The organism is Streptococcus caprae, assembly GCF_042649745.1.
GTDB lineage: Bacteria > Bacillota > Bacilli > Lactobacillales > Streptococcaceae > Streptococcus > Streptococcus caprae.
Map to the genome: position 1 here is coordinate 1 of NZ_JBHRZV010000002.1, position 110,740 is coordinate 110,740.

Sequence of the window (110,740 nt, forward strand, 5' to 3'; positions counted from 1 at the left end):
CATCGAAAATTGGATTAACAACTATCCAAAGAAATGTTTGAACTATTTATCTCCTAGACAATTTTTACTAAATGCCTAACTTAGACTTGAAATTTAGCGTAAAATAAAAAATACTTCTGGTTCTAGTATGCTAGATTTCAACAGAAGTATGTTTCATGTGATTGATTTTCGAGAGCTATTGTCGAAAGGGCATGTTATTGATTAACCGTAACTTGACCACTACTATAATCAAAGGTCAGACCGGATTGAACATTGGGAATGAAGACATTGAATTCAAGGCTTCCATCTGATGATTTAGCCTCTAAGTGGCTGCCGCTTGCCATGATATTATTTCCATCATAAATCAAGGTTACACGATAACGAATCTTCTTGTTATTATCCAAGGCTTTACGAATCAAAGTTTCATAGTAATTTTGACCCGTCGAGAAAGATTCATCAGCCTGATTGGACCAGGCTGTTTGTGTCGCAATATTATTAGGATTACTCGTTGATGCATCAAAGCCATCTAAACCACCAGCCAAAGCATAACCAATCAAATGGCCACGATCTACAGCATGATCATACTCTCCAGCAAGATCGTGAATTTGATGCCAACCGGCTGGAGTAAAGGCATTCTTATTTTGTTCACGCTTTTGATACTGTCGAGTCGCCTTTGTTAAAAGCGCATTCGCTACTGTCGGCACCTTTTTACCTTGAACAGACTTCGTTTTGTTATCGACATACGGCAAACTAGCGACATCAACATTAAGATCTGTTTTATTATCGTTAATGACATAAGCACCCGCTCCATTCCATTGGATATTGGAACCTAATTGCTTTTTAACAGCACCGGACATTACCGTTTCTGCCAACTCTTGAGTCGGCGTTGATTCACTACTACTGGAACCGTTTGAAGTAATAGCAGAGCTGGAAGAACCAGATAGCATATTAGTGACCTGATTCAGTAAACCGTCTGAGGAAGAGGTGTTGCTAGTCAGAAGTCCAGCAAGAGCTAACAGCACGACGACAAGCGTTGAAATGAGTGATTTTTGATTCTTTTTCATATATCTTTCACATTTCTAAAAATCACCGAGAAAGTGCCTCCTCAGTGATTGAATTTTTATTTCCCAGTAAATTGAGCAAGAATACTGGACCATTTGTTCGGTGAGAGAATCGCCCAAACATTTTCACCATCTCCAATAATTCCATAGCCCACGACCAAGCCTATACCTAGAAAGATAAGACAAAGCAGGGCAATCAAGATTATAAATCCCAACTGTTTAACAACATATTTCCATCCTGAAAATGCATCCATTAGGCATCACCTTTTACACGTTTAATCGTAGCACCAAGTCCAACCAACTTCTCATTAAATTGGTAATAACCTCGGTCCAAGTGTGTTAATTTACCAACCTTAGTCTGCCCCTTGGCCACTAGACCCGAGAGGATCAATGCTGCAGACGCACGAAGGTCGGTTGACATGACCGTCGCACCCTGTAAACCCTGACCGCCATGAATCATAGCCGTCTCTCGTAGAATTTCAGAGTGAAGTCCCATCCGCCGCATCTCTTCCAAATGTTGGAATCGGTTCTCAAATACAGTTTCAATCATTGTTGACTCCCCGTCAACAACTGCCATCAAAGCTGTAAATTGAGCCTGCATATCAGTTGGAAAACCAGGATGCGGTAAGGTTTTGACAGTAACTGGTTTGAGACTCGCAGTATCAGCCTTAACTCGGATACCTCTGGCTTCATCTGTCACCTCTACTCCCATTTCACGTAGCTTAGAAATCAAGGGACGATTATGTTCCCAAATCGCATCTTTAATTAAGACATCGCCATTGGTCATTGCAGCCGCCACCATAAAAGTACCTGCTTCAATTCTATCCTGAACCACATCATGATCTGCACCGTGAAGGCGATTAACACCCTGAATGGTTAAGGTTTCAGTACCAGCTCCTTTGACGATAGCGCCCATCTTGTTAAGCAAGAGCGCCAAGTCTACAATTTCTGGTTCACGCGCAGCATTTTCAATAACTGTCTTACCCTCTGCTAGGGTTGCAGCCATCATTAAGTTTTGAGTCGCTCCAACACTTGGGAAATCTAAATAGATATTGGCCCCTTGTAATTTTGATGCCTTAGCGATAATATCTCCACCACTCTGTGTGATTTTGGCGCCCATAGCTTCAAGGCCTTTTAGGTGTAGGTCAATAGGACGACTACCGATACTGCAACCTCCTGGCATCGATACAGTTGCATGTCCACAGCGTGCCAAGATGGGTCCCAAAACCACGATTGATGCTCGCATTTGACTTACGTATTCATACGGAGCCTTGTCTAAAATATAATTGCTCGCATCAACTGTAATTTCTTTATTGTTTTCATCAAAAACAACATCAATGTCCAAGCCACGAATCACATTGTTCATCGTGAAGACGTCGGATAAAATAGGAACATTTCGCAGAATAGTCTGGCCATCTTTGGCTAAAATTGTAGCTGCCAACAAAGGTAAAACTGCATTCTTAGCTCCTTCAATAACAACCTCTCCCTGCAATCTGGTGTTACCACCCTCAATAATAATATGCTCCACAGCAAACTCCATTCTTACGTAATTGTAGACCCATTATACCACACTTGAGGGAAAATAGGCAGAGCAGACTTTCTACTTAGGAAAAGCTCACAAAAAGGCGAAGACTTAAGTCTAAAATAGTCAATACAAAGCTTGCAACTAGGCTTCCTAGTCCAACACTAAGAAAGAGTATAAACAAGCGTAATCTCCCAGCATCCTCAGATGGATATTTAATCAGTTTTGACCAATCAAACAAGCTGATTAGCAACTGAAACGAAAGACCAATGAAAAGAAAATAGCAGAGCAAACGAATGATAATTTGTAAAATTTCCATAATCTTATTCTATCATTTTTATCATGAATGGAAAAGAAGAGGCCACCTACCTTAACCGATCTGGTTAAGGAGGTGAAGATTTTGACTGACCAGATAAAATCCCAAGCCTACAATTACACAGAAGAGAATGAGTTTTAGCACTCCTTTTAGGAAATTAAATATAAGCAAAGCTACCATAGATAGAATAAACCAGGTCCAACCTGACTGACCAATAATACCTTGGACGGTGGTCAAGCTGTTTCCAGCCAAGATACGAATAGATTCTAGAATCAGATCCATCCAATCTGACCGTAACCCTAACCGCTCTGCTATGTTTCCACCATTGGTCTGCAGCCAGGCAAAGACACCCGTATTATAAAGCAGCAAGAATGACTGCATGGGGTAGGCTAAAATGAGGCGTCGTAAAGTTTTCATCTTAACTCCTTAATTTTGATAGAGGTTTTGGACTGCAGCAATATCAGTCGCTTGAATCCCATAATAGGAACCAGCGGACTGCATAAGGGATTCCTCACTGTCATTATGCTCAAGGCCGATTGCATGTCCCAATTCATGGGCTGCCGTGTTCGTAATGCGATCAGCACTGTAGCCGTAGTCAGCATTCAAGAGGTAGTAACTGTTAAGATAGACTGTCGCGTGATAGATACGATTTGTGACTAAGTTTAAGTCAGTTTGGCAAAGTCCTGCCGCTTCTGTACTGGCATCTGATTGGTCTGTCGCGACAATATCTGCACTCGCTTCGTCTGATACTATGACAAAGGTAAAGGCTCCCGTCGCATTCCAAACTGCAATCGCTTCTTGATAGGCAGTCACAAACTGCTCGTCAGTACTAGCAATGTAGATTGTCGCTTGATTGGTTTCCCAGCGAGCACCAGTCGTAGTTTCGTGACTATCTGTCTGAAGACTCTGCTCACTACTTAGGGAAGTCAAGGTTCCACTATCATACAACTGTTCTAGCTGACTTAGTCCTGTTCGAATAATCTGAGCAAACTCAGACTGACTATGGTAAGCATAATATAGGAAACAAAAAGCTATAACAATCAGAAGTAACACTAATTTTACCACAGACCAGACGATTCGCAAAATCAATCTAGGCAGCCACAAGATAAAAGTCCAAATATGTTTGATTAACTCCACCCCCTTCTCCTCTTATCGTCTCACTATTGTACCAGATATGACTTAAAACTGTCCTAAATCAAAAAGCCAGTGTTTCCACTAGCTCCTAATTTATACTCACTCAAAATCTCAATAGACAAGGCAGGTTGACACAGACATAAGAGACTTAGGCAAGAAAACCTAACGACGTATAGTTTTGATTTTGGAAGAGTATTAATAACTGGCCAATCGCTTTTCAAGATAGGTTTGGGCAAGGGCATAGCAGGTACAAATAACCCAGTAGATCAGCGCAACTTCAATGTAAACCGTCATATAGTCTGACTTGGCTCCTCCGACTTGCTTGGCCATGTTAAACATTTCAGGGACAGTTATCATGGCGGTCAGAGAGGTTGATTTTACCATGTCTAAGAGGACATTGCTGAGCGGTGGCACTGCTATTCTCACAGCTTGAGGAATAATAATTTTCAGGTAGATGGTTGGTGTCCGCAGGCCCAGAGCACGCGCCGCCTCCCATTGCCCCTTGTCAATAGCCTGAAGCGAGGACCGAATGACCTCTGAGATATAGGCTGAAGACATAAAGGTAAAGGCAATAATTGAGGCAGAGATGGCATCCAGCTGGATTCCCATAAACGGAAGACCGAAATAAATAAAGAACAGCAGAACCATCAAGGGAATCCCCCGCATCAAAGAGATATGAAACATAGCCAGTCCCTTTAGTGCCCGAACATGCGACATCCGCATCAGGGCAACAAAGAATCCAAAAAAGGTCCCAAGACCAAATCCAATCAAGGATAGGGACAGCGTAAAGGGTAATCCCTGCAAAATTCGAGGAAAGGCATAAACTGCTAAATCTGGATTAAAAATGGCATCCCAATTGATCGACATAAGTGCTCCTTCTAACAAGAAAGAGAGGAGAGCATCTCACTCTGCCTCTCTTCAATCATGGCATAATTTATTCGACATCTGAAGTATCGATGACTGGTAATTCATCAACATTTTCAGCTTGTTTGGTCAAATCTTGGCCTGCATAATATTTCTCAGAAATTTCTTTCATCGTGCCGTCTTCCATCATTTCAGTGATGACTTGGTCAAGTTTTTCTTTTACAGATGTATCCTTTTTGTTAGTTACGATAACTTGCTTGGTTGGGTTGTATTGAACATCCCCCATCTTAACCTTGATGTCTGGAAATTCAGCTGTAATATATTTAACAGCGATAACTTGGGTATAGTAATCATTTGGGATGAAATCTGTACGTCCTGTTGAGACGTCACGGAGATAGACGTCATTAGTAACGTTATCATAGATCACTGGCTCTGCCCCTTGTTTTTTCGCAATTTTCATGTACTGGGTTCCAGCACCCCCACCAGCTTTTTTGCCTGTCCAGTCAGATAAGTCCTTGGCAGTGATATTTGATGAGCCATCCTCACGGACGATCATTCCTCCGACTGAATATTTGTAAGGAACAGTCAGGTTATATTTTTCATCACGTTCCTCTGTCCAGTCAAAACTGTTGACAGCGATATCCACTTTTCCAGAATCAACAGATGTAAAGGCTTCAGCCACTCCAATTTCTTGGAATTCTACCTTGACACCCAGACGTTCACCGATTTCGTTGAGCATGTCGATTTCATAGCCGACCAATTCATCATCGTCATTACGATAAGAAGTTGGATAAAGAGTCGCTGGAGTCGCCACTTGAAGCACACCAGCTTCTTGGATAGTTTCCCATTGGGTTTTCTCAGCCTTGGCTGAATCAGATGTATTGGACGAGCAAGCTGCTAGGGTCATGGCCGATAGCAGGGCTACGGATGCTAAAACTTTTTTAAACATAATCCTTCTATGTTCCTTTTCATTTTCTTTGTAGCTTATACTCTTCCAAAATCAAAACTTTACATCGTTAGGTTTCCTTGCCTAACTCCAGTTATGCCTACATCAACCTCCCTTGTCTCTTTTGATTTTGAGTGAGTATTAAAAAGCTTACTCCATAAAAATACCGTTTTCATACCTGTTTTTCAAGTCAGGCGACTCGATTTTCTCTTAAAAATTTCACAAACTTTTATAGTACACTAAAGCTTGTGAATTTGACACTGAAACTGCTATAGTACAGTCATTTCCAAGATATAAAAAAGACTTGAAAATTCAAGTCTTTGGATTATCTTGTGAATTTTTTAGCGAAATTGATTTGCAGATTCAAACTCTTCCGCCAAGTGAAGCAAGAGGTCCTCTCGTCCCTTAGCTGCGGTCAATTGGACACCTATAGCTAGACCATCTCCCCTACGATAAATTGGCAAGGAAATGGCAGGCTGTCCCGTCAGATTGGCTTGTTGTGTAAAAGGAGTCAGGGCTAGCGAATCCGCGAACATCTCCCAAATCAAGTCTTGCTGCTCTGCCATTGCCAAACTATCCATGGCTAAGAGACGCTCCACTCGTTCAGCAGGCTGGTCGAACTGACCGTGCTTGGGAGCAACATCGGCAGTCGTCGGCGTCAGCAAGACATCATAGGTCTCATGAAATTGGGCCATCTGGTGGCTAAATTGATCCCACAGGGCCAGGGTTTGCGAATAGAGATGGGCTGGGATGCTCAGGCCGGACCGATAAATGGCCCAAGTCATAGGCTCCATATCTTCATGGGTCATGGCCCTCCCAAAACTTTGCTCAATTCCCGCAAACATAGCAGCCGTCTCGACTGAATTCATGAGGTAGTAGGCCTGCATGGCTGCTACACCATCGAGAGGTTGCTCAGACAAATGCACAATCTCATGCCCCAGATCGGACAAAAACTGCTCTGCCTTTTCGACAGCTGCTCTGGCATCTTCAGACACCTCAGACCCAATCGGCGAGTCCTTCAAAACAGCAATTCGCAATGGTTTAAATTCTCTATCTTTAACGTGGTAAAGACTACCGTAAGACAATTCAGGTAGGACAAAAGGGGACTCTATCTGACAGGTCTGAAGGTGGTAAAGAAGATTGCGACAGTCTCTTACCGACTGGGAGAGGGCAAAAGATACCGAAGCCCCCTGCCAACCACGGAAAGAATCTGGGCCTACTGGAATCCGACCACGACTAGGCTTTAGCCCAACCAAACCGTTAAAGGAGGCAGGGATCCGAATGGAACCACCACCGTCAGAGGCAGCAGCCAAGGGCAGAATACCAGACGCTACCGTTGCTGCAGCGCCACCAGAAGAACCTCCAGCATTGCGGGTCTGATTATCTGGCAGATTAACCACTCCATGCAAACTAGAATCGGAGATATTCTTAAAGCCAAATTCAGGTGTATTGGTTCGACCAAGAATAATAAAACCTAGATTTTCCAGGGCTTTGACGTAATTATCTGAAGATTTAGCCCGATAAGTTTGAAAGAGACGTGAACCTGAAGTCGATAGTTGACCTGCCTGTTCCTGTCCCAAATCCTTGAGCAAGAAGGGGACTCCAGCAAAAGGTTTTTCAGAGAAATCACGCCTGTCTGCTTCACACAGAGCTTCCTCATAGCGTGTCGAAGTCACAGCATTTAGTTCTGGATTGAGCCTTTCGATTTTCTCAATCGTCTCCTCAACTAATTCTTTTGCGGAAATCTGTCTTGTCCGCACCAACTCCGCCATACCAGTTGCATCACGCATTTTTCTTACCTCACAAGATTCAAATTTTTCCAAAATCAAAAGTATACGTCCGTAGGTTTCCTTACCCAACTCTCTTATGCTTGGGACAACCCGCCTTATCTCTTTTGATGTTGAGTGAATATAAAATAAGGCCAGCGAAAATAGGCTGACCTATTCTCACTAGCCCTCTCCTTGCCTTATTATAGCATAAGATTTTAGAACCCTATGCTTAATCTTGCCAGGTTTCTTGATTTTCCTTGAATTTTTTCAAGAGTGTCAAGCCGTCTGCATTGATGTAGCCTTGGACCTTGGCTACCTTGATAAGCTCTGTGTAATTGGACAGGGTTACCAGTTTCACATCAGCTGCTTCAAAGTTGGCGTCCGCTTTTGGCAATTCATAGGTGAAAATCGCCACCACACCAAGCACTTCTGCCCCTTCACGCTCTGCTGCTGCAACAGCACCAAGAACTGAGCCACCTGTTGAAATCAAGTCTTCAATGACAACCATTTTTTGGCCCTTTACAATACGGCCTTCAACCTGGTTACCAGCACCGTGCTCTTTTGGTTTGCTACGGATGTAGGCAAATGGCAGATTCATGCGGTCTGCAATGATGGCACCGTGAGGAATTCCTGCGGTTGCTGTTCCTGCAATCACTTCTACTTCTGGGAAGTTTTCCTTGATCTTCTCTACAAAACCGTCTTCGATAATCGTCCGTGTATCTGGATAAGACAGAGTAATACGGTTGTCTGTATAAATAGGGGACTTGATTCCAGAAGCCCATGTAAAGGGATTTTCTGGTTGCAGGTAAACTGCCTTGATATCCAAAAGATGAGATGCAATTTCATTTGCAAGTTTCATAAGATTTCCTCCTCTAGTATTTCAATGCTTGATATAAAGTATTGTTCGATAAAATTAGTCTGTAACTGAATATCTTCACGCCTGAGTTTTTCTCCTGGCGAGGTTAGGACCCATTTGTCTTCCATATCATCTTTGCGATGAATGATAGCCACTAATTCTCCTGAAAAGGTCTGCAAAGGTTGTGAAACCTGCTGAGAGTGATGTAAACGTCTTGTTCCTCACCGTCTCCGGCTAACAATTCAGGGATGTAACCATAGTTAATAGGGTAGATATTCCCAAAATCATCTCGAAACCCGATGGGTCTATCAATGATGACTTGGTAGCTCTTCCTGACCATTCCACTCTCCTTTGATGGCTTGGTATGCTGCAACAGGATTTGCTGCTTGGGTGATGGGGCGGCCCACCACGATGTAGTTGGATCCGATTTCCCGCGCTTGTCTCGGCATCATGACCCGTTTTTGGTCACCAACATCTGCACCCGCAGGGCGAATACCCGGTGTCAGACAGACAAAGTCTTGGCTGGTTACTTCATGGATAGCTGCTGCCTCATGAGCCGAACAAACCACCCCATCTAGTCCAGCTTCTGCCGTCTTTTTAGCGTAGTGAAGAACAGAGTCTGTTAGACTCGTTTGGATATTTTGGTAGTCCTGCATCTGCTCTTCAGAGGTGGACGTCAACTGAGTCACCGCAATCAGGATCCCATCCGGACCAAAGCCTTCACGCGCCGCCTTCATCATCTCAACCCCACCAGCCGCATGGACATTGGACATGTCTACGCCTAGTTTAGCTAGAACTGTCATGGCAGATTTGACCGTGTTGGGAATATCATGTAGTTTTAAGTCTAGAAAGACACTGTGTCCTAAATTTTTAACATAGCGTACAATTTCCGCTCCACAGGCATAGTAAAGTTCCATGCCAATCTTGACATAGAGTTTTTCCTCCTCTGGAAATTTTTCCAAAAACACTTTGACTTCCTCAAAGGTCGGAAAATCCAGGGCAATAATCGGACGTTCTTCTCTCATCTTGTCTCCTTTTCTGTTGGGCGTAGCTCCTGCTTGACTTGTTGGCGTAAGTTTGCAAGTGTATCAATGCCGTACTTGTCCATGACCTGAGGCAAGTCCTCAATAATTTTAGGGCAGGCATATGGGGCGGTAAAGTTAGCTGTTCCCACCCCGATGGCCGATGCCCCAGCAATCATCATCTCCAACGCCTTTTCCGCTGAATCAATTCCTCCCATTCCAATGATCGGCAGGTCCGAAGCCAGAGCTACCTGACGAATGAGCTTGAGGGCAACTGGAAAGACAGCAGGACCAGACATGCCACCTTGACCGTTGGCGATGATGGGTTTTCTAGTTTTCAAATCATAGCGGGTCCCCACCAGGGTATTAATCATGGTGAAGCCTGACGCACCCGCCTCTTCGATTGCTTTTGCGACCGTCGTGATGTCCGACACGCTTGGTGTCAGCTTGACATAGACCGGAACGCTGGAGGTATCGACCGCTGCCTTGACCGCTGCGTAGGCCAATTCAGGCACCTGTCCAATCAAAAGGCCTGCGTTACCGTGGTCCACGTTTGGACAGGAAATATTGAGCTCGATGGCCGTCACGTTTGGTGCCTTGGAAATCTTCTCTGACACGACGGCATACTCGTCATTAGAAAAGCCTGCAACATTAGCAATGATAGGTAGGTCTGGATAGTGCTCTGCCAGCCAAGGCAGTTTTTCTGCCAGAACCGCATCAACACCAGGATTTTGCAAGCCAATGGCATTGAGCATGCCCGCTGGTGTCTCGGCCACACGAGGCGTCGGATTGCCGAAGCGGGGGTTCTGGGTCGTCGCCTTAATCATGATAGACCCTAGCTTGTCCAGCTCGTAGTACTTGGCGTATTCCTTACCAAAGCCAAAGCAGCCAGAGGCAGGAATAATGGGATTTTTCAGATCCAAGCCTGGCAGGCTGACTGCTAACCGATTGTCTATCATCCTCTTCCCTCCTAGTCCAATACCAGTTGGCCTGTCGCAAAGACAGGACCTTCTTCACAGACCCGGACATACTCATCCGCTCTGCCATTTTTCACAGGAACCACACAGGCGTAACAAGCCCCCATGCCACAAGCCATCCTTGCTTCTATGGAGATGTAGGCTTGCGGGTGATCCTCAAAGATCTTATCCACATAGCGGAGCATACCTGGAGCCCCACAAGCGTAGACCGCATCCGGCCATTCTAGACCTTCGACAATGGTCGACACATAGCCCTTGATCCCGTAAGAACCATCATCCGTCGTCACCGTCACAGAACCGTACTGAGCCAACTCGTCTTCCAGAATTACAGCAGACTTAGTCGCAAAACCGATGACCGACTGGACTTGCACACCCTTGGCTGCCAGCTGCTTGGCCAACTCAACCAATGGTGGAACACCAATACCCCCACCGATGAGCAGGGCTGTCTGCCCAGCTTTTAAACCATCAATCTCAAAGCCATGTCCCTGAGGCCCCATACAGTCGATGGTCTGACCCGGCTGCATCTGGGCAAAGACCGCAGTCCCCTGACCCTCTACTCGGTAAATCAAGGTCGCTACATTGGCCTCCTTATCCACCTGGGAGATAGAAATCGGCCGCCGTAATAGCATGGAGGCATCCGGCACCTTCATGTGCAGAAACTGCCCAATCCCCATCAGTCCCACCATGAGCCCTGATAATTTTAGTTCGTATATGTCCGGTGCAATTTCCCGTTGGGAGACAATGGTCAAATCATCTCGTAGCATGGCATTCCTTTCCCTACAAAAAAGCCCTGCCAGAAGGCAGGGCTCATGAAAGACGGTAGCCAAAAAGACTCCCTAATTAGCTGGTTATACAGCTAGTTCACGACGAATCCGCAGATTCGATCCCTTTGCAGCCTCTCTGGACTAAATTAAAGGTTTACAAGTAATTTTCTTTATTATATAGACAAGCCCAGTATTTGTCAACTGAAAACCAGTACTATACTTTAAGTGACCTATTTTTCTTCTAGTTCATTACTAAGTTCGATGATATAACGTTTCATATCCTCTTTAACCTGTGGATGTTGTAAAGCATACTCGATAGAGGTCTTCATGAAACCGAATTTATCCCCAACATCGTAACGATTTCCTGTGAACTCACGCGCAAATACACGCTGGGTCTTATTAAGCGTATCAATCGCATCAGTCAACTGAATTTCACCCCCAGCACCTGGAGCTTGAGTTTCCAAGATTCCGAAGATTTCTGGCGTCAATAAGTAACGTCCAATAATCGCTAAATCACTAGGCGCATCCTCTGGAGCTGGTTTTTCGACAAAAGTATCCACACTATAAAGACCATTGACACCCTCACCTTGAGGTGCAATTACTCCGTATGCCGACACTTCTTCATGCGGAACTGGCATAACCGCAATCGTTGAGGCATGAGTCTCTTCATAGTCATTCATCAATTGGCGGGTCAATGGCAAAGCTGATTCATCGGTAATATCCATGAGGTCATCACCGAGCATGACAACAAACGGTTCATTTCCAACAAAAGCCTTTGCTTGCAATACGGCATCTCCAAGTCCACGCGGATGCGATTGACGGATAAAATGCAAGCGAATCCCTGTAGTTTCATCAACCAACTTCAGTAATTCATTTTTATTTTTCTCTTTAAGGTTATACTCCAGCTCGAAATTTGAATCGAAGTGATCTTCAATCGAACGTTTGGATTTTCCCGTAACAACCAAGATATCTTTGATACCCGACTTCAGGGCTTCTTCAACAATAAATTGAATTGTTGGTTTATCAACAATCGGTAACATTTCCTTAGCCAAAGCCTTCGTTGCTGGTAAAAAACGAGTTCCCAAACCTGCAGCAGGAATAACTGCTTTTCTCACTTTTTGCATAACTATTCTCCATTTTCTTATCTGGGTATATACTAAATTCGTACATACAAAAGTCACTAGTACTATTCTATCAAAAATTTGGTCTAAGTAAAGGATTATTTGGTTATGATTTCAGACAACTGTTAGGGTCGTTAATTCTTGACATTTTTTTAAAAAGAATGTATTATGAAAATAGTACAAATGAGACTAAATGTTTAGTCAGGAAAGGAGCTTACATGGCTTGGAAATTTAACGAGAAATCTCCTATTTATGCTCAGATAGCTCAACAAATCAAAATGCAGATTATCAGTCATGAGATAAAAAGTGGTGATCAACTCCCTACTGTTCGTGACTTAGCTGAGATTGCAGGAGTTAATCCAAATACGATGCAACGAGCCTTTACCGAACTAGAGCGGGAGGGGATGGTCTATTCACAACGGACGGCTGGCCGTTATGTAACTCAAGATGAAGAGTTGATCGCACAGATAAGACACCAGATAGCAGAAAATGAAATCCAATCCTTCATCTTGAATATGCGTAAGATTGGATTCGCAGATGTCGATATCATTTCGGAATTAAACAATTATATTAAGGAGAGTTAGATGACCCAGTTACTGCAACTTCATCATGTTACAAAGAGCTACGGTTCCCACCTAGCAGTAAATGATATGAGTCTATCCATTAAACCAGGTAAAATTGTTGGGCTTCTCGGTCCAAACGGTAGTGGAAAAACTACCCTAATCAAACTTATTAATGGCTTACTACAACCAGATAGAGGAGACATTGTCATTGATGGCTTCAGACCTTCAATTGATACAAAAAAGATTATTTCCTATTTACCTGATACCACCTATCTTCGTGATAATATGCGAGTTGAAGAAGTTCTGTCCTTTTTCCAAGATTTTTATGAGGATTTTGATCGTCAAAAAGCTGAGCAACTTCTCCAAGACTTATCTATCCGATTAGAAGAAAAACTTAAAAATCTTTCAAAAGGAAATAAAGAAAAGGTTCAGCTCGTTCTTGTAATGAGTCGAAAGGCTAAACTTTATCTCCTAGATGAGCCTATTGGTGGAGTAGATCCTGCAGCCCGTGATTATATCCTGAAAACAATCATTAACAATTATTCTAAAGATGCCTCTGTCATTATTTCAACACACTTAATCTCAGATATTGAGCCTATCCTTGATGAAGTAGTGTTTATTAAAGATGGCCAACTCATTCTTACTGGAAGTGTTGATGACCTTCGTGAGGAGCACGGCCTTTCCATTGACTCACTTTTTCGGGAAACTTTTAAAAATTATTAGGAGGCTCTTATGTTTAAAAAACTAGTTAAATACGATTTTAAGTCGGTTGGAAAATGGTACCTCCTACTCAATGCAATCACTTTGGCTATTGCACTACTACTTGGTTTTGCGATTTCAAATTTCTCAAACTATGAAGAAACACAATATTCTTTTGGTGTCTCTCAAGCCTCTAGTGTTCTCAATTCGGTTTTGATACTGTCGTTTGGAATCCTTATCAGCGCTGTTATTATCAGTACTCTTGTCATTGTTGTCAATCGATTTCGCACAAATGTTCTTGGCCGTGAGGGCTATCTCACATTAACGTTACCAGCCTCCATACATGAAATTATTCTTTCGAAATTATGTGTGGCAACCCTCTTAACATTTTTCAATATTTTTGTTATAATAGTCTCAATCGTCCTTTTGATACTTCCTTCATCTGGAATTAGTGAGTTTATAGAGGCATTCAAGGAGCTTACTAGACTCTTTACTTATGGAAATACCTACTTGGGCTTACTTTTCTTTATCATATCTTCCATTTCTGGAACGCTTATGATTTATTTCTCAATTGCGATTGGACAACTTTTCAATGAACGAAGATTGTTAATGGCATTTGTAGCTTATTTTGGATTGTTCATTCTTTCATCAATTGTTGGACAATATTTCTTTGGAGGTTATGTCTTTACACAGCTTATATATGTCGCCAGTCAAGATTACAACCTTATTGTAAGAAATTATATGTTGATTGCAATTTTCTATAGTATAATGACATCACTCCTATTCTACTTTGGAACTCACTATATCATGAAAAATAAGTTGAACTTAGAGTAGGATGATTTATAATTTAAATTCCGGTTGAGGGATTCATTCCCTCTCCAACTAACCAACCTTAGTGTAATGGATATCACGCAAGATTCCGGTTCTTGAGATAGGGGTTCGATTCCCTTAGGTTGGATTATCTTTATCTTCGAAAAGCCTTATTTGATAAAGTTTTTTTTATTTCCCACAACTCCAGAGCTCGCTATCATCTTACTAAAAAAGAACCGCAAACTTCAAATGAGTTAAGCGATTCTTTTTTAGTAGTTAAATTTTTCAATATTATTTTGTTGTCGTGACAGCTTCATTAGAAATCAATCCAACCTGAGTCATCGTAGTCAATCCATTTTGCTCGAAAGTCAGTTCAATTTTTCCTCCTGAATTGGTATATAAACCCGATACCCAGATTGCTTGGATATCCTGACGTCCTGTTGAGACTGACTTAGATACAACATCCGGTTCACCTAATTTATCAGTTACCTGCGTATAGGTCATACCTTGACTCAGCCCTTGATACTTCTCTAAGCTAATGCTTGGTTGGCGATTAAAGGCAAAATTCGAAATGGAGGCCGCTACTGCACTATCTTTATACAATTGAGCTGAAATGGTTACCGAATCTGCCGTCCAAGTATAGGCATCTAAATCAACATCACCAGCCTTAAGTGTCTCATGTTTATTAGGAGTTCCGAAGAGACCCTCTAATTGACTCAAACTACTTCCACCAGCAAATTCATTTGCCTCCTGACCAAGCTGAACTTGATTAAAAGCTAGACGCAATTCCTCATGGGCCGCCTTAAAATCGTTAGCTGTTTCTTTAACCGAAGCCTCTGTAGTTGTAACTTCTTCCTTCGTTGACGAACAACCAACAAGGCTCAAACTAAACAGTAATAATAATGTAGTTGTAAACTTCTTCATTCTAATTTTGCAATCCATTCCGTATCATAGAGAAGTCAATTTTTCTTCAAAAAAAGAGCATTATGCTCATTGATGGAACCTAGGGGGATCGAACCCCTGACCTTTTGGCTGCCAGCCAAACGCTCTCCCAGCTGAGCTAAGGCCCCGTAAAGGAACGACAAGTGTATTTTACAGTACAGCTCATCGCTCAAAAATTGTTTGTAGTGTCGCTGGTCCCTGTCGTGCACTAGCTGCGCTAGTTTCGACAAAGCTCACACAAGGTTTAAGACCCTCAGCTACTCTATTTTATCTAAAAATTGTAGCGCTGTCAAGATAAGAACAGCCTTAGCCCACGCCAAACTCATGAAACAGCTATTTCCGAACTATGGTACAGTTTGAAGTAGGCAATTACAACGGTTTTCCTATAGAGAAATTAGAAAATATAAAAGTATTATTGTGAAATTCCTGAACGTTGAAATACAGAAAGCTTTATTTTCTTGCTAAAATTCTTTCATGCGCTTGTCGTGAGCCTTAGCCGTTTCGCTAAGGAACTGTTCAAAGTGATTATTTGAGAGAATGTCGTGCATACACCAAACTCCCCAGAGCAAAAATCGCCATACCAACGCCAATCACGATAAAGCTCTGCCATGTAACCGAATGAGGCAAAACCGTCATGATAATGGTCCCTAAAGGCATCAAGAGAATGGCGAGGGTAAAGATGCTGCTGAACACCCGCCCGAGGTAGGCATTAGGCACTCGCGACTGCACTTGACTAAAGAAATGAATATTAAAAATGGTCAAGAAAAACTCAAAGAGAAAATTTCCCGCCTGGCAAACCAGTAGTGGCAGGGGCAAGCCCAAGACAACAATCCCTAAACCACTAAGGGCAAGACTGATGAGAAGGCTCATCACCGTGGAAGGGACCTTACGAGAGACGAGGGCACCACAAATCGCTCCTCCTGCACCCATGCTCAAAATGGTCGCGTAGCTACCAGGCTGCTGATAAAGGCTATCCGTAAACGGTAACAGGTAATTAAGCCCTGCAATGAAGATATTGACACCAGATGCCACCATCAGCAAAAAGAAAATATCCTTCTCTCGCCCGATAAAAACTGCTCCTTCCCAAATATCAGCTAGGATTTTGCGCCATTGAAAGGTCCTTACTGCTGGTAATTGCTCCTCAACTCGAATCAACCAGACCAGCAGAAATGACAAAGCAAAGCTAATGCCATCAAAGAATAAGGTAAGTTGCAGACTGGCTGTTTTAACCAATAGGAAGGATAATAGCGGAGCTGATACGCTGATGATTTTCAAAACCACCTCCAGCGTCGCATTGTAATCAACCAACTCCTCCTTAGGCACAACCGCGGTGATAAAGGATTTGTTGGCTGGGCTGGAAAATGAGGACGACAAAGCCAAGACCCCATTGACCATCAAGAGGGCATATAGCATGAGTTTGTCATTAGAAATCAGGGCCACTAAAAAACAGACAAGCGCACAAACCGCATCCGTCACCAGCAAAATCTGACGCCGTCTAAAGCGGTCAGCAATAGCCCCACCAAAAGGATTGAGGATAATGGAAACCAGTTGCTCGACCAGCTGATAGGCCCCCAAGAACTGCTGACCAACGGCTCCCATCGAAGCAATCCAAACACTGTTACCGTAGTCATAAAGAACATTACCCACCTTGTTGATGGCACGGCTACAGATGAGTTTTCGACTATTCTGATTCATAAAAAGACCTCCTTTGTGATAGAGACTATTCTAGCCTAAATCCAAAGGAGGTCTATATTTTTTGCATATCTGTAAATCAAAAATTGTTCACAAAGCGGTCATAGTGGTCACGATAGGTCTGAACATGGTGCCTTGCCCCAATCCATTCGAAGGCCTGAATGGCATGTGCCATGTCAGAAATCCCTGTCTCATCCCCTTGAGCTTGCTTGAGAAAGCCCTTGACATAGAGGTAAATTAGACGGTGATAGGCCTTGCGTTCATTGGTAATGAGGGGCTGAACAAGCTTGTCATAGTGACTAGCCCTCTCCAGCTCGCCTCTCTCTACTAGGGTTTCCATGACATTTAGCAAAGTGACTTCTACCAGATTTTTATGCGTCGCGATGTCTTTGTAAAAATGCTGACGCTCAACAACAGCATCAATCATCCGACACATGAGGTCGGTCTCATAAAAACGATAGAGGTTCCCCACCAAAATCAACTCATCAATATCCCAACGTTCGGTACAGAACAGATGGTCCGAAATCACTGCCAAATCCTCAGACGTCAACGGTTTGTTCTCATCCAGCTCTGCTATCATCCCACGAAATAAAATGTCATTGAGTAGGGCCCTGCGATTATCTGGATGTTCAGCGAGTTTTGCCTGTTCTGTCTCTGCCATATGGCTCAACCCTGTGATGTCCTTTTGGTAATGGTACTTAGCCATCTGCGACATGAGGGCAATCTGCTCAACTCGTTGGTAATGGTTGACCCTGTCCATAAATTGGTCTGTGGTGATATTGAGCCGCTCAAGAGCCTGTAAAAACTTGGTAAGGGATAAGTCGGACTTGCCACATTCAAATCGTGACAGCTATGCGACAGACAACTCCCCACCGGCAACTTCCTGCAAACTGAGCTGGCGATTTTGCCTGAACTCTCGAAAAATCGCACCATAATCAGTCATCTTATCCCTCCAACTCACTACTCAACCTTTCCCACTCTTCCATGAGTGTCATCTTTTATTCTTTCTTTTTTCTAGATTTCAAAATAGGATTTGGTAGCAAATCGCTTTTGTTAGCATCTTAAATCCAAGCTGAGATACAATCGCATGCTCTTTATCATCTGTAAAAAAGTATAGAAAACGTGCTTCATTTGACCGACTATGGGAGAGACTCGCTCTCACCAAGTCAGCAATAACTCCCTCTGTCACTTTTTTTATCGTTACAATCCCAAATATTTCATGTATAATTGGATTTTTATGACTAGCATAGAGAATCGCTATTGGTTGATGATTGCTTAAATAAATAAAGACATCCCAAATATGAGGCTCAGTGAGCAATCGTTCTGCAATATGATTTCCATACTCTATCTTCGCTAAAAGATCGTTCAATTGCGTTCTATTTTCAGAGGTTACTAATTGAACCGTCTCAATAGAATCCTGTGCAGTCAAGTTATCTAGGTGCGCAATATCCACATATTGCTTATCTATCTTTTGCCCAATCTGGTCAAGTACAGTACATAGATGATAATTTTGGTGAGGAACATAGAAGATTAGTTTGTATTGACAATAAAATTGTTGAAACAGTTGCATTAAATCACTCATAACAGTTGCAACGGATTTAATGATGAAAAACGTACACAATCCCAACTGTTTTTCATCTTGTAAAACAAAGTAATGAATCCACGCGATGGGCTGATTGCCTATTTTGTAAATCAATAGATGCTCATTTTCTCTCTCTATGCCTTCTTGAGCCCAGCGATAAAAATCATCCCTCGTTTTTACGCCATCGCAAAAAAGTGGAAATGCGGTTTGTTCTATCTTTTGAGACCACTCATAGGCGAGCGGGAGATAATATTGGTAGTTTTGTCTTGTCAGTTCTTCCCACATATCTCTCTCCTTAAGCATTCATTGCAGTTCTACCTGCTCACTCAACATTTCCCATTCTTCCATGAGCGTCATCTGCTGCTCGTCCAGTTGGTCTAGCTCGGTTTGGAGGTCTGTGAGCTGGCCGATGTCATTGGTGATGGTCATGGCTTGGTGGATGTCGGCTTGGCGGGCTTCCAAAGTTTCCAGCTCTGCTTCAATCTGCTCGATGCGCCGGGTGAGTTTGCGGAGTTCTTTTTGGTTGGCCTTCTGGGACTGGTAATCGCTTGCACCAGCTGATGGTGCTTCTAGCTGGTCAGGCTGTGTGCCTGCTTCAGCCGCCTTCAAGGCTTCCTGCTCTGCCTTTTTCTCCACGTAATAATCGTAGTCGCCCAAGTAGAGCGTGCTTCCCTCTGGGGAAATCTCCAAGACCTTGGTCGCGACGCGGTTGATGAAATACCGGTCGTGGCTGACAAAGAGCAGGGTCCCATCAAAGTCAATCAGGGCGTTCTCCAGGACTTCCTTGCTGTCGATATCCAGGTGGTTGGTCGGCTCATCCAGAATGAGGAAGTTGTTGTTTTCCATGGAGAGCTTGGCCAGGAGCAGGCGGGCTTTTTCCCCACCTGACAGCATGGCTACGGATTTTTTGACGTCATCTCCTGAAAAGAGAAAGGCTCCTAGGCGGTTGCGAATCTCCACTTCAGGAGTGGTCGGAAAGGCATTCCAAAGCTCGTCAAGAACGGTATTGGTACGAGTCAAGGCTGACTGGGTCTGGTCATAGTAACCGACCTCTACATTGGCACCGTAGGTCGGTGTCCCTGCAATAAAGGGAATCTTGCCCACCACCGACTTGATAAAGGTGGTCTTACCGATCCCGTTTGGCCCCACAATGGCAATGGCATCCAGCTTTTTGACATCAAGGTCAATAGGCTGGGCCAAAACTTCATTGTCATAGCCGATGGCTGCGTCCGTCACAGTCAAGACGACATTGCCTGAAACCTTGTTGGCCTGAAAGGTCATGTTGGCAGATTTTTGCCCAGCAGTCGGCTTGTCCAGGCGCTCCATCTTCTCCAGTTGCTTGCGTCTGGCCTGGGCCCGCTTGGTCGTTGAGGCACGGACGATGTTGCGTTGGACAAAGTCTTCTAGCTTAGCAATTTCCTTGGCCTGCTTTTCATAATTTTTGGCTTCAGTCTCCAACTTTTGAGCCTTCTGGTCCATAAAGCTAGAGTAATTGCCCACGTAACGGTCCAGGCTGTGGGGATTGAGGTCCAATGTAATCGTGGCTACCTTGTCTAGGAAATAGCGGTCGTGGCTGACGATGATGAGGGCCCCCTGGTAATTGACTAGGTAGTTTTCCAGCCAAGCAATCGTCTCAATGTCCAAGTGGTTGGTCGGCTCGTCCAGAACCAGGAGCTCTGGTTTTTCAAGCAGCATTTTGGCCAGGGCCAGGCGGGTATTTTGCCCACCAGACAATTCAGCAATGGGAGTCTCCCACATGGTCTGGTCAAACTGAAAACCGTTCAAAATAGCTCGAATATCACTCTCGTAGGTGAAACCTCCCCGCTGACGAAAATCCTCAGATAGACGATCATAGTCCGTCATGAGACGGTCCAGATCCTCTCCTGTCAGCTCTGCCATTTGCCCCTCCATAGACCGCAAACGGGACTCATCCTTGCGCAGGTCGTCAAAGACATGGAGCATCTCAGCGTAGATGGTATTGGTCGAGGTAAAGCGGCTGTCCTGAGCCAGATAGGACAGGCTGAGGTCCCGCTTAGTATTGATAGTCCCTGAAGTCGACGCTTCTTCTCCCACCAAAATTTTGAGCAAAGTGGACTTTCCGGCACCATTGCGCCCAACTAGGGCAATTCGGTCTCGCTCATCGACCTGAATGTCAATATTGTCAAATAATACATCGCCCGCAAAGGAGCGCTCAATCTTGTTAGCACTTAGAATAATCATAGGTTTATTATAGCAAAAAAATCAGGGAAAACCCTGATTCTGCCGTAATCTCACTTAAGATAAACGCTCTTCTTTCTTGTATTCAATCGGCAGCATTTCTAAAAAGACTTCGATTTGCTTTTCCCAGTAGTACCACTCGTGGGTTCCTGGACTGGAGGTGAACGTCAAGTCCAATTCTGCTGCTCTCAATTTTTCAACGGCGTGGAGACTGGCATTATAGAGAAAATCCCCCTCACCACACCAGGCATAGAATTGGGTCTGACCATCAAATTTTTGAGCACTTGTGGTAAGATAATGCTGTTTAAGGTTACCAGGGTCCAATTCCCCAAAAATACCTTTCCAATAGGTCTGGTCATCTAAAATCAAGTCCATGAACTCCTCTTCTTCAACCAGAGCCCCAGAAAAGGACCCTGCCCAGGAAAACTGATTGGTTTCCAAAGCAATTTTAAAGGCCCCATAACCACCCATGGACAAACCAGCAATAAAGGTCTTCTCCCGCTTGGTCGTCATGTTTGGGAAAAAGCGACGGATAACCTGTGGTAACTCAATCGCAATCGCATCAAAATAGTTTAGGCCAGATGCGGTATTGGTATACCAGCCATTGTCACAATTTGGCATGACAACAATGAGGTTGGTATAGCGGACCAAGCGTTCCAAGTTAGTTCTTCCTGTCCAAGAGTTTTCATTTCCATTCATCCCATGTAAGAGATACAGAACGGGAATATCGGTATCAACGGCTTCCTGCTCTGTCACGTGGCTGGCATCAGGATAGAGAACTGTAACCTGACGGTACTGATTGAGGGCTTCTGAATTGTATTCAATATGCATGATAGCCATAAATTTCTCCTTTATTGCAAAAAATAACCGCGAAGGTTGCTTTTTATAGATTGTGTATCAGTGTTGCGACACATTGATTCGATTAAGAGCACGTTGTAAGGCAACTTTAGCTCGTCTCACTTCATCAATATCATAGACCTTCTCTGCTTCTTCAAGCGCCCGTTCTGCCCGTATACGAGCCCGTTCTGCCCGTGAAACATCGATGTCCCGTTCCCGTTCTGCTGAGTCCGCAACGATTATGAGAACATCATTTTTCAACTCTAGAATGCCACCGTTCACGGCCACCCAATCCACGTGGTTTTCATCATCTACACGACGAATCTTCAACTCGTCTACTTCAAGGGGGACAATAACATTGACGTGCCCTGGCAGGATTCCCATTTCACCTGCCTTGGTGCGAGCTGCTACAAAGGCGGCATGGTGGTCATACTTAATGCCATTAGGTGTGACGACTTGAACTGTTAACGCATCAGTCATAATGACCTCCTTAAGCGTAGCCCATTGCTTTTGCTTTAGCTACCACATCCTCAATACCACCGACGTTACGGAAGGCATCTTCTGGCAATTTATCATGTTTACCATCGAGAATTTCCTTGAAGCCTTTAACCGTTTCATTGACAGGAACGTATGAACCTGGTTGTCCGGTAAATTGCTCAGCAACGTTGAAGTTTTGAGATAGGAAGAATTGGATTCGACGAGCGCGCCCAACCAGGACCTTCTCATCTTCAGACAATTCATCCATACCAAGAATCGCAATAATATCTTGCAATTCGCGGTAACGTTGTAAAATGTGTTGCACTGCTGTTGCCACTTCATAATGCTCTTGACCAACAATCTCTGGAGACAAGGCACGTGAAGAAGAAGCCAATGGATCAACCGCTGGGTAAATCCCCATCTGGGTCAAACGACGTTCCAGATTGGTTGTAGAATCCAAGTGGGCAAAGGCTGTCGCTGGAGCTGGATCCGTATAGTCATCTGCAGGCACATAGATAGCCTGAATAGAGGTAACCGAACCTTTCTTGGTAGACGTAATCCGTTCTTGAAGTTGACCCATTTCCGTTGCCAATGTAGGTTGGTAACCAACCGCAGATGGCATCCGACCAAGAAGGGCAGACACTTCTGAACCCGCCTGAGTGAAACGGAAAATATTGTCAATAAAGAGAAGCACGTCTTGACCTTCCACATCACGGAAGTATTCCGCAATAGTCAAACCAGTCAGGGCAACCCGCATCCGGGCTCCTGGTGGCTCATTCATCTGACCAAAGACCATAGCGGTCTTTTCGATAACGCCAGACTCTTTCATTTCCCAGTAGAGGTCATTCCCTTCACGAGTCCTCTCCCCAACACCGGTAAATACAGAAATTCCACCGTGTTCTTGGGCGATGTTGTGAATGAGTTCTTGGATAAGAACGGTTTTCCCAACCCCGGCACCTCCAAAGAGTCCAACTTTACCACCCTTGAGATAGGGAGCTAAAAGGTCGATAACCTTAATCCCTGTTTCAAGGATTTCTGATGACGTTGATAATTCATCAAAAGACGGAGCTTTTTTATGAATCGGATGGCGTTCAACATTTTCTGGGAATGGTGCTTCAAGGTCAATCGTATCTCCCAATACGTTGAAGACACGCCCCAAGGTTTCCTTACCAACTGGTACAGAGATTGGACGACCAGTGTCCAAAACTTCCATGCCACGAGTTAATCCGTCTGTGGATTCCATAGCGATAGTCCGGACAACATCGTTCCCCAGTTCAAGTGCTACTTCCAAGACGATTTTTTGGTTTTTGTCGCCATTTTTATAGACGACCAATGCATTATTGATCTCTGGAAGTTGGGCCCCGTCGGTGAACATGACGTCCACGACTGGTCCAACAACCTGAGTAATTTTGCCTGAGCTCATGTAACTCTCCTCTATAAGATAGAATGAGCCTTGTTGACTGGCTTCTCACCAGATTATTAAGGCTAATGTCCCCTCCTCATGCTCTTTGAGGGGGGATTTGTCAGAGACTAAGCCTAATCTAGGGCGTTAGCACCACCGACAATTTCAGTAATTTCTTGCGTAATCGCGGCTTGACGCGCGCGGTTGTACTGGATAGTCAAATCCGAAATGATTTTCTTAGCATTGTCTGTCGCAGTCTGCATAGCCGTCATCCCTGCTGCATGCTCTGCTGTTTTAGCATCGACCAAGGCACCAAAAATCATACTTTCCGCAAATTGGGGCAAGAGCTGATCCAAAATTGCTTTCCGATTTGGCTCCAACTCAAAGGTTAAGCCAACCTCACGGTCTGTTACTTCTTCAGCATCCAAGTCCGTAATCGGAAGCATTTGCTGCACACGAACCTGGCTGGTAATGGAATTGACATGGTGGTTGTAACAGACGTAAAGTTCATCATAAATTTCAGTCTTATACATTTCAACAGATTGAGAAATAATCCGACCAACCTGTTCAAAGGTTGGATGGTCTGCAAGACCACGTAATTCAAACATAACCGGCATCTTACGGGCCTTGAAAAAATCAGCCCCTGTCGATCCAATAGCAATGATTCCATACTCTTCAGGACTGTCATGGTATTCAGCAATCAAATCCATCATAGCTTTAAGAATCTTAGCATTGTAACCGCCGACCAATCCCTTATCAGAAGTGATGACGATGTAGCCTGTTTTTTTGACAGGACGAGAGGCCAGCATAGGGTTATCAGACCCATTAACCAACTCTGAATGCAACAAATCGGTCGTAATCTGACGAATCTTTGCTGCATAGGTCTGAAATTCCTTTGAGCCCTGTTCTGACTTAATCAGCTTACTGGATGATACCATATACATGGCACTGGTAATTTTACTGGTCTTCTCTGTAGAAGTAATCCGAGATTTAATTTCACTTAGTGATCCTGCCATACCAGCCTCCTATTGGAATGATGTTTGGACTTTAAAGGCAGTAATGGCCTCATCAAGAACTGCTTCTTCAGGCAGATCCTTGGTCGTCCGAATCGTTTCAAAAATGTGGGCGTGATGGAGATCGATATAAGCATAGAGAGACTCCTCAAACTGGAGCACATCTTCCACAGGTACACTATCCAAGAAACCATGGGTTAGGGCATAGAGAATCACAACTTGCTTCTCAACCGGCAATGGTTTGTGAAGAGGTTGCTTAAGCACCTCAATAGTCCGACGACCACGGTTAAGTTTAGCTTGTGTAGCCGCATCCAAATCACTACCGAACTGAGTAAAGGCCTCCAACTCACGATAAGAAGCTAGATCCAAACGTAAGGTTCCTGCTACCTTCTTCATGGCCTTAATCTGAGCAGAACCACCGACCCGTGATACGGAAGAACCCGCATCAATGGCTGGACGAATCCCTGAGTTAAAGAGACTTTCTTGCAAGAAAATCTGACCATCGGTAATGGAAATAACGTTGGTTGCAATGTAGGCTGAGATATCCCCTGCTTGTGTTTCGATAAATGGCAGAGCAGTGATTGAACCACCACCCAAATCATCAGAAACCTTAGCTGAACGTTCCAAAAGACGGCTATGCAGATAGAAAACATCTCCTGGATAGGCCTCACGTCCTGGAGGACGACGAAGCAAGAGGGACAATTCACGATAGGCTACCGCTTGTTTAGACAAATCATCGTAAACAATCAGAACGTGTTTACCTTGATACATGAACTCCTCAGCCATAGCAACACCTGCATATGGTGCAATAAAGAGCAATGGTGATGGTTGTGAGGCCGAAGCCGTTACAACGATGGTATACTCCATAGCTCCGTATTTTTTCAGAGTTTCAACCTGAGTACGAACTGTCGATTCCTTTTGACCAATGGCTACATAGATACAGATCATATCCTGACCTTTTTGGTTAAGGATGGCATCGATGGCGACAGACGTTTTCCCTGTCTGACGGTCACCGATAATCAACTCCCGTTGACCACGCCCAATTGGTACCAAGGCGTCGATCGCCTTGAGACCTGTCTGCATAGGTTCAGAAACTGATTTCCGTTGCATGACACCAGGTGCTGGTGTTTCGATAGGACGCGTACGGGCAGTTTTGATTTCTCCCAAACCATCCACTGGTTGACCAAGTGGGTTCACGACACGACCAATCAAGGCGTCCCCGACAGGAACTTCCATGATTTTACCAGTACGTTTAACAACGGAACCCTCCCGAATAGATTGAAAATCTCCGAGGATGATAATCCCGATATCATTGGTTTCCAAGTTTTGGGCCATCCCAAATGACCCATTTTCAAAGACCAACAATTCCCCACTCATTGCATGGCCGAGGCCTTTAGCACGGGCGATCCCGTCCCCAACGTAGGTTACAATCCCTGTCTCCACAAAATCAAAGTCAGGTTGAAAATTGTCTATTTGCTGTCTTAATAAGGCGCTAATTTCTTGTGCATTAATAGCCAAAAGAACACCACTTTCTATTATTTCTTAGAGTTTGTTTTTCAATTCCTGTAACTGATGACGGATACTGGTGTCGATGATCTGGTTATTCACCGATACGACAAAACCAGCAATAAGTGTCTCATCAATCGTCTCAATAATTTCACGGGTTTGAATGGCAAAGCGGCCCTCAACAAACTCACGCAACCGCTCCTTCTGCTCAAGGCTAAAGGGAACGGCTGTCGTCAATTCAATATTAAAAACATGCGTTGTCTGACTGATTTCAAGCAACACTTCTTCAAAAACAGGCAACAACAGGGGCAACTTGTCTTCGGAAATAAATACTTCCATCAGCTGATTCAAATCGTGAAATTCAGATTGTCTGAGCTTACGCACATAGGCTATCTTCTCAGACTTTGGAATTAAATCTGAGGTCAACACATCTTGGAGATTGGTCTCTTTAAAAATTTTCACAAGAGCATCCACTTCTTCATAAACAGGCCAAGTCTGTTCCTTCTCCAAGGCAGATGTTACCAAAGCATGGGCTTGTTTTTTGACCAAGGTCACATCTTTTGCATTCATCTACTTGTCTCCCAAACGATCCAGATACTGGTCAATCAAGGCTACCTTACGTTCTGGTGTCAATTCCTCTTTGAGGATTTTTTCCGCCAAATCAACAGCCATTTGAGCCACATCTTTTTGAACACTTTCAATCGCGTCTTCACGCGCCTTGTCAGCATCGAGACGAGCCCGTTCTTTAATTTCAGCAGCTTCTTGATGAGCGGCCTTAATGATTGCCTTCTTGTTATCCGCACCGACTAGGGTTGCCCCCTCGATAATCTTGTCAGCCTCTGCCTTGACACCCTTCAACTCAGTTTCTCGTTGATTGGCAAATATCTCAGCACTCTGCAAGGCTTTCTCAGTTTGATCTAACTCGTGAGCAATTTTTTGAGCCCGTTGGTCAAAGATTCCTGTGATATTTTTCCAAGCAAAGAGACGAATAAGAAGAAACAGGACCAGAAAAGCAGCGGTTGCAATAATAAAATTGCCCAAATGTGTACTTGCTAATACTGTTGTAAACATAGTTTTTTTCCTCTTCTAATCTTAGTGTCCATTAACCTTTTTGCCAATATACATGGCTGATAAAAGGGTGAAGACGTAGGCTTGTAGGCTGGAAATAAAGACTGAAAAAGCAAGCCAAACAAGCAACAATACAAATGAAATTGGTGTCCAGAACCAATCAACAAAAGCTAGCTTGAGCAAGAGTCCAATCACGATTTCACCTGCATAGATATTACCGTACAAACGCAAGGCCAAGGAAACCACATTGGTCACCTCTTCCAAGAGGTTCATCGGAAGCATCAACTTCATCGGTTGCAGGAAGTTATGCAAGTAACCTTTAAGGCCTTTTTCCTTCAACCCTTCGAAATGACAGAACACCGCAACAATCAAAGATAGGGCAAAACAATAAGCCATGTTAGCTGTAGGCGATGTCCATAAGAGGCCACCCTCGTGATTCTGCAGATGGGTAATCAACCCAAGGTTATTCGCCACTAACACCAAACCAAACATGGTAAACAAAAACGGCATGTATTGTTTAGCATAGTGCTCACCAAGATTATCTCGAGCAACACCATAAATAAAGTCAAAGACATACTCTAGAACATTTTGTTTCCCTGTTGGCTTGAGCTTCATCTGACGACTCGTCCAAAATACAAAACCAAAAACGACAAGAACCGCCAAGGTAGACATGGCAAGTATGGTTAAATCAAAGGTTACAGGGCCAATGGTGATTGCTGGATTAGCATGTTCTTCCATCTATCTCCCCCCTTTCCATCAATTGTCGACTTACTTAAGAACCATTGCCATGGCAAGCGTAACGAAGAACGTCCCTTCCATGAAGGCAATACCGAGGAACATCAAGGGTTGCAACTTACCTAAAATCTCAGGTTGACGGGCTGCTGCTTGCATCATATTCGCAATCATAAAACCTTCCCCAATTGCTACACCAAGACAGGCAATACCAAGTGCCAAAATACCTAAACTCATTATGAATGACTCCTTTAAAATTTTTTACCAAGCTATTATAGTCCTATTTTTCCGCAATGTCAAAGGTTTAAGGGAGATTTTGAAGTGATTTTGTTGAACCATTCTTGACCATTTTCAGAAACCTATTTTCATATTTAAGTGTAAAAGAAAAGAGAGGGGAAAGAACTCCTAAAAGAGAATAAGAGTTCGATGACTTCGCTTCTGGGTTTATGAGCTCAGGCTGAAACGGTCTCTTCCCAGACCGTTTTGACACTGACGTCGTCAGCTCTATTTCCAACTTCAAAAGGTCCCCCGGACCGTTCTGACAATGACGTCGTCAGATTCATTTCCAACTTCAAAAGGTCCCCCGGACCGTTCTGACAATGACGTCGTCAGCTCTATTTCCAACTTCAAAAGGTCCCCCGGACCGTTCTGACAATGACGTCGTCAGCTCTATTTCCAACTTCAAAAGGTCCCTCGGACCGTTCTGACAATGACGTCGTCAGCTCTATTTCCAACTTCAAAAGGTCCCCCGGACCTTTTGAACTCCCACCATCGCATGGCTTTGACAGTCTGGGGAGAGACTGTCAAAGGTGCGAGCCTATAAAATCGAAAGTGAGCAACAGTCTGGTGGACTGTTTGAGGTTGAAAAAAACGCAAACTAGGTTTGCGTCATTCGTTAAGGTTCTATAAGCTAACAACATCAGCCTATCAGAGTTCATTCAGTAGTGGTTCATTGGTGCTAAAGCACCTAATGAACTGTGCAGGGGACTTTCTAAGTTGGCCAAACTAGCAGAAAGGCTCCCAACCATTGCGTTAGAATGTTAAAATGAACTCTAGATAGCGAGGTTGAACTTTATGATCAACCTGTTTGGTATTCTATTTCTTCAAATTCCAGATTTCTTCTGCGTATTCCGTGATGGTATCATCAGAAGTGAACTTGCCTGAAGTTGCAATGTTCATGAGACTCATTCGAGACCAGGTTCTTTGGTCACGATAGAGGCTGTCGATTCGTTCTTGTGCTGACACATAAGCATCAAAGTCTGCCAAGAGGAAGTACTCGTCATTTTGCGTAATCAAAGCATCATAGATTTCAGACCCTTCGCTCTGACTATTTGGAATGGTACCATTGATGAAGGTATCCACCACACGCTTGAGAACAGGATTGTTTTCATAAACACCACGTGAGTAATAGTCGTGTTTGGCATAGTGGTCGTAAACCTCATCCTTGGTCAAGCCAAAGATAACAATATTGTCATCACCGCATTCGTCCTTAATTTCAATATTAGCTCCATCCAAGGTCGCTAGGGTAATGGCACCAGTCATCATGAATTTCATATTTGAGGTTCCAGAAGCTTCTTTTGATGCGGTAGAAATTTGTTCTGACACATTGGCTGCTGGCACAATCAACTCTGCCAGGCTAACATTGTAGTTTTCAAGGAAGACAACCTTGAGTTTGCTTTGGAGGCTCGCATCATTGTTAATCAAATTCGCAAGTTCATTGATTAATTTGATAACAGACTTGGCAAAGTGGTAACCAGGTGCTGCCTTGGCACCAAAGATGAAAACACGAGGAACCATATCCTTGTCAGGGTTGTCCTTCAAATCCCAATACAGTTTGATGATGTGGAGGACATTGAGTAACTGACGTTTATAGGCGTGGAGGCGTTTGACCTGGACATCGAAGATAGCATCTGTAGATACTTCTACTCCAGTTGTTTCCAAGATATATTTAGCTAAGCGAGCCTTAGCTTCTTGCTTAACTTGGTAGAAATTAGCAAGAACAGCATCATCATCGGCAAAAGCTTCCAGTTTCTTGAGCTGATGAATGTCCTTGCGCCATTCCTTACCGATGGTTTCATCAATAGCTGCAGACAATTCTGGAGCCGCAATTTGAGTCCAACGACGTTGGACGATACCATTCGTCTTGTTGTTGAATTTCTCAGGATAAAGCACGTAGAAATCATGAAGGGTATCTTCTTTGAGTAATTCCGTATGGAGTTTAGCTACGCCATTGACAGAATGACCACCAATAATAGCTAGGTTAGCCATATGGATTTGACCATTTTTCACGATACGAGTCCGTTCAATGAGGTCAGCGTCTCGACCTTCTTGAGCCAAACCTGCAACAAAGCGGTTATCAATTTCAAGAATAATTTGGTAAACCCGAGGCAGAACTTTCTTGAAGAGACCCGCATCCCATTTTTCGAGAGCTTCAGACAAAATGGTGTGGTTGGTGTAACTCATGGTCTGAACGGTCGTGCTCCAAGCTGCATCCCATTCCAAACCATATTCATCAACCAAGAGGCGCATGAATTCAGCAGGTGCTACAGCTGGGTGAGTATCATTGATATGGACAGAGACTTTCTCATGAATGTTTTCAAGTGGCAAACCTTGCTTGAGGTAAGACTTGATGATGGTCTGCAAACCTGCTGACGTCATGAAATATTCTTGAACCAATCGCAACTGCTTTCCTTCATAATTAGAGTCATCTGGATAAAGGATGGCTGTAATGTCTTGGACAGCGCGACGATCAGCTAGGGTTGGATAGTTTAACTCGTACTCTTCTGGAATTTCAACATCCCAAAGACGGAGGTTGTTGATATTCCCATTTTCAAAACCAATTTGTGGAACATCATAAGGAACTGCGCGAAGCACCTGAGCGTCCTTATATACAGGGCTGAATTTGCCATTTTCATCAATGGCCAAGTAAACATCCCCGAAGAGTTTAATATCAACAACATCATGGTCCTTACGGACTTCCCAGACGTTACCGATTGAACCAAACCAAGAGTCTGGCAATTCTACTTGATAACCGTCAACAATCCGCTGCTTGAAGAGACCATACTTGTATCGTAGACCATTCCCAAACCCTGGATAACCAGTTGTCGCCAATGAATCCATGAAGGCTGCCGCCAGACGACCAAGGCCTCCGTTTCCAAGTGCCATATCGTGCTCTGCATTTTTTACAGCCTCAAAATCAACGTCTAAATCAGCAAAACCAGCCTTGACAAGATCAAGGATTCCGAGGTTGAGCAAGTTGGTTTCTAACATACGGCCTGGTAGGAATTCGATGGAAAAATAATAAGCAATCTTTTGCTGTTCTTCTGAAAGTTTGCGGTTGCGCTCCAACCAAGAGTCCGTGTAATATTTTCGGATAACCTTGGCCAAGGTTGTAAACAGTTCCGCAGGTGTTGCTGCAGGAACCTTAATCAACTGTTCCTCATGCAAGGTATCCTTAAAATCACGGATAAACTGCTCTTTGGTTAAGTTTTCTAAAGTCATGATTGTCCTTTCTTAATGACATTATTCTGCTAAAAAGGTTACCCCGGCTAAAAAGTCGACATAACCTTGGTGTTTTTATGTAAGGTAACGGTACAAGTCAAGATAAGCTTGACTGGCTGTATCCCAAGAAAAATCACAAGTCATGGCATTTTCTTGAAGCTTTTTCCAAGCTTGAGGCTGATTATAATATAAATCTAAGGCAGTCTCAAGCGTTTTAGTCAACCAGAATCCGGAGAACTCATTGAAACTAAAGCCAGTACCAGAACCATCAAATTGATTGTAAGCCTGAACGGTGTCCTTAAGACCTCCAACTTCGTGGACCAAAGGCAAGGTTCCATAGCGCATGGCCATCATCTGAGAGAGACCACAAGGTTCAAAGGCTGATGGCATGAGAAAGAGGTCACAGGCGGCATAAATTTGCTGGGCCAACTGCAAGTCAAAGGTAATGTTAGCAGACAACTTATCTGGATAAGCTGATGCAAACCAAGAGAAGGCTTCTTCATAGGCTGCATAACCCGTTCCCAAAAGCACAATCTGAAGGTCGAACTGCAGGATATTATTAAGTTCCTGCACGACCAAATCAAAGCCCTTTTGATCTGTCAAACGTGAGACGACCCCAATTACAGGGACTTCTGAACGAACTGGTAAACCAAGTCTTTCCTGCAGAGCAACCTTATTGGCAGCCTTACCAGATAAATCAGTGACAGAAAAATGGTGGGGAATCAGTGAATCTGTTTCAGGATCCAACTCAGCCGTATCAATTCCATTTACAATACCAGAAAGTTTTCCTGCTTCCATACGCATAACTGGATCAAGCCCCTTCCCAAATTCAGGAGTCATAATCTCATAGGCGTAGGATGGGGAAACAGTGGTCACACGGTCTGAGTAGAGGACAGCTGCCTTCATCCAGTTGAGACAATCATTCCAACGTAAGGTCCCATCAGCATAGCGTTCACCGCCAACTCCAAAGAGGTCCCCTAACATACCAGGATCAAACTGACCTTGGAACTCAATATTATGGATGGTAAAGACTGTCCTGATACCACGATAGGTCTCAATCCAGTGATATTTTTCCCTTAGCAAGAAAGGAATCATAGCCGTATGATAGTCATGGACATGAAGAACTTCTGGAATAAAGTCAACCTTTTCCATCATTTCTAGGGCTGCTAGCTGGAAGAAAGCAAAGCGTTCGCCATCATCCCATTCTCCGTAAACTCGACCGCGGTAGAAATATTGCTGATTATCTAGGAAATAGAAGGTCACGCCCTCACGAATAATTCGCTTAACACCTACATACTGGTGACGCCAGCCCACATTAGTGTAGTAATAACAAACATCCTCGACCTGGTCACCGAATTTAGCAGCAATCGTGTCATAATAAGGAAGAACAACCGCAACCTCGTGACCGTGCTTGACCAGGGATTTGGGGAGAGCCCCGATGACATCCCCCAAACCACCTGTTTTCGCAAAAGGAGCCCCTTCTGCTGCTACAAATAAGATTTTCATGCGATAATATCTCCAGTAATTTCTTGTCCTTTTGAGATAACCAGCGGTTGCTCAGCAGTTCCCTTAATCGTTACACCTGCTGGGATTTTAGCACCCTTGTCGATGATGGCATACTCAACAGTTGCTCCCTCACCAATGGTTACCTTAGGAAAGACTACCGTATGGCTCAGTTTTGCTCCTGTCTCAACACGGCATGACCGAGAAACGATGGAATGTTCTACATTTCCCTTGATAATAGAACCAGATGCAAACTGAGAATCATTAACGACTGAACTTGGGTCAAAGTAGGTTGATTCCTCATTTTTAACCTTGGTATAGACCTTTTGGTTAGAATACAGCAAAGAATAGAACTTAGCAGGATCCAACATATCCATATTTGCGTCAAAGTAAGATTTAACGGAGTGGATATTGCAAAGGTAACCTGTGTATTCAAAGGCAAGCCCATGGTCCTCAACGATAAGGTCACGGAGCAAATAGCGGAGCTTCTTAGGTTGTTCTTTCTGGGCTTCTTTTTCCATCTGCTCGATCAACCATGGTGTGTTAACCACATAGATACCCGCAGACATCTTCTCAGTTTCACTTGATGAATCAACCTTGCGACTGCCAACTACAGAATCAGTCTCGTCCACATCTAAGATGTCATTGTCGCCTGAGATACTACTTACAGGCAATTTTTTATAGACAACTGTGATGTTACGTTTATTGGCATTATGGAGATGAATCACCTGTTGCAAGTCAATATTGCATAGGACGTCACATGACATATAGATAGTTTGGTCAGAGCCAGCCCGACGGAGGTAGGTCAAAATTTGCTCATAGTAATCCGCATCTGACAAAGTTGAATCTGTTGCAGAATCATAGAAACCAAGGAAATAGTGACTCAAAAGCGTGTTTAGGCCCCACTCGCGACCAGAACGAATATGATCAAAGATAGAGCGGATATTTTGTCCACGGAAAATCCCATAAACACTACGTACACCAGCATTGGCCAAGTTAGACAACTGAAAGTCAATCAGACGGTACTTGCCATCAAAAGGTAGGCTTGCCAAGGGACGGTTAGCCGTTAGACCTTCCATCTCTGCAAAGCCAATCGCATTACCAAGAATGGCAGAATATTTATCAATCTTCATTTGGAACCCCCACTACTTCATTATAGCCAATAACTTGTACTTCCTCAGTACCATCAATTACAACACCATCTCCAATCTTAGCCCCTTCGCCAATAATAGCGCGAGTAATCTTAGCCCCTTCGCCAATCACAGCTCCGCTCATGATAAAGGAGTCCTTGATTTCAGCACCTTCTTTAACCTGTACGTTAGTAGACAAGATGGAATGTTCAACCTTACCAGCTACAAAACAGCCATCGACAACGAGAGAGTCCGTAACACTAGCTGATTTTGTGATAAAGTTTGGTGGTGCAATATGGTTACGGGAATAAATTTTCCAAGAACGGTCACGGCTATGGAGTTCATTGTCCTCACCGATATATTCCATGTTTGATTCCCATAGAGATTCAATGGTACCTACGTCTTTCCAGTAACCTGCAAAATTATAGGTATAAACAGGTTCACCTGTTTCAAGATAGGTTGGGATAACATTTTGACCGAAGTCAGACATGTCAATGCCGTTTTTCTCAGCATCGACCAACATCTTCCGCAAGCGAGCCCAGTTGAAGATATAAATACCCATAGAGGCTTTGGTGGATTTTGGATTAGCTGGTTTTTCTTCAAACTCAACGATACGGTCGTTGCTGTCAGTATTCATAATCCCGAAACGACTCGCTTCCTTAAGCGGCACATCGATAACAGCAACTGTTAAGGACGCCATATTGTCCTTGTGGGTTTGAAGCATGTCGTCATAATCCATCTTGTAAATGTGGTCCCCAGACAAGATCAAGACATACTCAGGGTCGATACTGTCGATGTAATCAATGTTTTGATAGATAGCATGGCTGGTACCTTGGAACCAACGGTTCCCTTCTGTTGCAGAATAGGGTTGCAAAATTGTCGCTCCGCTATTGATGCCATCCAGGCCCCAGCTAGAACCATTACCGATATGGCTATTGAGGGCTAGGGGTTGGTACTGGGTAATGACACCGACATTGTTAATCCCTGAATTAGCACAGTTTGAGAGGGCAAAATCGATAATGCGATAACGACCGCCGAACTGGACAGCAGGTTTTGCGATGGACTGGGTCAATTTCCCAAGACGGGTTCCTTGACCACCAGCCAAGATAAGGGCTAACATCTCATTTTTCATAAGTTTGTTCCTTTTTTCTTAATTTTAATCATGAGCTAAGTTAATGTTCTCGAGAGCAAGGCAAATCGCTCAATAAAACTCAATCGGTTTTACTTTTTCAAGCGACGTTTGATTTTCCAAACACTGGCCCCGAGAGCAGGGAGGGTGAAACTGAGCGTGTGGTCGTAGTCCTTCCACTTACCAGGCTGGGTGCGGGTTTGGGGATTTGTTTCCTTCCAGACACCCCCGTAGACTTCCAGCTCAGTATTCAAAATTTCTTCATAAATACCGGCTTGAGGAAGTCCAATGGTAAAGTTTTTTCGCTCGACAGGTACCATATTAAAGACACAGACGAGGAACTCTCCCTTGTCATTCTGTCGGATGAAGGAGAGGACTGACTCGGCCTTATTATCTGCATCGATAATTTCGATACCGGCATAGCTGTCATCAATCTGCCAGAGGGCCTTATGGTCCTTGTAAAACTGATTCAGATCTGCTGTGAAATGACGCATCTTGGCATTCATCTGGTCCTCTAAATTGGACCATTCCAACTCGTGGTTGAATTTCCACTCCAAAAATTGTCCATACTCAGATCCCATGAAGAGTAATTTCTTACCAGGGTGACAAATTTGGTAGGTATAGAGATTACGAAGTCCCGCAAACTGATTGTAGCGATCACCCCACATCTTATGCATGAGACTCTTCTTGCCGTGGACGACTTCATCATGTGAAAATGGTAGGACAAAATTTTCATTGAAGGCGTACATAAAGCTAAAGGTCACCAGATTAAAGTCATACTGACGGTAAATAGGGTCTGACTCGTAGAATTTGAGGATGTCATTCATCCAGCCCATGTTCCACTTGTAGTCAAAACCAAGGCCACCATCAGCAATGGACTGGGTAATTGGTGTTGCAGCAGTTGACTCCTCCGCAATCATCATGACGTCCGGATGGAATTTTTTTACCACTGCATTGAGTTTCTGGAGGAAATAATAACCTTCATAGTTGCGATTGCCGCCATCCTTGTTCGGTTTCCATGGTCCATCATCATAATCAAGATAGAGCATGTTGCTGACTGCATCCACACGGATTCCGTCAATGTGAAAATGTTCTATCCAGTAGAGGGCGCTAGAAATGAGGAAGGACTGGACTTGGTTCTTCCCTATATCAAAGTTTAAAGCTCCCCAACGATAATTATGGGCTCGATCATGATCCTCGTATTCAAAAGTCGGTGTCCCATCGTAATAGGCAAGGGCATCATCATTTTGGGTGAAATGTCCTGGAACCCAATCGACCAAAACGCCGATATTATTCAAGTGGCAAGCTTCAACAAATTCCTGAAAATCTTCTGGTGTCCCGTAAGTGTGTTCAAAGGCGAAATAACTCATGAGCTGATAGCCCCAGGACATCCCCAAAGGATGGGCCATAAGAGGCATAAACTCAACATGGGTGTAATTCATCTCCACCAGATATGGAATGAGTTCCTCTGTGAGTTCCTTGAAGGTCATGGGCTGGCCATCAGGTTTGTTTTTCCAAGAGTTAGCATGAACCTCATAAATATTGACTGGTCGCTGTTTAAATCCGAAGCGCTTGCGTCGGCCCATCCAGAGACCATCTTTCCACTTGCGTTCCTGCTCTTTACGGATAAAGGTTGCTGTGCCAGGTCTTGCCTCATGGTAGCTTGCAAAGGGATCAATTTTTTCCACCTGATGCCCCGAAGCCCGGGTAACCAAATACTTGTACAGATTTCCTTCTTGAGGAAGTGTTGAAAATCCTTCCCAGACACCACCCTCATTTCTGATCAGTTCAAGTGGCCTTTCCTTCCAATCCGTGAAATCCCCAATCACCTGAACGGCCTGGGCATTAGGTGCCCAAACACGGAAGACAAAGCCTTCTTCACCATCTCTGACGACTGCGTGCGAGCCCAAATAATCCTTGACATGAAAATTTTCACCGGTGCCGAAGGTTCTCAGAGCTTCTTGTTCTCCCATCGTTTCCCCCTTTCTTTTAGTAAAGCGTTTTCATTGTTTATTAACATAAATAACCCTCGGAAAACCTCGGGTTATTATACTAAATCCAATGAACTTATCCTAAACGCTTGAAATTTCTCTTGAAAATATGTAAGCGTTTCTCAATACATCAAGTATACCATAAGTCTATGAATCTGTCATGCTAATTTTAAGATTTTTTTCATGAGAATTGTAAGAAATATGGTAACCATTTTCTTGACCTAACTTAAAGTTGACTACACCACTATTTTCTTCAGCAGATTCAATGAAAACCTGCTCTCGGATAGCTGCAAAAGTTTCTAGTGAGAACAAGGGATTCTCACGTTTGAGCGCCATTAAAGTTCTTGTTTTTTCAACGGATTCACGATTAGTCGTGACCAAGTTCCAGTCAATCTGGTTGACCTCATCTGGTGCATTGTAGGAATTCATAGCACGTTCCTTGTCTGCCCAGGTCAGCTGTCCATCAGGCCCTGTCGGATAGAGCTTGGTTCGCATGAATTCTTGGCCCAATTCCATGAAACAAATCCCCTGCATCAAGAGGTTCATTCCAGTCGCCAACTCTACTCTTTTGACATGGTCTGCCTGACTATCATCTGGATGGAGTTCCAGTAGCAAATCATTGAGATTATAGTTATCATGAGCTTCAACATAGTTGACGACCTGACTCGGAGTCAAATAGTCGTTCAATTCATCGCTACCAAGGATGGCCTTGGCCACCTTACTTTCCTTACCTGCACCTGAGACGAAGCCCTTCTTAAAGTATCCATAGACCTCTGCTCCTTTGACAGCGTTACGCTGGTCATCATTGAAAAATCCAATGCCTGGCAACAGGGTCGCGTTTTGTTTCTTAGCCTTCTGTTCAGGTGCCAAGCCTGTACCCATATCCCAGCCTTCACCATAAATAAGGATGCGAGGATCAATCTTATCCAGTTCTTGGCGGATAAGGTTCATGGTCTCCACATCATGAAGTCCCATGAGATCAAAACGAAAGCCGTCAACATTGTATTCTGTGACCCAATAGCGAATTGAGTCCAACATATACTTGCGGAACATGGCTTTTTCACTGGCTGTTTCATTACCGCAACCAGTGCCATCTTGGAAGGAACCATCCACATTCATACGGTAGAAATAATCTGGTACTGTCCGCTGGAAGGGCGATTTTAAACTAGAGAAGGTATGATTATAGACCACATCCATAATGACACCGATACCCGCATCATGATAGGCTTGGATGACCTGCTTCAATTCATGGATTCGGGCTGTCGGACTCAGGGGATTGCTGGTAAAGGATGCCTCGGGCACATTGTAATTTTCCGGATCATAACCCCAGTTATATTTATAGGAACCATCAGCTTCTATGATTTGATGGTGGTCAAAAATCGGTTGGAGTTGAATGTAATTGTATCCTGACTCCTTCAGGTAGTCAAAGCAGGTCTTATCTCCAAATGCATTGACCGTTCCAGTTTCAATAGCCCCGAGAAACTTGCCGCGTTTCGCAGCTGACACTCCTGAAGTCTCAGATTTAGAAAAATCACGGATATGAATTTCTGCTATGACTGCACGATTGGGATTGGATAAACGCCAAGGGGCCTCGATACCATGTTTGACCGAAAAACCAGCCGGTCGGAGGTCCTCCTCAGCAATGACAATAGACCGTCTCCCCCTGCCCACGGTTGCTATGGTATAGGGATCACGAGTATCTTGATAAGTACGCTTACGATAGTAAATACGATAGGCATAGGCTTGAAAATTCCAATCTCCTGGGACCATCAAAGACCAGACTCCCTGTGTATTTTTTGACCAATCCTCAGGATTTGCCTCCTGACCACGAACCATTGGATAGACCTGGGAAACACTAGCCCTCTCATCAGTTGAACTATAAAAAATCAACTCTACACGTTCAGCTGTCGGTGCCCAAACCCGAAAAGTCGTCTCGGATGGCTGATAACGAAAACCAAACCAACCATCAAAGGCCCATTTTCGGTCGAACGCTCTGCTAGCTACTGCCATATCAAAAGCATGTGCCTGACGATGACTGTAATGATGACTGGTGACCGCTGCTTGTCGAGAATAGTAAAGTCTATCATCTCCATCGACCAGCCAAACCTCAGTTTTAGGAATTCCACTATTGCGTCTCACCTGAAAATCGACAGACTTCTTAGACCAGTCAGCAGTTTTTAGCATCAGGTAGACTTCAGGCAAAAAATCTTCGGAAGGATAGGTCAAAGTTGCCACAGCCCCAAAACTATCATAACGCTGAAAATAAGCATCTCTTCCTAACTGGCCTTCCTGCCACTGCCATAAACTTAAATCAAAGTAGGGAGTGTACTGACTATGCACATGGACAAGCACCGTATTTTCCACTTGATTTCCTCTTTCTTTCTCCGTTTAAAAGGCACCCTTGCTTGACAAGAGCACCCTAATTGTCTCATAATAGCACTTTTTATGCTGATGGTTTAGTTACTTTTGTCCATATCTTCTAACTCATGGCTGAGCTTATCAGCTAATTCACGCAAGGCTAACTCAGCAGGATCTTGTATGATGGCATCGTCCTGAATTTCATCTATATTGGCAAAAAAGGTAATATGGTTCTTGAGATTTTCTAAGAAAACCGGAGCATCTCCACCATATTCACCATCTAAATTAATCATCATCCGTTGTCGGGTCAAGGGATCAATCAGAATCTTGCTGGTTTTGATGTATTCAACCCGCTTATCATTGACATGCTGGCCACCACTGAGGAGCAGGCGAATGAGGTGAACAATCTCAAAAAGATTGGCAGTCTTAACCATAATGAGGGTAAACTTACCATCGTCCAACTTAGCATCTGGTGCAATGGTCTCAAAGCCCCCAACTGAGTTAGTCAAGGCAGCAAAAATCATAGAGACCTTACCCTCAAAGACACCTTCGTCATGCTCAACCCGAACAGGCACAGCTGAAACCTGAGGCAGGAGTTCCACTCCCTTAGCCAGGTAAGCCAAATAACCAAAGATCGTCTTGAGCTGACTTGGAACACTGTAAGTGAGTTCTGTAAAGGAACCTGCTGCTGCAATATTGATGAAATAGTCCTGGTGATTAGCCTGTCCAATATCCATCTGAACCAGCTGACTTTGCCCAATAATTTTAGCCGCGGCCACTGGATTCCCCCGTGGGATTTTCAGGGCACGTGCATAGTCATTAGTTGTCCCAGTAGGGATGATAGCCATAAGGGGTCGTTTATCCAGTGGTGCAATTCCGTTAACCACTTCGTTGATCGTGCCATCGCCACCAGCTGCGATAACAAGATCAAAACCTGCCTGAGCAGCACGGGTAGCTTCATTTTTTGCAGAATTTGGCTCCGCAGTCGTCTGAAAGGCCGATGTCTCATAGCCATAACCTTCCAAGACATTAAGAACCTCTGCTACATTTTTCTTCATGATTTCCTGACCAGAGGTCGGATTATAGATGAGCCGTGCTCGTTTATTACTTGCAACCATACTATTTCTCTTTTACTTTTATTTATAAACTATCCAACCAAGCCTCGTCACGGATGTCAATGCCCAAACTCTGAGCCTTTTCAAGTTTACTACCGGCATCGGTCCCTGCGATGACTAGATCTGTTTTCTTGGATACAGAACCTGTGACCTTGGCCCCTAAGCTCAGCAATTTTTCCTTAGCTTCATTCCGAGAGAGCTTTTCCAGTTTCCCAGTTAAGACAACGGTCTTACCTGATAGGGCGGCATCTGCTTGGACCCGTTGACCGAGATAGGTTAAATTAACACCATAATTAGCTAACTCATCCAAGAGTTCTCGAGCCCCAGAACGTTCAAAATAGGCAACCAATGAGTTAGCAATGACCGTCCCTAGACCATCGATTCCAGCGATGTCTTCTTCCGCCGCCTGAGATAGAGCCTGCAGGGTCTCAAATTTTTCCAAGAGGAGGCGACTGGCCTTGCTACCAACATGACGAATCCCCAAACCAAACAAGAGTTTCTCAGCCGAATTAGCTTTTGAAGCCTGAATAGCCTGATAGAGTTTGTCAGCCGATTTTTCTTTAAAGCCTTCTAACTGCAGAAAATCTGCTGCCTCCAAGCGATAAATATCTGCTACATCCTTGACTAGACCGGCCCTATAAACCTTTTCAACGACAGACGGACCCAAACCAGTGATGTTCATGGCATCCCGACTGGCGAAATGCTCTAAACTCCGCTGAATGAGACTCGGACATTGGGGATTGATACAGCGCAAGGCCACCTCATCCTCAAAATGAATGAGTTCAGAAGCACAGGACGGACAGGTTGTTGGAATCAGCATTGGCACCTGATCCTGTCGTTTATCCTCAACAACCCTGAGAACGGCCGGGATAATATCCCCAGCCTTGTAGACGATCACTGTATCACCGATACGGATATCCTTCTCAGCAATATAATCGACATTGTGCAGGGTTGCTCGACTGACTGTTGTCCCAGCCAATTGCACCGGTGTCAAATTAGCCGTTGGCGTCACCACCCCAGTCCGACCGACAGTCCAGTCGACTGAAAGGATTTGAGCTTCTTTTTCTTCAGCAGGAAATTTATAGGCAACAGCCCAGCGAGGGGCCTTGACCGTAAAACCAAGTTCTTCCTGCATGGCCAGATTGTTTACCTTAATGACAATACCATCGATATCATAAGGCAGGCTTAAACGCTGGTCCTGGATATGGGTGATAAAGTCCCAAATCTCATCCATAGACGAGGTAACGAGACGGGTTTTGTTGACGGAAAAGCCCAGTTGGCTCAATTCTTCCAAAACCTGTTCTTGGGTTTCACGTTGGGTGGGACTGGCCTCCTGATATAGGAAGGTCGCCAGACCCCGCTTGGCAACTACCGCTGTATCTAACTGCCGTAAGGTTCCCGCAGCGGCATTACGAGGATTAGCAAATTCAGCTTCGCCATTTTCCAAACGCTCAAGATTAATCCTATCAAAAGAAGCTCTCGGCAAATAGGCCTCACCTCGAACAGTAAGCGTTTGTCCAGCAGGCAAGGTCAGGGGGATGTCCTTGATTCGCTTCAGGTTCTCCGTGATATTTTCTCCTATAGTCCCATCACCTCGGGTCGCACCGACCATAAGTTGACCATCCACATAGGTTAGGGAAATAGACAACCCATCAATCTTAAGCTCCGCTAGGTAAGACGCCGATGGGAACTCAGCCTTGACACGGCGGTCGAACTCATCCAATTCCTGGCGCGAAAAAGCATCCTGCAAGGAGAAAAGAGGATACTCGTGTTCATATTTCACAAAACCTTCCAGAACCAAGCCTCCAACACGATGGGTCGGGCTATCCGGCAAGACAAGTTCAGGATGAGCAGTTTCAAGTTCTACCAATTGACGATAGAGTTGGTCATACTCTGCATCTGACACGGATGGATTGTCCTGGGTATAATATTCCATAGCATAGCGGTTGAGCTGATCAACCAGCGCCTTCATCTGTTCATTCATACTATTAGTTTACCATAAAAATTGCCATTCTCCTATCAAGAATCGTTCTAAGTTTACCTTTTCCAGGTATGAAAAAACCTCTCACAGATGAGAGGTCGAATTCCCTATTTAAAGTCAATTCGCTTGGCTATTTTATCAATCAAAATAGCACCTACGAGTAGGGACGCTAATTCTCCAATAGCAGTTGTAAACCAGGTCAAGAAAAACGGAGCCCCAGACAAAATTGTCAGCTCTGCAGCTACGGTAAACATAGTGGCTGCAAAGAAAAACGAAAAGTACCAATAGGCCTTGTTAATCATGCCATTGAACAGATATTCGTTTTTATATTTCGAAAACAGCCAGACACCTAAACTGACGAAAACCAGTGTTGATCCACCACCGACAATCACGTCAATCATTCCAAAACTGTAAAAATTTGAAATCATACAACCAATCGTCACAGCGATAATGTATTTGGGATGGATGAAGCCTAAGAAATTTAACATTTCAGAAATACGGAATTGGTAGGCCCCGTAAGAAATAGCATTAAGAGGCGGTGTCACCGTTAAAACGATGTAGAGGGCGGCGACCAGTGCCATTTGCACGTAGTCACGAACAGTAAGTTGTTTCATATAGATTCTCCTTTGGCGGCTAAACCGCTTGTAATATGCTTGGCAAAAGGGAAATAAGTGCCAAGGGTTGCTTTGCAACTTGTCCAGTATAGCATTTTTTTATCAAATATGCTATAGTAATCTCATGAAAAAGTATCTCTCAAAAGAATTTATGTTTACCGTCCTTAATCACGAGATTTTCAAATATCTGGTTGCAGGTGTCCTGTCGACGATTGTTTATACGGTCATTCGTATCAACATCTATCCAATCCTGCAAAATGCGACGATTTCAGCTATTATTGCCAATGTTTTGGCGATTATCTTTGCCTTTATCATCAATGATACCTATGTTTTCGCGCAAAAAGCTATGGGACGGGCTGAACGCTTCATCAAGTTCTTCCTAGCACGGCTATCAACGCTGGTTTTGGATTTTGGTTTGGCCTGGCTCTTGGTCGACACCTTCCCAGGTATCATCGGCCAGTTCGTTCACAATGACATGAACTGGGTTAACGCCATTGCAACCTTGATTGGCCAAGTCCTCATCATGGTCACCAACTACTTCATCAGTAAGCTCTTCATCTTTAAGCATAAAAAATAGCCTGCTCTTTCGAAGCAGACTGATTCAGGAGGTTAACACAAGTCCAATCTCTCTTATTTTGGAAATAAATAACTATACGCAGTGGTTGATTGACTTCTTTGTTCGCTTTTCAAGCTTCAAAGATGATCTAATCAACTTTGCGGGGGTGGGAAGACGAACTCTTTTTAGCTTGGCTGAGTTCTTTCCCACTCCCTTTTTTCTTAGAAAATTTGGATACAATAGCAGAGACTGAGCTGCGCCTAGTCTGAAATTCTGGTTCGTAAATCCCTTGAAAACTGGCATTGATAATTGCACCAATGATGACGACATTGGTGATAAAAATAAACCAGAGCATAATTACCAGCACAACAAAGAAAGATACAAAACGAAACTCAGAAAAGCGATTGATGAAATTGCTGACATAAATTGAGAAGAGCCGCGAGACTGTACTCAAGGTTACCACTACAAAAATAGTCCCCGGCAGAATATAGCGGAATTTCCTGATCTTCACATTTGGCAACAGATAATAGACGAAGAGTAAAACCGCAACTAGAGACCCCAGCGTAGCTGGTAGGGTCAAATCCAACAAGGTATAATAGAGGTCATTATCAAAAGGAATATGCTCATGCAAGAGATGAACGAGAGTCGGACCAAAGGTGGCCACTAAGGTCGTCACAATCAAAGCAAACTGCAAAATCAAGCCGACGATGATACCGACAATCCGACTGAGAATCATCCCACGATGGTCCGTCATCCCATAAGCCTTATTGATGGCCTTTTGTAACACCGAGATGGACTGAGAAAAGGTCCATAAGGTCGTCACGATAGACACCCCAATCCAGCCTGAAGACGGCTGCGTCAAAATAGAACTGACAATCCCAGCTACAGAATTATAGAGCTGGTCTGGCAAAACGGTCTGCAGGACCTTGAGTACATCCCCTGCATTGATTTGCAGGTAGGGCAAGAGACTGGCCAGGAGCATGAAAATAGGTAGGATTGATATCAGCAAATAGTAGGCAACTGCTACTGCCGTAAACTCAAGTTCTGCTGACTGGAAAAAGCGCAGAAAATTCTTGATAAAGGGAAGATTTAAAACTTTTTTCATAGATGCATTCGTTCTTAGTTCACTAGCGAAGATAGCTTAAGTAAGGCTGTCAATAGTACCAAAATTACCTAGACTACAGACTGATTAGATACTTAAAAAGTCTAAGAGGATATAGGAAACTTCTTTCCAGTTCGAGTCATTTTTCAGACAGACTGATCTTAATAAGTTCTTTCCTCACCTTGGCTGGTCAAGATGACAGGTCCATCCTTAGTGATAACAAATTGGTGTTCGTATTGACAAGACAGGCCGCCATCGAGGGTCTTGTGGGCCCATCCGGTCTTCATATCAGTATCGATTTCCCAGGTACCGGTGTTTATCATAGGTTCGATGGTCAGGACCATACCTTCCTTAAGGCGAAGGCCACGGCCAGCAACTCCATAGTTTGGTACCATCGGTTCTTCATGCATGGTTGGACCAACGCCATGACCGACAAGGTCACGCACCACACCGTAGCCACGACTTTCTGCATAGTCTTGGATAGCCGCCCCGATATCACCGATACGGTTACCGACCTTGGCTTGCTCAATCCCAATATACATGCACTCGCGGGTCACGTCCATGAGGTTTTGAACCTCTTCTGAGACTTGACCAACTGCATATGCCCAGCAGGAATCCGCCAAACCACCCTTGTAATCTTGGGTATAGGTTTTCATCTCCGCTACGTTATCAAAGTTCAATTTAGAGACATCAAGGACACTCTTATCCAAAGGCTCAGACAGGACCATATCCACCTTGAGGAGGTCACCTTCCTTGAGGATATAGTGGCGAGGAAAGGCATGGGCCACTTCGTCGTTGAGGCCACAGCAGGTCGCATAAGGATAGTCCATCACAGCCCCATCTACTCCAATTTGGAGAGGGAGGACATTTTCTTCCTTACAGCGTTTGCGGACGTATTCTTCAACCGCCCACATGTCAACGCCAGGCTTAATCACCTCACGTAGGCCGATATGGATGGAGGCTAAAAAGTCTCCTGCTCGGTCCATGGCTTCAATTTCGCGCGCTGATTTTAATGTTATCATTTCATTCTTCTTTCTAAGGTTTTTCTCGTAAAAATAGCAGAGCAAAAACCAGACCAGGTCTGCGCTCTGCTATGGTCCAAAGGCTAATTGACACGGGTTGTGACGAAGGCCTTAACCACCAAGGTATTCTGGCTATAGATTTCAAAATCAAGGCTGGAATGACGGCGATTTTCCGCAATCACCCGCGGCTTGAAAATCAAGACATCGTCAATCTGAACAGCCTGTAAAAAGTATAACACCATTTGGTCAATAATGATATTCTTTTTACTTTTACGGGTCAAGGTGCATAGAGTGAGCTCTCTGATAACCTCTGTCAGGACACCATGAGCCAAATTGCCAGCTGAGTCAATCATGGCTGGTTCTACCCGAAATTCATAGCCCTGATACCCCTCCTTGATGCGGGTGATAATCTGGTCACTGTAGGTATGGAGTTTGGCATGACGGGCATCTTCCATGCCTTCCATGACTTGACGTCGGGTAATCACACCCAACAAGGTCTGATCTGCAGCCACGACTGGCAACATGTCGAAATCCTCGTAAATCATCCGTTGCCCAATGTTGGCCAGACTGTCGGTCGGCTTGGTCAAGGTTGGATTTTTGGTCATCAGTTTATCGAGCGTAATATCTTCGCTTTTGCCCGCTACATCTCGCATGGAGACAACACCGACCACCATATTGTGCTTATTGACGACTGGATAGCGGATATGTTTGTTCTTCTTAATCAGATTATTGTAGTCCTTGACCGTTTGTCCATCCGTCAGATAACCATAGTCACTCTTAAAATGGTAGACCTGGTCAACGGTCTTAATATCTGTCTTAATGCGAACATTGGAAAGGGCCTGGTTAATCATGGTCGCCACGGTAAAGGTGTCATAGTTGGTCACCATGACTGGAATCCCTAGTTCATCCGCCGTCTCCTTGACCTTGTCCGATGCTTCAAAGCCACCCGTAATCAGGATAGCATTGTGATTTTGCAGGGCCAGGAGCTGAATATTCTCACGGTCACCGACGATTAAGAGACCTCCCTTGACCAAGTACTTGCCAATATTGTCCAGGGTCATAGCCCCAATCGAAAACTTGGAGAACTCATGACCAAGACCAGACTGACCAGCAACAACTTGAGAATCAGACACCTGGGCAATTTCTTGATAGGTCAATTTCTCCAATTTTGCCTTGGATTTTTGCTCGATGCGGACTGTTCCTGATCGTGGTCGAGTTTCTACCAAACCACGATTTTCAGCCTCTTTGATAGCCCGATAGGCGGTCCCATCACTGACCTTGAGATGGTTGGAAATAGACCGCACACTAACGCGCTTACCGACAGCCAATTTTTCCAGATAATCCAAAATTTCCTGGTGCTTACTCATAGCGATACCCGCTCTTTCTCATTTCAAATAGACAATAACGACGAACCTGCTTGCTATAGCGGTCGCTTCCCTTGTACTCACGAACCAGCCTGAAACCTGCCTTTTGCGCCACCCGCTGACTGGCTAGATTTTCCTTATGGGTGATAATAGCTAAGCTTCTAAGATGAAGCTCCTGGAAAGCCAAAAAGGTCAGATTCTTGAGAGCCTCACTGGCTAGGCCACGCCCCCAGTAATCCTTATGAATAAAGTACCCCACTTCTGCATGCTGGGAATTAAAGTCCATATTTTCCAGACGAATGGCACCGATGAGCTTGCTAGACTTTTTCTCCTCAATGGCCCAAACCCCAAGGGGTTCCTTCATGAAATAATGGACCATAAAGGTTAGACTCTCCTGAGGGGTCACCTGGGTTGGAAAGATAAAGGCTAAATTCTCAGGATTGCCAGCTATTTCATAAAAATCTGCTTGATCTTTATAGGCAAAGGGACGCAGCAGCAAACACTGGGTCTCAAACTCCGCAAACTGTGCTAATCGTATCATCATATCCATACTGTTATGATACAGTTAAAGCTGATAAAAGTCAATAGTATCAAGGAATCAGAACTAAAAATAAAAATTTTCAATAGTACAGTTAGCTAAAAATTGAAAGTCTTGGAGTCATTTAAGGTTTCTCTAGGATTTCTTTAAGAATTTTTAAGGGCTGGTTGGGTTTAATAGTCTCAATCAAAAAAGGAAGAGGACACTATTATGTCACTATCAAATAAGCATTCCCAACAACGATTCACGATTAAAAAATCTTCAAAATGGAAAACTGCAGGCTCCGTCCTAGTCGCTACAGTCATCTTTGGAACAAGTTTAGTATCAACCTCTGGTGTTTCCGCTGATGAAACGACGGTTACTACTGCCTCAACCACCACAGATAGCTCCGACACTTCGGTAGATTCAGCAACAAATTCTACGGCAAATTCTGATACTTCATCGATAGCCGATACTGCTACAAGCTCCTCAACGGCTTCAGAATCGACAGCTGCAACTGCCTCAACAGCTACAACTTCAGATAAGGCTACTGACACAAGTTCTGAGAGTACTGATTCTACAACAGATACGATGGTAACAGATACTACTGCATCTTCTGGAAACTCAACAGAAGCAAACACTGATGCTACTACAAGCTCAGAATCAACGACAACGAACAACGATGCAACAACAAATTCTGATTCAGCAACAACCGAAACAGCTTCAACGGACACTACTAGCACATCAAGCTCCGATAGCGACACAACAAATACTACTACGGCTTCTACTGCTCCAGATAAAAATACATCTTCCGAGACAGCAACAACATCTACAGATTCTTCTAGTGCGCCTACAGCGTCAGCTACAATAACAGTTTCAGATACAGGAATCAATGTGGATTCCTCTGATAGTGATGCCGTGACTACCACTGACTCTACTGTTTCCATCAATCAAGCCGGAACCTATACCCTAACAGGAACTGGTTCTGATGTTACGATTACTATTACTTCTAATGTTTTAAGCTCAGTCACCTTGATTTTGGATGGTTTAACCTTGTCAGGTTCACAAATCCTATCCCAATCTGAATACGAAGTTTATATCATTACTACTGCTGATTCATCCATCAGTTCAAGCTCTGGTAACGGGATTGAAGCCGAAGGTACCGTAACTTTGACCAGTCAAAATGGTGCGAGCTTAACTGTTACCTCAAGTTCAAAACATGCGATTAAGGCAGATGCTATTGTCATTGATGATGCCAACCTCACTCTCACTTCAACAGCCAAGGACGGCATCAATGCAACCAGTGCGGTCACCATTACAGATTCGACTGTAACTATCACAGCTACCGATGACGGCATCCAAGTCGAGGACACTTCGGATGTAAATTCAGGCGATATCACCATCAAAAATTCAACCGTTACTGTCAATTCTACTGATAAGGGTATCACTGCTTCTGACGAAATTCTCATCGACGGGGATAGTACAACGGTCACCATCACATCAGGAGACGAAAGTCTTGAAGGACGCTACGTCAATTTACAGGGTGGAACCATTTCTATTGTTGCTGGAGACGATGGCATCAACGCCAAGGAATGGACGACAGATACTGACTATACAGATGCTGTCGCTGCTCTAGGTAGCTATACGATTGAAAACGATGTAGCCATTAACATCAATGGTGCAAATGTAACTGTCCTTGCTGCTGGCGACGGGATTGATGCGAATGGTAATGTTAGCGTTAAGTCTGGTTATCTCTACGTCACTCAAACTTCTTCAGACAATGCAGCTATTGACTATGATGGTACGGGAACCATTTTTGGTGGTACTGTTTGGGCCATTGGAAATCAAGGAATGGCCCAGGCCTTCTCGACTGGTTCTAGTCAATCTTATATCCAAGCCAACATATCTGGTTCTACTGGTCAAACAATCACCGTAACAGACAGTCAAGGCAAGGTTGTCGGTACTACAACTGCGACAACTTCCTTTGGAAATGTCGTCTTCTCAACAGAAGCCTTAACGTCAAACAGCACCTACACCATTACGGTGACAGACACTGATGGCAATGTCATCTCTACAACTACTGCAACGGCTACAACAGAGACCAGTTCGATGGCCTTTGGTCCTGGAGGTATGGGAGGAACCATGCCAGACGGTAGCACCTTTGACCCCTCTACAATGACTGGGACTATGCCTAATGGGGCAACCTTTGAACCTTCAAGCATGATAGGGACAACTCCACCTGCTCTGCCATCTGACCAAAACGGAACCAATCCATTTGCCAACAATGGCACAACACCACCAACTCCACCGACTGGAGGCTTCGGACTAGGAACTGCAAATTTAACTCCTACTAGCGTTGAAACTACAACAACAAATGTTGCTACTGAAACGCGGACAGTAAATGCAACTCCTGTTAGCACAGAAGCATCAGAACAGCCTGCTACAGCAACTGCTACTGACACTAACACTGTAACTGTTCCAATTACCTTTAATACTAACTCTACATTGGCACCGACTTCAACAACAAAACCATCAAAATCTAGTACGGATGCAACAACTACTGATAACACCTCTGAAACTTCGAACGAGGATGAAACAGCATCAAGTTCAGCACCAAATGAAGAGACTAACACAGCTACAAATACGACCACAACAATTAGTGAAGTAACCACAGAGGATAAAACTTATGCAACAGATACTGAGAAATCTTCCGGCACTCAGAAAAAAAGTGCTACTTCAAAAAATGATCCATCAGCACACTCTAAAACAAAGAGCAAGAACAAGACCTCAACAAAATCAAGCAAAACAAACAAAGGAACAAGTGCGAGCTATTCCCGCGTTGCCAAAAATGCAGCAGGGCAATCTAGCACTAAGTCAACTTCAACGACGCTCACAAGCTTGCCAGAAACAGGAGAAGAAACCAGCCAAGCAACGTCAGTTCTTGGAACAGCAGCTCTCATTTTCGGAGCCCTGGGTCTCGGTTATAGCAAACGTCAGAAAAACTAATGCCTAGTCTGATATAGAAAAAACATGATGAAATTTCTCTTCATCATGTTTTTTTGTCTTTTTAGATTCTTAGCCTTAAACTTCTGAACGCCAGATGTCTTCACTGTATTGGGCAATGGTTCTATCTGAGGAGAAGAAACCAGCCTGGGCAATGTTGTGGATGACCTTGCGGTTCCAACTAGCTTGGTCTTCGTAGTCCGCAAACATACGTTCCTTGGTCTCGATGTACTCTTCCAAGTCAATCAGAGTCATGAACCAGTCCTTGTTGAGCAATTCTTGATAGAGGCGGTTGAGGCGCTCTGGATTTCCCAAGGTCAAAAGTTCAGGATCAACGATAAAGTCCACAGCTTCCTTAATGACTAGGCTGTTAGCGTAGAGCTCACTTGAATGGTAACCAGAGGTTTCATAGAGATCAATAATAGTATCTGAGTCTTTACCAAAGGTGTAGATGTTTTCTGCTCCAGCCAGCTCTGCTATTTCCACATTGGCACCGTCCATGGTCCCAAGTGTCAAGGCACCATTCAACATAAATTTCATGTTCCCAGTTCCTGATGCTTCTTTAGAAGCCAGAGAAATTTGCTCAGAAATATCAGTTGCAGGAATCAGTTTTTCTGCCACAGTAACATTATAGTTCTCAACTAAGAAAACATTGAGGTAAGGTGAGACGTCTGGGTCGTTGTTGATGAGTTCTGACAGGCAGAGAATGAGGTGAATGATGTCTTGGGCAATGGTATAGGCAGGGGCTGCTTTTCCACCAAAGAGCACGGTGATTTTACGCTTAGGCAAGTTACCACGCTTAATCTCCAAGTACTTATGAATAACATAGAGGGCATTCATCTGCTGACGCTTGTACTCGTGGAATCGTTTGATTTGAGTATCAATGATGGAATTTTCATCCAATTCAATTCCCTTGTTGTCCTTGAGGTAACGCTTGAGAGCTAACTTGTTTTGGAATTTTATAGCTGCTAGGCGTTCTTGAACAGCTGGGTCATCCGCAAAAGCTGCCAATTTTTCCAGTTGAGTCGCATCTGTTAAGTAGCCATCTCCGATTAAGTCTTTGATGTAAGCTGCCAGGTCTTGGTTGGCAAATTCTAGCCAGCGACGGAAGGTAATTCCGTTGGTCTTGTTGTTGAATTTCTCTGGATAGAGGTCGTAAAATGGCTTGAGCTCGCTATGTTTGAGAATCTCTGTATGGAGAGCCGCTACGCCATTGACCGAACGAGAGAAGTGAATATCCATGTGGGCCATGTGCACTCGCTCGGTCTCATCGATAATTTGAACCTCAGCTTGAGGATATTCTTCACGAACCAGGCTATCTAAACGCGTAATAATATCAACCAGATGTGGAACAACTTCCAACAAGAAGTCAATCGGCCATTTTTCCAGAGCTTCAGCCAAAATCGTGTGGTTGGTATAGCCGACCATGTCTTTGACGACTGCAACAGCTTCATCAAAGTCCAAACCATGAACTTCCGTCAAGAGGCGAATCAGTTCAGGAATGACCATAGATGGATGTGTATCGTTGATTTGAACGAAGGCGTAGTCAGCCAAATCATGAAGGTTAGATCCACGTTCCAAGGCCTCATCAATTAAGAGCTGGGCCGCATTGGACACCATGAAATACTGCTGGTAAATCCGCAACAATTCCCCATTTTTATCCGAATCATCAGGGTAGAGGAAGAGGGTTAAGTTTTTGGCAATCTCCGTCTTATCAAAGGTAATTCCTTCTTCCACCAAGCTCTCGTCTACACCTTCCACATCAAAAAGATTGAGGTAGTTCTTAGTGTCACGTTTGTAACCCAAAACATCCATACGATAGAGCTTAGATGTCAAGGTGAAATCCTTGAAGGGAACCTTGTAGGAAACACTTGTCGGCAAGAGCCAAGATTGTTCCGTCAACCAAACGTTTGGAACAGCCTCTTGTTGATTGTCTTTGAAGACTTGTTGGAAAAGACCATAGTGATAGTTGAGTCCAACCCCTTCACCATTGATGCCCAAGCTTGCCATGGAATCAATAAAACAAGATGCCAAGCGACCAAGTCCACCATTCCCTAAGGAAGGTTCTAATTCAACATCTTCAACTTCGGCTAGAGACTTGCCTACCTCTGCCAATTCCTCTTGGATATCTTGGTAGATCCCAAGGTTAATCAGGTTATTAGACAAAAGTTTTCCGATGAGGAATTCAGCTGAGATATAGTAAACCTTACGTTTACCGGAATTTTTAGACTTATCTGCGGCCTCTTGGCTCACAAACGTCAAGAGTTCCGTGTAGATTTCTTGGTTGGTCAATTCTGCTAAGTTGAGTCCTTTTGACGCAACAAAAGCTGTAAATGTAGACATGGGGGTCTCCTTTTCTGTATTCGAGTATAAACTGTTTTTTTAGGCTTCTTCTGCCTCTTCTTGAGCATTTTCTTCCAGCACTTCAGGCGCGCGATCATAGAGCAGGGTTAGCTTGGTCAAAAAGTCACGATGTTCGTCGGTAATGTCTTCTTCCAACATCCGCCATTCCCAGTTTCCACCAACGGTATTCGGCAGATTGATACGACTATTGGCTGGCTTATCAAGAATATCCTGCATACAAGCAATGGCAACATTAGACACACTACTAAAGAGATTGCGGAGCATGGCATGCGTGATTTTCTCATCTGGATGACGGTGGAGGTAGGCATCCGCAAAAGCTGCTTGTTCCTCCGTCAGGTTCGCATACCAGCCATTAACCACATCATTATCATGAGTTCCAGTGTAGGCAATACTGTTAACCGTAAAATTGTGTAGAATATCAATGCTATTGGCGCGGGTGTCAAACAAACCAAACTGCAGAATCTTCATCCCTGGGAAACCAGAATCATCAAGTAATTGCTCTGCCTTGGCATCAATATAGCCCAAGTTTTCCGCAATAATCGGTAGGTCCCCCAGCGCATGTTTCACCGCATCAAAGAGGGCAATCCCTGGCCCTGATACCCACTGACCAGTCTTGGCCGTCTCTGAACCAGCAGGAATTTCCCAGTAGTCTGAGAAGCCCTTGAAATGATCAATCCGAAGCAAGTCACAAAGTTTCAAACTTTCTGCAATCCGGTAAATCCACCAGGCAAAACCAGTCTCTGCATGCTTAGGCCAGTCGTAGATTGGATTTCCCCAAAGCTGACCGACATCGGAGAAGGCATCAGGTGGGCAACCCGCAATATAAAGCGGTTTACGATCTTCATCCAGCTTGAACAGGTCCGGCATGGTCCAAACTTCCACGCTATCAGCCGAAACGTAGATTGGCATGTCACCAATAATCTTGATACCTTGCTCATTGGCATAGGTCTTCAGAGCCAACCACTGACTGAAGAAGAAATACTGAACCACCTTGTGGTAGGCGATAGCATCCGCTAATTCTACCCGCAGTTCCGCCAAACGTTCCGGATTTCGCTTGATAGCCCTTTGATCAGGCCACTCCTGCAAGGCAACTAGGCCAAAATGCTCCTTGATGGCCATAAATTCAGCGTAATCCCCTAACCAGGAAGACTGCTCCTCCTCAAAACCAGAGAGACGAGCACGATTGGCTGAATCCGCTAGAAAAGCTCGCGTAGCCTTTTCCAAGACCTGTCTTCTAGAGTCAAATAGCAGAGCATAATTGATGAATTCTGGATTATCCCCAAAGTTTGCCCCATCTATATCAGCCAGGTTCAGCAACCCCTCAGCTACCAAGAGTTCCAAGTCAATCATATTGGTATTGCCAGCAACTGCCGAGAAAGACTGATAAGGAGAATCCCCGTAGCTGGTCGTTGTCAGAGGGAGAATTTGCCAATATGTTTGCTTAGTTTCCTTCAGAAAATCGACAAAGTCATAGGCAGCCTTACCCATTGTCCCAATACCATAAGCTCCTGGCAGGGATGTCACAGGCATCAAAATACCACTCAACCGTTGTTTCATACAGACTCCTTTCGAGGGTTGCTCATGCAATCCCTTGCTCGAATAATTATAATCTAGATTTATTTGTCTAAAACCATCTTAACGCAAACGATTGCATAAGTCAAGAAAAATCACAAAAAAATCCGTAATCACCTCTAGTCCCTAGATAAAAACCTAGTTAAGCGTACTGCACTACCATCATTACTTCATCGTTTATAATACAACCACAAAACATTTTTATCTGGCCTTTATAAACCTTTTAAATTCCTCAACTACTCAGCTAAACTTATTATTCCAAAGTAAATTATTAGGGCCGCAACACTATTCTCGAGAAGATCGACTCAGGCGCCCGCCAAGACCACGCACCGATTGTGCTTTAGATTGAGATGTAAGAGAAAAGTAAGAGAAAACCCACGCTAGAATTAACTAGCGTGGGTTCTTAGGCGTTTGAAAAGTTGTAGAGTTGCGGGTACTCGTGGCACTCTGGGTTTTTAGGATGGCAGATAGCCCGCCCAAAGTAAATCATGGCCTGATGGGCTGCCAGCCACTCTTCCGGTGGCAAAATGGCACAAACATAGTCTTCCACTTCCCGTGGAGTGGAAGATTTTTTGACAATATCATGATGCTTGCAGATCCGCTCTACATGGGTATCCACCGCAAAGGCTGGGATCCCAAAGCCGACACTCATAACGACATTGGCCGTCTTTCGTCCAACTCCTGCCAGACTTTCGAGCTCCGCACGAGTGCTTGGTACGACGCCACCAAAGTCATCGACCAACTGCTGGGCACACTTTTTCATGAACTTGGCCTTGTTGCGGTAAAGTCCAAGGGTTGCGATGTACTTGGCCAGCTCATTTTCTGACGCTGCTGCCATAGCTTCTGGCGTTGGAAAAGCCGCAAAGAGAGAAGGCGTTGCCTTGTTGACAGCCGCATCCGTCGTCTGGGCCGACAAAAGAACCGCGATGAGCAGCTCGAAATGATTGCGAAAATTCAGACTAGGCTGGGCATCTGGAAAGAGCGCAATAATCTCCCGAATAACATGCCGTGCCCGCTTTTGTGATAAAACCATGACTACCTCCATAGATTATTCTCAATCAAAATCACCAGTAGCCAAGACAGGATGACGCCGGCATAAGAGAGTTAGGCAAGAAACCCTAACGATGGATTCTGTTGATTTTGGAAGAGAATCAATAGTTCTATTTTATCATAAGAAGAGAAAAAGAGAGCTTGATAGCTCTCTCGGTTCTTATCCCCAGACTTCGTCAATGACTTCTTTGACCAAAGTCAATTTTTTCCATTGATCTTCGTCGGTCAAGATGTTGCCTTCTTCTGTTGAGGCAAAGCCGCACTGGGTTGCTAACCATAACTGCTCAAGTGGAATAATTTGACTAGCCTCACGGATGCGTTTGATGATCTGGTCCTTATCTTCCAAGGTACCTTCTTTGGTCGTAATCAAGCCAAGCACGGCTACTTTATTTGGATCCTTGAACTCTGCCAAAGGCTCAAAGCCACCTGCACGGTCAGTGTCATACTCCAAGAAATAGGCTGTCGCATGTTCCCGACCAAACAGGGTTTCTGCCACTGCTGTGTAGGGACCTGTTGTCGCATAGCTGGATTGGTAGTTTCCACGACAAACATGGGTATTGATTTGCAGGTCTTCTGGCAAATCTACCAGCGCTGCATTGTTAGCAGTCAAAAGATTTTCCCGCAAAACGTCTTTTGGAATCACCCCTTTGAGCACCTTTTCATAAAAGGCATCGTCAATGATAGCACCCCAAGTACAGTCATCCAACTGGATAGTCCGCGCACCTTCTTCGTAGAAAGCCAAGATAGACTCACGGTAAGCGGCAGCCAAGTCCACAATCAAGTCTGCTGGATTCGGATAAAACTCCAAGGCTTTTTCAATATTGGTACCGCGTTGCAACTCTGCCAAACACTGGGCAGGTGCAGGAATGGTCACTTTTGCTTCAACCCCACGCGCATCTGCCAGTTGTTTGAGGAAACGATAGTGGGCAATAAACGGATGATTTTCCTTGGTAAAGCCAATCTTTCCAGTCACAACGGCAGAGTCATCGTTGGTCTCCAGTCCTTCAAATTGAAGACCTTCTCCGTACTGAATCCGCTCGATTCCGTCAAAGCCCCAGAAATAGTCAATGTGCCAGTTACCACGACGAAACTCCCCATCCGTCACCTTTTCAAGGCCAACCGCAACCTGCTTGTCGACCAACTCGGTAATTAGTCGGTCTTCAACAGCCGTCAATTCTACTTGGCTGATTTCGCCTGCTTCAAATTGACGACGAGCTGCTTTCAATTCTTCTGGTCGCAAAAAGCTTCCCACGTGTTCAAAATATTTCTTTGTCATATCGACACCTCCGATGTTGATTTCATATTCTGATTATATCAGAGGCTATTTTACTTGTATAATAGTCTTTTTACGCAAAAAGGTATAACTCTAAGCTATACCCCTAATGCTTCATACACTGTCTTGTATCCCACCTGCAAGACCTTATCGTCCTTGATCAGGATTGGCCGTTTGATCAGCATGCCATCCGCCGCCAGCAGTTCCAAGGCCTCTTCGATCGTCAGCGTATCAAACTTGTCCTTAAGCCCCAAGGCACGATAGCTGTTGCCACTGGTATTGAAAAAGCTCTTGAGCGGCACATTGGATGCCGTCAGCAGGTCTTTCAAAAAGGCCACACTCGGCGGATTTTCCTTGATGTCGATAGCTTCAAACTCCACACCCAGCTCCGTCAACTCCTTCTTGGCCTTCTTACAGGTCGTGCATTTTGGGTATTCGTAAAAGATATAGCTCATTATCGTCCTCTTTTTCTTTCTTTTTTTGGGAAATGGCAGAGCAGGTCAGCTGATATTGCTCACGCCTTCATGTGCCAGTAGCCAAGCTTTCTTGTCCAACCCACCGGCATAGCCCGTCAGACTGCCATCACTTGACACCACACGGTGACAAGGAATCAAGATAGACCAGGGATTTTTCCCAACCGCTCCACCGATGGCTTGGGCAGACTTACAACCCCGTTTCTCCGCCAGGTCTTTGTACGTCACGGTCTGACCGTAGGGAATTTCTACCAGATCAGCCCAGACCTTCTGTTGAAAGTCCGTTCCGACAGCTGCCAAAGGTAGCTCCACGCTAGGACATTCCCCTGCAAAATAGCTGTCCAGCCAGGCACAAGTAGCATCCAGCACTGGTGACATTCTCATGATAGGCTGACTAGTCAGCCCACGCTCAAAGTAGGCCTGCCCCACAAACCAGCAACCGACAAGGCCTGTCTCATCTGCCACTAGTGACAAGTCTCCAACAGGCGAGTGGTAAAGGGTTTTGAACAGCATCAGTCTCGTACCTTTGGTTTGCCGTCAGCGGTAAGCAAGGGGGTGATAGCAGTTGCCACTCCTTGTTTGACAACTAGGTATTCAACACCCGTTTCCTTATCGACCAGCAACTTGCCTTGTTCCTCAAGGGATAAGGAAAACCAAGTGCTGAGTTCAAACCGCTCCGCAAGCTTTTCTCGTTCTTCTTTTTCAGAACGTTTTTGGTCTTTTTTCTCATCTGTCTCAAAAAACATCATATGCTCCTTTACTCTGCCTTTTCCTTCATTATACCAAAAAGCTAGCCCTCTATTCAAGGACTAGCAACTACATAAAGCCTCGCGTGATAGGTCCTCCCCTCACTTTGGCAGGTCTCAATCAAGGTGCTGACCGACAGAGACGTCTCTGTCAAGACAGGGGACAAACCGCCCGCCAGCCAGCACCAGGTCTGATCAGTGTCACCACGGTCAAAAAAGGTCTGATAGTAGTCCTCATCAAAAAAGACGATGATCTGCGACAACTAGGGATTGTCCTCACGGATAAAGAGAACCGACTGACAAAAGGGCAGGCCCTTGGGGTGGCTGGCCACCAGGTCCTCAAACCAGGCCAAGAGATCAGCCAGCAACTGACGACGAATAGGCTTATGAAGCTTTGTGGCATCTGCAAGCAAGCGCTGCGACGCATGGAGGTCAAGATAGGGGGCAATCTCCCTCGGTAGATTTGCCAGCAACTGCTTGAGCTTGCGAGTCTGACCACGAAAGGGTTTCAAGTGACCCATCTACTGCCCCTTAATCACGCGCACTTTGACGATGTTGGCATCCGCTTCAAAGGTCGTAACTAAGGCATCAATCTTGCTCTTGTCGGTTTCGTCAAGGTCAAGGATGGTATAGGCAAAGTCGCCTTTTGACCGGTTGATGATATTGTCGATATTGATGTTTTGCTCAGACACGGCAGTTGAAATCTTAGCCACCATGTTTGGCACGTTTTTGTTGATGAGGGTAATCCGATATGGCGCATCGAGAACCTGGTGCATATTAGGGAAGTTCACCGAGTTGGTAATTTCACCGGTATCCAAGAACTGGCGAATGGTCTTGCTGGCCATGATCGCACAGTTTAGCTCTGCTTCTTCGGTTGAGCCACCCACGTGTGGGAAGACCGTGATGCCGTCCTTGTTGAGGAGTTCTTCTGTCCCAAAGTCAGTGATGTAGCGTTTGACCACACCGGCTTCCAAGGCCTCAAAGAGGGCTGCGTTGTCCACCAGCTCCGCACGGGCAAAGTTGATGAGGGTTGCCCCTTTTTTCATTTGAGCAAAGGCTGCGCTGTTAAAGGTATCCTTGGTGTCAGGTGTCAATGGCACGTGGATGGTGATGTAGTCAGACTGGCTGAAAATCTCTTTCAAGTCATTAACACGCTTAACATGGCTAGAAATGCTCCAAGCTGTTTCAATGGACACATAGGGATCGTAGCCAAGGACATTCATACCCAGACGGCGAGCGTCGTTGGCAATCCGTGCCCCAATCGCACCAAGCCCGATAATCCCGAGGGTCTTGCCAGCAATTTCAGTACCAGCAAACTGGCTCTTGCCTGCTTCAATTTGCTTGGACACATCCGCACCAGACAGGGTATTAGCCCAGGTCGTCGCTGAGAAATAATCCCGCGCTGACAAGAAGAGGGACGTCAAGACAGCTTCTTTCACCGCATTGGCATTGGCACCAGGCGTATTGAAGACCACGATACCAGCAGCTGTTGCTTCGTCAATCGGGATATTGTTTGTCCCTGCACCCGCACGGGCAATGGCTTTGAGGTTGCTTGGCAGGGTGACACCGTGCAAGTTCTCAGAGCGGATGATGTAGGCATCTGGATTGTCTGCCTTGTCACCGTCAATTTGAAAGGCGTTACCCAGCTTTTCCAGGCCGATTTTATTTATGTTGTTGTAGGTTTTAACACTGTAGACCATAATTTTTCCTTTTCTGTTGTCGTATTGCTACTTCTCGTCTGCCACACCAAAGAGGGGCTTGTCTGCTGTTTCTGCAATCAGCCAGCGGTCTTCTTCATTGATTTCCTGGTAGAGGCTGGTTTCAGATTTGTGCTTGATTTTTTGGTAGACCAGGCGCACACCATGCAGGGGAACCTTGCCACAATAGGTAAAGCCAAGCTTGTCCAAGATATGCTGCATGGTGGCATTTTTCTCATGGGTGTCGCAACGGAAATCGGGACCTTTTTCTCCCTCAATCAAGCCCTGCAAGAAGGTCTGAATGATGCCTTGGCCGGCAAATTCATCCGCCACTGCCACTCGGTGAAAGGTCACGTACATGTAGTTGTTGTGGAGCCACTTGCCCTCATAGATGTCATTGTAGCTGGCTTCATTGCCCTTGCAGACCGCGGCATAGGCAGCCACTTGGCCATTGATCAGAGCTACGTAACCCCGACTTTCCAGGATATCGTCGAAAATCGTGTCCTGATTGGGATAGCCGTCCTGCCACTGGTCACTGCCAGATGCAGCCAGACGGACCTTTGCCTGCTCGATGATTTCTAAAATACGGTTGAGTTCATTGGGATGGGCTAAACGAATTTCCATAATTATCCTCACTGGGGAAAATAGCAGAGCGGCTAGCCCTGCACTTTCCTAAGATTACTTATTTTCAGCTTCAAAGGTCTTCATGAAATCAATCAAATCTAGAACTCCTTGGCGTGGGAAGGCGTTGTAGAGACTAGCACGCATTCCACCAACAGAGCGGTGACCCTTGATATTTTTAAAGCCTGCGGCTTCTGCTTCCTTAGCAAATTTGGCATCCAAGTCTGCTGAAGGAGATACGAATGGAATATTGGCAACTGAACGCTGCTCTGCTATGCGGACCGGACTAGTATAGAAGTCAGACTGGTCGATGAAATCATAGAGCAAACCAGCCTTCTCACGGTTGATTTTTTCCATCTCATCAACCCCACCAATCTCCTTAACCCATTCAAAGACGAGCTTAGAAATGTAAATGCTGTAAGCTGGCGGTGTATTGTAGAGGGACTCATTGTCAACTTGAATACGGTAGTCCAACATGCTAGACAGAGCTGGCTCATCATTGAGGAAGTCCTCACGGACGATAACCACGGTGACTCCAGCAGGCCCAATATTTTTTTGAGCTCCGGCATAAATCATGGCAAAATCTTCGACATTATAACGAGCTGCCAAGATATTAGAGGACATGTCAGCGATAACTGGAACGCCATTTGTATCAGGAACTGTGTAAAGAGCTGTTCCTTCGATCGTGTTATTAGTCGTTAAGTGAACATAGGCAGCATCAGTATCAATATCAGCCTTATCAAAGGTTGGCAACTCTGCATAGACGATGTCCTCAGTTGAGCCCAACAAAATAGGTTCAAATGGGATTGTCTTAGCCAACTTAACAGCCTCAGTGTAGGCTTTTTTACCCCAAGACCCACCGACTAAATAGTAAGCCTTTTTGCCTTTTGCAAAATTGAGGGGAATCATCGAAAATTGCAAGGATGCGCCACCCTGCATAAAGATAACCTTGTAGTTATCAGGAATAGCCATCAATTCGCGCAAGGTTGCTTCAGCACCCTTGATAATATCATCAAAATCCTTGGAGCGATGGGACATCTCTAACACACTCATCCCCGATCCATTGTAATCGAGAAACTCAGCCTGAGCTTTTTCAAGGACAGATTTGGGCAAGACCGCTGGACCTGCAGAGAAATTGTAGATTGTCATAAAGACCTCCAAGAATTAAAAGTTTTAACCATTATATCACAATTGTCTGAATTTTGCCTATTTTCTTGATGTTTTTCTTAAAAAACTTAAAAACGATTGTCTTTTCACTAATCTTTAAGAAAAATCAGCTGGTCATTAACAGGAAAAAACAAAAATGATATAATAAAATAAATATATTTGAAACGAGGAAACCTATGTTAAAAGAATTTTGCGCTGAAAATCTTACCGACCTCCATAAATTAGTTGGAACGGACATCACACGCGTTGAGCTCTGCGATAATCTTGCCGTTGGTGGCACGACTCCATCCTATGGTGTCCTCAAGGAGGCAACTCGCTATCTGCACGAGCATCAGATTACCGTTGCACCTATGATTCGTCCCCGCGGTGGTGATTTTGTCTATAACGACTTAGAACTTAAAATCATGGAAGAGGATATCCTCAAGGCTGTTGAGCTGGAAGCTGACGCCCTAGTTTTTGGACTTCTAACGAAAGATAATCTACTGGATGTCGATGGCATTGACTATCTCATACCAGCCTGTCAGGGGGTCGACATGGTCTTCCACATGGCCTTTGACCTTATTCCTCAAGACCAGCAACTGGCTGCTATGGATCAATTAATTGAGTTTGGCTTTAGACGTATCTTGCTACATGGCTCAGCAGAACGCCACAACATTTTTGACAATATCGACCACATCAAGACCCTCTTAGAGCATGCAGATGGACGAATTGAGATCCTACTTGGTGGCGGTGTAACCAAGGACAATTGCCAAGAACTGTTATCACTAACAGGGAGTAATCAGGTCCACGGCACCCAACTAATTTAGTCATTCCCAATACCAAAATAGATACACTTTAAATCTCTTATGAATTTGATCGGTTCTGGACAGCAGCACCATTTGGGATAAGCTGAAATCCGAGCATTCGAAATACTTTGAAATCTAGTGCTTAGGTTACTTGATACCCCATCTTCCATAATCCATCCATGAAGAAATCATTTCAATAAGTAAAAAGACTTGAAATCTGGATTTTTAAAACACCAGATTTCAAGTCTTTTATGTTTGTAATTTTAGAATTGGCAAGATAGATTGATATAGACATAAGAAGGTTAGGTAAGGGATACTAACACAAAGGACACCCTAAAACCCTTCATCCTCATAGAATTTAGAATTAACCAAATATTTTGGCTGGTAATTGGTAATCATCTGGACCAAAAACTCAGTCAAGTCCGCATAGCTTGCCTCATCAGCAATCATCTCCTTGTAGGCCTCGCGTTCCTCCTCGTTGGCGATTTTCTTGAAATAACCCCACATGTGCTGAAAGGCCGTCCGCTGAGTCGCTCCCGTTGGAGCAATGGTTCCCGCTTCTGCCAAGAGACGATGAAGCTCGGACTCTTTTTCAGCCGACCAGGCGTCGCCTTTAAAGAGTAGCCTCAGCGCATTATAGTGAGCCTGGGAGTGTCCCATGACCCAATATTTGTGGTAGGCCCAGGTTTCTTGTGCTCCGGTCATCCCTACTCCTCTCAGTCTCGATTATGATAGGCATTGTAGACCTCTTGGCGGTTAAGCTTATAAGTCTTGGCAATGGTCTTAATAGCCTGATTAGGCTTGAGTCCGCTTTGAATTTCCTGGTCGATGAGGGACAAAATATCCACATCAGTAGACTCTTGTTCGACACGCGCCAGATCTGCATCCAGCCCAGAAACGATAATCAGGCACTCACCCTTGAGCGGTTGCTCGTCGATATAGGCAATCAACTCACTGATGGTTCCGCGCTGATATTCTTCGTAGATTTTAGTCAATTCTCGGACAACAACCGCTGGACGATTACCGTAGACTTCCAACATATTTTCCAAGGTATCTTGGACCCGGTAGGGAGACTCGTAGAAAATTTGTGTCTCTGGATAGGCTAACTTGTCTTGGAAAAAGGCCTTCTGCTGCCCTGCTTTTCTCGGAAGAAAGCCATAAAAAATATGGGGTTGGGGAGCTAGACCAGAGGCAATCAGAGCCGTAATCCCTGCTGATGCCCCAGGCAGAGCCACTACGCTGATGTCCTCAGCAATAGCTGCCTTGACCAAATCATGACCTGGGTCTGAGATGCTAGGTAAGCCTGCGTCTGAAACCTGAGCCAAGGACTGGCCAGACTTTAGTAAGTCAAGTAGGTCAGGGATCTTCTCAAAAGCATTGTGTTCATGAAAGGAAATCTGGCGGGTCTCAATCTCAAAATGCTTAAGCAAGAGCCCAGTATTACGGGTGTCCTCCGCACAAATCCAGTCCACTTCTTTAAGTGTTTGGACCGCTCGAAAGGTCATGTCCTCCAGGTTCCCAATCGGTGTGGGAACAAGATAAAGGGTGCCATAGACTGACTGCCCTTTGAATGATTTTTGTACTTGCATGTTTACTCCCTGTCTAACAAGAGTGAGCAAAAAACACAATCCTCTTGATTTTCACGGTGTTGACCATAAAAATCATTACAAATATGGAAGCCTTCTTTATAGATAGACTCTAGGCGCTCCATCCCATGATATTGCAGTTTACTTGATGGATTCGCCGTTGTTTGCTCCAGACGCTCACGAAGGTTATTATTCTCTATCCGTAGACGGACATTCTCCTCCGTTATCAACTTAACCTGCTTCTTAATAGCCTCAACTTCCGCCAAAGCCACCATTAAATTCTGAGAAAAATCCTCAAAAGATTGAAATATCTGTTGTTTATCCATATACTGTGACCTCTTCTAACTCATAGCGGAGACTGACTGGTTTTTCGTCCAATCGAATGGTAAGGGTATGACCCAGGATATCTAGCCCCGTCACTACCCCTTGGCCGTCCTTAGTAACAACGGTCGTCCCGACATCAGGAAACTTCTCCCGTGCCTCACGGTAAACCTCATCCTCAAAACTAAGGCAACACATGAGTTTGCCACAGGCCCCAAGATTTTTATTGGAAGCTAGAGACAGGTTTTGATTACGAACCATCTTGATGGAGACGGGTGGAAATTCACCCAGGAAGGTCGAACAGCACAGGGCCCGTCCACAAGGACCTAGACCACCATAGACCTTTGCCTCTTCACGTTGGTTGAGCTGACGCAATTCAATGCGAGCCTTGAAATGTTGGGCCAAATCCTTGAGCAAACTTCTAAAGTCCACTCGACCCTCTGCTGCAAATGAGATGTAAACGTGGCTGCGGTCAAGGGCATAGACAAGGTCAATCAACTTCATGGGAAGACCGTGCTCTGCTATCTGTCCCTTAACCCAATCAAATCCAGCTTGTGCAGCCAAAATATTATCGTGATAGATTTGGAGATCTCGGTCACTAGCTGGCCCTTTGACCCTGGCCATCTGGAGAGGAAGTTTTGCCTCATCCACCTCACGACTAGCCAAGCAAACCTGAGCCAAACGTGGGCCTTTTTCTGTCTCAATGACGACAAATTCATCGATTTCGTAAGATTGATCAGGGAGAACATAAGTTAAGTCTCCCTGTTCTTCATAGCGTACGCCTAAGACTCTTGTCATTTGAGTACCATATATTCCATTGCATTTTGAAAGCTGACATTGGCCTGCCACATGAGTCTAGCTTCATGGAGCTGGCTAAGTAAGGTAGTTTTTAGGGTTGGAGATTCGATATTGGACAATTGAATGGTCAGAATCTGAAAGAGTCTATCTTGGTCTTTCTTCTCGTTGGCTTGATTAGCCAGGCGGGCTACTTCTAGATAAGCCTGCTCCTTTGACTTCAGTAAGACTTGAACAAAGGTCTGACCAACTCCAATCAGGTCTTGAACCTTCTGGTCCTTGAAAAGTTGATCCGCAGACTCAGGACTGGTTGCCAACTCAGCCAAAATCATAGCCTGAGTTTTTAATGCACCCTGCCCTTGCAAATATTGGACTAGGAAATCCCTATTCTTGGGAAAGTGAAAGACCTGGCAGCGACTCTTGATGGTCGGAAGAACCTTGGTTTCATCAGAAGTCAGCAGAATCAAGTAGACTTCTGATTGGGGTTCTTCCATAAATTTAAGCAGGCTATTAGCCGCATTGGTGTGCATCTTATGGGCTTCTCTGATGATGAAGACCTGGGCATTGCCCTCGTAACCTGACCGCGAGAAATCTCGCGTCAGCTCACGGATAGTCTCCGTCTTGATGATAGTCCCTTGAGGCTCAACCACTTGGACATCTGCAAATTCCTGCTCTGCTATGAGCCGACAAGATCGACACTGACCACAAGGCTGACCCTCACTCTGCTCCTCACAGAAACGACTCTGAGCAAGATAAATCGCCATCTCAAAGCTGGCAAAATCCCCAGAAAAAAGATAGGCATGGCTCATCCGGCCTTCCGATAAAATCTGTTGAAAAGTCGGAAAAAGTTGGGGCTGTAGTTCCTTGAGTTCCATCCTAGGCCTCAATTCGTTGGCAAATTGCCTCAAAAGCAGCTTCCACAACCGCCTCAAGCGATTGACTTGCGTCGATAACGACGAAACGCTCTGGCTCAGCTTCTGCCGTCTCCAGATAGCCCTGACGCACCCGCTGATGCATGTCCAATTTTTCCAAATCCAAACGGTTGACCTCCCGATCAGCATTAGCTTCAATCCGAGCCAAACCAACCTCTGAAGGCACATCAAAAAGCAGAGTCAAATCAGGCTTATGCCCATCCGTCGCATAGTCATTCAACCAGGCAATGGCAGAGCTGTCAAGCCCACGGCCGTAGCCCTGATAGGCAACCGAACTATCAATAAAACGGTCCACCAAAACCAAACTCCCTGCCTCAAGTGCAGGAAGGACTCGCTCAACCAAGTGCTGGCGCCGAGCCGCAATATAAAGCAAGAGCTCCGTCTTATCATCCATGGCTGTATGGGTCACATCTAGGATGACCTCTCGAATCTTCTCTGCAATTTCAATACCGCCTGGCTCACGTGTCGTGACAATTTCACCTTCAAACACAGCCTGTAAACGCGGGATTAAAGCCTCTAACACACTGGTCTTCCCAGCACCATCAGGACCTTCAAACGTTATCAATTTTCCCTTTGCCATCATCTATCCTTACTACTTTCAATTACCTCTTATTCTACCAAAAAATTAAGGAAAAGAAAATCAGGCAGACAGTTTTCTCCGAAGAAAAACGCTGCTGAAAAATCAACAACGTTTCTGAAACTTATGAAATAGCCTTGGCAGCCGTGCGAGCAATACTATCTACAATAACCCCTTGCGCTTCCACATCAGCTTTTAATTGGTCCAAGTCCATATCTCCATCGATTTGAATTTCAACCACAACCTTACCAGAAGGACGATTGGCAAGGACATTGCGACGGATATTGAGTCCCTTGTCCGAAATAACCTTAACCACTTTTTCAAGCACTCCAACCGTATTATCGGTCAAAATACGAACCCGAATGCCCTCTTCACCGTAGCCAGAGACTTCAAGGAAGGTTTTGAACACATCCTTATCCGTGATGATACCAACCACATATTGGCCATCAGTAACCGGCAAAACTCCCACATTATGCTTCATCATGAGGTAGATGGCATCTTCCAGGCTGGCATAGGGTTCTACAGTCACAACATTCTTAATCATGACATCGCCAACCTTGGTTTTGTTGAGCAAGTAGTTCATTTCATAAATGGACAGAGTCGTCGCCTTGGATGGACTAGCTTCAGCCAGTGTTCCTTCCGTTACCAGACCAACTAACTTGTCATGCTCGATAACAGGTAAACGGCGCAGCCCCTGTTCTCTCATGAGATCAGCAGCATGAGCCACCGTAGTTTCAGGAGAGATATAAACTACTTTTTCCGTCATAAAATCCTTAACAGCCATAGGAAAACCTCCAAAATCATTATTTTCTCTATTATATCACAAAACTAGAAAACGATTACAGATTTTTCATGGATTTTCTAAAAAATAAAAAGCCGACCGAAGCCGACTTTCACATGAGTAATTTAAGGTGTTGTTTAAAGTTTTGGTTGTCTCCAAATGTGAGTATCAATCAAACCACAGAAAGCATCAACTGAAGACACACCTGTAAATTCGGACTCTCCTGCCAGTTTGGCAACGAGGGCCGTCATGGTATTATCCATACCATCATAGGCATTGATATAGGTACCAACCTGTGGCATATCTGCCAAAGCAAAGGCATGTTGAACAGATACCACGATTGTTGGAACTTCATGGACGTAGAATGGTTGGTCGGGTGTCCCCTTGGCTGCTGGCCAGATAATCCGTTGGGTGGTTCCTCCAGAGTTGACATCAACCAAGTTGATAATCAAGTCATAGTAATCAGTCAGATTAGAAATCGGTTGTTTCTGTGCATAGACGTTGGCGATGGCTGCACCACGTTCTTCTACAGGTAATTTCATAATCCGTTCTTCGGTGGATTCCCAAACAGTTACCTCGTGACCTCTAGCTTCAAAAAGCTCCTTAACCTTGTCTGAGGCACGCTTCTTGCCAGCATTGATCATGGCACCAAAGCCACCCTTGTAGCCTTCGACATTAACAATCAAGATGCGCTTGTAGCGTTCAGGAGTTACTGGGAAGATATCTGCTTGCTTATTCTTAACCAAGGTAATAGCCTTGTCTGCTACCTCATCTGAAATAGCCTGGGCCTCCGCTGTGTGGATAAGGGCTAGCGCTTCATCCTTAGGCAACATGATTTCCTCACGACGACCTTCATAAGTATGAAGACCAAGTTTCGCCTTGAGACCCAGAGTCCGACGGAGGGCATCATGCAAGCGCTCGTCGCTCAGAATTCCCTTTTCGTAACCTTCCTTCATCCAAGCAAGATCTTCATCTGGATCGTTAAAGAAGAGGAAGAGGTCGCAACCAGCTTCAATAGCTGTCGGCAAGAGTTCACGACGTGGCATTGACGCTGTCATCCCGATCATATGAGACGCATCTGTTACGATAGCCCCATTGTAGCCCAATTCGCCACGCAACAACTCATCTAGCAAGGTCTTGTTGAGAGAAGCCGGCAACATGTCATCAAATTCACGTTCTGGATGGAGTTCCTTTTCAACATTTGGCAGGTGAATGTGACCGGCCATGATTCCTGGAAGTCCTGCCTCTGCCATTTCCCCATAGATTCGGCCAAAAGTTTCCATCCACTCAGCCTTGGTCATTGGGTTGGCTGCATAAGATAGGTGATGATCGCGCTCATCAATCCCGTCCCCTGGGAAGTGCTTGGCAAATGGCAAGATGCCATGTTCCATAATTCCTTTCATATAGGCCTTAGAAAGCTCAATCGTCTGGTCAACATTGGCACCCCAAGTTCGGTTGGCAATGATTGGATTTCGCCAGTTGCGGGTCAAATCCATAATCGGTGCAAAGGAAGCGTTACATCCCACAGCTGAAGCCTCAATCCCAGCAATACGCCCCATCTCATAGGCATAGTTAGCATCATTTGTCGCAGCAATCTTGATTTCATCCCCAACTTTGGTTCCATCTGTGACAGCTCCGTCTCCGCCTGCCTCAGTGTTGGCAGCAATCAGCAAAGGAATTTTTGACTTGGTTTGCAGGATATGGTTTTGGTCCCAGACTTCTGAAGAGGTTCCCTTGTTATAGCGGACAGCACCGATATGATAGGTATTGAGTACATCAGTCAAATACTCTTCCGTACGGCTAGCTCCCATATTGACAAAGAGTTGCCCAATCTTTTCATCGAGCGTCATATTGGCAATGGTTTCTTCCACCCAGGCAATCGCAGCGTCATCTAACTGATAGGGTTTTTGGGTTAAATCAACTAAACGTGTCATCGCAAATTATCCTTTATCTAAATTATCCCAGAAACGACTCTTATAGGTCGCTTCATCATAAGTTCCGGCTACAAACTGCTCAGCTTGACCTTCCAGCAAATCTGTCCATGAGGCTTCTTCGTCTCCAACCATAATCGGATAGAAACGCACACCATTCTGCTCGGCAGCAGAGCAGTCACCAGGAGAGTCGCCAATCATGAGTAAATGGTCTGGTTGGTCGACTTTGGCTAATAGCTGAGCTATTACATCTTCTTTTTTTCCACGGTCTTGGCAGTAGAGATCAGTGACGTAGTCCAGAAGCCCCTGGTCACGCCACTCTTCTTCCACCGCTTCACGGTTGGCAGAGCTGACCACATAGACCCGACCCAGTTGGCTGAGTTTTGCCAGACCTTCCTTGGCTTTTGGAAAGGCAAGCACCTCACCCTCATAGCCTTTGATGTGGGCATTAACATCATTGGACCAGGCAAGTGCCGCCTGCAAATCTGAACTATCCTGCTCTGCTATTGCTGCCTCAAGGGAGGCATTGGAGAGAGAATCTGTCGTCTCAGCCCACTCAACCAAACGGTCAATGTTTGGTACACCAGCAGCCTTGAGAGACATCACAAGTCCGGTAAATCGGTTGACGCCCCGTGTCCGAGAGTAGAGATTGAGTTTTTCCCAGTCCTTTTGAAACTGCTCTGGATTCTCAATTGGAAAGTGCTTGACGATGAGCGGTCCAAAGAAGAGTTCATGCTTGTAGGTCATGGTATCCATAGCACAGCCATCGGAATCCACACAGAAAAGATAGTTTGTCGTCATATTAGACTCCTGAATAAGCTGAGAAACCACCGTCGATTGGCAGAACGACACCATTGACGAAGCTAGCCAAGTTTTCATCTGCCAAGAAGAACACACCACCGATTAATTCTTCCGTTTCGCCGAAACGTCCCATTGGGGTATTGCGGAGGATTTTCTCTGCACGGGCTGATGGTGTACCGTCTTCGTTAAAGAGTAGGCCACGGTTTTGGTTAGTTACCAAGAAACCTGGAGCAATCGCATTGCAACGGATGCCAACTTGTGAGAAGTGAACCGCCAACCATTGCGTGAAGTTACTGATGGCTGCTTTAGCGCCTGAGTATGCCGGGATTTTTGTCAATGGTGTATAGGCATTCATACTTGAAACGTTGATGATGTTGGCACCTGGTCGACCGACCATGTCTTGCGCAAAAACCTGGGTTGGTAAGAGAGTTCCCAAATAGTTGAGATTGAACACAAACTCAATCCCAGCCTTGTCAAGGTCAAAGAAAGTTTTTGTACCTTCTGGTAGGTCTGTCGTGTGGAATTCATTGTCTGTCGTCGCACGTGGGTTATTACCACCTGCACCATTGATGAGGATGTCACATGGACCAAGGTCAGCCAGAACAGCTGTACGAACTTCTTCTAAGTTTTCTTTCTCAAGAACATTAGCCTTGTAGGCTTTAGCAACGCCACCGTCTGCAACGATTTCATCCACAAAGACTTGGGCAGCATCTTGGTTTAGGTCAAGAAGGGCGACCTTGGCCCCTGCTTTAGCAAATTCCTTGGCCATGTAACCGCAGAGGACACCACCTGCACCAGTAACAACAACAACTTTATCTTTAAATTCAATGACTTTTGACATGGGTTTTCTCCTTTGTAAATTCAGGTTTTGAGTTTTTATAGGTGTTTTTGCCTTGATAATTCGTGATTATTTATTTCCAACTGTCTTTGCCTTAATGCCAAAGTCTGGCGTCTTACCAGCTGCACGCATGTTGGCTTCGTAAAGGCCGTTGAAGTAGGTTGCTCCGAGAGCTCGGTCATACAAACCATAGCCAGGAGTCTTGGTTTGGTCACCCCAGATACGACGACCATGGTCAGGACGTAGGGCTCCTTGCCAATCATAGTCCACCAAGAGTTTGATCACAGCGTTCATATCAATATCTCCAGCAGAGGATAGGTGGGCTGTTTCTTGGAAGCCCCAATCTCCAGCGGTCACATTACGAGTGTGCATGAAGTTAATGCGTTCACGCTTAAGGGCGTATTCATGAATGGCCAGAACATCATTGGCTGGGTCTGAAGCATATGAACCGACACACATGGTAATGCCGTTATATGGTGAATCATAGATATCAAGGAAACGCTCTACTGATTTGAGTCCAGTAATGATTCGAGGCAAGCCGAAGATACCATACGGTGGATCATCAGGGTGGATGGCCATTTTCACACCTGCAGCCTCAGCTGTTGGCATAATGGCCTTGATGAAGTATTCCAGGTTTTCCCAGAGGTCTTCTTCCGTAATGTTTTGACGGTAGTTTTCGATGATGGCCTTCATCTCTTCTTTTGAGTAAGAAGAGTCCCAACCTGGCAGGTTCAAATCATCTGCAACTGGGTCTACATCTTCTAAATCAGTCTTGAGAAAGGCAAGTGAAGTTGTCCCATCAGGGAGCGGATGATTGAGGTCTGATCGCGTCCAGTCAAAGACCGGCATGAAGTTATAACAGACAACAGGAATACCAGCGGCACCGACGTTTTTAATGGATGTCTTGTAGTTTTCAATCAATTCATCGCGATTAGGTTTCCCCTGCTTGATATCCTCATGTACTGGAATGGACTCAATGACTGTAATTTCAAGCCCAGCATCCTCGACTAATTTTTTAAGTTCCAGGATATTTTCCAAAGGCCAAGCCTGACCAACAGGCACATCATAAACAGCGGTAACAATTCCCTGCATTCCAGGGATAGCTTTGATTTCTTCAAGCGTCACGGGATCTTTTTTCCCGTACCAACGGAAAGACATTTTCATGAGTTTTCTCCTTTAATTTTGTGACTTATTTTTTGAAAAATTGCTGAGCATTGTTATAGCAAATATCTTGGATAAAAGGTTTGAGCAGGCTATCGTCATTGGGAATTTCTTCTGTTTCAACCCACTCACCGATAAAGCTCGACAGAATGCGACGGAAGTAATCGTGGCGTTGGAAGGACATGAAACTTCTAGAGTCTGTCAACATTCCGATAAAGTTGGCCAAGAGCCCTTGCTCCGCATAATGTGTCATCTGGTCCAACATTCCAGTTTTCGTATCATTGAACCACCAACCAGCACCGAACTGTAACTGACTCAGTTGGCCACGATTGTTTGCTTGGAAGTTAGCCAAAGTATTGGCCAGCAAGACATTGTAGCTTGGATTGAGCGTGTACCAGACCATCTTAGGTAACTGGTCTGTACTTGCCAAAGCATCGAGAAAACGATTGAGATGGTCCGCCAGGTCAATCTGGTCTCCCATTGAATCAAAGCCACTATCCGGTCCGAGCTGGCTATAAAGTTTGCTGTGGCTATTGCGGACTGCACCAAAGTGAACCTGCGTCACCAAACCATGCTTATGGTAGAGTCTGCATAGCTCCAAATAGATACCGGACTGCCACTGGGATTTTTCAAGAGCTGTTAAGGCTTGACCAGACAAGGCCTTGGTCAAGATGGCATCTAAATCTGATACCTCTGTTGCCTGATATTGCACAGCTCCAAAGCTGATGTCAGATGCCTGACAGCCATGCTCTGCAAAATAAGCGATACGATCATCCATTGCAGCGACAAAATCTGCAAAACTTGCTATCTGACGTCCTGTTTTCTGAGCCAATTTTTCTGTGAAACTTGCAAAGTTAGCGTGAGCCACGAAAGCCTCATCTGGTCGGAAGGTCGGAGCCACTACCACATCAATGGAGGCATCAGCTGCAATTTTTTCATGCCAGACCAAATCATCCAAGGGATGGTCAGTTGTCCCAACAAAGCGAACATTAGATAGTTCCAACAGGTAACGTGGGCTAATCTTGCCCTGAGCTAGGATACTATTTAATCTCTCGTAGAGACTCTTCCAGTTCTCAGCCTTGATGACTTCATCGATACCAAATACAGTTTTCAACTCCAAGTGGCTCCAATGGTAGAGGGGATTACCGAAAGCTCTGCTAACAGTTTCAATCCACACGCGGAATTTTTCCTTTTTAGGGGCATCTCCCGTGATCAACTCTTCCGCTATGCCATTGGCCCGCATCAGACGCCACTTGTAATGGTCGCCATCCAGCCAAAGATCCACAATGTTTTCGTAAGGTTTGTCTTCAAAAATCGCCTGCGGATCCAAGTGACAATGAAAATCGTAAATCGGCATATCCTTAGCAAAGGTATAGAGATGCTTGGCCGCATCACTCTTTAGCATAAAATTTGAATCATTAAAAGTCATCTTATCCCTCCACTGCTGCCATAAAGTCCTTGGCAAAGGCTGTCACACTGGCATAACCTTCAGTCGCCACCTTAGCACTCAAGGCCGATCCTACACCAACGGCACAGGCACCAGCTGCCTTCCAGCTAGCAACATTCTCTATAGAAACACCACCTGAAGGCATCAAGTCCACATTGGGAATAGGACCATGAATATCCTTGATAAATCCTGGTCCCAAGCTACCTCCTGGGAAGAGCTTGATAATTGGACACCCCGCCTCCATGGCCGTCACAATCTCAGTTGCTGTCGCACAACCTGGGAAGTAGGGAACCTTTGATGTTTTTGCAATCTCTTGAATCTCTGCTGAAAAATGCGGACTCACTAGAAAGGCTGCTCCTACTCCTACGGCCTCTTGAGCTAAAGCTGTCGTCATCACTGTTCCAGCACCGATAACAACTGTGTCATCTGATGAATATTCATTAGACAAGATTCGGATAACCTCACTAGCATCAGGTGTCGTATAGGTAATTTCAATATTTTTGATACCTCCAGCTATGGCATGGCGTGAGATTTCTAAGGCATCTTCAACAGATTTCCCGCGAATAACAGCGAAGGCGTAATTCTCTTTTAATTGTGTTAACATCTGATCTCCTTTTTCTGCTTAGAATTTAGAAAACGATTTCTTTATGGTTTTATTGTATCATTCATCAGATGACTTTTCAAGCATTTTGCTGATTTTTTTAAAATTTTTTCTATTTTTCCTCAAATTCATCTGATAAATCAACAAAACCTCTGATGATTCTTATCATCAGAGGTCATTTCTTATTTTTCAAAGCCTGTACTTACAGACAGAATATGGCGTAGCATGGCATCATAGGCCTGGGTACTATCTCTTGCTACAACTGCTTCAAGTATTTTACGGTGGGCCACTCGGCTATCTTCCCGCAAATCTTTCCCTTTAAAATCACGGTTAATAAGACTAATTGATTGATGAATAACCGGCAATAAGCTATCCAAAGCTAGATTCCCACTCATCTTGGCCAATTGAGAGTGTAGTTGAACATCCAACTGAACGTGGTCATCTGTTCCGTTATCATAGGAGAATTCGATAGCAGCCACCAAACGCTCCAACTCTCGACAGTCCTCATCAGTGGCAAATTGAGCAGCCTTTGCAGCAACTCTAGGCTCCAAAAGCATACGAATTTCAAACAAATCCTGGGTCAGTTTGTAGGTATCTTTAATAAAAGAAAATCCAAGTGGATCGTCTGCTACTCCCTTTTTCCCACTGACATAAGTACCTGAACCCTGACGGACTTCAAGAATATTCCGAGCTGCCAAGCGACGGACAGCCTCACGAACAGTACTTCGACCAACCTCGAGGGTCGCAGCAAGGTCATATTCGTTCGGCAAGCGGGTTCCTGGTTCAAATTGATTATCAACAATATATTCTACCAAACGTTCCGCCGCTAGTTCTGCTAACGGCAACGATGACTTTTTCATCTGTCGCTCCTCACTCTTTTAAACTTATTTTTCTTATTATATCGAATTTTAAGGGCCATTTCAACGGATTGCATACAAGGCTCTCACATAAAGTGAGAGCCCTTCTATCGATTTTAACACTCCGAACTAGTTCTTATAACCAAAGTTTGGAATATGGGTCCAACGGTCTTTGAAGAAACGAACCACCTGTTTTGGATCACGGCTCCGGCTAAAGAGACCCTTGTGATTTCCTTTTACACGAATCAGGCTGACATTGGTCTCAAAGTCTGCAAAGTTCCAAACCTGTTCTCCTACGAAATAAGGCAAACTGTCAAAGACCTCATGATTAGCTGCATAGTAATCACACTGGTATTCTTCTGTATAAGGAATGTCCCAAAGCGAATGGTAGCCTGGTAGCGTATCGGCACCATACTCCGTAAACATGATAGGTTTGTCTGGATACAAGCGGTGCCACTCTTCTAATTCTTCACGAAGATGAATTTTTGCATCTTCTAAGGCTGCATGGTCCTTGTACCAACCATAGTAACGATTGAGACAGATAACGTCTAACAAATCTGCCACCAAATCAATGTTTGGAGTTGCCATCATGATATTGACCAAGGTCACTGGACGAGACTGAGGATCCAAATCACGATAAAGCTGAATCAAAGGCTCAAAGTATTCACGCGCACCTGCCTCATGGGATGACGGTTCATTGGCAACTACCCACATGACTACACAGGCGTGGTTTTTATCGCGCTCAACCAATTCACGAATGGCTTGTTCATGAGCATCTTTTGTATCCATGACACTCCAAGTATTCTGATCTTCTATTTTACCATCAATCATATCGAGAGAGGCCGTGAAATTATTAAAGAGACCAACTGCAGGTACTTCATCAATAACAACAATACCCATTCGATCTGCAAGACGCATCATCTCCTCTGAATAAGGATAGTGGGATGTTCTAAAGGAGTTAGCGCCGATTCCCTTAAGCAAGTTCAAATCCATCAGGTTAGCTGCCTCATTAAGCCCACGACCATTGATATAAGTATCTTCGTGTTTGCCAAAACCTTTAAAATAGAAGGGTTGATCATTAATGAGGAACTTGGCATCCTTAACCTCAACCTTACGAATACCAAACGCCTCATCGTAGCTGTCCACCAAAGTCTCACCGTCAAACAACTCTACTCGACAGGTATAGAGATAGGCCTGCAACGGTTGCCAGAGATGAACATCTTCCACTTTCAAATCGTGACCAGCAGGTCCACTTGCAACAAGTTGTCCTTGTTCATCAATGATGGTTACGCGGGTAGCAATAGCAGAGCTGGTCTTGACATCTGTGTGAACGACTGCTTGAGTCAGGTCCTCGGACAGGTCATAGGTAATGGCAATATCCTCGATATGAACTTTCGGACGTGTATATAATTTAACTGGACGATGAATCCCAGCATAGTTGAAGAAGTCAAAATTCTCCCGAACAACCTTCTTGACCTGTCCATCAGCCAGAGTCTTCTCAGAATAATTACCAACAGGCAGGCTAGTGTAATCCAATACATTGTTGGCACAAATGGTCAACACCAAGGCGTCTTCTTGTAAAAATTCTTCCGCCACAAGCACCTCAAACGGTGTAAAACCACCCTTATGCTCAGCAACCAGTTGCCCATTGAGGTAAACTCGTGCCTGATGGGTGACCGAACCAAAACGAAGCACTGCTTCTTCATGATCAGCTATAACAGGCAAATCCAAGGTCCTCTCGTACCAGTTGTCACCGATAAAGAGACGCTTGTCCTTGTCCACCAAGACATCATTAAAGGAGGTTGGAACCACCATGAGTTCGCTGGCTGGATCTATTGCTAGACTAGCTTTCTTACTTGGAGTATAATCCCCTTGTTTAAAATTCCACAGACCATTAAGGTCATAGACTTTACGGGTTTTGGATAATTGTGGATATAGCATTGTGTTCCTCCTTAACGTTTAATGTCCTGAGCACCCTTGTTCATAAGCTGCTCAATATCTTTTTTAGTCACGATGTTAATGTCACCCTCGATGGTGTGTTTAAATTTAAAACTAGCCATGGCAATTTCTAGAGTCTGCTGAGGAGAAGAGTTTTCAAGCAGACCATAGATAATCCCTGCAGTGAAAGCATCTCCTGTTCCTACGCGGTCCAAAACTTGAATTGCTTCGCGGTCTGTTTCATGCAACTTCTGCTCCTGACCATCATAGAGATAGGCCTTGAGGATATACTCATTAGTAGCCCCAATCTCTCGCTCCGTAAATGCAATGGTCTTTAATTGGTAGCGCTCTGCCATTTCTCTAAGAACCTCAAGTAAAATCTCTCGGTCCCGATAAGGTCTAGTCAATCCTAGGCTATCCTTCAAGTCCTGACCATCATCCATCAGAAGAGACAGGGGTTCAAGTCCAATGCAGACATCTGCTAGGGCTACTAGCTTAGACAGAGACTGACGCGCCTGCTCGAAGGACTCCCACAGACTTTCCCGGTAGTTCAAGTCAAAAGAGATAGGAATTCCCCTAGCCTTTGCCTGGGTCATTAGTTCAAGAGCAATCTGGTAAATCTCAGGGTTGAGCGCCACCGTAATGCCACTAATATGGAGCCAAGACATGTCCTGACAAATCGCCTCCACATCATAGTCGGACAGTTTAGATTCATAAAAGGCAGAATACTTGCGATCATAGAGAACACGACTGGTCCGCAGTGAAAAACCTTTCTGGTAATAATAAATTCCCAAACGCTCACCTTTTTTTAGCACCTGATCCTGACCAATCTGATGAGCAAAGAGGAAAGACTCCGCCATATGCCCCAAATCATTATCGGGAATTGCAGAAACCAAGGAAACAGGATAACCCAACTGCCCCAGCGTAGAAAGGACATTGAGCTCAGAGCCACCAAACTGACAATCCAGGGTCGTCGCCTGGGTTAAGGTTTGGTGCTGGGGGGGCGATAATCTTAACATGATTTCGCCAAAAGCGACAATTTTCAAGAGGACACCTCCTTTTAGTTACGTTAGGTTTAGTGTATAATGCCAACTTTTTTTGTCAATTCCACTCCTAAATCAAAGACCCCACCACCATGACAAGCGATAGAGCCTTTTGAGCTATCAGGTTAGTTCTCATCTACAGGGTATTGTGACAAGTCTACATAATCCATATCTGATAGCGGAACATTTTTAGCAATGTCTTGAACCCGCTCAATATCTTTTGCGGCTTTCATGGCATGAATTTTCTCTTGCACACGAGCCATTTCTTGGTCATCAAGTTTGTAGAAACGCATCATAATTAGGGATGTAATTGCTGCAACAAACGGAATAACTGCAATCAGGAAAATCGTTGCCATTTTAAGTTCTGAACTAAAAGCTGTTTCTGCAGTTGGATACTCTTTAGCAAAACCAACTGTCGCAAGAACTGCACCTACAACCATCGGAGCAAATGAGGAAGCAATAGAATCGGTTAATGAGAAAATGGTCCCAATCATTCCTGATAAATAACGTCCTGAAACTGAAGTTTCATAGTCTGTAATATCTGCTCCCATTGTTAAAACTAAACTTGAAGGAGCTGATGAGGAATAACGTGCCAAGATATAGGCAAGTGTAAAGCAAATGGTAAAGAGATTAAAACTTGTAAGATCAAGACTTCCAGGTTTAGCAGTCCATAAGAGGAATCCAAAACCAAGTAGACCAATCAAGCCCATCTGTAAAGCTAAAACATAAGAGAAGCGCAAACCTTTTTTACGTGCAATGGCTGAATAAAGGATATTAACCAAAACTCCAGGAATAATCATCATCAAAGAAAATTGACCAGATAGAGCATAGTTTCCAAATACAATACCAAAGAGCATTACAGTTACTACAGAATCTCCAAAGAGTTGAGCTAAAAATTTGATCAAGGCTGCTGATAGTGATAAGACCTGTAAAGGCTTGTTCCCTTTAATGACTTGCCAGTAATCTTTCATTGAAGTCTTTTGAGTTTTTTCCTCGCCCAAGCCAAAGAATCTTTCGTTATCTTTTTCCCAAATTCCAATGATAGCTACCACAGCAAGCACTGCTGAGATAATAATTGTTCCATAAATAAGTACATTAAAGAATTCTGGAGTAAAGTTTCCAAATTTTGGAATTAAAAACTGAGCAACAACAACCTGACCACCTGTCATGAGAGTTGTCGTCATTACAGCATCAACCATATTAAAGATTGGACGTTGTTTAGGATCATTGGTTAAGGCTGTCTGACCTGCCTTAGTAATGGTTTGTTGTAGAGAATAACCAATTTTGTGGATAATCAAAACAATTACAAATAGAGGTAAACGGAGCCCTTCAGCAACAAGATTCAAATTGAGCATAAAAATCATTGAAAGAGCTGTTATGATATTACCTAGTACTAAAATAGGACGATATTTCCCAAATTTAGTGTTAGTCTTATCAATCAAGACACCAATAGCTGGATCAATAAAGCCATCGAAAATACGAATATAACCCATCAACTGACTAACAAAGATAGCTGCTAGTCCAAGCACCCCTGTTGAGAGATAGGTTACGAACATAAAAGCAAATAGATAAATGTTTGTCGATGTATTATTCATTGCAAACATGACAATTTGCCAGAGTTTCGCACGGTTATAAGCAACATTTTCGCTGCGATCTACTGTTTTTTGACTCATAAGAGCCTCCTCCTTAATCTCGCTATTTGTAAGCGTTTTTCTTTTTACTCCCTTATCTTACTATTCATCTGATGTTTTGTCAACCATTTTTTAAAAATAATTTTATTTTCCTTATTTTTTTCCGATTTTTAGAAAGAATTCATCTGATTATTTTAACCATTATCCTTTAATTCATCTGATTATTTCTATCTTTTTTGACAATTAAAAATCTCTTCTCGCTTCTAAGCAAAAAACCGCCTGCCGGCGGTTCCTGTTCCCCGATTGAAATCGTCCATTGGATCTCAATAAAGCAGAAAAGCACCTCACGGTGCTTCTCATTTCCAACTTGAAACAGCCTACCCGTAGATTGTAGTAGCAGAAAACCGCCTGCCGGCGGTTCCTATTTCCAACCTAAAAGGTCCAACGGACCTTTTTAGCCACCCAGGTATGCTTTTTTGACTTCTTCTGAGGCGAGGAGTTCTTGGCCTGTACCTGAGAGGACGATTTTTCCTGTTTCAAGGACGTAACCGCGATCTGCAATGGCAAGGGCCTTGTTGGCGTTTTGTTCAATCAAGAGAACGGTTGTCCCTTGTTTTTGGATATCTTGAATAATATCAAAGATTTCTTGGATGAAGATTGGAGCCAGTCCCATAGATGGCTCATCGAGAAGTAGGAGTTTTGGTTGACTCATCAAGGCACGTCCCATGGCAAGCATCTGTTGCTCACCACCAGAAAGCGTTGCTGCATCCTGATTTTTACGTTCTTCCAAGCGTGGAAAACGTGCGAAAATCTTTTTGAGATTGGCTTGGTTTTCTTCACGGTTATTTTTTAGGAAGGCACCCATTTCAAGGTTTTCCATAACGGTCAAGCCAGAAAAAACATGGCGTCCTTCTGGTACTTGGGCCAAACCGTCGGCCACGATTTTACGGGCAGGGACTTTTTGGATTTCATTCCCAAGATAGGTAATCTTACCAGATGAAGGGCGGACCAGTCCAGAAATGGTTCTAAGAATAGAAGTTTTTCCAGCTCCGTTAGCTCCGATGAGGGTCACAACCTCTCCTTCATTTACTTCAAAGGAGACATTCTTGACCGCTTCAATGACGCCATAATGAACGGATAAGTCTTCAATTTTCAACATTGACATTAGGCTTCACCTCCCAGATAGGCTTCAATTACACGTTTATTAGTCCGTATTTCTTCTGGTGTACCATGCGCGATTAGGCGACCGTACTCCAACACGTAAATCCGCTCTGTTACTTCCATAACCAGGCTCATATCGTGTTCAATCAACATGATAGTAATATCAAACTGGTCTTTAATTTGACGAATCAATTGGGTCAATTCAGCCGTTTCTTGAGGGTTCATTCCTGCGGCCGGCTCATCCAAGAAAAGGATTTTTGGTTCAGTTGCCAGAGCCCGTACAATTTCCAAGCGACGTTGTTGTCCATAGGGTAAGTTTTTGGCCAAGGTGTCTGCACTACCATCCAAATCAAAGATCTTTAGGAGTTCAAGAGCTTTCTCTTTCAACTCAACTTCATTCTTATAGTAGGCTGGTAGGCGGAAAAATGAAGCGAGGACATGAGACTTGTGATGGTTCCCTAGACCAATTAGGACATTTTCCAAGACCGTCATATCTTTAAAGAGACGGATATTTTGGAAGGTCCGTGATAGGCCCAAAGCCGCAATCTTAGACGGTGCTTTGCCATTTAACAAGGTATCATCAAGTGTGACAGTGCCTTCACTTGGTTCATAAACCCCAGTCAGAAGGTTGAAGAGGGTTGTTTTCCCAGCTCCGTTAGGTCCGATCAAGCCAACCAGTTCTCCCTTATGAAGTTCCATGGTCACATCACCAACCGCAGTCAAACCACCGAAGTTTTTAGTCAAATTTTTAACATCAAGAAGTGCCATTAGTTAGTGCCCTCCTTCTTTTTAAAGAATTTTGAGAATTCCAATTCCTTGGTTCCCAAAAGTCCGCCTGGGCGGAAAATCATCAGCAAAATCAAGGCTAATGAGTAAATAATCATGGAAATATCTGAGAAGTTTTTCAGGTAGACATTGAGGATACCTAGCAAAATCGCAGCTACGAAAGTTCCTGTCATAGAACCCAAACCACCCAAAACGATAATAATCAGAATATTTACAGTTGTCATGAAGGCAAAGTCTTTTGGAACAATAGTCCCAACGTAGCCAGCTTGGAGGCCACCTGCAATTGCTGCTGTAACAGCACCGAAGACAAAGGCAATTACCTTCATTTTAGTTGGGTTTACCCCAACAGACTCCGCCGCAATTTCATCTTCACGAACCGAAATCGTTGCCCGTCCAATTGGACTACGCAAGAAGTTCAAGGTAAAGATTGTCGTAATCACAACAAAGACATAAACCAATTGCCAGCTGGTGAAGAGTGGTATAGACATAATCCCACGAGGACCGTTGGTCACATCACCACCATTGACAATCAAGATACGGATAATTTCAGATACACCAAGCGTCGCAATAGCAAGGTAGTCTCCCTTCAAACGAAGGGTTGGCATACCGACCATAAAGGCCACCAAACCAGCCAAAACCATCCCGATAATCAGGGCTAAGAAAAATGTACCGTAGTTAGGACTGCGAGTTCCCAAAATCCCAACAGCGTAGGCTCCAATAGCCATGAAACCAGCGTGGCCCAGAGAAAACTGACCTGAGAAACCTACGATGAGGTTAAGCCCAACCGCCATAATAATGTTAATCCCAATCTGTTGAACAATTTGGATATAGTAGGCATTGAGAAGTCCCGTTGATACCATGGCCTGAATGAGGATAAATCCTGCTGCTAAGAAGGCCAACCAAACAAGATTTGCTTTTAAATTTTGTTTCATCCTTACACCTTCTCTTTCACATTTTTGCCGAGAATACCCGCTGGACGAACCAAGAGGATAATAATCAAGACAAAGTAAACAATGGCATCACGGAAATCAGACAGTCCAATTACAGTCGCAAATGTTTCCAAAATACCGATAACAAATCCACCCAGGGCAGCACCAGGAATAATACCAATACCACCAAGAACGGCAGCGACAAAGGCCTTAATACCAGGTGTCATCCCCATCAGAGGCTGAATGGAGTTATAGTAGAGTCCAATAAGAACACCAGCAGCACCCGCCAAGGCAGAACCCAGAGCAAAGGTAAAGCTGATAGTCGAATCTACGTTAATCCCCATCAATTGAGCTGCGTCGCTATCAACAGAAACCGCCCGCATGGCTTTCCCCATCTTGGTTTTTTGGACGATAAATTGCAGAGCAACCATTAAGAAAATAGAGATTCCCAAGATTAGGAGCTGGATATTACTGATGGTAATCGGACCAAGGTTAAAGTTAACCGTTTGAATGGCCTGAGGAAAGGCACGAACATCCGCTGAGAAGAAATAAACCATGGTATATTCCAAGAAGAAGGAAACCCCAATCGCCGTAATCAAGGCTGCAATCCGAGTCGACTGCCGTAAAGGTCGATAGGCTAGGTACTCAATGACCATCCCCAGACAGGCCGTCAAGACCATGGTCACTGGGAGGGCAATGAAAAATCGTAGGGTCGTATTTTCAATAAAGGTCATGGTATTGATCAGATAGTAACCTAAAAAGGCCCCAATCATGTAAATATCCCCATGAGCAAAGTTAATGAGTTTGATAATCCCGTATACCATGGTATAACCGAGCGCAAGCAGGGCATAAACAGAACCGAGAATCAAACCATTGACAAGTTGTTGGAGCATGTGTTCACCAAACTTTCTAATATAATCAATAGGTTTTACACACTTTATCATCACAAGGCTACTGCCTGAAACGAGCATTTCAATACTTTTAGCCTTTTTAGATTTTAAGTGAGTGTTTTTAAAAATAAAGCAATCTCCATTATATGAAAATTCTGCAACTTTTTCAAGCCTAATGGCAGAAAATCCAGAATAAACTGACAATTTCAATCAGCTATGTAAAAAGAGGGCGAACCCTCTTTTTATCATATATGATTATTTTGCAGTAACTTCATCAACAGAAGATTGTTCACCCTCTGTCAACCCTACAACATAAACTGATTTTACAACGTTGTGTTCTTCATCAACAGATGTCTTACCAGTAACTCCCTCAAGGTCTTTAGTAGCTGCAAGGTTGTCTTTGATATCTACAGAAGTTTTTGCGCCTTTTGCTGCCTCAGCTGCCATGTAAACTGAGTCGTAAGCAAGAGCAGAGAACATTGAAGGCTCTTCGTTGTACTCAGCCTTATAAGCATCATAGAATTTTTGAGCTTTTTCAGATGCTGAAGTTACAAAAGCTGAAAGGTAGTAAACCTTGCTTGCAGCAGACTTAGTTGCCAATTCAGCAAATTGTGGTGAGTCGAAACCATCTGAACCAAGGATTGGTTTGTCAATGCCCATTTCACGCGCTTGTTTTGTGATGGTACCAGTTTCGTTGTAGTAACCAGGCATGATGATAGCGTCAAAGTCTTTGTCTTTGATTTTTGTCAAGGCAGCTTGGAAGTCTTTATCACCTGAAGCAAAGGTTACTTCTGCTACGATTTCACCTTTGTAAGCTTCTTTGAAGGCATCCGCAATACCTTTTCCGTAGTCAGATGAGTTGTCATAGTAAAGGACAACTTTCTTCGCAGACAAGTTTTCAGTTGCGTAAGTCGCCATAACTTGTCCTTGGTATCCATCCGTAAAGGTAGTACGGAAGAAGTACTCTTGAACATTACCTGATGAATCTTTAACCAAGTCTGTTTGAGTTCCTGAAGGTGTGATCATCGGAACAGCTCCAGAAGTAGCTGATGAAATCGCTGCACCTGAGGCACCAGATGTTGCAGGACCTACGATAACGTTAGCTCCTTCTGAGATAAGGGCAGTTGCGTTACTTGCAGCTTCTGCAGTCTCAGACTTAGTGTCTTTTGAGATGACTTTGATATCTTTACCATCAACACCACCAGCAGCGTTAATTTCTTTTGCAGCTAGTTTAGCTCCTTTTTCCTCAGTTTGACCGTATGAAGAAACCTCACCAGACAATTCAAGGTTAAGACCGATAACCAGTTCGTCACCGATTTCAGTACCAGTAGCTGAAGAATTAGTTGTAGAAACGTCTGAACATGCTGCTAGCATCACTGATGAAGCCAAGGTAGCAAATGCTAAAACGAGATTGCGTTTTTTCATGAGATAACTCCTTAAAAATTTCTTAATTTTTTGACTATGCTACCTAATATACGGAATTGTCTGAAAATTGTCAACCCCTAAGCCTCATTTTCTTCAAAATTTTCTGATTTTTCCAACTGCAGGAGATTTCCAACAAAATTTTGGTCGATGGTATCCAGTTCAGAGACACGCACTTTTTTAACATACTTAAGCTTGTTCAACTGGGCAACCGTTTCTTGGACTTCCCCTGCTGGTAAATAAAGTAATAAGTACCGCATCCGTTTGGATTGGTAAATCAAATCTCCAAACTTAGCGATTTTCCGCGCATCACGGTTATAGTATAGGTAAACAAATAGGCCTACACGATTTTCTTTTTCAAACATATCTTTCCTCATTTTTAATTTCATTTGCCTCTCGGATACTTGTTCCACCCTTATGATGATTCGGGCGTCTGGCTGTTAGTGGAAGTCCTGTATCAACGAATATGGTCTCTGAGACACTGGAAACCAGCTGCTCAGTCAGTTCCGCCAAGCGCCTTTGCAAGTCCACTTCTGCTTGTCTGAAACAAACAACCTTATCATTTAGGTCTAATTCACGTTTTCTTGAGAGCAGTTCTCGCCTTTGCTGACGAACTTCAGGACGAAAGCTGGCAAATTCTTCTATGGCTTGATAGGCTTCCTTGGCTTGACCAAAATCTAGGATTTCCTGAACGAGGACATCATCTGCTTCCAGCTCTGCCTTTGCTCCCAGATAAGCCTGAACTTCTGGCTCAGCTTTTAAGGCAAGGACAATCTGGTCAATGGCTTCATCCAATTCAAAGAGAGAGGCATCAATTTTTAACATACCTCCATCATATCAAAAAAACATGACAATCGCCATGTTTCTCAAGTCTTTATTTCAAATCATTATTAGCCATGATTTCATCAATAAAACCGTACTCAAGAGTCTCTTCAGCACTGAGCCAGCGGTCACGTTCTGCATCATGGTGAATTTTTTCAACAGTTTGACCCGAGTTTTCCGCCAAAATTTTCTCCAAGATATTACGTGTTTTGAGCAAGTGCTCAGCAGCAATGGCCATGTCAGTCTGTTGAGTACCGCCACCTGTACCACCCATTGGTTGGTGAATCATGTACTCAGCGTTTGGTAGCATGAAACGTTTCCCTTTGGCACCAGATGAGGCAATAACAGTTCCCATGGATGCTGCCATCCCCATGACAATGGTTTGAACGTCTGATTTAATAAAGTTCATGGTATCAACAATCGCCAAACCTGCTGATACAGAGCCACCAGGAGTATTGACATAAAGATAGATGTCTTTGGTAGGGTCTTGAGCGTCTAGGAATAATAGCTGAGCGATGATTGAGTTAGCCATGTTATCCTCAACAGGACCTGTCAACATGATAATACGGTCTTTCAAAAGACGGGAATAAATATCGTAAGAACGTTCACCACGGCTCGTTTGTTCAATAACTACAGGAATCATAGAATTTCTCCTCTATACAATAGTGTGTGGCTGATTGGCCACCAAGTATGAGACTATTATAGACTTTTGGTCAAAAATGGTCAAATAAAAACTTTTCAAGATAAGTCCTGAAAAGTCTTTGGGAATGACAGGCCACGAATTTTAAAGAAGTTGCCTCCCTTATTTTCATACGAAACGCCTGTATCTTGCAAATTTTAAATAAATTTCACGAAGGTCCAAGGACTTTCGGCGCTTTCCTATTTCTAGGCTCCGACCTAAATAAGTCCACTGGACTCTCGTCGCTCTCCAGTTTCAAGGCTCCGACCTAAATAAGTCCACTGGACTTATTTAGTCCCAAACAGGCGGTCACCAGCGTCACCAAGTCCTGGAACGATGTAGCCATGTTCGTTTAGTTTTTCATCCAAGGCTGCTGTATAGATGTCAATGTCTGGATGTGCTTCTTGGAGTTTTTGTACGCCTTCTGGCGCTGCAACCAAGCAGACAAATTTAATATTGTAGGCGCCACGTTTTTTCAGAGAATCGATGGCCAAAATAGCAGAGCCACCTGTCGCCAACATTGGATCCACCAAGAAAATTTGGCGTTGGTCAATATCTTCTGGCAGTTTGACCAAGTATTCAACTGGTTGGAGGGTTTCCTCATCACGATACATACCGATATGACCAACCTTGGCAGCTGGAACCAGGCTAAGCAGGCCGTCAACCATCCCAATACCCGCACGCAGGATTGGAACAATGGCCAATTTTTTACCGGCCAACTGTTTCTGTACTGTTTTAGTAATCGGTGTTTCAATTTCAACATCTTCCAGGGGAAGGTCGCGTGAAACCTCGTAACCCATCAACATGGCAATTTCATTAACCAACTCCCGAAAATCTTTTGTAGAAGTCGACGTGCGACGCAAGATAGACAATTTGTGCTGAATCAGCGGATGTGAAATAACTTGAAGTTTACCCATAAGTGAACCACTTTCTAGTTTAGTTTTCTCTATTATACCAAAAAATCCTCCAAAGAGGACTTTTCAGATAGAATTTGTTGCCTTACCGGTCAGCAAAAGTTTTAACAATACGGTCAACAGCCTCTTGGACGATGTCTGCAGGAGCTGCCGTATTGAAACGGAAATGGCACTTGCCTTCCCGTCCAAAAGTAAGACCATCATTGAGCTGGACCTTGGCCTCTTCAAGAAGGAGACGGCTGATCTCTTCATGTTCTAAGCCAAAGTCAGAGAAATCCAACCAGACCAAATAAGTACCTTCAGGCTTGAGGAACTTCAGTTTAGGCAAGTTTGCGTCAAAGGTTTCCGCTAAATAGGTGATATTGCCTTCCAGAACTGGCTTGAGTTGCTCCAGCCAAGGTTTTCCTTTTCTGAGGGCTACTTCCGTTGCCAAAAGTCCCAGACTTGACACTTCATGCTGATTGTTGACTAACTGTTGGTCCTTGAAGGTTTTTCGCAATTCAGGATTTTGGATAATAGCAAAGCTATTCTTAGTACCAGCGATGTTAAAAGTCTTTGTAGCGCTGGACAAAATGATAGCAAAGTCCTTGAATTCAGGAGCAACCGTATTAAAGGAATGGTGCTCATGACCAAACAAGGTCAAATCTTGGTGGATTTCATCAGAGACCATGAGAACTCCATGTTTCTGACAGAGACGACCAATTTTTTCTAGCTCATCACGGGTCCACACGCGCCCACCTGGATTATGGGGACTGCAGAGGATGTAGAGTTTGACCTCATTGTCAACGATGTCTTTTTCCAGTTGGGCAAAATCAATCTCAAAATGATCATTTTGAACCAGAAGCGAATTGGTTATCAGCTTGCGCTTGTTGAGCTTTACACTGCGGGCAAAGGGAGGATAGACAGGCGTGTTAATAAGTACCGCATCCCCTTCCTTAGTATAGGCCTGGATGGCCACAGAGATGGCTGGGACAACCCCCTCAATAAGGACAAGGTCCTCAGGAGAAATCGCGTAGTGGTGCTCTGCCATTTCCCAATCCACAATGGCTTGAAAGAGGCTTTCTGACGGCTCATCGTAACCAAAAACTGTACGGTTGGCAAAGCCTTGGAGGGCCTCTGACATCTCAGGAAAGACAGGAAAATCCATATCCGCGATCCACAATGGCAGAAGGTCCTTATCTTCCTTGGTTTTCAACCACTTGATAGCATTGGTTGAGAGGCGGTCCGGCAAGGTTGTAAAATCATAACGAGTCATAGTTTAACTTCTTTCTAAAGCTTGCTTAAGGTCAGCCTTGAGGTCTTCCACATCTTCGATACCGATGGAAAGGCGGAGCAGGTCATCCGTCAAACCGTAGGAGTGGCGGACTTCCGCAGGGATATCTGCATGAGTCTGGGTTGTTGGATAGGTAATTAAACTCTCTACCCCACCCAGGCTCTCTGCAAAGGTAATCAACTCTAGGCTGTTAATGATGGTTGGAATCTTAGCCACATCCTCCACCTTGATGGAAATCATGCCACCTTTGCCAGGGTAGAGCACTTCCTTAATCGCTGGATGTTCTTGAAAGAAGCTAACCAAGGCCTGAGCATTTTCGGTTGATTTTTCCATGCGGAGTTTGAGGGTTTTAAGCCCACGCATGACCATGTAGGAATCAAATGGAGACAAGGTTGGCCCCGTCGTGTTGAGGTTATAGTAAAGCTTGTCGTAAGTTTCCTTGTCACTGGTTACCACAACTCCTGCCAAGACATCATTGTGCCCTGCCAAATACTTGGTCGCTGAGTGAACAACGAGGTCAGCCCCCTGTGTGATTGGCTTTTGGTAAATTGGACTGTAGAAGGTGTTGTCGACAATCAATTTAGCTCCCTGAGCATGGGTTTTTTCTGCAACCTTGGCAATGTCATACTCAAACATAAGGGGATTGGTTGGAGTTTCAACGTAGACAATATCAGTCTCGTCAGAAATGGCTGCCAAGAGCTCTTCTTGCGTGTTCACATAAGTAAATTGGAAACGTCCTTGTTTTTCTTGGTCGTTAAACCAACGGAAGGAACCGCCGTAGAGGTCACGAACAGCAACCACCTTAGACCCAACTGGGAAAATCTCAAAGGCCAATACGATGGCAGACATGCCTGATGAGGTTGCAATGGCATAGTCGGCTTCCTCAATGGCAGCCAAGGTTTTCTCTAAGGTAGCGCGGGTCGGGTTCTTGGTCCGTGTATAGTCAAAACCAGTCGACTGGCCGAATTCTGGGTGCTGGTAGGTAGTTGAAAAATGAATGGGCGAAGCCAGGGCCCCAGTTGCCTGATCAGAATTGATTCCTGCACGGGCTAAAATCGTGTCAATTTTTAAAGTTTGTTTGGTCATCATGCTCTCCTATTTCAAAGCGTTGTCCTTATTTTACCATTTTTTAGGGTAAAAATAGCAGAATTGTCAGAAAAATTCTCTACTTTTCTTCTCTAGAAATTTACGATACAATAGAGGCATCAACTGTACGGGGACAAAAATATGACTAGATATCTCAGCAAACACGAGCAGATTTTCTTGGATTTGGAAAACGATATCCAAACAGGAAAGCTGACAAAGGGAGATAAACTCCCCTCTATCCGCAAGCTCGCGGAGACCTATGCCTGTAATAAGGACACTGTCCAGCGAGCCCTGCTCGAACTCAGACACCACAATCTCATCTACGTCAGGAACAAGAGTGGTTACTATGTCCTTGGTCAGGACAAGGCCATCAATGACGACTGGGATTTCACCCGTGATTTGGAACCTGATAAGCTCTCTCCCTACGACGACTTTCAAAAATGCCTCAACGAAAGTCTGGTTGGACGGGAGGCCTACCTGTTTAATACCAGTAGTACCAACCAGGGGCTACCCCAACTCAGCCTCTCCCTGCAAAATCTCCTAGCAGACTACCACGTCTATTGCAAGCCAGCAGATATCGTTGTAACCTCTGGAACCCAGCAGGCCCTCTATATTTTGAGCCAGATGACCTTTCCCAATCACCACCAGACTATTTTATTGGAACAGCCCACCTACCATCGGATGAACGCTCTGGTCAAATCTCAAAATCTCCCCTACGAGACAGTTACTCGCACACCCCAAGGACTGGATATGGCTGAGCTTGAGCAACTCTTTGCCAGCCAGACCATCAAGTTTTTCTATACCATTCCCCGTCTTCATAACCCTCTGGGAACTTCCCTCTCCAAGGCAGAAAAGACCAAGCTTCTGGAACTGGCTGAGCGATACGATGTTTACATCATCGAGGATGACTACATGGCTGACTTTGACAGTAGCCACGCCAGCCCCCTCCACTATTTTGATCAGAGTGACCATGTTATCTACCTCAAGTCCTTTACGACAACCATTTTCCCAGCCTTGAGAATGGCTGCTGCAGTCCTTCCCACTGTCCTAAGACAAACCTTTTTAGACTACAAAAACCTGATGGACTACGACAGCAATTTTATCATGCAAAAGGCCCTCTCCCTCTATTTGGACAATGGCATGTACAAGAAACACAGGGACCAATTGGTCAAGGGACACAGGGATAAGATACAAGACCTGCAAGCACTCTTAAAGAAATATTCTCTCGCAACAGACGTGGTCTTGTCAGACTGCAAGATTTGCCTACCAGCCAACCAGGTCAAAAAGGACCATCTCAAGTTCTACTTTGAGCCTGATCAACTGCTCCGCCATGCCTACATCACCCCAAACCCTTTGGACTACTTCCAACTCAACCTCAATAAGAAAGATAAGGACGCTCTGGACCAACAGCTCAGCCGTTATTTTGCCAAAAGTAGGCGGACGAGGCTTGTCAAAGCTGACCAATAAGTCTACAATAGAACTATGATTACACTCGAACAAACCCTAAACATTCTCCGGCAAGACCATAACTTCCGTGAGATTGTCTCTAATGGCCAATTTTTCTACAAGTGCCCGGAAAACCCAACCTTTACAAACATCAGCTACGACAGCCAGACTGCAGACAGCGAGACCCTCTTTTTTGTCAAAGGCGCCAGCTTTAAAAAAGAGTATTTGGAACAGGCTGTGGCTCAAGGCTTGACCTATTACGTGGCAGAAACTGACTATGAAGTTGGCATCCCTGCCATCATCGTCACAGACATCAAGCAGGCTATGAGTCTGGTAGCCATGGCCTTTTATGGCAATCCCCAGGACAAGCTCAAGCTCCTAGCCTTTACAGGGACCAAGGGCAAAACGACAGCTGCCTACTTTGCCTACAACATCCTCCAGCAAAGCCACAAGCCCGCCATGCTCTCCACCATGAACACGACCCTAGACGGCAAGACCTTCTTCAAGTCTGCCCTGACCACTCCTGAGAGCCTAGACCTCTATGCCATGATGGCGGAGGCTGTCTCTAACGGTATGACCCACCTCATCATGGAGGTGTCTAGCCAGGCCTATCTAGTCAAGCGGGTGTATGGCTTGACCTTTGATGTCGGCGTCTTTCTCAACATCAGCCCTGACCACATCGGCTCTATCGAGCACCCGACCTTTGAGGACTACTTCTACCACAAGCGTCTCTTGATGGAACATAGCAGAGCAGTTATTGTCAACTTTGGCATGGACCAGGCCCAAGTCGTGCTAGAGCAAGTTGCAGACCAAGACCATGACTTTTATGGCACTGGCTCTGACAATACGATTCTCGATTCGCAAGCCTTTCGTTTCACGGTGGCTGGCAAACTCGCTGGGGATTACGACATCCAGCTCATCGGCCGTTTCAACCAGGAAAATGCTATCGCAGCTGGACTGGCATGTTTGCGTTTAGATGCTAGTCTGGAAGATATCCAGACAGGGATTGCCCAGACAACCGTTCCAGGCCGCATGGAAGTCCTGACCCAAGCAAACGGCGCCAAAGTCTTTGTCGATTACGCCCACAACGGAGATAGCCTTGAAAAACTCTTGGGCGTTGTCCTGGAACACCAGACAGGTCAGGTAAGTCTCCTTATCGGAGCACCTGGTAACAAGGGTGAAAGCCGTCGGAAGGACTTCGGCCTCCTCCTCAACCAGTATCCTGCTGTCCAAGTGATTTTGACGGCAGATGACCCCAACCACGAGGACCCTGCAGAAATCTGCGCCGAAATCGCCAGCTACATGAACCGTCCCTACGCCACCATCGTGGACCGAGTAGAAGCCATCCGCACAGCCCTGGTCCAAACGACAGGGCCACAGGATGCCGTTATCATTGCCGGTAAGGGAGCTGACGCCTACCAGATTGTCAAGGGCAAAAAAGATGCGACTTACCCAGGTGACCTGGAAGTCGCCAAGAAGTATCTCTAAACATTAAAGAAAACTAGATATAGAAAAAATGCATAGAAAGGCGTTAGCAAGACGTCCATTCTATGCATTTTTGATTACCGAACTTTCAAAAGAAAAGCTAAGTATTGAGTTCCTCCCAGTCTCTTTTAGACTCATTCAAACGCTCAATAGACAAGGTAGGTTGATGTCTGCATAAGAGAATTAGTTTTATTTTTGGACACCAATTAACCAAAATAATCTTTTAGTTTTTCTTGTTCGGTCAAGGTCAACTCACGGTAGTGTCCAGGCAGAAGGTCATCTTCCAAAACAAAGGAACCAAAGGAAATCCGCTTGAGATAGGTTACCTTGACACCGTAGGCCAGGCACATTTTCTTGACCTGGTGGAAGCTCCCTTCTGAAATCGTCACATAGGCCTTGCTCAAGCCTGCTTGTGCCTCCACAATCTGTAAATCGGCTGGCTTACAAACCCGTCCCCCTTCAAAAACAACACCATCTTTGAAAAAAATCGCCGCATCCTCACCTAGCAAGCCATTGACTTCCACGTAATAGGTCTTGGTCACATGGTATTGGGGATGGAGCATGCGAAAGCCCAGGGGACCATTGTTGGTTAACAGCATCAGACCTTCCGTGTCTCGGTCCAAACGACCGACAGGGTATAGCCCAGGAACCTGATCCTCTAGAGCCAGACAATCTATGACCGTATCAAACTGGTCATCTCGGACAGCTGATACCACTCCTTGAGGTTTGTTAAGCAGAAAATAGGCACTCCCTTCAACAGTGACTTGCTTTCTAGCAACACGAATGTCCTGTAGACCAGCATCCACAATGGCATTACTTCTTGTAACTATCTGACCATCCACTGTCACCTGACGGCTTTTGAGCAATTTTTTGACCTGATTCTTTGATCCAAGCTCTGCTATTTCCAATAATTTATCCAAACGCATATCTCTAGTATAGCATCTCGAGTTCCAAATTGGAATTTCCTGCTGGTGATTGAAGTCGTCATATAGTAAATTCTCAAGTTTGTTCAAAAATATTCTCCTCTAAATCCACCTTCTTTTTTAGAATAATTATAAACTATCATCCCTTATTTTTAATCATTCTAAATATTCTTTGTAATCGTTCTAAACACTGATTTAAAAGGCTTTATTGAGATAAAAAATCTTTTTTTCTTGTTATATTTGTGCTATACTGATGATGATTTTTAATCAATTTTTTAATGAAAGGAGGTTAAATATGTCCAACATTCGTGCTGAGGGGATTCAGGTTGCCTATGATAAAAAGGTTATTATCGATGACTTGTCTCTAGGCCTTCCTCCTGGTCAAGTGACCACCATTATCGGCGCTAATGGTTGCGGTAAGTCAACCTTACTCAAGGCCCTGACCCGCATTCAAGCTATTCAAGATGGGGCCATTTTTCTGGATGGGGACTCTATTGCCCATTTACCGACCAAAGAAGTGGCTAAAAAAATCGCTCTGCTACCGCAAGTTTTGGAAGCGACGGAGGGAGTCACAGTTTATGACTTAGTGTCTTACGGTCGCTTTCCCCACCAGCGCTATCTGGGGAATTTAACAACCCAAGACCGGGAGAAAATCCACTGGGCCATGGAGGTCACAAAGACCACAGAATTTGCCACCATGGAAGTTGATGCCCTCTCGGGAGGTCAACGCCAGCGAGTTTGGATTGCCATGGCCTTGGCCCAGGATACGGATACCATTTTCCTAGATGAGCCAACAACCTACCTGGATATGAACCATCAGCTGGAAGTCTTAGAACTCTTGCAAAGACTCAACCAGGAGAATGGCAAGACAATTATCATGGTTCTCCACGATTTGAACCTATCTGCTCGATTTTCTGATCATCTTATTGCCATGAAAAACGGAGTCATCTGCTATCAAGGCAGTCCACAAGAAATCATGACATCTGATATTCTCAAGGAGATTTTTAGCATCGATGCCCAAATTATCCAGGACCCCCACAGCCAACAGCCTATCCTGCTGACCTATCAGCTACTTTAGGCTCACATCCTCATACACCATAGCTAATGACCAACCTCTTTAGCTCCCTATAGATTTAGTAAAGGAATTATTCATGAAAAAGAACTTGTTTAAGACCCTATTTGTGGCCTTCCTCGCTGTCTTTACCTTGGCAGCCTGCTCGTCTCAATCTTCTTCAAAAGAAACAACTGAGACTAAAATCTCAGCCATGCCAAAAATCGATGGCTTCACCTACTATGGTGAGGTGCCAGAAAGCCCTAAGAAAGTCGTCAGCCTAGCATCGTCCTACACTGGTCACCTTCTAGAGCTTGACCTTAACCTGGTCGGTGTGACTTCCTACGATAAGAAAAACCCAGTCCTTACAGACTATGTCAAGGATGCCGAAGAGGTTGCTGCGGCAGACCTTGAAGCCATTGCCACCCTCGAACCAGATGTTATTGTTGTTGGCTCTACGGAGGAAAACATTGAACAACTGGCAGAAATCGCCCCTGTTATTTCAATCGAATATGGCAAACGTGACTACCTGCAAATTCTTTCAGACTTCGGTTCTGTCTTTAACCAAGAAGACAAGGCTCAGGACTGGTTGGACGAGTGGGAAACCAAGATCGCTGACACTAAAAAAGAAGTTCAAGCTGTCACTGGTACTGATGCAACCTTCACTGTAATGGGTCTCTACGAAAAAGAAATCTACCTCTTTGGCGATAACTGGGGCCGTGGTGGAGAAGTCATCTACCAAGCGCTCGGTTACACTGCTCCAGAAAAAGTAAAAACAGAAGTCTTCCCTACAGGCTACCTGGCCATCTCTCAAGAAGTGGTCGCTGACTACGTTGGTGACTACGTGATTGTAGCAGCAGAAGATGATACTACTGGCTCTTCTCTCTATGAGAGTGATATCTGGAAGGCTATCCCAGCTGTCCAAGAAGGCCATGTCATCCGTGTTGACGCCAACGCCTTCTATTTCAATGATCCATTGACCCTGGAATACGAACTTGAAACCCTTCGAGATGCTATTCTTGCTACTAAAAAGTAAGCCGTCTGACCACGAGAGCTAGGCAACCTTTTCTAGCTCTCCCTATTTAGAGAGGAAAATCTATGTCTCCTTTAGACAAACATTTGACTCAGAAAAAACAGAGAGTGGAACAAAAATCGTTAACTCGCAGAGTTCGATTTTGTCGTTCCACCTCCGCAAAGTTGAGTAGGGCTGTAAAAGCTGATAAAATCAGCGCAATAGAGTCCACTCAACCACTGCGTCTAGTAAGAAACACTATAGACCATTTGAAGCCAGGGACTTTTGGCCCTGCTTCTGTTTTTTTCATCATTCTACTGCTCTTTGCATCAGGCTGGTACCTCAGTCTACGCTTTGGGGCAGTTTCTTATAGCAACGCTGACCTGATGGCTGTTCTTAAGCATCCCTTTACCAATTCAGCCAACCAAGATGTCATTATCGATATCCGTCTGCCTCGGATGGTTGCAGCCGCTTTGGTCGGGGCAGCCATGGCTCTCTCAGGCGTAATCATGCAGGGCGTAACCCGAAACCCCATCGCTGACCCTGGACTTCTGGGTATCAATGCTGGGGCAGGACTTGCCCTCATCATCAGCTATGCCTTTGTCAAGAGCCTCCATTATTCAGCTATCCTTGCAATCTGTTTCATCGGTTCTGCTGTTGCCACCATTCTGGTCTTTAGTCTGGCCTATCAACCACGCAAGGGCTATAATCAACTTCGCCTGATTTTAGCGGGTTCCATGGTGGCTACCCTATTCAGTGCTATCGGGCAGGCCCTGACCATCTATTTCAACCTATCTGGCGCCATCATCGGCTGGCAGGCTGGAGGACTGGTTCAGACCAACTGGTCCATGATTCGCTTTATCGCTCCCTTTATCCTCCTTGGAATGCTGGCAGCTCAAGCCTTCGCCCACCAACTGACTATTCTCAGCCTTAACGAGACGGTATCTAAGGCCCTGGGGCAAAAGACGTTTTTCATGACCATCAGTTTGCTTGGCATCGTCTTACTTTTATCAGCATCTGCGGTTGCCTTGATTGGTTCCATAGCCTTTGTCGGCTTGATTATCCCACACTTTGTTAAGATGTTTATCCCTCGAGATTACAGGCTTATCTTACCCCTGACCGCCTTTGCTGGAGCAACCTTTCTACTTTGGGTGGACCTGGTCTGTCGAACCCTAAATCCACCCTATGAAACACCCCTCAATGCCCTAATTTGCATTGTCGGACTTCCTTGTTTCCTCTGGTTGATTAGAAGGGGGCGTCTATGATCAGTAAACAAGTCAATGTTAAACTGATTTTCACAGGCCTCATCCTGGCTCTCGCTGTTGTCGTCATCGGTTCTCTGGCCTTTGGCTACAGCAAGTCTTCACTTTGGGATGTCATAGAAGTCCTTATCGGTCGGGCCAATAGTGGAACTGTTCTGATTATCACGCGCATCCGTCTGCCGAGAATTTTGGCCTGCCTGCTGGGTGGTGCCTCGCTGGCCTTAGCAGGGCTACTGCTTCAGACCCTCACCCGCAATCCTCTCGCAGATTCTGGAATTTTAGGCATCAACGCTGGTGCAGGAATGGTTATCGCCTGTGTCATCTCCTACTGGTCTGTGGAGAGTCGCTCAGTCATCCTAGCTCTGCCATTTTTCGCCATGCTGGGAGGAATTCTAACCATCATGGTTGTCTACCTCATAGCTCGTAAAAAGAACCACGGCATCAGTCCAATCCGCCTCATCATTACGGGGGTCGGGATTAGTTCCATGCTTTCAGGGACCATGGTCTCTATCGTGGGTAATATCGATCGTTACCGGGTCGACTATATCGTCTCTTGGTTGAGTGGCAAGGTCTCCGGGGATGATTGGACAACCCTGACGATGATTGCGCCACTATTGATCATCCTATGGGGACTGGCCTACAGTCGCAGCCGCTCGCTCAATATCATGAACCTCAATGAACAAACCGCACTGGCTCTCGGACTCCAACTGCAAAAGGAACGTCTGATTACCCTGAGTTTGGCAACGGCTCTAGCTGCCATCAGCGTGGTACTTGTCGGAAACATTACCTTTGTTGGCCTTGTGACAGGGCATATCGCTAGAAAATGGCTGGGAGGCGACCACCGCTTGACCATGCCAGCCAGTATGATTTTGGGAATGGTACTGCTCCTTATCGCTGATACTATCGGTCGGGTCCTTCTTGTCGGCACCGGAATCCCGACAGGACTCATTGTCTCCTGTATCGGAGCTCCCTACTTCCTCTATCTTATGAGCAGAGTTGCACAATAATCATGCGACATTCATTAGGCTCAACCTTGTAGAACTTCGCTTTTGAGTTCCAAGGCACACTCAAAAAGCTCTATAATCTCCTCAGAGGCGTAACCCACTACAGAAATTATAGAACTGATACTCACTCAAAATCTCAATAGACAAGGCAGGTTGACGTAGACATAAGAGAGTTAGGCAAGGAAACCTACGGACATAACATTTTGATTTTGGAAGAGTATGAAATTTTGAGTAAGTAAAAAAATCCCCTATCGCCAGTGACGATAGGGGATTTTTAATGTCTTGCATTAGCACTCTACGGGCTTATGCACCAAAACTTTCTGTCAGTTGTGGCACGACTTGTTTTTTACGGGAAACCGCACCAGCCAAGAAGGCATGGTTGTTTTCCAGAGTAAAGTTAAAGGCTGCTTCCACCTTGTCCATGTTGCTACCGAGAGCAAGGATTTCAGAGTTGGAGTTAAGAATGTCCGTAATCATCAAGACAAAGTCTGAGTAACCATTGGCAGTCATAGCTGCAGTGATGGCTGCTTCAATTTCTGCTTGGCGCACCAAGACTTCAGCGATATCAACAGTATTGACTTGCGCTACACGGACAGGATTGCTGTTGAGTTCAAAGGTTTTAGCGTCGATGTCGATCAATTCTTCTGCAGACTTGCTGGCCAAGTTTGTTCCAGCCTTAAGCAAGTTGAGACCGTACTCTTCCAAGTCAACACCTGCAATTTCAGCCAACTCAGCAGCCACTTGTGGGTCTGAAGCATGCGTTGTTGGGGATTTGAGCAAGAGCGTGTCTGAAATCAGACCTGATAAGAGCAAACCAGCAACTTCACGTGGCAAGGTCACACCAGCTTCTTTTGAGGCACGGTAGACGATCGAGCTAGCAGAACCAACTGGCTCCAAGCGCATGTAAAGTGGGTTGGCTGTTTCAAAGTTGGCCACACGGTGGTGGTCGATGACTGCCAAAACTTCCACGTCATGGATGTCTGCAATTGACTGTTGGAATTCATTGTGGTCAGTCAAGATAACTTGACTCACACCTTCTGCTACTGCTGAAGTGACCACGCGCGGTGCTGTCACACCAAAATAATCAAGGGCGAATTGGGTTTCTTCGTTTGGCTCACCAAGCAGGACTGCTTCTGCGTCGCGTCCCCAAGCTGTGCGCTCCAGGTATGCCCAGCCGTAGGCTGAAGCGGTTGCGTCTGTATCTGGATTTTGGTGTCCAAAAACTAAGATTTTTGACATGTTTACAAACCTCTTTTTCAATTATAATCATCTTATTTTATCATAAAGTCCCATTCTTGGGAATGCTACAAACTATGAAAATAAAATGAGTTAATTTACATAGTGGAAATCTCTTATAGAAGCCTCAAGAATAATTTATCTATCAACGTAACAAGTTTAATGCAACGTTTGAAAAACTCTGTGAAAAAAGGTAGAATGGATGAAAACGATTTAAGGAGACCCTATGACTTTTTCAGACTACACTTATACACGCCCTGACTACTTTGCTCTCAAGGAACAGTTGACTGACCTGACTGAACAGCTGACCCAAGCAGACTCAGCCCCAGCTGCCCTTGACATTGTCAAGACTATCACGGCTATCAATACGACCATCGATACCCAACAAACCCTCTGGTCCATCCGCCACTCAATCGATATGACGGACGAATTTTACAACCAAGAAACCAAATTTTGGAATGAGTACAGCCCCCTCTTTGGAGAGCTGTCAACAACTTACTATAAGGCAGTCCTCGATAGTCCTTACCGTGAAGAACTAAGCCAATTTCTCCCAGAGACCTTCTTCCTCCAAGCAGAAAACCAACTCAAGACCTTCTCGTCTGAAGCCATCCCCCTCTTCCAAAAGGAAAATGACTTGGTTGACCAGTACAACAACTTAATCGCTTCTGCTAAGATTGAGTTCCAAGGGGAAACCTATAATCTGGCTCAAATGGCACCTTTTGCTCAAGAAACTGATCGCGAGGTCCGTCGTCAGGCTGCTAATACTACCCTTTCCTTCTTTGAAAGCAATGAAGCTGAGTTTGACCGTATCTACGACGAACTGGTCAAGGTACGGACTGAGATTGCCCATACGCTTGGTTTTAAGGACTATGTCGAATACGGTTATGCCATGATGAACCGCTTTGACTACAATCGGGACATGGTCAAGACCTACCGCGATGAGATTCGTAAGCATGTTGTGCCAATCGTAACTAACCTGAGAAGACATCAAGCAGAACGTATCGGTGTAGACACCATTACCCACTACGATATCAGCCTTGAGTTCAAGGACGGCAATGCCAAGCCTCAGGGAGACCCAGATTTCATCGTGTCTCAAGCTCAAAAGATGTACCGTGAACTCTCGCCTGAAACAGGAGAATACTTCGACTTCATGGTCGACAATGACTTGCTGGACTTGGTCGCTAAACCCAACAAAAATAGCGGAGGCTATTGTACCTATATCGCTGATTACAAGAGCCCCTTCATCTTCTCCAACTTCAACGGCACTAGCGGAGATATCGATGTCCTGACCCACGAAGCGGGACACGCCTTCCAGGTTTACCGTTCACGCTGGATTCCAACGCCAGAATGCATTTGGCCAACCTACGAATCCTGTGAAATCCACTCCATGTCCATGGAATTCCTAACCTGGCCTTGGATGGAAAACTTCTTCAAGGAACAAGTGGACAAATATCGCTACTCTCACTTGGCTGGAACCTTACTCTTCTTACCGTACGGGGTCTTGGTCGACCACTTCCAGCATGAGGTCTATGAGAATCCAACCATGACACCAGCCGAACGCAAGGCAACTTGGAGTCGCCTAGAGGCCATCTACTTACCAGACCGTGATTATTCAGAGTCTGATTTCCTCAGTCGTGGTGGGTTCTGGTTCTGTCAAGGACACATCTTTAGTAGCCCATTCTACTATATCGATTATACCTTAGCCCAGGTCTGCGCCCTCCAATTCTGGAAACGGACACAAATCGACCAAGATGAAACAGCTTGGACAGACTATCTCCGGATCTGCGATATAGGAGGCTCTAAGAGCTTCTTACAAATCGTTGAAGCTGCCAACCTCAAGTCACCTTTCCAAGAAGGTGCCCTTAAAGCAACTGTCAATGCAGCAGCAGACTGGTTTAATGCTATCGACGATAAGGCATTGTAATATTATATGAATTAGTGACTAAAGAGGCTCCTTACGGGCCTCTTTAGTCGTTATTAACTGTTGGACTAGCAAAACTATCTTTATTCAACAGTCGTAAACTATCATCATCACTGCTTTCAAACATCAAGTTAAGCATCTCTCCATCCTGGTAGCTAAGATAATTCAATGTAACCAGCATGAATCCATCTTCAAAAACAACAACCGAATCTCCCTCTGGTTCCCCATAAGACTTCAAGATGATCTCCAACTGCTCTCCCTTTACATTTGTTTCCTCATTGGTTAGCAAAAGTTTGTCATAGGCTTCTTTGGTCCATGATTTCTGGGAGGATTTACCTTGATTAGCACATTTTTGTTTCAACAAGTTACTGGCAGTCTTCATAACCAAAACATAGTTGCCTTCCTCTGTTTCATCAAAATGAAAACTAACAAATTCAAACCGATTTTGATCATAAAACGTATAATCAAGAATAAGACTCGTCAAGCTAGATGTTCTTGTTTGAGAAAGATTATCGGCTTTTCCATAGGTCTGAATAAACTCATCAATCGTGATGTTCTTGTATGGAACCTTCATAAACTGGTCGTAAGTCCACTCTTTTGTTTTTTCTCCTTCAGCAACGGTCATATCACTCAGAGCCATTTTTAATGGCGTGGCATGTTGTTCTTGGACCGTATTAAGGTGGTACTTAAAATAAAACAAGAAACTTCCTACGACCAAAAAAGCTACAGCAAACAAGATAACACCATACTGTATTCGCTTTTTCTTAGACGTTACATCCTCGATGGCATAACGTTGCGTAATGTCTTTATCCAGTTCCTCTACAAGAGTGCCAAGGTCTTCCTCTTTTTTCATTTTGACCATACGTTTTCTCCTTTATGAGTCAACATCAAGTTTCCTTCTTGATTTTTAGTGAAAGTCAGTTCCACTTTTTCAGTATCCGATTGTTTATAAATAAGCAAAGCTGACTTACTCTCGAAAGGCTCTGATTCTCCAGATAGATAGGCTTGATGGGGGAGGCCTAGCAAAGCAACAGCATCTTGATAAGAGATTTGATTGACACTTAAAGACTCATAGTCAGCCTTTGACATCGTAAAATCTCTAGTGTCATCAACTGGATAGTCTTGTGACGTCAGCCAAGAATAATTAAGCCACTTAAAATGGTAATCTTTAGACCCTGAGACTTGCTCGAAAGACAAGAAAACAGTACTCGGAATTGGTCTTTTCTTAGAATCATAACTGATTACAAGCGTCTCCTCATAAGTTGAAGCTTGATTAGGTTTTCCATATTTTTCAATTATTTCAGTCAGATTTAAGTCGGCATCCTCTTCAAGAAATTGTTCAATCTGTTCATAGGTCCACGTAAACTCAGAACTTTCTGCATCTGCAAGAGCAATCTGTTTAGTTGGGTCAGCTGTGTTAGGCTCAATCGTGACTGTGGACCTGAGTACTTGACGAGATAAGAATGCAACACCCACTGTAATCACTGCTATCATGGTAATGATAATCCATTTTCGATACTGTTTCTGCCAATGGGAAAAGCGAGCAAATCGCTCTTCACTATCACTCTGCAACTCTATCGAAAGGTCAAGTAACCCTTCATCATCTTTCTTTTTCTTCCTTGCCATAATCCTTTTTCTCCTAAAAAAGCGAGCGCGGACTGCTCTTTAGACAGCCTTGCAGACTCGCTTAAATTTCTTTATTTGACCCCGATACGGTTACGGTACTCTTGATAAGACTCTGTATGCATGAGGGTTTTGGCATTTTGAACACGTTCGGCTGTCGGTGGCTTAACCCCCTCAAGGGTATAAGGAATGCCCAACTCACGCCACTTGAATTCTCCCATGGTATGGTAGGGGAGAATTTCAAACTTGTCGACATTTTTCAGCCCCTCAACAAATTTCCCTAGTTCAATCAAGTGCTCGTCAATATCAGTCAGGCCAGGCACAAGAACGTGGCGGACCCAGATTGGAATTCCCTTATCTGACAGATACTGGGCAAAGAGCAAGATGTTTTTGTTGGACTGGCGCGTGACAAACTTATGCTGGTCAGGATCAATTTCCTTCAAATCCAGCAAAATCAAATCCGTAACGGCCAATAACACATCTAATTTTTCCTGGTATTCAGGCGTTGGACGATAGGCAAAGCCGCAGGTATCCAAGGTCGTATGGATGCCATGCTTTTTAGCCTCGATAAAGAGGGCTGTAATAAACTCCAGCTGGAGCATAGCTTCACCACCTGAAACCGTAATTCCTCCGTTTGCTCCCCAGAAATGGCGGTATTGCATGGCTTCTCGCAAGACATCTGCCACGGTCCTTACCCTAGAATTATTGGTTTCCATTTCCCAGGTATCAGGGTTATGGCAATATTGACAGCGGAGCTTGCAACCCTGCAAAAAGATAATAAAACGGATTCCAGGTCCATCAACTGTTCCAAAACTTTCCGTAGAGTGCACCATTCCGGTTACTTGACTATAATCAATCTCTGTCATCTTCTTGGTCCATCCCCTAAGAAACCTCATGTTTTTTATGTTCCTCAAGGTCGTCCTTTCTTGAATTCAACGCCATCTTGCAAGCGTTTTATAAGTTTATTATACCATTTTTTCACATGAATAGAAGATTGTAAATCAATTTCTGAAAAAACCTGTTATAAGACAAAAAAGAGAGTGAGACAAAAATCGGTAACTCCTAGAGTTCGATTTTGTTGTCACACCTCCGCACAGTTGAGTAGGGTTATAAAAGCTGATGTAATCAGCGAATTAGAAACCACTCAACCACTGCGTCTCGCTTATTTGACGACAATAACAAGATAAGACTAGGACTTTTGTCCCAGCCTTTTAACTCATGTGTTATAGGTTAGTTTTCATCTTCTGTCGGCTCAAGGTCCTGCATGGTCACCTTAAGTTTGATAATCCGACCATCCTTGACCTTATCATTGACTATCTCAATATGCTTATCCTTGGAATCAACAGCAAAAATTTCCTTTTCCTCTTGGCTAGGGATGGATCCGATTGCCGCCAAATAGTAACCGGCCATGGTATCGACATCATCGTTTTCCAATTCCAACTCGAAGTAGTCGTTAAACTCATTGATGGTCATCGAACCAAGCACGATGTAAGTATTTGGGGCGATTTCTCGGACATACTGCTCAGCCTTGTCCGTCTCATCATCGATTTCCCCAACGATTTCTTCCAAGAGGTCCTCAAGAGTTACCAAACCAGCCACACCACCGTATTCATCACGAAGGATAGACATTTGTTTTTGAGAATTGCGGAGCTCCTTGAGCAGATCATCGACAAAGATAGTGTCCGGTACAAAGAGCGGCTCTTGCAAAATCCGGCGCAGATTAATCTGGTCAAAGCCTTTTTCGTAAGCCTCCGTCAGCAATTTCTTGGTATGAATGACCCCGATGACCTTATCCTTGTCATCATCATAGACTGGGATTCGTGAATAATTTTCCTTGAGGATAGACTTGACAATCTCTTCTGTATCATCATTAATGTCCACCATGAAGGCGTCCGTCCGAGGTACCATGACCTCACGCGCCAGCATTTCATCCAAGGAGAAAACCCCTTGAAGCATCTCAATTTCTTCCGCGTCCAGTCCCGCCTCACTCTTGGTTAGAATGTACTCAATTTCGTCCCGCGTCATCTGCTCGTCCGCATCGTCAAAATTCATCGGCGTAATGCGGCTAAGAAGATTAGTAGAAGCTGACAGCAACCAGACAAAGGGACTCACGAGTTTCCCAAGCACCACGATAATTGGTGCCGTCACCACTGCCAGATTTTCCTTGAGATTCATGGCAATCCGCTTGGGATACAGTTCCCCTAAAACGATAGAAATGTAAGTCAAAAAGAGCATGGCGCCAACAGACCCAATCGTCCTAGCTGTTGCTGTGTTTCCAAACCAGCCTGCAATGACCGTTCCCAGAGAAGCCGACAAACTCGCACCCGAAACCAAGGTGATGAGGGTAATCCCCACCTGAATGGTCGAGAGGAAATTATTGGGGTCTTCGAGAACCTTTAACAGTCTGATGTATTTCTTATCGCCCTCCTCAGCCTTCTGCTCCACTCGAGAACGGTTGAGCGAAACCAGAGCCATCTCTGTGGCTGAGAAAAATGCATTGATGAGGGTCAGAACAAGCAAAAGAACAAATTGCACCAGCAAATTCTGACTTCCAGGGTCTTCCATGATTACTCCTTATACTCTGGACCAAGGCCAGATTTTCGACTATAGTAGTCCTATTATAGCATACTTAGGGCCACTTTGACCAAATTTTTCCTCCCATCTTGTGGTATAATAGGGTTATTATTTCCTCGGGAGGTCCCTATGACACTGATTTCGATGCTCGACGTTTCCTTAACGAAAAATAGCAAAGCTATCCTTAAAGACATCAACTGGACTGTTGACAAGGGCCAGACCTGGGCCATTCTAGGGCTCAATGGCTCTGGTAAGACCAGCCTGCTCAAACTCATTATGGCAGAGTATTTTCAAAGTACAGGTCAGGTCACTGTCTTGGGCACCCAGTTTGGTCAAGGCGATATTTCAGCTCTGAGAAAGCGCATTGGAATTGTAGGTTCCTTTATTGCCGAACGCCTACCCAAATACATGAAGGCAGAGCAAATCGTCCTCACGGGTAAGTATAAGTCCAGCATTCTCTACACCGCCTATGGAGACAAGGAACTCAACGAAGCCCGGACCATGCTCGTCAGCCTTGGAGGAGAGCACCTACTCGGACGGTCCTACCACAGCCTCTCCCAAGGTGAAAAACAGTTGGTTCTGATTGCCCGTAGCCTCATGGAAGAACCTGACATTATTATCCTAGATGAGGCTACCGTTGGACTTGACCTCTTTGCCAGGGAAAAATTACTATCCCAAGTCGACCGTATCACGGATCTCCCCCACGCTCCCCTAGTTCTCTATGTGACCCACCACGCTGAAGAAATCACTGAAAAAATCAGTCACATTCTCCTGCTCAAGCAGGGACAAATTATAGCCCAAGGTCCTAAAGCAGACGTCCTCACTGTTCCTGTCCTCTCCGAATTCTACGACAATCAAGTCGACGTTATTCCCCTGGGAGACGACAGAATTTATATCAAACCGATTTTGTAAAAACAAGCAAAAACCGCCAAGCATAACTGTTAACCAACAGAAGTTAGGCGGTTTTGCTGTTATATAATTGAATGAAGAGCTTTGAGACGCAGGCAGTACTTGAGAACGGCAAGTCGAAAATAACGATGTATCAAGGTTGATTCAAATGACTATAATTTCACCCCTTGATCCGTTCTATCATCACAAGAAACGGCGGCGTGTTGATTTGGTTGAGGGGCTGGTAGAGCATGGCTGTATAGAGCGTCTGGTCCAGTTCTTTGACGAAGCCCAGTACCGCATCTTTTTCCATATCGCCACCCTCATGTCCGTAATAAATCATGATAGCGATTCGTCCGCCCACCTCCAGTAAATCACACAACTGGGACAGGGCAGACAGGGTCGTATCGGGCTTTGTGATAACAGTCTTGTCCGTACTTGGCAGATAGCCCAGATTAAAAATGGCTGCACGAACAGGTTCTGTAACATACTGGCCGACCGTTTCATGGCCTGCTAAAATCAACTCTGTATTAGTCAAGCCGAACTGTGCCAGTCGTTCAGTTGTTTTCTGCACCGCTTGTTCCTGGACATCAAAGGCATAGACCTTCTTTGCGAGCCCCGCTAGAAAAGCTGTGTCATTGCCATTGCCCATGGTGGCATCCACCGCAATAGCCTCCCCATCTAGCACTTCTTCTAAAAATTCGTGGGAAAGATGAATAGGACGTTTAATCATAAGATATCTTCCTCCTCTCCCAAATCAAGGGCTAGAATATCTCCTTTTTTTCCGTAGTGGATGATTCGCAGGTATTCTCCCCAGACCCTTGAACGGCCAATATCTGTATTCATCCAAGTATCGCGAGACAGTGGCGTTCCTTGATAGACGGCATCAAAGGTATAAGCCACGTAGGAGAGGTGGTCGGGTAGGTGCTTTGCAAGCGTGCGCCACTGGCGTCCTGTCGCATGGCTCTTACAGATAAAGAGCAAGGATTGAATGCTGGTAAAGTCAAAAACTTCCTTGGCAAAGAGAACATTTTCCAGGGTATTGGTAGACTTGTACTCAGAGACGATGATGTCCTCTGGAACACCAGCATCAATAAGATGTTTGATAATGACTGCTGCTTCAGACGGATTCTCAAGGTTCCAGTCTTCGTGCGGTGTTCCTGTCAAACTCCGGCCACCTGTCACGATAATACGCTTGACCAACCCCCTTTGGTAGGCTTCAATCGCCTTTTCCCAGTGGCCCGGATGGGTCCCGCTAAAGATAAACAAGGCATCACAGGACTTCGGAGGAATGGCTTTACCAAAGGTCACCTCCGTCAAAAAAGCAATTTCCTCTGTTGACAATTCAGGCACTTCTGGTGTTTTTGGGATAATGGGTTTCATAACATATTCTCTCTTTCTTATACTCTTTCAAAATCAAAATTCTACGTTATCATTGTTTTCCCAACGTTCTATCTCTACATCAACCTATCTCATATATCTTGACTTTGGGTAAGTGCTACAATACATCCCATTCTATCAAAAAAAGGGCCTGCAAGCTATCAAAACTAACAGGCTATCGTTTATTTTTGCTTGCCTTGGAAACGGAGTTCAAAGCGTTTTTGGTCGTAAAAGGGATAAATCAAGTGCAATACTCCAAAACCAAGAGTAAATCCTGCGATCACATCCGTCGGATAATGGACACCTAGATAAATCCGTGATAGACCAATTAGGCCAATCAAACACGCCAACAAAAGCTCACAGAAGGTCCGCGCCAGACCAGCCTTCATGCGCTGGTGCACGATGACAATCAGACTCCCAATAATCAGCATAGTCCCCATGGAATGCCCACTTGGGAAAGAATAGCCATGAGCCTCAACTAAGTGCGTGATGCTCGGACGATCCCGTCTATAGATATACTTGAAGGTCAGGATAAAACAGGCAGCCGCGATACCACTCACGGCGACAAAGCCCCCTTCTGCCTTCCACTGTTTCCAAAAGTAAAGAGCAAGGAAGGCCACCACTACCAAGATAACTTGGGTAAGGGTATTTCCAATTACTGTAATCGTGCTAAAAAAGGTTGTCAATCCAGCTGGCAGGTCCCCCCGCATGGCTGATTGAATCGTCATGTCAAAGCTAGCCACCGTCTCAGGGTAGAACTTGATGACATAGCCCAGCATGACGAAAATCAGACAGGCAAAGGAAGCTATTGTAAAGTGTGTTTGTTTATTTTTCATATCGTATATTTTTCTAAAATCGGTCGGCAAGGTAAGTAGACAATTCCAAATACCAAGGCAAATACTGCTCCTTCAATGAGGTTGAAAGGCAGGACCATGCCCCAAAGGTAGTTACCAAGACCGATAAATTTTCCAATATCAAAGTTCGCAAACTGTGCATACATTGGCACGGCATAAACAAGGTTTAAAACTAACATTGCAAGGGTCAAAAGAACCGTTCCAGCGACACTTGCTAAAATAAAATTCTTGCGGGTTGGGGTCTTTTTCCATAGCAGAGCAAAGGCTGCCAGGAAAAGTGCCAAGGCAATGACATTCATAGGCAAACCAATCATGGTTCCAGCTCCGCCATTGTCCAACAACAGTTTGAGTAAGGTCCTAAGGACCAAGACACCATAAGCGGACTTCAAATCAAAGAGCACCAGGCCAATCAGCATGGGCAGGATTGAGAAATCCAGCTTAAGAAAATCAGCTCCCGGCAAAAGCGGGAAGTTGAGTAGCATGAGCACAAAAGACAGTGCTCCCAAAATTGCAATAAAGACCATTTTTCTTGTCTTTAACATAAAAAATTCCTCCAATTTTTCCAAATTGAAAGAAGTCCCAAAGAATATGACACACCAAAGAAAGTCCAAGTTTTCTGCCTGTGGTACGACAAAAAGCCTCGGTTTCCATTGGGTTGTACTACCCTTCGTCTTCTCCCATCCAGACTTTACTGTCGGTTGTGGAATCTCACCACATCAGCTTGCGCTCGCGGACTTAAAACAGCTTAACTGCTTCACACCGCCGGTCGGGAATTTCACCCTGCCCTGAAGACATTTCTATCTTAACAGAAACAGGGGCTTTATGCAAGACATTTATAGTCTAGCAGGAAAAGCTTAGGATTTGCTTAATTAAAAACAATATTTTATCGCAACTTTAATAGTAAGGCATTGAATTCGTGGTAAAAAATTTTGGCCTCTCAAGTTAGAACTTCAGGTTCAGGAATCTTTTAGGTTCTATTTGGTTTTCTTTAAGCTATGCTAGATATACTATAAGCATCCTAAAACTTTTTACTGCCAAGGCAGTATCGTCATCCCTAAGTGCTAAAGCACAAAGGGCTGGCATATGATTTCATAAATCTCCTGAGAGCACCGATTCATCTGAGTCGGTGTTTTCACATGACAAAAGAGATGCCCATCATGAACATCTCTTGAAAGTATGATTAGTTAAATCCATAAATCCTGCGGGCAATGCGGTAGGCGGCATTGGAGACCTTGCGGCCTGGATAACCATAAAGGTTGATGATTTGACCCAACATCCCACGGCGAACCTTTTTGTAGAGTTCAGGATTATGGGTTTTGAGGTATTCCCACAATTCCTTTTTCTTGGCAATGTGCTCCGCTTGACCAGCTCGGTTAAGCAAGGCACTAGAAATAATCGTTGTAATTTCAACATGGTTGAGAAGATAATCTCTGCACCGTTCATTAGCAATGGCATCCATATCAAAACTATCAATCAAAATCTTATTGACCTTAATCTGCTGATCAATCCGTGAAATCATAACCGTCTCATTGACAGACTGCTCCTCACGGCCAATCAAATAACGGTAGAAATCAACTGGCAAATAGTACATGGTCTGTACATACTTGAGCGGTTCAAAGACAAAGATATTGTCAACATAAAAGGTATGAGTCGGCAATTCCAAGGCAATGTCCTTGAGAAGTTGGGTCCGATAGATGAGGGAGTGCATCATCATGTACTGCCCCTTCCCAAAACTTCCTACCTCATCCCAGGTAAAAATCCGGTCTTCCGGCAAAATCTCATCGTAGCGCATAACGGCCTTACGAGACTTGCCTTCTTTTTCATAGACGAAGTTAGTAATAAAGGCATCAACTGGTTCAACAAAACTTTCCAATGTTTCAAGGATTTTCAACAGGGCTCGTGTGTCGACCCAGTCATCACTGTCGACCACCTTGAAATAGGTCCCCTTAGCTTCACGCATGCCAGTATTAACCGCTCCGCCATGGCCCATATTATCCTGATAAATAGCTCGGACAATTCCAGGGTACTTGGCTTGCAGGCTCTCCGCAATCTCCTGGGTCTTGTCGGCCGAACCGTCATTGATGATGAGAATCTCCAGCTGATCACCAGCCAGAGCCAGGGACTCTACACAATAATGTAAGTACTCGCTAGCATTATAGCTAGGAATAGCAACAGTTAATAAGGTCACAATACTTTCCTCTATTTTCCTGATAGCAATCAGTTTTTATCGAATCTTGTTCTTCCTATTTTACCAAAAACCCCAAAAATGGCAAGGTGATATACTCCCCCTATAGTGGACAGTGAAAAAACAAAAATTCACTAGAAACTATAGAGGGAGTTTTCATATGTCCAAAAGAAGTCCGAAATCAGTAGA

Annotated in this window: 105 protein-coding genes, 2 tRNA genes, 2 pseudogenes and 2 riboswitches; of the genes and pseudogenes, 15 read left to right on the top strand and 94 right to left on the bottom strand. The window is 44.5% G+C overall.

Annotation, left to right across the window (positions count from 1 at the left end; all coding sequences use genetic code 11):
- Positions 1–194: 194 nt before the first annotated feature.
- The 15 genes and pseudogenes from ACFORF_RS00120 to galU form a co-directional block, all read right to left on the bottom strand.
- Positions 195–1,043 carry a DNA/RNA non-specific endonuclease gene (locus ACFORF_RS00120; protein ID WP_380424125.1) on the bottom strand — a complete coding sequence of 283 codons (849 nt, stop codon included), beginning with the start codon at positions 1,041–1,043 and terminating at the stop codon, positions 195–197.
- A 56-nt stretch (positions 1,044–1,099) separates the two neighbouring features.
- Positions 1,100–1,294 carry a DNA-directed RNA polymerase subunit beta gene (locus ACFORF_RS00125; RefSeq protein ID WP_380424127.1) on the bottom strand — a complete coding sequence of 65 codons (195 nt, stop codon included), beginning with the start codon at positions 1,292–1,294 and terminating at the stop codon, positions 1,100–1,102.
- The gene (gene murA / locus ACFORF_RS00130) at positions 1,294–2,568 is read right to left on the bottom strand and encodes a UDP-N-acetylglucosamine 1-carboxyvinyltransferase (RefSeq protein WP_380424129.1); all 1,275 of its coding nucleotides are present in this window, start codon (positions 2,566–2,568) and stop codon (positions 1,294–1,296) included. The genes ACFORF_RS00125 and murA overlap by 1 nt, the downstream gene beginning before the upstream one ends.
- A gap of 76 nt (positions 2,569–2,644) precedes the next feature.
- Entirely contained in the window at positions 2,645–2,881 is a 237-nt protein-coding gene (locus ACFORF_RS00135; RefSeq protein WP_380424131.1) for a DUF1146 family protein, read from the bottom strand.
- 51 nt (positions 2,882–2,932) lie between these two features.
- Positions 2,933–3,295, bottom strand: a complete 363-nt coding sequence (locus tag ACFORF_RS00140; protein WP_380424133.1) for a hypothetical protein — start codon at positions 3,293–3,295, stop codon at positions 2,933–2,935.
- Between the two features lie 9 nt (positions 3,296–3,304).
- The gene (locus ACFORF_RS00145; protein ID WP_380424135.1) at positions 3,305–4,015 is read right to left on the bottom strand and encodes a matrixin family metalloprotease; all 711 of its coding nucleotides are present in this window, start codon (positions 4,013–4,015) and stop codon (positions 3,305–3,307) included.
- A gap of 192 nt (positions 4,016–4,207) precedes the next feature.
- Positions 4,208–4,879 carry an amino acid ABC transporter permease gene (locus ACFORF_RS00150; protein ID WP_380424137.1) on the bottom strand — a complete coding sequence of 224 codons (672 nt, stop codon included), beginning with the start codon at positions 4,877–4,879 and terminating at the stop codon, positions 4,208–4,210.
- A 67-nt stretch (positions 4,880–4,946) separates the two neighbouring features.
- Entirely contained in the window at positions 4,947–5,825 is an 879-nt protein-coding gene (locus ACFORF_RS00155; protein WP_380424139.1) for a transporter substrate-binding domain-containing protein, read from the bottom strand.
- A 338-nt stretch (positions 5,826–6,163) separates the two neighbouring features.
- A complete protein-coding gene (locus ACFORF_RS00160) occupies positions 6,164–7,612 on the bottom strand; it encodes an amidase (protein ID WP_380424141.1) in 1,449 nt (482 codons plus the stop codon).
- Between the two features lie 208 nt (positions 7,613–7,820).
- Positions 7,821–8,450 (bottom strand): orotate phosphoribosyltransferase, encoded by a 630-nt coding sequence (gene pyrE / locus ACFORF_RS00165; protein WP_380424143.1) that lies wholly within the window; start codon positions 8,448–8,450, stop codon positions 7,821–7,823.
- A pseudogene (locus ACFORF_RS00170) lies at positions 8,447–8,787 on the bottom strand (inorganic diphosphatase). Before ACFORF_RS00170 ends, pyrE begins: the two are co-directional and overlap by 4 nt.
- Complete coding sequence (gene pyrF / locus ACFORF_RS00175; protein ID WP_380424145.1) at positions 8,756–9,472, bottom strand: orotidine-5'-phosphate decarboxylase; 717 nt, start codon at positions 9,470–9,472, stop codon at positions 8,756–8,758. Before pyrF ends, ACFORF_RS00170 begins: the two are co-directional and overlap by 32 nt.
- Entirely contained in the window at positions 9,469–10,428 is a 960-nt protein-coding gene (locus ACFORF_RS00180; RefSeq protein WP_380424147.1) for a dihydroorotate dehydrogenase, read from the bottom strand. The genes pyrF and ACFORF_RS00180 overlap by 4 nt, the downstream gene beginning before the upstream one ends.
- An 11-nt stretch (positions 10,429–10,439) precedes the next feature.
- Entirely contained in the window at positions 10,440–11,243 is an 804-nt protein-coding gene (locus ACFORF_RS00185) for a dihydroorotate dehydrogenase electron transfer subunit (protein ID WP_380424327.1), read from the bottom strand.
- Between the two features lie 197 nt (positions 11,244–11,440).
- Positions 11,441–12,334, bottom strand: coding sequence for a UTP--glucose-1-phosphate uridylyltransferase GalU (gene galU, locus ACFORF_RS00190; RefSeq protein ID WP_380424149.1), 894 nt, complete (start codon positions 12,332–12,334; stop codon positions 11,441–11,443).
- A 215-nt stretch (positions 12,335–12,549) separates the two neighbouring features.
- On the opposite strand from galU, the gene ACFORF_RS00195 reads away from it, so the two are divergent.
- The 4 genes from ACFORF_RS00195 to ACFORF_RS00210 all read left to right on the top strand — a co-directional run bounded on the left by ACFORF_RS00195 (position 12,550) and on the right by ACFORF_RS00210 (position 14,551).
- Positions 12,550–12,915 (top strand): GntR family transcriptional regulator, encoded by a 366-nt coding sequence (locus ACFORF_RS00195; protein ID WP_380424151.1) that lies wholly within the window; start codon positions 12,550–12,552, stop codon positions 12,913–12,915.
- Positions 12,916–13,617 (top strand): ABC transporter ATP-binding protein, encoded by a 702-nt coding sequence (locus ACFORF_RS00200; protein ID WP_380424153.1) that lies wholly within the window; start codon positions 12,916–12,918, stop codon positions 13,615–13,617.
- 9 nt (positions 13,618–13,626) lie between these two features.
- Positions 13,627–14,427: an ABC transporter permease gene (locus ACFORF_RS00205; RefSeq protein WP_380424155.1), complete on the top strand. Its 801-nt coding sequence runs from the start codon at positions 13,627–13,629 to the stop codon at positions 14,425–14,427.
- Positions 14,428–14,479: 52 nt separating this feature from the next.
- A tRNA-Arg gene (locus tag ACFORF_RS00210) sits at positions 14,480–14,551 on the top strand.
- A gap of 143 nt (positions 14,552–14,694) precedes the next feature.
- Here the strand turns inward: ACFORF_RS00210 and ACFORF_RS00215 are convergent.
- From ACFORF_RS00215 to ACFORF_RS00330, 24 genes and pseudogenes are all read right to left on the bottom strand, one after another.
- Positions 14,695–15,327, bottom strand: coding sequence for a DUF3862 domain-containing protein (locus ACFORF_RS00215; protein WP_380424157.1), 633 nt, complete (start codon positions 15,325–15,327; stop codon positions 14,695–14,697).
- 73 nt (positions 15,328–15,400) lie between these two features.
- Positions 15,401–15,473, bottom strand: a tRNA-Ala gene (locus ACFORF_RS00220).
- A gap of 397 nt (positions 15,474–15,870) precedes the next feature.
- Positions 15,871–17,040 (bottom strand): MFS transporter, encoded by a 1,170-nt coding sequence (locus ACFORF_RS00225; protein WP_380424159.1) that lies wholly within the window; start codon positions 17,038–17,040, stop codon positions 15,871–15,873.
- 76 nt (positions 17,041–17,116) lie between these two features.
- Positions 17,117–17,980: pseudogene (locus ACFORF_RS00230) on the bottom strand (Rgg family transcriptional regulator).
- 78 nt (positions 17,981–18,058) lie between these two features.
- Positions 18,059–18,904 (bottom strand): hypothetical protein, encoded by an 846-nt coding sequence (locus tag ACFORF_RS00235; RefSeq protein WP_380424161.1) that lies wholly within the window; start codon positions 18,902–18,904, stop codon positions 18,059–18,061.
- 18 nt (positions 18,905–18,922) lie between these two features.
- Positions 18,923–20,839, bottom strand: coding sequence for a ribosomal protection-like ABC-F family protein (gene abc-f, locus ACFORF_RS00240; protein ID WP_380424163.1), 1,917 nt, complete (start codon positions 20,837–20,839; stop codon positions 18,923–18,925).
- A 54-nt stretch (positions 20,840–20,893) separates the two neighbouring features.
- Complete coding sequence (locus tag ACFORF_RS00245) at positions 20,894–21,676, bottom strand: alpha/beta hydrolase (protein WP_380424165.1); 783 nt, start codon at positions 21,674–21,676, stop codon at positions 20,894–20,896.
- Between the two features lie 57 nt (positions 21,677–21,733).
- On the bottom strand, positions 21,734–22,153 hold the full coding sequence (locus ACFORF_RS00250; RefSeq protein WP_380424167.1) for a F0F1 ATP synthase subunit epsilon: 420 nt from the start codon (positions 22,151–22,153) through the stop codon (positions 21,734–21,736).
- A gap of 10 nt (positions 22,154–22,163) precedes the next feature.
- A complete protein-coding gene (gene atpD / locus ACFORF_RS00255; protein WP_380424169.1) occupies positions 22,164–23,573 on the bottom strand; it encodes a F0F1 ATP synthase subunit beta in 1,410 nt (469 codons plus the stop codon).
- Between the two features lie 113 nt (positions 23,574–23,686).
- The gene (locus tag ACFORF_RS00260; protein WP_380424171.1) at positions 23,687–24,568 is read right to left on the bottom strand and encodes a F0F1 ATP synthase subunit gamma; all 882 of its coding nucleotides are present in this window, start codon (positions 24,566–24,568) and stop codon (positions 23,687–23,689) included.
- Between the two features lie 9 nt (positions 24,569–24,577).
- Complete coding sequence (atpA, locus tag ACFORF_RS00265; protein ID WP_380424173.1) at positions 24,578–26,083, bottom strand: F0F1 ATP synthase subunit alpha; 1,506 nt, start codon at positions 26,081–26,083, stop codon at positions 24,578–24,580.
- Positions 26,084–26,107: 24 nt separating this feature from the next.
- Positions 26,108–26,641 (bottom strand): F0F1 ATP synthase subunit delta, encoded by a 534-nt coding sequence (locus ACFORF_RS00270; protein ID WP_380424175.1) that lies wholly within the window; start codon positions 26,639–26,641, stop codon positions 26,108–26,110.
- Positions 26,642–27,142 carry a F0F1 ATP synthase subunit B gene (gene atpF, locus ACFORF_RS00275; protein WP_380424177.1) on the bottom strand — a complete coding sequence of 167 codons (501 nt, stop codon included), beginning with the start codon at positions 27,140–27,142 and terminating at the stop codon, positions 26,642–26,644. It abuts the gene before it with no gap.
- 21 nt (positions 27,143–27,163) lie between these two features.
- Positions 27,164–27,877, bottom strand: a complete 714-nt coding sequence (gene atpB, locus ACFORF_RS00280; RefSeq protein ID WP_380424179.1) for a F0F1 ATP synthase subunit A — start codon at positions 27,875–27,877, stop codon at positions 27,164–27,166.
- A gap of 30 nt (positions 27,878–27,907) precedes the next feature.
- Positions 27,908–28,108: a F0F1 ATP synthase subunit C gene (locus ACFORF_RS00285; RefSeq protein ID WP_380424181.1), complete on the bottom strand. Its 201-nt coding sequence runs from the start codon at positions 28,106–28,108 to the stop codon at positions 27,908–27,910.
- Positions 28,109–28,966: 858 nt separating this feature from the next.
- Positions 28,967–31,372, bottom strand: a complete 2,406-nt coding sequence (locus ACFORF_RS00290; RefSeq protein ID WP_380424183.1) for a glycogen/starch/alpha-glucan phosphorylase — start codon at positions 31,370–31,372, stop codon at positions 28,967–28,969.
- Positions 31,373–31,447: 75 nt separating this feature from the next.
- On the bottom strand, positions 31,448–32,878 hold the full coding sequence (glgA, locus tag ACFORF_RS00295) for a glycogen synthase GlgA (RefSeq protein ID WP_380424185.1): 1,431 nt from the start codon (positions 32,876–32,878) through the stop codon (positions 31,448–31,450).
- The gene (gene glgD / locus ACFORF_RS00300; protein ID WP_380424187.1) at positions 32,875–34,008 is read right to left on the bottom strand and encodes a glucose-1-phosphate adenylyltransferase subunit GlgD; all 1,134 of its coding nucleotides are present in this window, start codon (positions 34,006–34,008) and stop codon (positions 32,875–32,877) included. The genes glgA and glgD overlap by 4 nt, the downstream gene beginning before the upstream one ends.
- The gene (locus ACFORF_RS00305) at positions 33,998–35,137 is read right to left on the bottom strand and encodes a glucose-1-phosphate adenylyltransferase (protein ID WP_380424189.1); all 1,140 of its coding nucleotides are present in this window, start codon (positions 35,135–35,137) and stop codon (positions 33,998–34,000) included. The genes glgD and ACFORF_RS00305 overlap by 11 nt, the downstream gene beginning before the upstream one ends.
- Positions 35,138–35,226: 89 nt before the next feature.
- Positions 35,227–37,107 carry a 1,4-alpha-glucan branching protein GlgB gene (gene glgB / locus ACFORF_RS00310; protein WP_380424191.1) on the bottom strand — a complete coding sequence of 627 codons (1,881 nt, stop codon included), beginning with the start codon at positions 37,105–37,107 and terminating at the stop codon, positions 35,227–35,229.
- A 165-nt stretch (positions 37,108–37,272) separates the two neighbouring features.
- Positions 37,273–39,489 (bottom strand): type I pullulanase, encoded by a 2,217-nt coding sequence (pulA, locus tag ACFORF_RS00315; protein ID WP_380424193.1) that lies wholly within the window; start codon positions 39,487–39,489, stop codon positions 37,273–37,275.
- A 92-nt stretch (positions 39,490–39,581) separates the two neighbouring features.
- On the bottom strand, positions 39,582–40,601 hold the full coding sequence (locus tag ACFORF_RS00320) for a diacylglycerol kinase family lipid kinase (RefSeq protein ID WP_380424195.1): 1,020 nt from the start codon (positions 40,599–40,601) through the stop codon (positions 39,582–39,584).
- Between the two features lie 22 nt (positions 40,602–40,623).
- Complete coding sequence (gene ligA / locus ACFORF_RS00325; protein ID WP_380424197.1) at positions 40,624–42,582, bottom strand: NAD-dependent DNA ligase LigA; 1,959 nt, start codon at positions 42,580–42,582, stop codon at positions 40,624–40,626.
- Positions 42,583–42,686: 104 nt separating this feature from the next.
- Complete coding sequence (locus tag ACFORF_RS00330; RefSeq protein ID WP_380424199.1) at positions 42,687–43,193, bottom strand: QueT transporter family protein; 507 nt, start codon at positions 43,191–43,193, stop codon at positions 42,687–42,689.
- Positions 43,193–43,289: riboswitch (PreQ1 riboswitch) on the bottom strand. It overlaps the preceding gene by 1 nt.
- A gap of 28 nt (positions 43,290–43,317) precedes the next feature.
- Here ACFORF_RS00330 and ACFORF_RS00335 point away from each other — a divergent pair.
- Positions 43,318–43,770, top strand: coding sequence for a GtrA family protein (locus ACFORF_RS00335; protein ID WP_380424201.1), 453 nt, complete (start codon positions 43,318–43,320; stop codon positions 43,768–43,770).
- Positions 43,771–43,897: 127 nt separating this feature from the next.
- On the opposite strand, the gene ACFORF_RS00340 is transcribed toward ACFORF_RS00335, so the two are convergent.
- The 4 genes from ACFORF_RS00340 to ACFORF_RS00355 form a co-directional block, all read right to left on the bottom strand.
- On the bottom strand, positions 43,898–44,854 hold the full coding sequence (locus tag ACFORF_RS00340) for a YihY/virulence factor BrkB family protein (protein WP_380424203.1): 957 nt from the start codon (positions 44,852–44,854) through the stop codon (positions 43,898–43,900).
- A gap of 158 nt (positions 44,855–45,012) precedes the next feature.
- Positions 45,013–45,873: a methionyl aminopeptidase gene (locus ACFORF_RS00345; RefSeq protein ID WP_380424205.1), complete on the bottom strand. Its 861-nt coding sequence runs from the start codon at positions 45,871–45,873 to the stop codon at positions 45,013–45,015.
- An 83-nt stretch (positions 45,874–45,956) separates the two neighbouring features.
- On the bottom strand, positions 45,957–47,240 hold the full coding sequence (gene spxR, locus ACFORF_RS00350; RefSeq protein ID WP_380424207.1) for a CBS-HotDog domain-containing transcription factor SpxR: 1,284 nt from the start codon (positions 47,238–47,240) through the stop codon (positions 45,957–45,959).
- Positions 47,233–47,787, bottom strand: coding sequence for a GNAT family N-acetyltransferase (locus ACFORF_RS00355; RefSeq protein WP_380424209.1), 555 nt, complete (start codon positions 47,785–47,787; stop codon positions 47,233–47,235). The genes spxR and ACFORF_RS00355 overlap by 8 nt, the downstream gene beginning before the upstream one ends.
- A gap of 198 nt (positions 47,788–47,985) precedes the next feature.
- On the opposite strand from ACFORF_RS00355, the gene ACFORF_RS00360 reads away from it, so the two are divergent.
- Positions 47,986–50,760: a carbohydrate-binding domain-containing protein gene (locus ACFORF_RS00360; protein WP_380424211.1), complete on the top strand. Its 2,775-nt coding sequence runs from the start codon at positions 47,986–47,988 to the stop codon at positions 50,758–50,760.
- A gap of 75 nt (positions 50,761–50,835) precedes the next feature.
- On the opposite strand, the gene glgP is transcribed toward ACFORF_RS00360, so the two are convergent.
- The 12 genes from glgP to serC form a co-directional block, all read right to left on the bottom strand.
- The gene (gene glgP / locus ACFORF_RS00365; protein ID WP_380424213.1) at positions 50,836–53,100 is read right to left on the bottom strand and encodes a glycogen/starch/alpha-glucan family phosphorylase; all 2,265 of its coding nucleotides are present in this window, start codon (positions 53,098–53,100) and stop codon (positions 50,836–50,838) included.
- 39 nt (positions 53,101–53,139) lie between these two features.
- A complete protein-coding gene (malQ, locus tag ACFORF_RS00370) occupies positions 53,140–54,678 on the bottom strand; it encodes a 4-alpha-glucanotransferase (RefSeq protein ID WP_380424215.1) in 1,539 nt (512 codons plus the stop codon).
- A 418-nt stretch (positions 54,679–55,096) separates the two neighbouring features.
- Entirely contained in the window at positions 55,097–55,726 is a 630-nt protein-coding gene (gene nth / locus ACFORF_RS00375) for an endonuclease III (RefSeq protein WP_380424217.1), read from the bottom strand.
- 177 nt (positions 55,727–55,903) lie between these two features.
- On the bottom strand, positions 55,904–57,019 hold the full coding sequence (locus ACFORF_RS00380) for a 5-methyltetrahydropteroyltriglutamate--homocysteine S-methyltransferase (protein WP_380424219.1): 1,116 nt from the start codon (positions 57,017–57,019) through the stop codon (positions 55,904–55,906).
- A gap of 95 nt (positions 57,020–57,114) precedes the next feature.
- Positions 57,115–57,471: a Spx/MgsR family RNA polymerase-binding regulatory protein gene (locus ACFORF_RS00385; RefSeq protein WP_380424221.1), complete on the bottom strand. Its 357-nt coding sequence runs from the start codon at positions 57,469–57,471 to the stop codon at positions 57,115–57,117.
- Between the two features lie 45 nt (positions 57,472–57,516).
- Positions 57,517–58,005, bottom strand: a complete 489-nt coding sequence (locus tag ACFORF_RS00390; protein WP_380424329.1) for a methylated-DNA--[protein]-cysteine S-methyltransferase — start codon at positions 58,003–58,005, stop codon at positions 57,517–57,519.
- Positions 58,002–58,235 (bottom strand): DUF6440 family protein, encoded by a 234-nt coding sequence (locus ACFORF_RS00395; RefSeq protein ID WP_380424223.1) that lies wholly within the window; start codon positions 58,233–58,235, stop codon positions 58,002–58,004. The genes ACFORF_RS00390 and ACFORF_RS00395 overlap by 4 nt, the downstream gene beginning before the upstream one ends.
- A gap of 56 nt (positions 58,236–58,291) precedes the next feature.
- Positions 58,292–58,498 carry a DUF3916 domain-containing protein gene (locus tag ACFORF_RS00400; protein ID WP_380424225.1) on the bottom strand — a complete coding sequence of 69 codons (207 nt, stop codon included), beginning with the start codon at positions 58,496–58,498 and terminating at the stop codon, positions 58,292–58,294.
- Positions 58,499–58,756, bottom strand: coding sequence for a hypothetical protein (locus tag ACFORF_RS00405; protein ID WP_380424226.1), 258 nt, complete (start codon positions 58,754–58,756; stop codon positions 58,499–58,501).
- The gene (locus ACFORF_RS00410) at positions 58,757–59,935 is read right to left on the bottom strand and encodes a 3-phosphoglycerate dehydrogenase family protein (RefSeq protein WP_380424228.1); all 1,179 of its coding nucleotides are present in this window, start codon (positions 59,933–59,935) and stop codon (positions 58,757–58,759) included.
- A gap of 27 nt (positions 59,936–59,962) precedes the next feature.
- A complete protein-coding gene (locus ACFORF_RS00415; protein ID WP_380424230.1) occupies positions 59,963–60,556 on the bottom strand; it encodes a GNAT family N-acetyltransferase in 594 nt (197 codons plus the stop codon).
- A gap of 54 nt (positions 60,557–60,610) precedes the next feature.
- Positions 60,611–61,702 carry a 3-phosphoserine/phosphohydroxythreonine transaminase gene (gene serC, locus ACFORF_RS00420; protein ID WP_380424232.1) on the bottom strand — a complete coding sequence of 364 codons (1,092 nt, stop codon included), beginning with the start codon at positions 61,700–61,702 and terminating at the stop codon, positions 60,611–60,613.
- A 194-nt stretch (positions 61,703–61,896) separates the two neighbouring features.
- Between serC and ACFORF_RS00425 the strand changes: the two genes are divergently transcribed.
- Complete coding sequence (locus ACFORF_RS00425; RefSeq protein ID WP_380424234.1) at positions 61,897–62,526, top strand: copper homeostasis protein CutC; 630 nt, start codon at positions 61,897–61,899, stop codon at positions 62,524–62,526.
- A gap of 312 nt (positions 62,527–62,838) precedes the next feature.
- On the opposite strand, the gene ACFORF_RS00430 is transcribed toward ACFORF_RS00425, so the two are convergent.
- The 28 genes from ACFORF_RS00430 to ACFORF_RS00565 all read right to left on the bottom strand — a co-directional run bounded on the left by ACFORF_RS00430 (position 62,839) and on the right by ACFORF_RS00565 (position 89,707).
- Entirely contained in the window at positions 62,839–63,210 is a 372-nt protein-coding gene (locus tag ACFORF_RS00430) for a DUF1722 domain-containing protein (RefSeq protein WP_380424236.1), read from the bottom strand.
- An 11-nt stretch (positions 63,211–63,221) separates the two neighbouring features.
- Entirely contained in the window at positions 63,222–64,094 is an 873-nt protein-coding gene (gene rsmI / locus ACFORF_RS00435; protein WP_380424238.1) for a 16S rRNA (cytidine(1402)-2'-O)-methyltransferase, read from the bottom strand.
- A gap of 2 nt (positions 64,095–64,096) precedes the next feature.
- The gene (gene yabA, locus ACFORF_RS00440) at positions 64,097–64,417 is read right to left on the bottom strand and encodes a DNA replication initiation control protein YabA (RefSeq protein WP_380424240.1); all 321 of its coding nucleotides are present in this window, start codon (positions 64,415–64,417) and stop codon (positions 64,097–64,099) included.
- Complete coding sequence (locus tag ACFORF_RS00445) at positions 64,410–65,210, bottom strand: PSP1 domain-containing protein (RefSeq protein ID WP_380424242.1); 801 nt, start codon at positions 65,208–65,210, stop codon at positions 64,410–64,412. Before ACFORF_RS00445 ends, yabA begins: the two co-directional genes overlap by 8 nt.
- Positions 65,207–66,082 carry a DNA polymerase III subunit delta' gene (locus tag ACFORF_RS00450; RefSeq protein ID WP_380424244.1) on the bottom strand — a complete coding sequence of 292 codons (876 nt, stop codon included), beginning with the start codon at positions 66,080–66,082 and terminating at the stop codon, positions 65,207–65,209. The genes ACFORF_RS00445 and ACFORF_RS00450 overlap by 4 nt, the downstream gene beginning before the upstream one ends.
- Before the next feature lies 1 nt (position 66,083).
- The gene (gene tmk, locus ACFORF_RS00455; RefSeq protein WP_380424246.1) at positions 66,084–66,719 is read right to left on the bottom strand and encodes a dTMP kinase; all 636 of its coding nucleotides are present in this window, start codon (positions 66,717–66,719) and stop codon (positions 66,084–66,086) included.
- A gap of 121 nt (positions 66,720–66,840) precedes the next feature.
- Positions 66,841–67,500: a CBS domain-containing protein gene (locus tag ACFORF_RS00460; protein WP_380424248.1), complete on the bottom strand. Its 660-nt coding sequence runs from the start codon at positions 67,498–67,500 to the stop codon at positions 66,841–66,843.
- 134 nt (positions 67,501–67,634) lie between these two features.
- Positions 67,635–69,431, bottom strand: coding sequence for a glycoside hydrolase family 3 protein (locus ACFORF_RS00465; RefSeq protein ID WP_380424250.1), 1,797 nt, complete (start codon positions 69,429–69,431; stop codon positions 67,635–67,637).
- A 6-nt stretch (positions 69,432–69,437) separates the two neighbouring features.
- Complete coding sequence (locus ACFORF_RS00470) at positions 69,438–70,229, bottom strand: HAD family hydrolase (protein WP_380424252.1); 792 nt, start codon at positions 70,227–70,229, stop codon at positions 69,438–69,440.
- A 1-nt stretch (position 70,230) separates the two neighbouring features.
- The gene (locus ACFORF_RS00475) at positions 70,231–71,070 is read right to left on the bottom strand and encodes an SDR family oxidoreductase (protein WP_380424254.1); all 840 of its coding nucleotides are present in this window, start codon (positions 71,068–71,070) and stop codon (positions 70,231–70,233) included.
- 66 nt (positions 71,071–71,136) lie between these two features.
- Positions 71,137–72,231, bottom strand: a complete 1,095-nt coding sequence (locus tag ACFORF_RS00480; protein WP_380424256.1) for a mannonate dehydratase — start codon at positions 72,229–72,231, stop codon at positions 71,137–71,139.
- A gap of 25 nt (positions 72,232–72,256) precedes the next feature.
- Positions 72,257–73,657 (bottom strand): glucuronate isomerase, encoded by a 1,401-nt coding sequence (gene uxaC / locus ACFORF_RS00485; protein WP_380424258.1) that lies wholly within the window; start codon positions 73,655–73,657, stop codon positions 72,257–72,259.
- A 1-nt stretch (position 73,658) separates the two neighbouring features.
- Positions 73,659–74,279: a bifunctional 4-hydroxy-2-oxoglutarate aldolase/2-dehydro-3-deoxy-phosphogluconate aldolase gene (locus ACFORF_RS00490; RefSeq protein ID WP_380424260.1), complete on the bottom strand. Its 621-nt coding sequence runs from the start codon at positions 74,277–74,279 to the stop codon at positions 73,659–73,661.
- Between the two features lie 179 nt (positions 74,280–74,458).
- Positions 74,459–75,136, bottom strand: coding sequence for a FadR/GntR family transcriptional regulator (locus ACFORF_RS00495; protein WP_380424262.1), 678 nt, complete (start codon positions 75,134–75,136; stop codon positions 74,459–74,461).
- A 126-nt stretch (positions 75,137–75,262) separates the two neighbouring features.
- Complete coding sequence (gene uidA / locus ACFORF_RS00500; RefSeq protein ID WP_380424264.1) at positions 75,263–77,074, bottom strand: beta-glucuronidase; 1,812 nt, start codon at positions 77,072–77,074, stop codon at positions 75,263–75,265.
- A gap of 11 nt (positions 77,075–77,085) precedes the next feature.
- Positions 77,086–78,117, bottom strand: a complete 1,032-nt coding sequence (locus tag ACFORF_RS00505) for a sugar kinase (RefSeq protein ID WP_380424265.1) — start codon at positions 78,115–78,117, stop codon at positions 77,086–77,088.
- Positions 78,118–78,239: 122 nt separating this feature from the next.
- Positions 78,240–79,787 (bottom strand): MFS transporter, encoded by a 1,548-nt coding sequence (locus ACFORF_RS00510; RefSeq protein ID WP_380424267.1) that lies wholly within the window; start codon positions 79,785–79,787, stop codon positions 78,240–78,242.
- A 412-nt stretch (positions 79,788–80,199) separates the two neighbouring features.
- Positions 80,200–80,910, bottom strand: coding sequence for an ABC transporter ATP-binding protein (locus ACFORF_RS00515; RefSeq protein WP_380424269.1), 711 nt, complete (start codon positions 80,908–80,910; stop codon positions 80,200–80,202).
- Entirely contained in the window at positions 80,910–81,674 is a 765-nt protein-coding gene (locus ACFORF_RS00520) for an ABC transporter ATP-binding protein (protein ID WP_380424271.1), read from the bottom strand. The genes ACFORF_RS00515 and ACFORF_RS00520 overlap by 1 nt, the downstream gene beginning before the upstream one ends.
- Positions 81,674–82,624 (bottom strand): branched-chain amino acid ABC transporter permease, encoded by a 951-nt coding sequence (locus tag ACFORF_RS00525; protein ID WP_380424273.1) that lies wholly within the window; start codon positions 82,622–82,624, stop codon positions 81,674–81,676. Before ACFORF_RS00525 ends, ACFORF_RS00520 begins: the two co-directional genes overlap by 1 nt.
- A gap of 2 nt (positions 82,625–82,626) precedes the next feature.
- Positions 82,627–83,514 (bottom strand): branched-chain amino acid ABC transporter permease, encoded by an 888-nt coding sequence (locus ACFORF_RS00530; RefSeq protein WP_380424275.1) that lies wholly within the window; start codon positions 83,512–83,514, stop codon positions 82,627–82,629.
- Between the two features lie 252 nt (positions 83,515–83,766).
- Positions 83,767–84,936, bottom strand: a complete 1,170-nt coding sequence (locus tag ACFORF_RS00535) for an ABC transporter substrate-binding protein (RefSeq protein WP_380424277.1) — start codon at positions 84,934–84,936, stop codon at positions 83,767–83,769.
- A 77-nt stretch (positions 84,937–85,013) separates the two neighbouring features.
- Complete coding sequence (locus ACFORF_RS00540) at positions 85,014–85,298, bottom strand: DUF2129 domain-containing protein (protein ID WP_380424279.1); 285 nt, start codon at positions 85,296–85,298, stop codon at positions 85,014–85,016.
- Positions 85,291–85,758, bottom strand: a complete 468-nt coding sequence (locus ACFORF_RS00545) for a YlbF family regulator (protein ID WP_380424281.1) — start codon at positions 85,756–85,758, stop codon at positions 85,291–85,293. Before ACFORF_RS00545 ends, ACFORF_RS00540 begins: the two co-directional genes overlap by 8 nt.
- Positions 85,759–85,807: 49 nt before the next feature.
- A complete protein-coding gene (locus ACFORF_RS00550; protein WP_380424283.1) occupies positions 85,808–86,398 on the bottom strand; it encodes an ATP-dependent Clp protease proteolytic subunit in 591 nt (196 codons plus the stop codon).
- A 323-nt stretch (positions 86,399–86,721) separates the two neighbouring features.
- Complete coding sequence (gene upp, locus ACFORF_RS00555) at positions 86,722–87,351, bottom strand: uracil phosphoribosyltransferase (RefSeq protein ID WP_380424285.1); 630 nt, start codon at positions 87,349–87,351, stop codon at positions 86,722–86,724.
- A gap of 82 nt (positions 87,352–87,433) precedes the next feature.
- Positions 87,434–88,603: a MalY/PatB family protein gene (locus ACFORF_RS00560; RefSeq protein ID WP_380424287.1), complete on the bottom strand. Its 1,170-nt coding sequence runs from the start codon at positions 88,601–88,603 to the stop codon at positions 87,434–87,436.
- A 3-nt stretch (positions 88,604–88,606) separates the two neighbouring features.
- On the bottom strand, positions 88,607–89,707 hold the full coding sequence (locus ACFORF_RS00565; RefSeq protein WP_380424289.1) for a cystathionine gamma-synthase: 1,101 nt from the start codon (positions 89,705–89,707) through the stop codon (positions 88,607–88,609).
- A 141-nt stretch (positions 89,708–89,848) separates the two neighbouring features.
- On the opposite strand from ACFORF_RS00565, the gene ACFORF_RS00570 reads away from it, so the two are divergent.
- On the top strand, positions 89,849–91,174 hold the full coding sequence (locus ACFORF_RS00570) for an aminotransferase-like domain-containing protein (protein WP_380424291.1): 1,326 nt from the start codon (positions 89,849–89,851) through the stop codon (positions 91,172–91,174).
- 15 nt (positions 91,175–91,189) lie between these two features.
- Positions 91,190–92,641 carry a UDP-N-acetylmuramoyl-L-alanyl-D-glutamate--L-lysine ligase gene (locus ACFORF_RS00575; RefSeq protein ID WP_380424293.1) on the top strand — a complete coding sequence of 484 codons (1,452 nt, stop codon included), beginning with the start codon at positions 91,190–91,192 and terminating at the stop codon, positions 92,639–92,641.
- Between the two features lie 203 nt (positions 92,642–92,844).
- Here ACFORF_RS00575 and ACFORF_RS00580 read toward each other — a convergent pair whose 3' ends face one another.
- Positions 92,845–93,564: a 16S rRNA pseudouridine(516) synthase gene (locus tag ACFORF_RS00580; protein ID WP_380424331.1), complete on the bottom strand. Its 720-nt coding sequence runs from the start codon at positions 93,562–93,564 to the stop codon at positions 92,845–92,847.
- 292 nt (positions 93,565–93,856) lie between these two features.
- On the opposite strand from ACFORF_RS00580, the gene ACFORF_RS00585 reads away from it, so the two are divergent.
- From ACFORF_RS00585 to ACFORF_RS00600, 4 genes are all read left to right on the top strand, one after another.
- A complete protein-coding gene (locus ACFORF_RS00585; RefSeq protein WP_380424295.1) occupies positions 93,857–94,639 on the top strand; it encodes an ABC transporter ATP-binding protein in 783 nt (260 codons plus the stop codon).
- A 73-nt stretch (positions 94,640–94,712) separates the two neighbouring features.
- On the top strand, positions 94,713–95,648 hold the full coding sequence (locus ACFORF_RS00590) for an iron-hydroxamate ABC transporter substrate-binding protein (RefSeq protein ID WP_380424297.1): 936 nt from the start codon (positions 94,713–94,715) through the stop codon (positions 95,646–95,648).
- A gap of 245 nt (positions 95,649–95,893) precedes the next feature.
- A complete protein-coding gene (locus ACFORF_RS00595) occupies positions 95,894–96,889 on the top strand; it encodes a FecCD family ABC transporter permease (RefSeq protein WP_380424299.1) in 996 nt (331 codons plus the stop codon).
- On the top strand, positions 96,886–97,893 hold the full coding sequence (locus ACFORF_RS00600; protein ID WP_380424301.1) for a FecCD family ABC transporter permease: 1,008 nt from the start codon (positions 96,886–96,888) through the stop codon (positions 97,891–97,893). The genes ACFORF_RS00595 and ACFORF_RS00600 overlap by 4 nt, the downstream gene beginning before the upstream one ends.
- A 300-nt stretch (positions 97,894–98,193) precedes the next feature.
- Here ACFORF_RS00600 and ACFORF_RS00605 read toward each other — a convergent pair whose 3' ends face one another.
- Positions 98,194–99,129, bottom strand: a complete 936-nt coding sequence (locus ACFORF_RS00605) for a manganese-dependent inorganic pyrophosphatase (RefSeq protein WP_380424303.1) — start codon at positions 99,127–99,129, stop codon at positions 98,194–98,196.
- 223 nt (positions 99,130–99,352) lie between these two features.
- Here ACFORF_RS00605 and ACFORF_RS00610 point away from each other — a divergent pair, with 223 nt between their 5' ends.
- Positions 99,353–101,050: a M3 family oligoendopeptidase gene (locus ACFORF_RS00610; protein ID WP_380424305.1), complete on the top strand. Its 1,698-nt coding sequence runs from the start codon at positions 99,353–99,355 to the stop codon at positions 101,048–101,050.
- A gap of 43 nt (positions 101,051–101,093) precedes the next feature.
- Here ACFORF_RS00610 and ACFORF_RS00615 read toward each other — a convergent pair whose 3' ends face one another.
- The 4 genes from ACFORF_RS00615 to ACFORF_RS00630 form a co-directional block, all read right to left on the bottom strand.
- Entirely contained in the window at positions 101,094–101,909 is an 816-nt protein-coding gene (locus ACFORF_RS00615) for a hypothetical protein (protein ID WP_380424307.1), read from the bottom strand.
- On the bottom strand, positions 101,897–102,673 hold the full coding sequence (locus tag ACFORF_RS00620) for a hypothetical protein (RefSeq protein ID WP_380424309.1): 777 nt from the start codon (positions 102,671–102,673) through the stop codon (positions 101,897–101,899). Before ACFORF_RS00620 ends, ACFORF_RS00615 begins: the two co-directional genes overlap by 13 nt.
- Positions 102,674–102,744: 71 nt before the next feature.
- A complete protein-coding gene (gene pflA / locus ACFORF_RS00625) occupies positions 102,745–103,536 on the bottom strand; it encodes a pyruvate formate-lyase-activating protein (RefSeq protein ID WP_380424311.1) in 792 nt (263 codons plus the stop codon).
- Positions 103,537–103,900: 364 nt separating this feature from the next.
- A complete protein-coding gene (locus ACFORF_RS00630) occupies positions 103,901–105,235 on the bottom strand; it encodes a hemolysin family protein (RefSeq protein ID WP_380424313.1) in 1,335 nt (444 codons plus the stop codon).
- Between the two features lie 138 nt (positions 105,236–105,373).
- Here ACFORF_RS00630 and ACFORF_RS00635 point away from each other — a divergent pair, with 138 nt between their 5' ends.
- Positions 105,374–106,156 (top strand): ABC transporter ATP-binding protein, encoded by a 783-nt coding sequence (locus tag ACFORF_RS00635; protein ID WP_380424315.1) that lies wholly within the window; start codon positions 105,374–105,376, stop codon positions 106,154–106,156.
- 157 nt (positions 106,157–106,313) lie between these two features.
- On the opposite strand, the gene ACFORF_RS00640 is transcribed toward ACFORF_RS00635, so the two are convergent.
- The 5 genes from ACFORF_RS00640 to ACFORF_RS00660 form a co-directional block, all read right to left on the bottom strand.
- Complete coding sequence (locus ACFORF_RS00640; protein ID WP_380424317.1) at positions 106,314–106,865, bottom strand: tRNA (mnm(5)s(2)U34)-methyltransferase; 552 nt, start codon at positions 106,863–106,865, stop codon at positions 106,314–106,316.
- Complete coding sequence (locus tag ACFORF_RS00645) at positions 106,862–107,515, bottom strand: YdcF family protein (protein ID WP_380424319.1); 654 nt, start codon at positions 107,513–107,515, stop codon at positions 106,862–106,864. The genes ACFORF_RS00640 and ACFORF_RS00645 overlap by 4 nt, the downstream gene beginning before the upstream one ends.
- Before the next feature lie 179 nt (positions 107,516–107,694).
- Positions 107,695–108,348, bottom strand: a complete 654-nt coding sequence (locus ACFORF_RS00650) for a phosphatase PAP2 family protein (protein ID WP_380424321.1) — start codon at positions 108,346–108,348, stop codon at positions 107,695–107,697.
- A complete protein-coding gene (locus ACFORF_RS00655; RefSeq protein WP_380424323.1) occupies positions 108,345–108,908 on the bottom strand; it encodes an ECF transporter S component in 564 nt (187 codons plus the stop codon). The genes ACFORF_RS00650 and ACFORF_RS00655 overlap by 4 nt, the downstream gene beginning before the upstream one ends.
- Before the next feature lie 123 nt (positions 108,909–109,031).
- A riboswitch (FMN riboswitch) is annotated at positions 109,032–109,163 on the bottom strand.
- Positions 109,164–109,546: 383 nt separating this feature from the next.
- On the bottom strand, positions 109,547–110,554 hold the full coding sequence (locus ACFORF_RS00660; RefSeq protein ID WP_380424325.1) for a glycosyltransferase family 2 protein: 1,008 nt from the start codon (positions 110,552–110,554) through the stop codon (positions 109,547–109,549).
- Positions 110,555–110,740: the final 186 nt, after the last annotated feature.

Excerpts from the sequence above, each read along its gene's own strand:
- glgA (WP_380424185.1), bottom strand. The coding sequence starts at position 32,878 with ATGAAAATCTTATTTGTAGCAGCAGAAGGGGCTCCTTTTGCGAAAACA.
- ACFORF_RS00290 (WP_380424183.1), bottom strand. The coding sequence starts at position 31,372 with ATGACTTTAGAAAACTTAACCAAAGAGCAGTTTATCCGTGATTTTAAG.
- ACFORF_RS00150 (WP_380424137.1), bottom strand. The coding sequence starts at position 4,879 with ATGTCGATCAATTGGGATGCCATTTTTAATCCAGATTTAGCAGTTTAT.
- tmk (WP_380424246.1), bottom strand. The coding sequence starts at position 66,719 with ATGGCAAAGGGAAAATTGATAACGTTTGAAGGTCCTGATGGTGCTGGG.
- ACFORF_RS00480 (WP_380424256.1), bottom strand. The coding sequence starts at position 72,231 with ATGAAAATGTCTTTCCGTTGGTACGGGAAAAAAGATCCCGTGACGCTT.
- ACFORF_RS00395 (WP_380424223.1), bottom strand. The coding sequence starts at position 58,235 with ATGTTTTTTGAGACAGATGAGAAAAAAGACCAAAAACGTTCTGAAAAA.
- ACFORF_RS00460 (WP_380424248.1), bottom strand. The coding sequence starts at position 67,500 with ATGGCTGTTAAGGATTTTATGACGGAAAAAGTAGTTTATATCTCTCCT.
- pyrE (WP_380424143.1), bottom strand. The coding sequence starts at position 8,450 with ATGAAACTTGCAAATGAAATTGCATCTCATCTTTTGGATATCAAGGCA.
- atpB (WP_380424179.1), bottom strand. The coding sequence starts at position 27,877 with ATGGAAGAACATGCTAATCCAGCAATCACCATTGGCCCTGTAACCTTT.
- ACFORF_RS00550 (WP_380424283.1), bottom strand. The coding sequence starts at position 86,398 with ATGATTCCTGTAGTTATTGAACAAACGAGCCGTGGTGAACGTTCTTAC.
- ACFORF_RS00180 (WP_380424147.1), bottom strand. The coding sequence starts at position 10,428 with ATGATAGACAATCGGTTAGCAGTCAGCCTGCCAGGCTTGGATCTGAAA.
- uidA (WP_380424264.1), bottom strand. The coding sequence starts at position 77,074 with ATGCTATATCCACAATTATCCAAAACCCGTAAAGTCTATGACCTTAAT.
- atpD (WP_380424169.1), bottom strand. The coding sequence starts at position 23,573 with ATGAGCTCAGGCAAAATTACTCAGGTTGTTGGACCAGTCGTGGACGTC.
- ACFORF_RS00245 (WP_380424165.1), bottom strand. The coding sequence starts at position 21,676 with ATGGCTATCATGCATATTGAATACAATTCAGAAGCCCTCAATCAGTAC.
- ACFORF_RS00490 (WP_380424260.1), bottom strand. The coding sequence starts at position 74,279 with ATGTTAACACAATTAAAAGAGAATTACGCCTTCGCTGTTATTCGCGGG.
- malQ (WP_380424215.1), bottom strand. The coding sequence starts at position 54,678 with ATGAAACAACGGTTGAGTGGTATTTTGATGCCTGTGACATCCCTGCCA.
- ACFORF_RS00120 (WP_380424125.1), bottom strand. The coding sequence starts at position 1,043 with ATGAAAAAGAATCAAAAATCACTCATTTCAACGCTTGTCGTCGTGCTG.
- ACFORF_RS00645 (WP_380424319.1), bottom strand. The coding sequence starts at position 107,515 with ATGAAACCCATTATCCCAAAAACACCAGAAGTGCCTGAATTGTCAACA.
- ACFORF_RS00345 (WP_380424205.1), bottom strand. The coding sequence starts at position 45,873 with ATGATAACATTAAAATCAGCGCGCGAAATTGAAGCCATGGACCGAGCA.
- ligA (WP_380424197.1), bottom strand. The coding sequence starts at position 42,582 with ATGAATGAACAGATGAAGGCGCTGGTTGATCAGCTCAACCGCTATGCT.
- ACFORF_RS00260 (WP_380424171.1), bottom strand. The coding sequence starts at position 24,568 with ATGGCAGGATCACTAAGTGAAATTAAATCTCGGATTACTTCTACAGAG.
- ACFORF_RS00320 (WP_380424195.1), bottom strand. The coding sequence starts at position 40,601 with ATGGTTGCAAGTAATAAACGAGCACGGCTCATCTATAATCCGACCTCT.
- ACFORF_RS00415 (WP_380424230.1), bottom strand. The coding sequence starts at position 60,556 with ATGGAAATTCGTTTAGCCCATCCCAATGAACTCAACCGTATTTTAGAA.
- ACFORF_RS00160 (WP_380424141.1), bottom strand. The coding sequence starts at position 7,612 with ATGCGTGATGCAACTGGTATGGCGGAGTTGGTGCGGACAAGACAGATT.
- ACFORF_RS00450 (WP_380424244.1), bottom strand. The coding sequence starts at position 66,082 with ATGGAACTCAAGGAACTACAGCCCCAACTTTTTCCGACTTTTCAACAG.
- spxR (WP_380424207.1), bottom strand. The coding sequence starts at position 47,240 with ATGAGTAAGCACCAGGAAATTTTGGATTATCTGGAAAAATTGGCTGTC.
- ACFORF_RS00580 (WP_380424331.1), bottom strand. The coding sequence starts at position 93,564 with ATGCGTTTGGATAAATTATTGGAAATAGCAGAGCTTGGATCAAAGAAT.
- glgB (WP_380424191.1), bottom strand. The coding sequence starts at position 37,107 with ATGGGAGAACAAGAAGCTCTGAGAACCTTCGGCACCGGTGAAAATTTT.
- ACFORF_RS00410 (WP_380424228.1), bottom strand. The coding sequence starts at position 59,935 with ATGGTCTACAGTGTTAAAACCTACAACAACATAAATAAAATCGGCCTG.
- serC (WP_380424232.1), bottom strand. The coding sequence starts at position 61,702 with ATGACAATCTACAATTTCTCTGCAGGTCCAGCGGTCTTGCCCAAATCT.
- ACFORF_RS00590 (WP_380424297.1), top strand. The coding sequence starts at position 94,713 with ATGAAAAAGAACTTGTTTAAGACCCTATTTGTGGCCTTCCTCGCTGTC.
- ACFORF_RS00215 (WP_380424157.1), bottom strand. The coding sequence starts at position 15,327 with ATGAAGAAGTTTACAACTACATTATTATTACTGTTTAGTTTGAGCCTT.
- ACFORF_RS00615 (WP_380424307.1), bottom strand. The coding sequence starts at position 101,909 with ATGGTCAAAATGAAAAAAGAGGAAGACCTTGGCACTCTTGTAGAGGAA.
- uxaC (WP_380424258.1), bottom strand. The coding sequence starts at position 73,657 with ATGACTTTTAATGATTCAAATTTTATGCTAAAGAGTGATGCGGCCAAG.
- ACFORF_RS00630 (WP_380424313.1), bottom strand. The coding sequence starts at position 105,235 with ATGGAAGACCCTGGAAGTCAGAATTTGCTGGTGCAATTTGTTCTTTTG.
- ACFORF_RS00425 (WP_380424234.1), top strand. The coding sequence starts at position 61,897 with ATGTTAAAAGAATTTTGCGCTGAAAATCTTACCGACCTCCATAAATTA.
- ACFORF_RS00605 (WP_380424303.1), bottom strand. The coding sequence starts at position 99,129 with ATGTCAAAAATCTTAGTTTTTGGACACCAAAATCCAGATACAGACGCA.
- ACFORF_RS00360 (WP_380424211.1), top strand. The coding sequence starts at position 47,986 with ATGTCACTATCAAATAAGCATTCCCAACAACGATTCACGATTAAAAAA.
- rsmI (WP_380424238.1), bottom strand. The coding sequence starts at position 64,094 with ATGCAAGTACAAAAATCATTCAAAGGGCAGTCAGTCTATGGCACCCTT.
- ACFORF_RS00620 (WP_380424309.1), bottom strand. The coding sequence starts at position 102,673 with ATGGCAAGGAAGAAAAAGAAAGATGATGAAGGGTTACTTGACCTTTCG.
- ACFORF_RS00465 (WP_380424250.1), bottom strand. The coding sequence starts at position 69,431 with ATGACACGTTTAGTTGATTTAACCCAAAAACCCTATCAGTTAGATGAC.
- ACFORF_RS00330 (WP_380424199.1), bottom strand. The coding sequence starts at position 43,193 with ATGAAACAACTTACTGTTCGTGACTACGTGCAAATGGCACTGGTCGCC.
- ACFORF_RS00560 (WP_380424287.1), bottom strand. The coding sequence starts at position 88,603 with ATGACTCGTTATGATTTTACAACCTTGCCGGACCGCCTCTCAACCAAT.
- ACFORF_RS00530 (WP_380424275.1), bottom strand. The coding sequence starts at position 83,514 with ATGCTCCAACAACTTGTCAATGGTTTGATTCTCGGTTCTGTTTATGCC.
- ACFORF_RS00640 (WP_380424317.1), bottom strand. The coding sequence starts at position 106,865 with ATGATTAAACGTCCTATTCATCTTTCCCACGAATTTTTAGAAGAAGTG.
- ACFORF_RS00475 (WP_380424254.1), bottom strand. The coding sequence starts at position 71,070 with ATGTCAAAAGTCATTGAATTTAAAGATAAAGTTGTTGTTGTTACTGGT.
- ACFORF_RS00495 (WP_380424262.1), bottom strand. The coding sequence starts at position 75,136 with ATGAAAAAGTCATCGTTGCCGTTAGCAGAACTAGCGGCGGAACGTTTG.
- ACFORF_RS00545 (WP_380424281.1), bottom strand. The coding sequence starts at position 85,758 with ATGTTAAAAATTGATGCCTCTCTCTTTGAATTGGATGAAGCCATTGAC.
- ACFORF_RS00270 (WP_380424175.1), bottom strand. The coding sequence starts at position 26,641 with ATGAATGCAAAAGATGTGACCTTGGTCAAAAAACAAGCCCATGCTTTG.
- ACFORF_RS00525 (WP_380424273.1), bottom strand. The coding sequence starts at position 82,624 with ATGAAACAAAATTTAAAAGCAAATCTTGTTTGGTTGGCCTTCTTAGCA.
- ACFORF_RS00430 (WP_380424236.1), bottom strand. The coding sequence starts at position 63,210 with ATGACCGGAGCACAAGAAACCTGGGCCTACCACAAATATTGGGTCATG.
- pflA (WP_380424311.1), bottom strand. The coding sequence starts at position 103,536 with ATGACAGAGATTGATTATAGTCAAGTAACCGGAATGGTGCACTCTACG.
- ACFORF_RS00385 (WP_380424221.1), bottom strand. The coding sequence starts at position 57,471 with ATGAGCTATATCTTTTACGAATACCCAAAATGCACGACCTGTAAGAAG.
- ACFORF_RS00195 (WP_380424151.1), top strand. The coding sequence starts at position 12,550 with ATGGCTTGGAAATTTAACGAGAAATCTCCTATTTATGCTCAGATAGCT.
- ACFORF_RS00570 (WP_380424291.1), top strand. The coding sequence starts at position 89,849 with ATGACTAGATATCTCAGCAAACACGAGCAGATTTTCTTGGATTTGGAA.
- ACFORF_RS00135 (WP_380424131.1), bottom strand. The coding sequence starts at position 2,881 with ATGGAAATTTTACAAATTATCATTCGTTTGCTCTGCTATTTTCTTTTC.
- atpF (WP_380424177.1), bottom strand. The coding sequence starts at position 27,142 with ATGTTTACAACAGTATTAGCAAGTACACATTTGGGCAATTTTATTATT.
- ACFORF_RS00610 (WP_380424305.1), top strand. The coding sequence starts at position 99,353 with ATGACTTTTTCAGACTACACTTATACACGCCCTGACTACTTTGCTCTC.
- ACFORF_RS00355 (WP_380424209.1), bottom strand. The coding sequence starts at position 47,787 with ATGGATATGATGATACGATTAGCACAGTTTGCGGAGTTTGAGACCCAG.
- ACFORF_RS00510 (WP_380424267.1), bottom strand. The coding sequence starts at position 79,787 with ATGAGTCAAAAAACAGTAGATCGCAGCGAAAATGTTGCTTATAACCGT.
- ACFORF_RS00200 (WP_380424153.1), top strand. The coding sequence starts at position 12,916 with ATGACCCAGTTACTGCAACTTCATCATGTTACAAAGAGCTACGGTTCC.
- ACFORF_RS00520 (WP_380424271.1), bottom strand. The coding sequence starts at position 81,674 with ATGGCACTTCTTGATGTTAAAAATTTGACTAAAAACTTCGGTGGTTTG.
- pyrF (WP_380424145.1), bottom strand. The coding sequence starts at position 9,472 with ATGAGAGAAGAACGTCCGATTATTGCCCTGGATTTTCCGACCTTTGAG.
- ACFORF_RS00635 (WP_380424315.1), top strand. The coding sequence starts at position 105,374 with ATGACACTGATTTCGATGCTCGACGTTTCCTTAACGAAAAATAGCAAA.
- ACFORF_RS00140 (WP_380424133.1), bottom strand. The coding sequence starts at position 3,295 with ATGAAAACTTTACGACGCCTCATTTTAGCCTACCCCATGCAGTCATTC.
- ACFORF_RS00515 (WP_380424269.1), bottom strand. The coding sequence starts at position 80,910 with ATGTCAATGTTGAAAATTGAAGACTTATCCGTTCATTATGGCGTCATT.
- ACFORF_RS00155 (WP_380424139.1), bottom strand. The coding sequence starts at position 5,825 with ATGTTTAAAAAAGTTTTAGCATCCGTAGCCCTGCTATCGGCCATGACC.
- ACFORF_RS00540 (WP_380424279.1), bottom strand. The coding sequence starts at position 85,298 with ATGTTTGAAAAAGAAAATCGTGTAGGCCTATTTGTTTACCTATACTAT.
- ACFORF_RS00575 (WP_380424293.1), top strand. The coding sequence starts at position 91,190 with ATGATTACACTCGAACAAACCCTAAACATTCTCCGGCAAGACCATAAC.
- ACFORF_RS00585 (WP_380424295.1), top strand. The coding sequence starts at position 93,857 with ATGTCCAACATTCGTGCTGAGGGGATTCAGGTTGCCTATGATAAAAAG.
- galU (WP_380424149.1), bottom strand. The coding sequence starts at position 12,334 with ATGCAAAAAGTGAGAAAAGCAGTTATTCCTGCTGCAGGTTTGGGAACT.
- ACFORF_RS00650 (WP_380424321.1), bottom strand. The coding sequence starts at position 108,348 with ATGAAAAATAAACAAACACACTTTACAATAGCTTCCTTTGCCTGTCTG.
- ACFORF_RS00565 (WP_380424289.1), bottom strand. The coding sequence starts at position 89,707 with ATGACCAAACAAACTTTAAAAATTGACACGATTTTAGCCCGTGCAGGA.
- ACFORF_RS00470 (WP_380424252.1), bottom strand. The coding sequence starts at position 70,229 with ATGACGACAAACTATCTTTTCTGTGTGGATTCCGATGGCTGTGCTATG.
- glgP (WP_380424213.1), bottom strand. The coding sequence starts at position 53,100 with ATGTCTACATTTACAGCTTTTGTTGCGTCAAAAGGACTCAACTTAGCA.
- ACFORF_RS00225 (WP_380424159.1), bottom strand. The coding sequence starts at position 17,040 with ATGAATCAGAATAGTCGAAAACTCATCTGTAGCCGTGCCATCAACAAG.
- ACFORF_RS00535 (WP_380424277.1), bottom strand. The coding sequence starts at position 84,936 with ATGAAAAAACGCAATCTCGTTTTAGCATTTGCTACCTTGGCTTCATCA.
- upp (WP_380424285.1), bottom strand. The coding sequence starts at position 87,351 with ATGGGTAAACTTCAAGTTATTTCACATCCGCTGATTCAGCACAAATTG.
- ACFORF_RS00600 (WP_380424301.1), top strand. The coding sequence starts at position 96,886 with ATGATCAGTAAACAAGTCAATGTTAAACTGATTTTCACAGGCCTCATC.
- ACFORF_RS00405 (WP_380424226.1), bottom strand. The coding sequence starts at position 58,756 with ATGGGTCACTTGAAACCCTTTCGTGGTCAGACTCGCAAGCTCAAGCAG.
- ACFORF_RS00235 (WP_380424161.1), bottom strand. The coding sequence starts at position 18,904 with ATGTGGGAAGAACTGACAAGACAAAACTACCAATATTATCTCCCGCTC.
- ACFORF_RS00380 (WP_380424219.1), bottom strand. The coding sequence starts at position 57,019 with ATGACAAAGAAATATTTTGAACACGTGGGAAGCTTTTTGCGACCAGAA.
- ACFORF_RS00335 (WP_380424201.1), top strand. The coding sequence starts at position 43,318 with ATGAAAAAGTATCTCTCAAAAGAATTTATGTTTACCGTCCTTAATCAC.
- ACFORF_RS00205 (WP_380424155.1), top strand. The coding sequence starts at position 13,627 with ATGTTTAAAAAACTAGTTAAATACGATTTTAAGTCGGTTGGAAAATGG.
- ACFORF_RS00305 (WP_380424189.1), bottom strand. The coding sequence starts at position 35,137 with ATGAAAAATGAGATGTTAGCCCTTATCTTGGCTGGTGGTCAAGGAACC.
- nth (WP_380424217.1), bottom strand. The coding sequence starts at position 55,726 with ATGGTTTTATCACAAAAGCGGGCACGGCATGTTATTCGGGAGATTATT.
- ACFORF_RS00340 (WP_380424203.1), bottom strand. The coding sequence starts at position 44,854 with ATGAAAAAAGTTTTAAATCTTCCCTTTATCAAGAATTTTCTGCGCTTT.
- ACFORF_RS00655 (WP_380424323.1), bottom strand. The coding sequence starts at position 108,908 with ATGTTAAAGACAAGAAAAATGGTCTTTATTGCAATTTTGGGAGCACTG.
- glgD (WP_380424187.1), bottom strand. The coding sequence starts at position 34,008 with ATGAAGATTGATAAATATTCTGCCATTCTTGGTAATGCGATTGGCTTT.
- yabA (WP_380424240.1), bottom strand. The coding sequence starts at position 64,417 with ATGGATAAACAACAGATATTTCAATCTTTTGAGGATTTTTCTCAGAAT.
- ACFORF_RS00250 (WP_380424167.1), bottom strand. The coding sequence starts at position 22,153 with ATGACTGATGCGTTAACAGTTCAAGTCGTCACACCTAATGGCATTAAG.
- ACFORF_RS00445 (WP_380424242.1), bottom strand. The coding sequence starts at position 65,210 with ATGACAAGAGTCTTAGGCGTACGCTATGAAGAACAGGGAGACTTAACT.
- ACFORF_RS00125 (WP_380424127.1), bottom strand. The coding sequence starts at position 1,294 with ATGGATGCATTTTCAGGATGGAAATATGTTGTTAAACAGTTGGGATTT.
- abc-f (WP_380424163.1), bottom strand. The coding sequence starts at position 20,839 with ATGATTATTCTAAGTGCTAACAAGATTGAGCGCTCCTTTGCGGGCGAT.
- ACFORF_RS00285 (WP_380424181.1), bottom strand. The coding sequence starts at position 28,108 with ATGAGTTTAGGTATTTTGGCACTTGGTATTGCCTGTCTTGGTGTAGCA.